Origin of the sequence: Lentibacter sp. XHP0401 (assembly GCF_025751535.1) — a bacterium.
Lineage (GTDB): Bacteria > Pseudomonadota > Alphaproteobacteria > Rhodobacterales > Rhodobacteraceae > Lentibacter.
Map to the genome: position 1 here is coordinate 1 of NZ_JAOWLC010000004.1, position 113,700 is coordinate 113,700.

106 protein-coding genes, 5 pseudogenes and 1 riboswitch (1 of these 112 only partly in view) are annotated in these 113,700 nt (G+C 54.6%); of the genes and pseudogenes, 58 read left to right on the forward strand and 53 right to left on the reverse strand.

Going from position 1 to position 113,700, the window contains the following annotated elements:
* Positions 1-77: 77 nt before the first annotated feature.
* The 3 genes and pseudogenes from OE750_RS06330 to nhaC all read right to left on the reverse strand — a co-directional run.
* A pseudogene (locus OE750_RS06330) lies at positions 78-618 on the reverse strand (glutamate synthase-related protein); the annotation flags it as partial.
* 305 nt (positions 619-923) lie between these two features.
* On the reverse strand, positions 924-1,742 hold the full coding sequence (locus tag OE750_RS06335) for a hypothetical protein (RefSeq protein WP_263762646.1): 819 nt from the start codon (positions 1,740-1,742) through the stop codon (positions 924-926).
* Positions 1,743-1,812: 70 nt separating this feature from the next.
* Positions 1,813-3,225 carry a Na+/H+ antiporter NhaC gene (gene nhaC, locus OE750_RS06340; RefSeq protein ID WP_263762648.1) on the reverse strand — a complete coding sequence of 471 codons (1,413 nt, stop codon included), beginning with the start codon at positions 3,223-3,225 and terminating at the stop codon, positions 1,813-1,815.
* Between the two features lie 159 nt (positions 3,226-3,384).
* Here nhaC and OE750_RS06345 point away from each other — a divergent pair, with 159 nt between their 5' ends.
* Complete coding sequence (locus OE750_RS06345; protein ID WP_263762650.1) at positions 3,385-4,305, forward strand: LysR family transcriptional regulator; 921 nt, start codon at positions 3,385-3,387, stop codon at positions 4,303-4,305.
* On the opposite strand, the gene OE750_RS18185 is transcribed toward OE750_RS06345, so the two are convergent.
* On the reverse strand, positions 4,302-4,490 hold the full coding sequence (locus OE750_RS18185) for an integrase core domain-containing protein (RefSeq protein ID WP_412176205.1): 189 nt from the start codon (positions 4,488-4,490) through the stop codon (positions 4,302-4,304). The two genes, OE750_RS06345 and OE750_RS18185, sit on opposite strands and share 4 nt — an antisense overlap.
* Here OE750_RS18185 and OE750_RS06350 point away from each other — a divergent pair.
* From OE750_RS06350 to OE750_RS06395, 10 genes and pseudogenes are all read left to right on the forward strand, one after another.
* Positions 4,455-4,769 (forward strand): annotated as a pseudogene (locus OE750_RS06350) (IS6 family transposase); the annotation flags it as partial. The gene OE750_RS18185 and the pseudogene OE750_RS06350 sit on opposite strands and share 36 nt — an antisense overlap.
* Before the next feature lie 46 nt (positions 4,770-4,815).
* Positions 4,816-5,526 carry an IS6 family transposase gene (locus OE750_RS06355; protein ID WP_263762652.1) on the forward strand — a complete coding sequence of 237 codons (711 nt, stop codon included), beginning with the start codon at positions 4,816-4,818 and terminating at the stop codon, positions 5,524-5,526.
* A gap of 206 nt (positions 5,527-5,732) precedes the next feature.
* Positions 5,733-6,203, forward strand: coding sequence for a TRAP transporter small permease (locus OE750_RS06360; protein ID WP_263762653.1), 471 nt, complete (start codon positions 5,733-5,735; stop codon positions 6,201-6,203).
* Complete coding sequence (locus OE750_RS06365) at positions 6,200-7,513, forward strand: TRAP transporter large permease (protein WP_263762655.1); 1,314 nt, start codon at positions 6,200-6,202, stop codon at positions 7,511-7,513. Before OE750_RS06360 ends, OE750_RS06365 begins: the two co-directional genes overlap by 4 nt.
* A 30-nt stretch (positions 7,514-7,543) precedes the next feature.
* Entirely contained in the window at positions 7,544-8,515 is a 972-nt protein-coding gene (gene dctP, locus OE750_RS06370; RefSeq protein ID WP_263762657.1) for a TRAP transporter substrate-binding protein DctP, read from the forward strand.
* Positions 8,516-8,582: 67 nt separating this feature from the next.
* Positions 8,583-9,527 (forward strand): ketopantoate reductase family protein, encoded by a 945-nt coding sequence (locus OE750_RS06375; RefSeq protein WP_263762659.1) that lies wholly within the window; start codon positions 8,583-8,585, stop codon positions 9,525-9,527.
* 9 nt (positions 9,528-9,536) lie between these two features.
* The gene (locus OE750_RS06380; RefSeq protein ID WP_263762661.1) at positions 9,537-10,676 is read left to right on the forward strand and encodes an alpha-hydroxy-acid oxidizing protein; all 1,140 of its coding nucleotides are present in this window, start codon (positions 9,537-9,539) and stop codon (positions 10,674-10,676) included.
* 122 nt (positions 10,677-10,798) lie between these two features.
* Positions 10,799-11,505, forward strand: a pseudogene (locus OE750_RS06385) (IS6 family transposase).
* 290 nt (positions 11,506-11,795) lie between these two features.
* Positions 11,796-12,500: an NYN domain-containing protein gene (locus OE750_RS06390; protein WP_263762663.1), complete on the forward strand. Its 705-nt coding sequence runs from the start codon at positions 11,796-11,798 to the stop codon at positions 12,498-12,500.
* A gap of 426 nt (positions 12,501-12,926) precedes the next feature.
* Entirely contained in the window at positions 12,927-15,725 is a 2,799-nt protein-coding gene (locus tag OE750_RS06395) for an Ig-like domain-containing protein (RefSeq protein ID WP_263762665.1), read from the forward strand.
* 546 nt (positions 15,726-16,271) lie between these two features.
* Here OE750_RS06395 and rnk (OE750_RS06400) read toward each other — a convergent pair.
* From rnk (OE750_RS06400) to OE750_RS06410, 3 genes are all read right to left on the reverse strand, one after another.
* The gene (rnk, locus tag OE750_RS06400) at positions 16,272-16,706 is read right to left on the reverse strand and encodes a nucleoside diphosphate kinase regulator (RefSeq protein WP_263762667.1); all 435 of its coding nucleotides are present in this window, start codon (positions 16,704-16,706) and stop codon (positions 16,272-16,274) included.
* A gap of 61 nt (positions 16,707-16,767) precedes the next feature.
* Positions 16,768-17,217, reverse strand: coding sequence for a hypothetical protein (locus OE750_RS06405; RefSeq protein ID WP_263762669.1), 450 nt, complete (start codon positions 17,215-17,217; stop codon positions 16,768-16,770).
* A 669-nt stretch (positions 17,218-17,886) separates the two neighbouring features.
* Entirely contained in the window at positions 17,887-18,291 is a 405-nt protein-coding gene (locus tag OE750_RS06410) for a helix-turn-helix domain-containing protein (protein ID WP_263762671.1), read from the reverse strand.
* A gap of 171 nt (positions 18,292-18,462) precedes the next feature.
* On the opposite strand from OE750_RS06410, the gene OE750_RS06415 reads away from it, so the two are divergent.
* The 3 genes from OE750_RS06415 to OE750_RS06425 are packed head-to-tail and all read left to right on the forward strand — an operon-like array spanning position 18,463 to position 20,557.
* Entirely contained in the window at positions 18,463-19,653 is a 1,191-nt protein-coding gene (locus OE750_RS06415; protein ID WP_263762672.1) for an FAD/NAD(P)-binding oxidoreductase, read from the forward strand.
* 29 nt (positions 19,654-19,682) lie between these two features.
* The gene (locus OE750_RS06420) at positions 19,683-20,114 is read left to right on the forward strand and encodes a DUF1641 domain-containing protein (RefSeq protein ID WP_263762674.1); all 432 of its coding nucleotides are present in this window, start codon (positions 19,683-19,685) and stop codon (positions 20,112-20,114) included.
* 2 nt (positions 20,115-20,116) lie between these two features.
* A complete protein-coding gene (locus OE750_RS06425; protein ID WP_263762676.1) occupies positions 20,117-20,557 on the forward strand; it encodes an iron-sulfur cluster assembly scaffold protein in 441 nt (146 codons plus the stop codon).
* Between the two features lie 156 nt (positions 20,558-20,713).
* On the opposite strand, the gene OE750_RS06430 is transcribed toward OE750_RS06425, so the two are convergent.
* The 3 genes from OE750_RS06430 to rnk (OE750_RS06440) all read right to left on the reverse strand — a co-directional run bounded on the left by OE750_RS06430 (position 20,714) and on the right by rnk (OE750_RS06440) (position 23,021).
* On the reverse strand, positions 20,714-21,448 hold the full coding sequence (locus OE750_RS06430) for an RNA pseudouridine synthase (protein ID WP_263762678.1): 735 nt from the start codon (positions 21,446-21,448) through the stop codon (positions 20,714-20,716).
* A gap of 140 nt (positions 21,449-21,588) precedes the next feature.
* Positions 21,589-22,500, reverse strand: coding sequence for a mechanosensitive ion channel family protein (locus tag OE750_RS06435; protein ID WP_263762680.1), 912 nt, complete (start codon positions 22,498-22,500; stop codon positions 21,589-21,591).
* 89 nt (positions 22,501-22,589) lie between these two features.
* Positions 22,590-23,021 (reverse strand): nucleoside diphosphate kinase regulator, encoded by a 432-nt coding sequence (gene rnk, locus OE750_RS06440; protein WP_263762683.1) that lies wholly within the window; start codon positions 23,019-23,021, stop codon positions 22,590-22,592.
* Between the two features lie 726 nt (positions 23,022-23,747).
* Here rnk (OE750_RS06440) and OE750_RS06445 point away from each other — a divergent pair.
* Positions 23,748-24,035, forward strand: a complete 288-nt coding sequence (locus OE750_RS06445; protein WP_263762685.1) for a DUF1127 domain-containing protein — start codon at positions 23,748-23,750, stop codon at positions 24,033-24,035.
* Positions 24,036-24,363: 328 nt separating this feature from the next.
* Here the strand turns inward: OE750_RS06445 and OE750_RS06450 are convergent.
* From OE750_RS06450 to OE750_RS06475, 6 genes and pseudogenes are all read right to left on the reverse strand, one after another.
* A pseudogene (locus tag OE750_RS06450) lies at positions 24,364-24,801 on the reverse strand (DDE-type integrase/transposase/recombinase); the annotation flags it as partial.
* 122 nt (positions 24,802-24,923) lie between these two features.
* Positions 24,924-26,948 carry a hypothetical protein gene (locus OE750_RS06455; protein WP_263762687.1) on the reverse strand — a complete coding sequence of 675 codons (2,025 nt, stop codon included), beginning with the start codon at positions 26,946-26,948 and terminating at the stop codon, positions 24,924-24,926.
* A gap of 310 nt (positions 26,949-27,258) precedes the next feature.
* Positions 27,259-28,239: a hypothetical protein gene (locus tag OE750_RS06460; RefSeq protein ID WP_263762689.1), complete on the reverse strand. Its 981-nt coding sequence runs from the start codon at positions 28,237-28,239 to the stop codon at positions 27,259-27,261.
* A 616-nt stretch (positions 28,240-28,855) separates the two neighbouring features.
* Positions 28,856-29,908 (reverse strand): response regulator, encoded by a 1,053-nt coding sequence (locus tag OE750_RS06465; RefSeq protein WP_263762691.1) that lies wholly within the window; start codon positions 29,906-29,908, stop codon positions 28,856-28,858.
* Positions 29,905-31,677 carry a sensor histidine kinase gene (locus OE750_RS06470; RefSeq protein WP_263762693.1) on the reverse strand — a complete coding sequence of 591 codons (1,773 nt, stop codon included), beginning with the start codon at positions 31,675-31,677 and terminating at the stop codon, positions 29,905-29,907. Before OE750_RS06470 ends, OE750_RS06465 begins: the two co-directional genes overlap by 4 nt.
* Positions 31,674-32,093, reverse strand: a complete 420-nt coding sequence (locus OE750_RS06475) for a molybdopterin-dependent oxidoreductase (RefSeq protein ID WP_263762696.1) — start codon at positions 32,091-32,093, stop codon at positions 31,674-31,676. Before OE750_RS06475 ends, OE750_RS06470 begins: the two co-directional genes overlap by 4 nt.
* A 666-nt stretch (positions 32,094-32,759) precedes the next feature.
* Here OE750_RS06475 and OE750_RS06480 point away from each other — a divergent pair.
* The 7 genes and pseudogenes from OE750_RS06480 (at position 32,760) to OE750_RS06510 (ending at position 40,024) form a co-directional block, all read left to right on the forward strand.
* Positions 32,760-33,740, forward strand: a complete 981-nt coding sequence (locus OE750_RS06480) for a hypothetical protein (protein WP_263762698.1) — start codon at positions 32,760-32,762, stop codon at positions 33,738-33,740.
* 62 nt (positions 33,741-33,802) lie between these two features.
* A complete protein-coding gene (locus OE750_RS06485; protein ID WP_263762700.1) occupies positions 33,803-34,834 on the forward strand; it encodes a hypothetical protein in 1,032 nt (343 codons plus the stop codon).
* A 52-nt stretch (positions 34,835-34,886) separates the two neighbouring features.
* Positions 34,887-37,169: a vWA domain-containing protein gene (locus OE750_RS06490; RefSeq protein ID WP_263762702.1), complete on the forward strand. Its 2,283-nt coding sequence runs from the start codon at positions 34,887-34,889 to the stop codon at positions 37,167-37,169.
* Positions 37,166-37,951: an SH3 domain-containing protein gene (locus OE750_RS06495; RefSeq protein WP_263762704.1), complete on the forward strand. Its 786-nt coding sequence runs from the start codon at positions 37,166-37,168 to the stop codon at positions 37,949-37,951. Before OE750_RS06490 ends, OE750_RS06495 begins: the two co-directional genes overlap by 4 nt.
* Positions 37,952-38,361: 410 nt before the next feature.
* Positions 38,362-38,790: a DUF805 domain-containing protein gene (locus OE750_RS06500; protein ID WP_263762706.1), complete on the forward strand. Its 429-nt coding sequence runs from the start codon at positions 38,362-38,364 to the stop codon at positions 38,788-38,790.
* A gap of 75 nt (positions 38,791-38,865) precedes the next feature.
* Positions 38,866-39,245: pseudogene (locus OE750_RS06505) on the forward strand (IS6 family transposase); the annotation flags it as partial.
* A gap of 71 nt (positions 39,246-39,316) precedes the next feature.
* Positions 39,317-40,024, forward strand: coding sequence for an IS6 family transposase (locus OE750_RS06510; protein WP_263762710.1), 708 nt, complete (start codon positions 39,317-39,319; stop codon positions 40,022-40,024).
* 9 nt (positions 40,025-40,033) lie between these two features.
* Here the strand turns inward: OE750_RS06510 and OE750_RS06515 are convergent, their stop codons facing one another.
* From OE750_RS06515 to cysG, 5 genes are read right to left on the reverse strand one after another with little or no spacing between them, the layout of a single operon-like run.
* Positions 40,034-40,366: a DUF934 domain-containing protein gene (locus tag OE750_RS06515; RefSeq protein WP_263762712.1), complete on the reverse strand. Its 333-nt coding sequence runs from the start codon at positions 40,364-40,366 to the stop codon at positions 40,034-40,036.
* On the reverse strand, positions 40,363-41,085 hold the full coding sequence (locus OE750_RS06520) for a phosphoadenylyl-sulfate reductase (protein ID WP_263762715.1): 723 nt from the start codon (positions 41,083-41,085) through the stop codon (positions 40,363-40,365). The genes OE750_RS06515 and OE750_RS06520 overlap by 4 nt, the downstream gene beginning before the upstream one ends.
* Positions 41,072-42,739, reverse strand: coding sequence for a nitrite/sulfite reductase (locus tag OE750_RS06525; protein ID WP_263762717.1), 1,668 nt, complete (start codon positions 42,737-42,739; stop codon positions 41,072-41,074). The genes OE750_RS06520 and OE750_RS06525 overlap by 14 nt, the downstream gene beginning before the upstream one ends.
* On the reverse strand, positions 42,726-43,037 hold the full coding sequence (locus OE750_RS06530; protein WP_263762719.1) for a DUF2849 domain-containing protein: 312 nt from the start codon (positions 43,035-43,037) through the stop codon (positions 42,726-42,728). Before OE750_RS06530 ends, OE750_RS06525 begins: the two co-directional genes overlap by 14 nt.
* Positions 43,034-44,419 carry a siroheme synthase CysG gene (gene cysG, locus OE750_RS06535; RefSeq protein ID WP_263762720.1) on the reverse strand — a complete coding sequence of 462 codons (1,386 nt, stop codon included), beginning with the start codon at positions 44,417-44,419 and terminating at the stop codon, positions 43,034-43,036. The genes OE750_RS06530 and cysG overlap by 4 nt, the downstream gene beginning before the upstream one ends.
* 440 nt (positions 44,420-44,859) lie before the next feature.
* Here cysG and OE750_RS06540 point away from each other — a divergent pair, with 440 nt between their 5' ends.
* From OE750_RS06540 to OE750_RS06565, 6 genes are all read left to right on the forward strand, one after another.
* The gene (locus OE750_RS06540; RefSeq protein ID WP_263762723.1) at positions 44,860-45,207 is read left to right on the forward strand and encodes a hypothetical protein; all 348 of its coding nucleotides are present in this window, start codon (positions 44,860-44,862) and stop codon (positions 45,205-45,207) included.
* A gap of 254 nt (positions 45,208-45,461) precedes the next feature.
* Entirely contained in the window at positions 45,462-46,841 is a 1,380-nt protein-coding gene (locus tag OE750_RS06545; protein WP_263762725.1) for a PepSY-associated TM helix domain-containing protein, read from the forward strand.
* A 279-nt stretch (positions 46,842-47,120) separates the two neighbouring features.
* A riboswitch (TPP riboswitch) is annotated at positions 47,121-47,209 on the forward strand.
* A gap of 47 nt (positions 47,210-47,256) precedes the next feature.
* Positions 47,257-48,033: a hydroxyethylthiazole kinase gene (gene thiM, locus OE750_RS06550; protein WP_263762727.1), complete on the forward strand. Its 777-nt coding sequence runs from the start codon at positions 47,257-47,259 to the stop codon at positions 48,031-48,033.
* Positions 48,030-48,680, forward strand: a complete 651-nt coding sequence (gene thiE, locus OE750_RS06555) for a thiamine phosphate synthase (RefSeq protein WP_263762729.1) — start codon at positions 48,030-48,032, stop codon at positions 48,678-48,680. Before thiM ends, thiE begins: the two co-directional genes overlap by 4 nt.
* The gene (thiD, locus tag OE750_RS06560; protein WP_263762731.1) at positions 48,677-49,486 is read left to right on the forward strand and encodes a bifunctional hydroxymethylpyrimidine kinase/phosphomethylpyrimidine kinase; all 810 of its coding nucleotides are present in this window, start codon (positions 48,677-48,679) and stop codon (positions 49,484-49,486) included. Before thiE ends, thiD begins: the two co-directional genes overlap by 4 nt.
* Positions 49,483-50,247, forward strand: coding sequence for a 3-oxoacyl-ACP reductase (locus OE750_RS06565; RefSeq protein ID WP_263762733.1), 765 nt, complete (start codon positions 49,483-49,485; stop codon positions 50,245-50,247). Before thiD ends, OE750_RS06565 begins: the two co-directional genes overlap by 4 nt.
* 381 nt (positions 50,248-50,628) lie before the next feature.
* On the opposite strand, the gene OE750_RS06570 is transcribed toward OE750_RS06565, so the two are convergent.
* A complete protein-coding gene (locus tag OE750_RS06570) occupies positions 50,629-51,591 on the reverse strand; it encodes a hypothetical protein (protein ID WP_263762735.1) in 963 nt (320 codons plus the stop codon).
* Between the two features lie 282 nt (positions 51,592-51,873).
* Between OE750_RS06570 and OE750_RS06575 the strand changes: the two genes are divergently transcribed.
* Complete coding sequence (locus OE750_RS06575) at positions 51,874-52,275, forward strand: hypothetical protein (RefSeq protein WP_263762737.1); 402 nt, start codon at positions 51,874-51,876, stop codon at positions 52,273-52,275.
* Positions 52,276-53,591: 1,316 nt separating this feature from the next.
* Here OE750_RS06575 and tolA read toward each other — a convergent pair.
* The 9 genes from tolA to OE750_RS06620 form a co-directional block, all read right to left on the reverse strand.
* A complete protein-coding gene (tolA, locus tag OE750_RS06580) occupies positions 53,592-54,419 on the reverse strand; it encodes a cell envelope integrity protein TolA (RefSeq protein WP_263762739.1) in 828 nt (275 codons plus the stop codon).
* The gene (locus tag OE750_RS06585) at positions 54,416-54,805 is read right to left on the reverse strand and encodes an ExbD/TolR family protein (RefSeq protein ID WP_263762741.1); all 390 of its coding nucleotides are present in this window, start codon (positions 54,803-54,805) and stop codon (positions 54,416-54,418) included. The genes tolA and OE750_RS06585 overlap by 4 nt, the downstream gene beginning before the upstream one ends.
* 4 nt (positions 54,806-54,809) lie before the next feature.
* Positions 54,810-55,193, reverse strand: a complete 384-nt coding sequence (locus OE750_RS06590) for an ExbD/TolR family protein (RefSeq protein ID WP_263762743.1) — start codon at positions 55,191-55,193, stop codon at positions 54,810-54,812.
* Positions 55,190-56,116: a MotA/TolQ/ExbB proton channel family protein gene (locus OE750_RS06595; RefSeq protein WP_263762745.1), complete on the reverse strand. Its 927-nt coding sequence runs from the start codon at positions 56,114-56,116 to the stop codon at positions 55,190-55,192. The genes OE750_RS06590 and OE750_RS06595 overlap by 4 nt, the downstream gene beginning before the upstream one ends.
* 76 nt (positions 56,117-56,192) lie before the next feature.
* On the reverse strand, positions 56,193-58,259 hold the full coding sequence (locus tag OE750_RS06600; RefSeq protein ID WP_263762748.1) for a TonB-dependent receptor domain-containing protein: 2,067 nt from the start codon (positions 58,257-58,259) through the stop codon (positions 56,193-56,195).
* Between the two features lie 101 nt (positions 58,260-58,360).
* Entirely contained in the window at positions 58,361-58,744 is a 384-nt protein-coding gene (locus OE750_RS06605; RefSeq protein ID WP_263762750.1) for a hypothetical protein, read from the reverse strand.
* A 534-nt stretch (positions 58,745-59,278) separates the two neighbouring features.
* Positions 59,279-60,934 (reverse strand): FAD-binding dehydrogenase, encoded by a 1,656-nt coding sequence (locus tag OE750_RS06610; RefSeq protein ID WP_263762752.1) that lies wholly within the window; start codon positions 60,932-60,934, stop codon positions 59,279-59,281.
* On the reverse strand, positions 60,924-61,793 hold the full coding sequence (locus OE750_RS06615; protein ID WP_263762754.1) for a bile acid:sodium symporter family protein: 870 nt from the start codon (positions 61,791-61,793) through the stop codon (positions 60,924-60,926). Before OE750_RS06615 ends, OE750_RS06610 begins: the two co-directional genes overlap by 11 nt.
* Positions 61,794-62,203: 410 nt before the next feature.
* Complete coding sequence (locus OE750_RS06620; protein WP_263762756.1) at positions 62,204-63,175, reverse strand: AraC family transcriptional regulator; 972 nt, start codon at positions 63,173-63,175, stop codon at positions 62,204-62,206.
* A 138-nt stretch (positions 63,176-63,313) separates the two neighbouring features.
* On the opposite strand from OE750_RS06620, the gene OE750_RS06625 reads away from it, so the two are divergent.
* From OE750_RS06625 to OE750_RS06655, 7 genes are all read left to right on the forward strand, one after another.
* Positions 63,314-64,090 carry an SDR family oxidoreductase gene (locus OE750_RS06625; protein WP_263762758.1) on the forward strand — a complete coding sequence of 259 codons (777 nt, stop codon included), beginning with the start codon at positions 63,314-63,316 and terminating at the stop codon, positions 64,088-64,090.
* A gap of 4 nt (positions 64,091-64,094) precedes the next feature.
* Positions 64,095-65,561 (forward strand): flavin-containing monooxygenase, encoded by a 1,467-nt coding sequence (locus tag OE750_RS06630; RefSeq protein ID WP_263762761.1) that lies wholly within the window; start codon positions 64,095-64,097, stop codon positions 65,559-65,561.
* Positions 65,562-65,894: 333 nt separating this feature from the next.
* Entirely contained in the window at positions 65,895-66,707 is an 813-nt protein-coding gene (gene phnC / locus OE750_RS06635; protein ID WP_263762764.1) for a phosphonate ABC transporter ATP-binding protein, read from the forward strand.
* 54 nt (positions 66,708-66,761) lie between these two features.
* Positions 66,762-67,667, forward strand: a complete 906-nt coding sequence (gene phnD / locus OE750_RS06640) for a phosphonate ABC transporter substrate-binding protein (protein WP_263762766.1) — start codon at positions 66,762-66,764, stop codon at positions 67,665-67,667.
* A 61-nt stretch (positions 67,668-67,728) separates the two neighbouring features.
* Positions 67,729-68,601 carry a phosphonate ABC transporter, permease protein PhnE gene (gene phnE / locus OE750_RS06645; RefSeq protein WP_263762767.1) on the forward strand — a complete coding sequence of 291 codons (873 nt, stop codon included), beginning with the start codon at positions 67,729-67,731 and terminating at the stop codon, positions 68,599-68,601.
* Between the two features lies 1 nt (position 68,602).
* Positions 68,603-69,943, forward strand: a complete 1,341-nt coding sequence (gene phnE / locus OE750_RS06650) for a phosphonate ABC transporter, permease protein PhnE (RefSeq protein WP_263762770.1) — start codon at positions 68,603-68,605, stop codon at positions 69,941-69,943.
* On the forward strand, positions 69,930-70,547 hold the full coding sequence (locus tag OE750_RS06655; protein WP_263762772.1) for a chloramphenicol acetyltransferase: 618 nt from the start codon (positions 69,930-69,932) through the stop codon (positions 70,545-70,547). The genes phnE (OE750_RS06650) and OE750_RS06655 overlap by 14 nt, the downstream gene beginning before the upstream one ends.
* Here OE750_RS06655 and phnF read toward each other — a convergent pair.
* Positions 70,544-71,275 (reverse strand): phosphonate metabolism transcriptional regulator PhnF, encoded by a 732-nt coding sequence (gene phnF, locus OE750_RS06660; RefSeq protein WP_263762774.1) that lies wholly within the window; start codon positions 71,273-71,275, stop codon positions 70,544-70,546. The genes OE750_RS06655 and phnF overlap by 4 nt on opposite strands.
* 81 nt (positions 71,276-71,356) lie before the next feature.
* Between phnF and phnG the strand changes: the two genes are divergently transcribed.
* The 10 genes from phnG to OE750_RS18160 all read left to right on the forward strand — a co-directional run bounded on the left by phnG (position 71,357) and on the right by OE750_RS18160 (position 79,809).
* On the forward strand, positions 71,357-71,812 hold the full coding sequence (gene phnG, locus OE750_RS06665; RefSeq protein ID WP_263762777.1) for a phosphonate C-P lyase system protein PhnG: 456 nt from the start codon (positions 71,357-71,359) through the stop codon (positions 71,810-71,812).
* Positions 71,812-72,375, forward strand: coding sequence for a phosphonate C-P lyase system protein PhnH (gene phnH, locus OE750_RS06670; RefSeq protein WP_263762778.1), 564 nt, complete (start codon positions 71,812-71,814; stop codon positions 72,373-72,375). The genes phnG and phnH overlap by 1 nt, the downstream gene beginning before the upstream one ends.
* Position 72,376: 1 nt before the next feature.
* Positions 72,377-73,465, forward strand: a complete 1,089-nt coding sequence (locus OE750_RS06675) for a carbon-phosphorus lyase complex subunit PhnI (RefSeq protein WP_263762780.1) — start codon at positions 72,377-72,379, stop codon at positions 73,463-73,465.
* The gene (locus OE750_RS06680; RefSeq protein WP_263762782.1) at positions 73,462-74,319 is read left to right on the forward strand and encodes an alpha-D-ribose 1-methylphosphonate 5-phosphate C-P-lyase PhnJ; all 858 of its coding nucleotides are present in this window, start codon (positions 73,462-73,464) and stop codon (positions 74,317-74,319) included. Before OE750_RS06675 ends, OE750_RS06680 begins: the two co-directional genes overlap by 4 nt.
* Positions 74,316-75,092 carry a phosphonate C-P lyase system protein PhnK gene (phnK, locus tag OE750_RS06685; protein ID WP_263762784.1) on the forward strand — a complete coding sequence of 259 codons (777 nt, stop codon included), beginning with the start codon at positions 74,316-74,318 and terminating at the stop codon, positions 75,090-75,092. The genes OE750_RS06680 and phnK overlap by 4 nt, the downstream gene beginning before the upstream one ends.
* A gap of 9 nt (positions 75,093-75,101) precedes the next feature.
* Positions 75,102-75,785 carry a phosphonate C-P lyase system protein PhnL gene (gene phnL, locus OE750_RS06690; RefSeq protein ID WP_263762787.1) on the forward strand — a complete coding sequence of 228 codons (684 nt, stop codon included), beginning with the start codon at positions 75,102-75,104 and terminating at the stop codon, positions 75,783-75,785.
* Entirely contained in the window at positions 75,782-76,327 is a 546-nt protein-coding gene (phnN, locus tag OE750_RS06695; RefSeq protein ID WP_263762789.1) for a phosphonate metabolism protein/1,5-bisphosphokinase (PRPP-forming) PhnN, read from the forward strand. Before phnL ends, phnN begins: the two co-directional genes overlap by 4 nt.
* Before the next feature lie 100 nt (positions 76,328-76,427).
* Positions 76,428-77,621 (forward strand): alpha-D-ribose 1-methylphosphonate 5-triphosphate diphosphatase, encoded by a 1,194-nt coding sequence (locus tag OE750_RS06700; RefSeq protein WP_412176206.1) that lies wholly within the window; start codon positions 76,428-76,430, stop codon positions 77,619-77,621.
* A gap of 393 nt (positions 77,622-78,014) precedes the next feature.
* A complete protein-coding gene (locus OE750_RS06705; RefSeq protein ID WP_263762791.1) occupies positions 78,015-79,109 on the forward strand; it encodes a DegT/DnrJ/EryC1/StrS family aminotransferase in 1,095 nt (364 codons plus the stop codon).
* A 1-nt stretch (position 79,110) separates the two neighbouring features.
* Complete coding sequence (locus tag OE750_RS18160) at positions 79,111-79,809, forward strand: acetyltransferase (protein WP_318527983.1); 699 nt, start codon at positions 79,111-79,113, stop codon at positions 79,807-79,809.
* Here the strand turns inward: OE750_RS18160 and OE750_RS06720 are convergent.
* From OE750_RS06720 to hemN, 5 genes are all read right to left on the reverse strand, one after another.
* Positions 79,781-81,334, reverse strand: coding sequence for a glycosyltransferase (locus OE750_RS06720; protein ID WP_263762793.1), 1,554 nt, complete (start codon positions 81,332-81,334; stop codon positions 79,781-79,783). The two genes, OE750_RS18160 and OE750_RS06720, sit on opposite strands and share 29 nt — an antisense overlap.
* 17 nt (positions 81,335-81,351) lie before the next feature.
* The gene (locus tag OE750_RS06725) at positions 81,352-83,691 is read right to left on the reverse strand and encodes a rhamnan synthesis F family protein (RefSeq protein WP_263762795.1); all 2,340 of its coding nucleotides are present in this window, start codon (positions 83,689-83,691) and stop codon (positions 81,352-81,354) included.
* Positions 83,688-84,722 (reverse strand): glycosyltransferase family 2 protein, encoded by a 1,035-nt coding sequence (locus OE750_RS06730; protein ID WP_263762797.1) that lies wholly within the window; start codon positions 84,720-84,722, stop codon positions 83,688-83,690. The genes OE750_RS06725 and OE750_RS06730 overlap by 4 nt, the downstream gene beginning before the upstream one ends.
* Positions 84,723-85,109: 387 nt before the next feature.
* On the reverse strand, positions 85,110-85,664 hold the full coding sequence (locus tag OE750_RS06735; RefSeq protein ID WP_263762799.1) for a cytochrome c oxidase subunit 3: 555 nt from the start codon (positions 85,662-85,664) through the stop codon (positions 85,110-85,112).
* Positions 85,661-87,010 (reverse strand): oxygen-independent coproporphyrinogen III oxidase, encoded by a 1,350-nt coding sequence (gene hemN, locus OE750_RS06740; RefSeq protein WP_263762801.1) that lies wholly within the window; start codon positions 87,008-87,010, stop codon positions 85,661-85,663. The genes OE750_RS06735 and hemN overlap by 4 nt, the downstream gene beginning before the upstream one ends.
* 367 nt (positions 87,011-87,377) lie before the next feature.
* Here hemN and OE750_RS06745 point away from each other — a divergent pair, with 367 nt between their 5' ends.
* The gene (locus OE750_RS06745; protein WP_263762803.1) at positions 87,378-88,070 is read left to right on the forward strand and encodes a Crp/Fnr family transcriptional regulator; all 693 of its coding nucleotides are present in this window, start codon (positions 87,378-87,380) and stop codon (positions 88,068-88,070) included.
* Here the strand turns inward: OE750_RS06745 and OE750_RS06750 are convergent, their stop codons facing one another.
* The gene (locus OE750_RS06750; RefSeq protein WP_263762805.1) at positions 88,071-88,280 is read right to left on the reverse strand and encodes a DUF1858 domain-containing protein; all 210 of its coding nucleotides are present in this window, start codon (positions 88,278-88,280) and stop codon (positions 88,071-88,073) included.
* A gap of 126 nt (positions 88,281-88,406) precedes the next feature.
* Between OE750_RS06750 and OE750_RS06755 the strand changes: the two genes are divergently transcribed.
* The 6 genes from OE750_RS06755 to OE750_RS06780 are packed head-to-tail and all read left to right on the forward strand — an operon-like array spanning position 88,407 to position 93,330.
* The gene (locus OE750_RS06755) at positions 88,407-88,859 is read left to right on the forward strand and encodes a c-type cytochrome (RefSeq protein ID WP_263762806.1); all 453 of its coding nucleotides are present in this window, start codon (positions 88,407-88,409) and stop codon (positions 88,857-88,859) included.
* 12 nt (positions 88,860-88,871) lie between these two features.
* Positions 88,872-90,221: a cbb3-type cytochrome c oxidase subunit I gene (locus tag OE750_RS06760; protein WP_263762808.1), complete on the forward strand. Its 1,350-nt coding sequence runs from the start codon at positions 88,872-88,874 to the stop codon at positions 90,219-90,221.
* 2 nt (positions 90,222-90,223) lie between these two features.
* Positions 90,224-91,021, forward strand: a complete 798-nt coding sequence (locus tag OE750_RS06765; RefSeq protein ID WP_263762810.1) for a CbbQ/NirQ/NorQ/GpvN family protein — start codon at positions 90,224-90,226, stop codon at positions 91,019-91,021.
* A 5-nt stretch (positions 91,022-91,026) separates the two neighbouring features.
* The gene (locus OE750_RS06770; protein ID WP_263762812.1) at positions 91,027-92,922 is read left to right on the forward strand and encodes a nitric oxide reductase activation protein NorD; all 1,896 of its coding nucleotides are present in this window, start codon (positions 91,027-91,029) and stop codon (positions 92,920-92,922) included.
* Position 92,923: 1 nt separating this feature from the next.
* On the forward strand, positions 92,924-93,106 hold the full coding sequence (locus OE750_RS06775) for a protein NnrT (RefSeq protein ID WP_263762815.1): 183 nt from the start codon (positions 92,924-92,926) through the stop codon (positions 93,104-93,106).
* Entirely contained in the window at positions 93,103-93,330 is a 228-nt protein-coding gene (locus tag OE750_RS06780) for an NnrT protein (protein ID WP_263762816.1), read from the forward strand. Before OE750_RS06775 ends, OE750_RS06780 begins: the two co-directional genes overlap by 4 nt.
* A gap of 81 nt (positions 93,331-93,411) precedes the next feature.
* Here the strand turns inward: OE750_RS06780 and OE750_RS06785 are convergent, their stop codons facing one another.
* Genes OE750_RS06785 through OE750_RS06795 form a run of 3 tightly spaced genes read right to left on the reverse strand, consistent with a single transcriptional unit; the run spans position 93,412 to position 96,557 of the window.
* Complete coding sequence (locus OE750_RS06785; RefSeq protein ID WP_263762818.1) at positions 93,412-94,479, reverse strand: TRAP transporter substrate-binding protein; 1,068 nt, start codon at positions 94,477-94,479, stop codon at positions 93,412-93,414.
* 39 nt (positions 94,480-94,518) lie between these two features.
* Positions 94,519-96,066 (reverse strand): TRAP transporter large permease, encoded by a 1,548-nt coding sequence (locus tag OE750_RS06790; RefSeq protein WP_263762820.1) that lies wholly within the window; start codon positions 96,064-96,066, stop codon positions 94,519-94,521.
* Entirely contained in the window at positions 96,063-96,557 is a 495-nt protein-coding gene (locus OE750_RS06795; RefSeq protein ID WP_263762823.1) for a TRAP transporter small permease subunit, read from the reverse strand. Before OE750_RS06795 ends, OE750_RS06790 begins: the two co-directional genes overlap by 4 nt.
* Positions 96,558-96,838: 281 nt before the next feature.
* On the opposite strand from OE750_RS06795, the gene OE750_RS06800 reads away from it, so the two are divergent.
* A complete protein-coding gene (locus OE750_RS06800; protein ID WP_263762825.1) occupies positions 96,839-97,027 on the forward strand; it encodes a hypothetical protein in 189 nt (62 codons plus the stop codon).
* Positions 97,028-97,185: 158 nt separating this feature from the next.
* On the opposite strand, the gene OE750_RS06805 is transcribed toward OE750_RS06800, so the two are convergent.
* From OE750_RS06805 to OE750_RS06835, 7 genes are all read right to left on the reverse strand, one after another.
* Entirely contained in the window at positions 97,186-98,607 is a 1,422-nt protein-coding gene (locus OE750_RS06805; RefSeq protein ID WP_263762826.1) for a UdgX family uracil-DNA binding protein, read from the reverse strand.
* Positions 98,607-99,842 (reverse strand): putative DNA modification/repair radical SAM protein, encoded by a 1,236-nt coding sequence (locus tag OE750_RS06810; RefSeq protein WP_263762828.1) that lies wholly within the window; start codon positions 99,840-99,842, stop codon positions 98,607-98,609. The genes OE750_RS06805 and OE750_RS06810 overlap by 1 nt, the downstream gene beginning before the upstream one ends.
* A gap of 280 nt (positions 99,843-100,122) precedes the next feature.
* The gene (locus OE750_RS06815) at positions 100,123-100,626 is read right to left on the reverse strand and encodes an MgtC/SapB family protein (protein ID WP_263762830.1); all 504 of its coding nucleotides are present in this window, start codon (positions 100,624-100,626) and stop codon (positions 100,123-100,125) included.
* Between the two features lie 76 nt (positions 100,627-100,702).
* Positions 100,703-101,455: an SDR family NAD(P)-dependent oxidoreductase gene (locus OE750_RS06820; protein WP_263762832.1), complete on the reverse strand. Its 753-nt coding sequence runs from the start codon at positions 101,453-101,455 to the stop codon at positions 100,703-100,705.
* Between the two features lie 42 nt (positions 101,456-101,497).
* Positions 101,498-102,820 (reverse strand): TRAP transporter large permease, encoded by a 1,323-nt coding sequence (locus OE750_RS06825; RefSeq protein WP_263762834.1) that lies wholly within the window; start codon positions 102,818-102,820, stop codon positions 101,498-101,500.
* Positions 102,813-103,319: a TRAP transporter small permease gene (locus OE750_RS06830; protein ID WP_263762836.1), complete on the reverse strand. Its 507-nt coding sequence runs from the start codon at positions 103,317-103,319 to the stop codon at positions 102,813-102,815. Before OE750_RS06830 ends, OE750_RS06825 begins: the two co-directional genes overlap by 8 nt.
* Positions 103,320-103,416: 97 nt before the next feature.
* Positions 103,417-104,415, reverse strand: coding sequence for a DctP family TRAP transporter solute-binding subunit (locus tag OE750_RS06835; protein WP_263762838.1), 999 nt, complete (start codon positions 104,413-104,415; stop codon positions 103,417-103,419).
* 212 nt (positions 104,416-104,627) lie between these two features.
* Here OE750_RS06835 and OE750_RS06840 point away from each other — a divergent pair, with 212 nt between their 5' ends.
* The 4 genes from OE750_RS06840 to OE750_RS06855 are packed head-to-tail and all read left to right on the forward strand — an operon-like array spanning position 104,628 to position 109,190.
* On the forward strand, positions 104,628-105,536 hold the full coding sequence (locus tag OE750_RS06840) for an IclR family transcriptional regulator (protein WP_263762840.1): 909 nt from the start codon (positions 104,628-104,630) through the stop codon (positions 105,534-105,536).
* Complete coding sequence (locus OE750_RS06845) at positions 105,533-106,705, forward strand: acetyl-CoA acetyltransferase (protein WP_263762842.1); 1,173 nt, start codon at positions 105,533-105,535, stop codon at positions 106,703-106,705. Before OE750_RS06840 ends, OE750_RS06845 begins: the two co-directional genes overlap by 4 nt.
* The gene (locus OE750_RS06850; RefSeq protein WP_263762844.1) at positions 106,702-108,333 is read left to right on the forward strand and encodes an acyl-CoA synthetase; all 1,632 of its coding nucleotides are present in this window, start codon (positions 106,702-106,704) and stop codon (positions 108,331-108,333) included. The genes OE750_RS06845 and OE750_RS06850 overlap by 4 nt, the downstream gene beginning before the upstream one ends.
* The gene (locus tag OE750_RS06855; RefSeq protein ID WP_263762846.1) at positions 108,330-109,190 is read left to right on the forward strand and encodes a hypothetical protein; all 861 of its coding nucleotides are present in this window, start codon (positions 108,330-108,332) and stop codon (positions 109,188-109,190) included. Before OE750_RS06850 ends, OE750_RS06855 begins: the two co-directional genes overlap by 4 nt.
* On the opposite strand, the gene OE750_RS06860 is transcribed toward OE750_RS06855, so the two are convergent.
* The 5 genes from OE750_RS06860 to OE750_RS06880 all read right to left on the reverse strand — a co-directional run.
* Positions 109,171-110,184 carry an ABC transporter ATP-binding protein gene (locus OE750_RS06860; protein ID WP_263762848.1) on the reverse strand — a complete coding sequence of 338 codons (1,014 nt, stop codon included), beginning with the start codon at positions 110,182-110,184 and terminating at the stop codon, positions 109,171-109,173. The two genes, OE750_RS06855 and OE750_RS06860, sit on opposite strands and share 20 nt — an antisense overlap.
* On the reverse strand, positions 110,174-111,160 hold the full coding sequence (locus OE750_RS06865) for an ABC transporter ATP-binding protein (protein ID WP_263762850.1): 987 nt from the start codon (positions 111,158-111,160) through the stop codon (positions 110,174-110,176). The genes OE750_RS06860 and OE750_RS06865 overlap by 11 nt, the downstream gene beginning before the upstream one ends.
* Before the next feature lie 14 nt (positions 111,161-111,174).
* Complete coding sequence (locus OE750_RS06870; RefSeq protein WP_263762852.1) at positions 111,175-112,107, reverse strand: ABC transporter permease; 933 nt, start codon at positions 112,105-112,107, stop codon at positions 111,175-111,177.
* Between the two features lie 10 nt (positions 112,108-112,117).
* Positions 112,118-113,104, reverse strand: a complete 987-nt coding sequence (locus OE750_RS06875) for an ABC transporter permease (RefSeq protein WP_263762854.1) — start codon at positions 113,102-113,104, stop codon at positions 112,118-112,120.
* Between the two features lie 96 nt (positions 113,105-113,200).
* Positions 113,201-113,700, reverse strand: the final stretch of a protein-coding gene (locus OE750_RS06880; RefSeq protein ID WP_318527984.1) for an ABC transporter substrate-binding protein. It continues 1,099 nt past the right edge of the window; 500 of the gene's 1,599 nt are visible here — the last part of the coding sequence; the start codon falls outside the window, past its right edge; the stop codon is at positions 113,201-113,203.

The following is a 113,700-nucleotide window of genomic DNA, read 5'->3' on the forward strand; positions in this document are numbered from 1 at the left end:
TAATCAAACCAACTAGATGAGCCAAACTCTCTCTTAGTTTAGGCCGCTCTTGGACCCAAAAACTCTGACGACGGACACAAGTCACCACCTTGCCGATGGTGAACGGCTGATGCCGCCTTCACCCGTGTCATGTGCAAAGCCACCCTGCCGCGCACCGGCGTTCAAGGCCTGAATTGCATTGGCGGAAAGCGAGCCAAAACTCATCGCCGATATGTTGTAAATCGAAGCATCGTAGGGCTGAGTGCATTTACTTCCGCCGATCCTCACCCGGAAATCACTGTCGGTGATATGCTTCGGCATGGCAGAGTGTGTTACCCAAGCATAACCGGACTCGTATACGTGTTCGGATGTGCCAAAAGGTTTTTTGTCCTCGACGCCTTTTGCCCTCTGATAGACCAGACTGCGGGTTTCCCGGCTGAAGGGTTCTTCATCTTGATCGCTCTCAAGAAGATACTGTCGAATTTCAGGGCGGATGGCCTCCATAAGATAGCGGATATGACCGATAATAGGATAGTTCCGTAATACGGCGTGCCGAGGTTGGATAAGGTCATAAACGCCAAGAGCAAGCAAAGCCGAGAAGACCGTAAATAGTATTGCCGCCCAGCCGGAATGGGTCATTACAGCGACATATCCGAAGGTCAGAGCTGCTAGAAAAGCCGTGGCGAGCAGAGTGTAGCGTACGCGGAAATAGGTCATATCATGATAAGCCTTTGCTAATGTCATTCAGCAGATCGAATGGTCAAACCACCTTGTAGCCCAGATACTCACTCTTTCAAACTGTTGCACGCTCCACCGTTCAACAAACGGCAATGCTTTTGCGCGAAAGCATAGTTAACGTCAGTTCATGTGAAGGGAAGCTGGCGCTGCGAAACGCTGAGAGTTTTGATAACGGGCTGGACGCACGAGCGCCCAGCCCCTCAATCTCAGGTAGCAAATTTAATTGAAGTCAGTTCGTTTTCCGCATCCCGCAGAATAACGGTAGAGAACTCCGGAGTTGCAGAATAAATTACCAGATGGCGTCCGATGATATAGGCGTCGCTGTGGATCACCCATGGCCCCATATGAATTCCATAGCCATAAGGAATGTGGAATGCTGAAACCCGTTTAATGCCGTCATCGCCCATTTTCCCTATGATCAAATATCCGCCATTGTTGTGCTCAAGTGGCATATGAAAATGGGGGCGATCGTGAACTTCAAGATAAGCCCCGCCGCCCAGTTCTTCGCGCAGCAGGTAATTTTGGGGGTAATCATGACCAACCGATGTGACGGTTACAGGCAGGTTCCCTGTCGATTCAAATCTCACAGGGTTGCCAGATTTGACGAGCCAACTTCCGTAATAGGCCAGATGCTCAGCGGTTGTTTCTGCGACCGGAATTACGATTTCGGTTTTACCGCTTGAATGAACGTAGCGTCCGTTCCCGCCCAGAATGTTGGAGCTATCATTGGTGTAGTTGATAGCTTCATCCCACTGGCCGTCCAGAACTAGATGGGGCGGTTGAACCGGTTTCGGCCTTGGGGCCGGCCCCTCATCTGAGGGTACGAAGCCTTCGTCTATCGAAACGCGGTAATTTTTCCCAGGTTCGCAATGGCTGAGGAAGTTCTCGGTTTTCATATAGGCCGTGGGCGTCGTGCCCAGTCGGTTGACCATCAAGACTGGGATTGCCGCAATCAGGTCATCGGGCATGGCACGAGTGCTGGCCAACGCATCAATCTTCAAGGGTGAGTAGTCTTGCAGTGTCATTATGAATAGTCCTTTCATGCTACGTCGGTCCCGCAGCTTTGGCGCTGCAAGGGCCGGTTAAAAGTGAACTTCAGTCCGATTGCGTTTTGGCTTGTAGCATGGGCTTGCGGAAAAGGCCGATACCGAGCATTGCGAAGAGCATTGCGACAAGCGGATTCATCCAGTTTAACAGCGCCCAAGGGGCATATTCGATAACGTCGACCCCTAATGTCGTGGCGAAGAACGCACCACCCGTTGTCCACGGGATCAGCGTCGTCGTCAGTGTTGCTCCTTCTTCAAGCGAACGCGATAGAACGCGCCGGTCAACTTCGGCCTTGTCATATGCTGGGCCGAACAACTGGCCACCGAGGACGATCGACATATAGGCTTCGCCCATCGTCATGTTTCCGGCGAGGCAGGCAACAATCGTCGAGGTAACCAGGCCAAACGCTGATTTCACCCGCGAAACGATCGTCTCGATCAAGACACGTAGGAAACCGAATGTATTCAGTATACCACCCAAGGCCAAGGCCATCAGGGCCAGAGCCAGTGTCCACATCATCGATGTGATACCTCCGCGGGCAAGCAGATTGTCTAGAGTTTCAACGCCCGTGTTGCCGGTGCCGCCGCCGCCATAAAGCGCATTGAGTACGCTCACCGGATCAGCGCCTTGCATGACGATCGCAATCAAAACTGCAGATGCAGCCGCAGCGATCATTGCCGGTTCCGCGGCGACGCTCATGAGAATCAGGGCGATCATGACCACAAAAGGTAGTAGACAGAGAAGATTGACAGCATATGTCGATTCGAGTGCGCCCATCAGGTTTTCGAGGCGCTCTATAGGCAATGCGTGATCCGCGTATTGCATACTGATCACCGAGAATACGACGAGCACGATTAGCAGCGTCGGTATGGTCGTGTAGGTCATCGATTTGATGTGCGCGTAAAGACTCGTCTCGGCCGACATTGCTGCAAGGTTGGTCGTATCCGAGACAGGTGACATTTTGTCCCCGAAGCTGGCCCCCGACACAACGGCGCCAGCCACAATTGGTAGCGGGATACCCATAGCCTCGCCAATTCCGATGAGTACGATACCGGCCGTGCCGACGGTGCCCCAACTTGTACCTGTCGCGATCGACATAAAGATACAGAGAATAACACCGGCTGGCAGAAAGACCGCAGGAGATATGAACTGCAGCCCGTAGTAAATGAGCGCTCCGACCGTGCCGGACTGGATAAACGAAGCAATCAGCACGCCGATCAATATGAATATATAGATTGCACCGAAGGCTCCAGAAATGCCGCCGTTCATTGCCGCGCGGATTTCATCAAACCCGCTTCTTTTGAGAAACCACGCGCTGCTGGCAGCAATGATCAGACAGATAAGCATCAAGCTGTGCAGGCTAACGCCGAAGCCAAACAAACCAGTGCCGATTACAAGCACGATGGCGCTAAAAGTTAGAGCCGCCTGCGCGAAAGTCGGGTCTTTTTCAGTATATTCCATTGGTCTCCCCTTTTAGTTTGGGAGTTACCTAAAGGTTAGGTTGAGAAAAAACATACATATATTTTTCCGATATGATTAGATTTTGCTAATATGTTTGCGTACCGCAGGTGGATATGCTTGAAATAATAACACGTTAACTAACCGCAGTCTTGGAGCATTATGCAGAGATTTTTGTTGCCATCAGAGAAGGCATTTCGCGTATTCGAGGCGTGCGCGTCGAAAAACAGCTTCACAGCTGCGGCAGAGGCACTGGGTATCACGCAAAGCGCAGCCAGCCAGCAGATCAAACAGCTCGAGCAACGACTGGGCGTCAGATTATTTCGAAAGGAAGGGCGCGGTGTTGTCCTCACTCCGGCCGGGCATAGCATTCTCAAGGCGCAAAGAAACGCCTTCGAGAGTCTATGGCAAGCCATAGAAAACACACGTGAGCAGGAAGAAAGCCTGGAAGTTACGCTCCAAGTGCTTCCGGGTTTTTGCGTTCGCTGGCTCCTCCCCCGCCTGTCCAACTTCTCCCGGAAACATCCGGAGGTAGATGTTACGATAGTGACTGATGCCGGTAGTTCCAGCTTCGAGAATTCCTTTGCTGATTTGACAATTTCGTATGACATGAGCAGAGCGTCTGGCTGGCTTGCACAGGAAGCCCTGTTCCCGGTAGCTTCTCCGGCTTTTGCGGCGCGGCACGGGCTTGCTGGGATTTCGTCCGATGCGCTCCTTGCCAAGCTTCCCGAGCTGCCGCTACTAGGAGACACTTCGACATTAATCAGTGACACTTGGAGGCAGTGGGCGGGACAATATGATACCTCGATTTCGGTTGGGGAGCTTCGACGCTTCCCGCAGTCGAACATGAGTTTGCTGCTGGCCGAGCATGGTCAGGGCATTGCTATGGGGCGTAGTTTTCTGGTTCTGGATGCGCTGGTGTCCGGCACGCTTGTGGAGCTTGAAGGCCTTCGCGTGCAATCTGCAGCAGGATATACACTTAGACATAATCCTGACCGGATCTATAGTAGGGGTTGCAAGTTGTTCGAGCAATGGCTCGTCAATCGGGTGACCAAAGACCTGCAGTGTTGTCAGGTTGTCTAGCCCCCTTTTTCGGGACCACTAATTTTGCTGTTCTCTAATAAGGTTTCTGGCACCGGAGGGCGCATACCTAATGCATGATGGGGCCTGATCCGATTGTATTGCTTGAGCCAAACATTGATCGCGACCTGCGCCTGTCTTGTGCTGTGGAACCACTCTGCATTCGGAACGTTGAGGATCTGCTGCATGAGCGGGGCATCGACGTCAGCCACGAAACTATCCGTTTCTGGCAGAACAGATTTGGTCCAATTTTTTCTGGAGAAATACGTAAAAGGCGTGCCCAGCAGTTGCGGGCGCATTCAAACTGGCAGTGGCACTTGGACGAAATTTTCGTGAAGATAAACGGCGAGACGCATTATCTTTGGCGGGCAGTAGATCAGGAAGGGGAAATCTTGGAAAGATTCGTCACAAAACGCCGTGATCGTAAAGCGGCGTTGAAACTCCTAAGAAAATCAATGAAGCGTTACGAGATCATCAAGTTGCGGGATACTTCCCTTCGGGGTATGCATTCGTATGACCAAGCCCAAGCAATCTGGCGCCTTCTCGGGCCATCGGTTTCCTCCTGAGATTATTGCATACGCCGTCTGGGCCTATCATCGATTTCCCATGAGTTTGCGCGATGTCGAGGACTTGCTGGCCGCACGCGGAATTACGGTCAACTACGAGTCCATCCGCGCTTGGGTAGCGAAATTCGGATCTCAGTATGCCACGGTGATCCGCCGAGATCGACCCAAAGTGGCGGATAAATGGCACCTGGACGAAGTCGGTCTTCCGATAAACGGCAAGAAGTATTGGCTATGGCGGGCTGTCGACAGCAAAGGCGACGTGCTAGATATTCTCGTCCAAGCTCGGCGCAACAAACGGGCCGCAGACCGGTTTTTCCGCAAGCTATTCAAGGCGTTTGGCGAACCACGAGTCGTTACAGATAAACTCCGAAGCTACGGAGCAGCTCTGAAGAAGCTTGCTCCGGGAAACGAGCATCGCAGCCATAAGGGTCTCAACAATCGATCCGAAGGGTCACATAGGCCGACCCGACGGCGAGAAAAGATCATGGGTCGGTTCAAATCCCCCCGGCAGGCTCAGCAGTTCATATCCGTCCACGACCAAGTCCAAACCGTCTTCCGCCCGCGCCGCCACACCCTTTCAGCCACTTGCTACCGTCAGTCCAGAGCCGACGCCCATTGGATCTGGGACGACATCACGCGAGAGCTGAAAGCTGCTTGATATCCGGCACCCAGGCTATCGTTGCGATAGATCGCCGACAACTTGACAATGCCCGGAGCCGTCCACACATGACAGCGCCCCTGTATACAGCTTCAATTTTCGTTTCATCCCAGTTTGATTTGCCTTCTGGTTATTAAGACTTGACTATTTCAAGCTTAAAAGACTTATTGATGCAAATGCATGTAATTTAAGGGTGGGCGATAGATTTGCACGCAAGATTAAGCACACTATTTGCGATTTCCGGAGCCATTGCGGCGGCGGGTTTTGGACTGCTTGCTGTAATGGTCGTAATGGATATTTTCATCCGCAACCTAGGTTTAGCCAAATGGCCTTGGCTCAATGAACTGACAGAATATCTGTTGACCATTTCTACTTTTGGTGGAGCACCATGGGTGCTGCGTCAGACGGGGCATGTCAATGTTGATATCCTGCTGCGCGTCGTGTCATCGTCCGCCGCCATTGTCCTCGTGCGCGCTTCTTATGCGCTGGGTCTGGTTATTTCTGTGATCGTTACTTGGCTGGCCGTCTCTGCCGCAATCGAGAGTTCCAAGTCAGGCTCAATTGTATTCAAGAACCTCGTTTTTCCCGAATGGTGGATGATGGTCCCAGTCATTTGGTGTTTCGCGCTGTGCAGTTTTGAGTTTCTGGTGCGCTTTATATCAGGAGATAACCAATGATCTGGTCGCATATCCTTCTGATGATGGTTGGCTTGCTGGCGATTCAATTCGCAATCGGTTTGCCCGTCGCATTTGCCTTCCTTGGCGCCAACCTTATTGGCGCCTGGATTTTCCTAGGAGGTGAAGCAGGGCTGGTGCAGTTGGTGCGCAATGCATCCGGCTCTGTCAATTCCTTCGCATTGGCGCCAATCCCGCTATTTGTCTTGATGGGTGAACTATTGTTTCACACTGGTTTGGCTTACAGGGCAATTGACGCCGTAGAAAAACTGCTGGTGCGTTTGCCCGCTCGGCTAGCCTGTGTAACTGTCGTTGGAGGCACGACTTTTGCTGCGCTTTCAGGGTCTTCGATCGCCAATACAGCAATGCTGGGCGGAACGCTTTCACAGGACATGTTGCGCCGTGGTTACTCTCCCACGCTGACTTTCGGGCCTGCTATGGCCGTTGGTGGAATTGCAGTGTTGATTCCGCCTTCAGCTCTGGCGGTGATGCTCGGATCATTATCGGGGATATCCATATCACAACTCCTGATTGGAGGACTCCTCCCAGGCTTGCTGATGGCCCTGCTCTTTCTGGTGTTTGTAATCATGACCGCAATCCTGTCACCGGGTAGCGCTCCCCGCGAAGATAAAGCAGTGGTTCTAAGCAAACGGGAGCGCTATGTTCCTTTTTTACGGGATGTTGTGCCACTGTCCGGGATATTTATTGCTGTAATCGGGAGCATGCTTTCGGGCATTGCTACCCCGACAGAAGCGGCGGCACTCGGCTCGGTTGCCGCGCTGATTGCAACAATCGCCTATCGCAAACTCACCTTAACTAATTTGGTCAAATCATTGACGGAAACAGCGAAGGTTTCGATTTCAATCCTCTTTATCATTGTCGCATCGATGACATTCTCACAGATTTTGTCCTTTTCGGGTGCCACGTCGGGCTTCATGCAAGTCATCCGCGAAGTTGACCCAACGCCAATCGTCCTGATTGTCACAATGTTGGCCATCATCTTAATTATGGGATGTCTGATCGACCAGATTTCTATCATGATGATAACCTTGCCTTTCTTTATGCCCATTGCTCATTCTGTCGGAATTGATCCTGTCTGGTTGGGCCTGATGATGCTGGTTGCTATTGAGCTGGGCCTGCTGACGCCGCCCTTTGGCCTATTGTTAATGGTGATGCAGGGGGCCAGCCGCCAAACCCCGCTTCTACAGATATACAAGGCAGCTGTTCCCTTTATTTTGATCGAACTAGCAGTGCTGGCATTGATGTTAATTGTGCCCGAAATAACGATGTTCTTGCCATCTCTGCTTCAATGATAACCACAACAAACCAACAGGAGAATAATAATGACTTTCAATGCGATGAAATATGCACTGGCCACAGCTGTGGCAGTGTCTGGCCTCAGCAGTGCTGCCCAAGCAGACGAAGTAGCGCTTCGTTCCGTGTCGGCATTTCAGCTTGGTACAGTTTTCTATGAGCCATTCGAGCGCTTCGTGGAGCGTGTGAATGAAAATGGCAAGGGTATCGTGCAGATCGAGGTGATTGGCGGACCCGAGGCCATGCCGCCCTTCGAAGTAGGTAACGCCCTTCGCGGCGGGATCATTGACCTTGCAAACACAACTGCCGTCTTTCATGCGAACCTCGTACCGGAGGGGCTCGCCATGACATTGACCAACCTATCAATGGAAGAGTTGCGGGAAAACGGTGGTTATGATCTGCTTGACCAGCTGCACCGAGATAAAGCCAAAATTCACTGGTTGGGGCGTTTAACGCAAAACATCCAATATTACATCTATTTGTCAGAACTGCCCGATGATGTCGATTTTGATGCGCTGAAGATCCGCTCCGCGCCCACCTATCAAGCGTTTTTTACCGGACTCGGAATAACACCGGTACAGACTGCTCCTGGCGAAGTGTTCACTGCACTGGAGCGCGGCACAATCGACGGCTATGCTTGGCCATCTCTGGGGGTTTTTGACCTTGGTTGGCAAGAAAAGACTGCAGCGCGGATCGAACCTGGCTTTAACCAGGTTGAAACGGGCGTTTATTTCAGCGAAGCCAGCTGGGAAAAACTTACTCAAGAGCAGCAGGATTTCCTCACCGAACAGATGGTTGCATTTGAGAGCGAGGCGAACCGCTACAATGAGTTTGCGAATGCAGAATTCGCCCGTCAGGCAGAGTATGGCATTGCGACCGTCGAGCTTGAAGGCGAGCAGTTGGACAACTTTGTAAAAATGTCAAACGAAGAAGGTTGGAAGCCAGTGATGGCAGCAAGCCCGGAAGCTGGGCAGAAACTACGCGACCTTTTGGTAAAATAAAATTGTGGCGGCGCAAACCTCTTTGCGCCGCCATTTTCCATGTCACCGAATTTTGCAGGAGAACATCATGAAAATAGCAATCGTCGGCGCTGGTGCGATGGGGTGCCTATTTGCTTGGCAGCTAGTAAAAGCCGGCGCTGATGTGGTGGCGATCGACCCATGGAAAGAACATATCGACGCGATCAGAAGCAACGGACTCGTGGTTGAAAAGGACGGCGGAACACTGAATGTGCCGCTCACTGCTGTGACTTCGCCTGCAGATGTGGGCCCTTGCGATGTTGTCATGTTTTTTGTGAAATACGGCCATACGGCAAAAGCAGCACAAATGGCACTGCCCTTGGTTGGAGACAATACATTGCTTGTGACATTGCAAAATGGCATCGGCAACCCTGAGCTAATTGCTGAAGCTATTCCGGATAATCCTGTCGCCTATGGGCTGACGACCTTAACCAGCGAAATGCTCGGCGCAGGCCGGATTGAGGCTAGCTTCTCTGGTCGTGGCGAAACCTATTTCTGGCGCCAAAATGGACAGCCGGATGCGCGCGACACCGCTCTGCATGATCTGTTGAATAAGGGCGATTATGCTGCAGCATTAGACCCTGAAATCGATCTCCGAATATGGAAAAAGCTGATTATTAATTGCTGTTTTAACCCTATCTGTGGATTGCTCGACTGCAATGTTGGTGAAACGATGGTTGATGAAGAAGCGGCCCTAATTTTTGACGGTTTAATTTCCGAACTTGCCACCATCGCGCATAAAAAAGATATCGATATAACCACGCAATCTGCGCGGGACTATCTGAACGATGTTGGTCGCGATGCTGCGTCACATATCCCGTCGATGACTATCGATCTTCGTGCTGGCAGGATAACTGAAATCGACTGCTTAAACGGTGCGATTGTGCGCGAGGGCGTGCGGCAGGGTATCTCGACACCGACCCACACCCTTGTTTGCAATCTAATCCGCATGCGCGAAAATATCGCTCAGCGGCGAAGCACCAAGGCAGCTTGAGAAAAAATCATGCGACATCCAATCAGCACCCATGACTACCGGTATCTGGCCCGGCGACGTCTGCCCCGTATGGTTTTTGACTTTCTCGAAGGCGGTGCTGAAGATGAAAATGGGCTGATCCACAATCAGACAGCTTTTGATCGCTGGCAGTTCCTACCGCGGCGCCTGATAAATGTCAGTCAACGCAGCCTCCAGACAGAATTGTTTGGAAAACACCACGCTCTGCCGCTTTACCTTTCACCCACCGGACTGAACGGTGTTCTGCGGCCCGGTGCCGATGCGATGCTCGCGCGGGCTGCGGCGGCCAAAGGCATTCCCTTTGCACTTTCGACAGCTTCAAACATGTCAATTGAAGAAATTGCGCGAGCAGGCGATGGTGAAAAGTGGTTCCAATTATATGTTATGAGCCGCGAGGTTGCCGAGGTTATGTGCCGTCGTGCGCTGGATGCTGATTATGACGCCCTGATCCTGACTGTAGATGTGCCGGTAAACGGTTACCGCGAGCGGGACATGCGGTCACGCTTTGGTGTGCCCCCGTCTTATGGTCCTCGCATGTTGATCGACGGTGCATTGCATCCACGATGGTCTATTGATCTTTTGCGCAATGGCATCCCCAAGCTTGCAAATTTTGAAACTTTGGACGCGCCATCACCAGAGTTACAAGCAGCCTTGTTGCAGCGACAGATGGATTCCAGCTTCGATTGGGATGCTTTGGTTGCCCTACGCGACATCTGGCCGAAGCGTTTGATCGTGAAAGGTATAATGCGTAAAGAAGATGCACAGCGGTGCGCTACGCTGGGGGTTGATGCGGTAATCCTGTCAAATCATGGTGGGCGGCAGATAGATGGTTGCGCCGTGCCAGTTGATGTATTGGGTGAAGTTTCAGAGGCGGTCGATATACCGGTTCTGGTTGACAGTGGAGTCCGGCGAGGTTCTGATGCGATCAAATGTCTGTGCCGGGGTGCGGCCATGATTGGAATCGGACGAGCGGCGCTATACGCGGTAGCTGCGCGTGGACAGTTGGGTGTTGAACATCTTCTCGAAATCTTGATAGATGAAATGGACAGGACGCTTGCTTTAGTCGGTTCACGTTCCCCATCGGAGCTAACACCTGACTTGCTTCTCGATGCAGAAAATCGCGACTTCTAAGAAAAACGCTCTTCAAGTGGCCCTGTAAGAGCAAACTGGCTTGAGCCGGGCAGAGCGCTCCCCTTGGCACTGTCAGAAGAAAACTTGTTGAGGCAGGCAGGGTGAGAAATTAGCGTTGCGGTATGACCAAACACAGCCCTTTCCGCTACTTCAAGACGAGCCCAGAGATCATCCGTTTAGCAGTGATGATGTACGTTCGTTTCCCGCTTTCGCTTCGTAATGTGGAGGGTCTTTTGCATGAACTTGGTATCGACATCAGCCACGAAACGGTTCGGTATTGGTGGAGCAGATTTGGCCCGTTGTTTGCCGCAGAGATCGGAAGAAAAGGGTCAGTCAGATGCGCGCCTATTCGAATTGGCAATGGCACTTGGACGAGGTGTTCGTGAAGATCAACGGCGTGACGCACTATCTTTGGCGGGCGATTGATCACGAAGGTGAGGTGCTGGAAAGCTACGTCACGAAACGTCGTGATCGTAAAGCGGCGTTGAAATTCCTCAGAAAGTCAATGAAGCGCTACGGCCAGCCAGAGATCATCGTAACAGACAAACTGAAGTCTTACGGCGCCGCAATGAAAGTCATTGGCAACGTGTCAAAGCAGGAAACGGGGCACCGGCAAAACAACCGGGCCGAAAACTCCCATCTGCCATTTCGACGACGAGAACGCGCCATGCTGCGCTTCAGGCAGATGCGGTCTCTACAGAAATTCGTTGCCGTGCAGTCCTCAATTAACAACCACTTCAACAAGGAACGACACCTTTACTCTCGAGATAACTTCAAACTCAATCGAGATGCCGCTCTTAACGAGTGGCGTTGTCTTTGTGCCTCATAATGGGCAGTGCTATTGCCGTAGCTGAGGCTGGTTCGTATTTGTCTGACAACGCCCATCAGGGCCAGTGGAGGCAATGCCAAAACATGAACAGGCCGGACAGACGACGGTACTGACGAAAATGACCGCAAACATCGCCAGAAAACGCTTGCAATGCAGGAGCCACCCACAGATGCCGTTCACCGACTGGTCAAGATGCTGCGGGCGCAGCCCGCATTGCGGACATTGGTTCTGATTGCATCAATGTAGGGCCAACTTTTTGACAAGTTCGAAGTCTACAAGATGTTGATATCGTGAATATTGGACTGGAACAAAGCATGGGATCTTCAATTGCTCTTTTTGTTGATGGAGACAACATCAGCCCTTGTTTCAGCGAAGAGATAATGGCCTTCGCACGGCAACTGGGGCGTTTAGATGTTGTCCGCGTGTACGGTGGCGCGCATCCGGCCTCGGGATGGATGGAAGCTGCAGGTTTTCGCTTTATCCATGCAGGGCCAGGAAAGAACGGTGCAGATATTCTACTTTCCATCGACGCCATCGAGGCCTGCCAAGCCAATGAGATAAAAGCATTCGTCATAGCAACGTCAGACGGGGATTTTTCCCATCTTGCTTACCGACTTCGTGAACGAGGGTGTGAGGTGTATGGTCTTGGCGAAGACAAGGCACCAGTCTTGTTCCGTGCGGCCTGTACCGAATTCTCGACCGTGGCCTCAAAGGGTAGTGCCATGCCAGCAAATTCAACAATCCAGCAACGCTTTAGCCCAACTAAGCTAGACGAAAAAATCCGCGCAATGATCGCCATTCACAGCAAAAAAGGATCTGGAATGCGGATTTCGGAATTGGCACCTAAAATGCATTCTTCGCATGGCGTGAAGATCAGCTCACATGTCGAGCGGACCTGGCGCGCCTATCTCTCGAAGCGCCCAGAACTCTATCAGCTTGACCCACGGGGGCCGGAGGCCAAGGTTAGATTTGTGCCTCAAGGTTTTGATAACTGAGAGAACGGCCCAGAGCAGACAGTCATGAAATATGCAGCGGATGACAGCTTTGGCCCATAAGTCGGATATGGTTTACGTGACGCAAAATTTGTTGAATTCTGCAGACGAGCGGCAGCAACAGGGTTCACAGGTTTCGATAGGTGTGACCAAAATACCGCACAGACCATTGTTTTCCAAAGACGAGCTATTAGACGCTTTCACGACTGCTTTCAAAGACAGAATGTGCCGGAGCTTGAGAATCTCCGGTGCCACAGGCCTCACCGGTAAGATGTCGGCTTTTGGGAAGATCCGAAGGCGCGCTTTTGCGCCTTACCGTCGCAAGCAACTGGCTCAATGAACGCGGCACGGTCGAATGACTGCGCCACCATTGGGGTATGTTGTTTGTTCTTCATGCCCCAGTTTTATGGGGAATACATGGGGAAGAAAATGACCGCACAAAATTTTCTGAAACACATCGCACTGGCTTTTGCCACACTGTGGTGCATCACAGCAGCCACTGAGAAAGCCAGCGCGCAGGCGACAGACACAACGCCGCCACGCATCCAGTCGATCACACGTTATGATCCTGTGGACCAATTTACCAGTGAGACGGAAGTGGTATGGGAAGTGACCTTCACCGAAGATGTCACCGATGTCGATATTGTTGGGGATTTTGTCGTTAGCACATCTATTGGCTCTGTCTCTCCTGGGGCATTCCCTGGGGTTCAAGTCACGCCGAGCGTCTATCGCTTCACGCTGCGGTTCTCTTATCCCGTGACCAATGGAACCGGAAGTGTGCAGCTCGTTCCAAGAGGCACTGCCACCATCTATGACACGGCGGGTAACGCCATGACGGATTTCAGTATCATCGGTGTGAATGAGGCCTACAGTCCCGACAATGTGAACCCGACGCTGTCGATCACCTCTTCGTCCAGCCTCCCAACCAACAACGCGGTTACTCCGCTTACGTTCACCTTTTCCGAAACCGTCACCGGTTTTGATGTGAGCGATCTGACGCTCAGCACCGGCGCCGGCTCTTTCTCGAATTTCAGCGGTAGCGGGACCACATATACTGCGGATCTCACGCTTAGCTCCACCGGGGCGTTTCAGGTCTCCGTTGCGGCCGCGACGGCCATTGACCGGGCCGGAAATTCGAACACCGGCGCGACACTCAATGGCACGCGGGATGTGACGGCGCCGAGCGCTGTGCTCTCCGCAATCCCCACCGAGGTGAACGGCCCCTTCGATGTGACCGTGACCTTCAATGAGGACATGACCGGATTTGCGCTTGGCGATTTCACCGTGGTGAATGGCACGGCGTCGAACCTTCAGGCTGTCTCTGCACAGGTCTACTCTGCCACGATCACGCCTGATGCTGACGGCTCGGTCACCGTGTCGGTCCCCGTGAGTGCTGCAACGGATGCAGCGGGCAATGGCAACACCGCCTCAAACACGGTGAGCACCACAGCGGATGTGACTCGTCCGTCGGTGACGCTCGATGTGCCGACGGGGCTGGTGAACGCGCCCTTCACGCTGACGATGACCTTCTCCGAAGAGGTGACGGGCGTGGCTCTGGGCCACATTGTGGTCAGCAATGGCGCGGCCTCGAATTTGCAGCGAACCAGTGCGACCGTTTACACGGCCACCATCACCCCTGACACGGACGGGGTCGTGACGGTCAATTTTCCCGAGAACGCCGTGACGGATGATGCAGGGCTCGGCAACGAGGCGGCGACGGCTGCGACCAACACCGCCGACCTGACCGATCCGACGCCGACCCTTGCGGCAACGCCGGCCTTCCCGGGCACGCCCTACGCGGTGACGATCAGCTTCGGCGAGGATGTGACCGGTCTGGAATTGAGCGATTTCTCTACCACAAATGTCGATCTCTCCACCTTGTCGGGCAGCGGTGACACCTACACGCTTCAGGCCACAGGGACAGACTTCGCGCAATCGATCCAGCTTGGTGCAAACACGGTTCTCGACGCGGCAGGCAATAACAACGTAGCCTCGAACATCATCTCCGTCGTGCCCGACGGCGTTGCGCCGGGCCTGACGATTTCGGGCGTTCCGGTGTCGATCACGCGTGGCACGAGCTTCGTCGCGACATTTACCTTCACCGAGAATGTCACCGGATTTGAGGCGTCGGATATTTCTATCACGAACGCGGCGATGGGCACGCTCACGGGGAGCGGGTCGGTCTATTCGGCCACCATCACGCCAGACGATCGCGGCGATGTCACTGTCTCCGTTGCAGACGGTGCAGCGCAGGACATGACGGGCGAGCCGTCTGTGGCGGCCTCCGCCGTGGCACAGCTCGACACATCGGCGGAGCAAAGCGAAGCGATTGCGCATTTCTTGCAAGCCCGCTCCCGCAGTCTGATCCAGAACCAGCCGGACGTGTCCCGTTTCGTCACCGGACAGCGCACGGGCAATGCGACCGTTAGTTTCTCTCGCGGAGGCGGCGAGTTCGCTTTGAGTTCCCGCGGGAACGGCCCTTTGTGGATAGCGGTCTCTGGGTCATGGTCGGATAGTGACACCGAAGACATGAGCTATGGCCTCGCGTCTCTCGGCTACCACACCGAGCTTTCTTCGGGCACGATCTTCGGCGCGATGGTGCAATATGACATCGCGGAACAAGAGGACGCGCAGGGAACCACGGTTGAGGGCACAGGTTGGCTCGTCGGGCCGTATTTTGCCTCCCAGATCGGCGATCATCCGTTCTTTGTCGATGGTCGGCTGTTGTTCGGCGAGACCGACAACGACATCACCCTGTCCTCCGGTCAAACGGGGAGCTTCACGGGTGACCGGATGCTGGCCTCCTTGGGGGCGCAGGGGCGCGTCCAGATGGACAAGGGCTGGACCCTCATTCCCAACCTGACGTTGAGCCATGTCAGTGATTCCCAGAACACCTACGTCAGTGGCGGCACAGTTGTTCCGGAGCAAAAGGTGACCCTCACTGAACTTGCCGCCGGTTTGGATTTTGAGGTGCCGATCCTTGTGCCCGAAGGCGATCTGATGCTCGATTTCGGGATTTCCGGAATCTACAGCTACACCAAAGGCAGCGGCGCCGCCAGTGCCTACATCACGGAAGAAGAAGGCTACCGAGGCCGCGTGGATGTCGGTCTGAGCTACGACAACGGAAACGGCTTGAGAACGTCCGGTGCGGCTTTCGTTGACGGTCTGGGCGGCGACACGGATGTATCCAGCTACGGCTTGTCTTTTAAGGTTGCCTTTACGTTCTGATCGGGAGCGCTCCAAAAGGCGAAAAATCCTACGCCCGCTGACCATTGGTTGGCGAGCGTTCTGTTTCGCATATTGCTTAACGTCCGCAGAGCCGACATCTGAAACCTCTGCAGCGAAGGTCGGCAATCCGCCGCCTATCCCTCCTATCCATATGGGACTGATGCGCTAACCGCCACCCCGACGGCATCTTTGCTACGCGGCGAAGGACGCCGATTGCGACAGGTAGCACAGATCAAGGCTGCGGCACCCTGAAGCGGTATTGGTGCATCACAACGACGACATTTGATGGTCCTTTGCAGAAACGCTTGAGCAAATTGGTATCGACAACTCGGGCAGCGTCCGGCTGCGGCACGTGGGATTGCAGATGTGCAAGAGGGGCAATTAAAAGGTAGGTGTAGGGTCATGGCGTCTCTCCGGCCTTGATAAGTTTTGCCGTTATATCGGCGGCGGTTATCCCGGGAGGTGCGCCGTGCTGTTCACAGCATGTAACCACACCTCCCGGGCCGCACATGGATATTGCGCGCTCCTATTCTTGCGTTGGTCATGTTAGGCATCCTGTAGCGCTTCGCGTTCAAAGGTGGCCACCTTAAGAACCTTCAACTCGCGTCGATGCCCGTCCCGCGTCTCCCAATGGAACACGGCATCCTCGGCCAGCCCGATTAGCGCGATCCCGATGGGAGTGATAACTGAAATCCAGCCTTTGGATATATCTGCATCCTGAGGGATGACCAAAGTGATTGTGTGATCCTGTCCGGTCAGTTCATCGCGGTAGGTGACCTCACGGCCGATATCGACGACGTCCGGGCGCAGTCGGGACTGGGACACAATACGCGCGCGACCAAGCTCTTCAACCAGCAGTTCGGCCAGGTCAGTGTTGCGGCGCATCAAGCCTTCGGCCAGCGCCTCCAACTCGGCTAAACGGTTGCTGCTCAACACGATCTTAGGGCGACGTGTTCTACGGGGTTTAGAGGGAGCTGACATAGGGTTTCCTTTTAAATAGATAAAGTCTGTTGCAATGACGAGGGGGGGTGCTGCTAAGGCGTTAAGTGCCGCTGACGTCCAGCACGACGAGGGTTTCGATCCACCCGTCGTCACGCAGCAGAGGCGCTCTTTGCATCTTGCGCATACCCAACATTGTCGCTCCCAGAAATGAGGTAACTGGAATGCAGCCGGCTTTATTACCGGGCACCAAGGTTAGTATACCGCTGCGAGCATTGCCGCCGCTGATCATGTATTTAATACGGCGCCCAGCCATCACGAGGCTTGCGGGTGTAGGTTCGGGAGAGTTTCGGGCCAAACGCAGTTTGTGGCGTAGAAAGCCTTCGATCAACGTCGGGTTTGGGCATTCCGCTGTTAGGTCGAGGCTAAGAAGCCGTTCAATACCGATCCGATCGGCTTGGGTGAGTTGAAAACGGCCCTTTAGCGGCGAGCATTTATGAGATGGCTGATATGGGCTGTCAGTTAGCAGATGCGCAGGATTGATGATGTGCATGGTGATCCCCCAGAAAGGAAAGAAGTCTCAATGAACGATTTGAGAGGCCCCGGGGAAAAAGAAACGCCTAAGCGTTCGCCACCCGGGGAAGGGGGCGGTTTAGAAGCAGAAACCGAAAATGATTCTCATGCATAACCATGAGGCAAGCCTAGCCTTTAGTGGGGAGCTGTCAATACAACTTGAAGTATGCGGTGGCTGTGTGGTGATTGTAGTATGAAGCCATGAAGTCACGCGCGTCTTTTCGACCACATGCGGAGGCATCCAATTGCCGCAAAGTCCGCATGGCGACTAACGGGACTGAAGTCATCTGCCAAACAAACTAGTGTCATGCGATAGAGGATTTTCTGAAGGTAAATGGTGAGTGACGCTACTATTAGCGAGCATTGCCGATCTTCTTGGCGTGTTGGAGCACTCTAAGTTTGAGTTGAATGTCGCGTTCTTGGTTTGTCATGAATACCTCCTCCATCCCAAATCAGGGAAATTACAGGAAGTGTCCGAGAGTCCGTACATATCTACAGGCAGGAGTAAGTGTGGCTAGCGATGGTTTGCCGCCGTGGTTTGTTTAAACGAGGCATAAGAGATTAGGTTGACAGCTCATTTATCGAATGTCACCGGAGGAGGATGCATGACCATGGAGCCAACCTGTCAAATTCATCAACCAGTACCAGATTAGTTTTTATCCAAATCAATTTCGCCTTTATAAAGGCTGCGTAATGTTGCGACCATAGTTTCGAACGATTGATCCAATGCTATATTTGTGTTGTCGGTCGAGGAAATATAAATGGATTTCCCCCTCGGTTCGCGCCTCAGAAAGCCGCTTTCCACCAAGGTGCCGATTTTCCTATGAAGGGTGCTTATGGGAAGACCGAGAACTTCAGACAGAGCGGAAAGGTCATACAGTTTCCCCTGTAGCTTGCCCTGCACCACTGTTCGAATAATCAGGCAATCAACGGGCTTGCCCCACATTCCGGTTTCCATTGCATAAAAACGGTTGAGGCATTCTATGATTTGCGCTTGCACAACAGTCCGTATGGCCGCGGATTGTTGATTACTCTCTTCCTCATCATTCACCATTTCTTTGCGCTCCCTTTAAATGCCTGCACGACGCTGAGTTTCCAGTTTGGAAAGGTCCGTGCTTGGCAGTTGGAACCATTTGCTCACAACCTCTCACTGAATTCAAACTACACCGATAGGAAGCGCTTCGTGCCTTCTCGTTGGGGTCTCGGAAAAGGAGGAGGGGTAATAATGCAAAAACACATACTCGTCGTGGGCGGTGGTATTGGCGGAACAATGACGGCGAACGGCATTGTCAGCAAGATGTATCCGGAGGTTTCGTCCAGAAAGGTCAAGGTAACTCTATTGTCGGACAGCCCGTGGCACTACTACAAACCCGCGTTTATGTATGTCGCTTTCGATATGTTCTTTGAGGGCGAACTGCGCCGCAAACAACATTCTCTTTTGCGACCTGAGATCGACTTCCAGGTCGACAAGGTGACGTCCTTCGACTTTGCTGGTTCAAGTGTGAAGACCGCCAGCGGCAAGACGATCGGATACGACTATATTGTGGTTTCGACCGGTTGTCTGCCTGCTCCTGAGCGGATCGAGGGCTTGAAAGAAGCGGGGGACTATTTCTACCAATACGATCCTGCGCGCCAGTTGTCGGAGAAGTTGCGCAAGCTGGAGAAGGGGCGCGTTTTCATCACGGTTAACTTTCCGGAAACACCAAACGTTCCACATCAATGTGGTATCGCACCAATGGAAACCACGCTGATGCTGGACGAGTATTTGCGCCGTAAGGGCGTTCGCGATCAAGTCGAAATTGTATATACATACCCGACTGTCTCTCAGCTTTTGCGCAATTGCTTGTTCCTGCAGGAAGAGGTCTGTTCGGTCCTGCCTCCCATATTCGAAGAACGTGGTATCAAGTATCAGAACGGTTTCACTTTGGCTAAAGTCGATGCCGAGAAAAAGATCGCAATTTCGGCTGAAGGCGAAGAGCAGGACTTTGACATTCTCATGTCCACTCCACCTATTCGCGCAGTCGATGCGGTCCTACAAAGCGGGGTTTCGCAAGCGCCCAACAACGAGGGTTGGTTGCCTACTGATCGGGAAACCCTGCAACTTGACGGGTATCCTAACGCCTACATAATGGGCGATACAGTTGATCTTCCGATCTCGAAGGCGGGCGGATCGTGCCACAATCAATCTCCGGTCATTGCCAATAACATTGCGGGGGACATCCGTTTGGGCCGAACCGTCGATGCCTATGACGGTAAGGTTCAAGCTATTGCCCAGATGGGCCTCGAAGCGGGGATGCCACTTTGGTATGACTATGATGAAGACGTACACCCGACCCCTCCTACAAAGGTCGGCGGCCTTATGCGCAAGGCTTTTAACCGCGGGATATATTGGTCTGTAGCGCGCGGTATCGTCTAAAATCTCACATTTCCAGCAAGGAGGCCGAAATGGCAAACCCTACCAAAACCGGAGCGGACGCGCCGCTTCTCGAACGGCTCAACCAAGAGAGTGCATTCGCCGATGAAGCAACGGAAGCCGGATTAATTGATCTTGCAAACAAAGTTGCGCCATTAATTCAGGGCCGTCGTTTCCATAATGTCGTAGATTTACTCTCACTCGCAGCCGACGGTGTCGACATGGCTGACGATGCCATGATCCAAAAAATGATGTCTGGGTATGAGGATTTGGTTAGCAACGCTTGGATGCTTTCTAATGCCGCCCGCTATGCGACAAACGAGGCAACCCGGAAGCCAGTGCCTTCCCGCCTTGGGCTGTTACGTGCTACCGGAGACGAAGATGTGCGCCGCGGGCTGCATTTTGCGATTCAATTCCTCGCTGTGCTAGGGCGTCAGGCTGCACGCGGTGCGGAAGAAGGCTGAGTATGCCTCATGCCGACGTGGCACTGGCCAAACTTTATCAACCACGCATCCGGGAACATGCGGCCCGGGTGCGTAGGGACAAGAGGCTGGATAAACCTGATGTGACGGTAACCTGCCGTAGCCCGGTTTGCGGTAGTGTGATGACACTGGATCTGATTATACATGACGGGATCCTAGCGAAAATAGGTTGGAAGGGACGTGCATGCACCCTTGGAATGGCCTCATTGAGTATAGTCACATGCGCTGGCATCGGACAAACAGAGAAAGAGATTTTTGAGGTAGGTCGTAGGCTTTCGGATTTATTGAACGGAAAGAAAAATGACTTCCCTCAGGCTTGGGCTGATCTCTCTATATTTTGTGCTGCGCAAGAATTCCCAATGCGATTTGGATCTATCGAGCTTCCCTTTGACGCTATCGCACAAGCATATGAAAAGGTTAGGTAGTTCGTCCCTAAAGGATCGTCCACTCCTCAGTGGTTACGATGAGCCAAGAACACTATCCTAGCAAATACCGCTATTTGGACCCATAAGCGCTGACGTCAGACATGCTGCTCGAACTCACAGGTTGTGCTGGTGTACATCCCTTTTTACTTTGGTCTGCTACTGAAAGATCGAGGCAATTTCTTCTTTGCTCAGCAGCCGCCACTCGCCAGGAACCATGCTGTCAGGTAGTGATAGGCCACCTAGACGTTCTCGGTGCAGTCCCTCAACGTGGTTTCCGGTGGCCGCAAACATACGACGCACTTGATGATATCTTCCCTCGGTAACATTGAGCAGAACCTCGGTCTCCGAAACTATTTCCATTTCGGCCGGTGCTAGCGGCTTATTTTCGTTTTCCAACAGCAGGTGACCTGAATTAAACAGCTCGTCTTCGGTGCCATTTAGCGGGCGGGCCAGTTTGACCCGATAGGTTTTTTTTACGTAGCGCTTAGGGCTGATGACGTGGTGCAACAAATCACCATCATCTGTCAGCAACAGTAGACCCGTGGTCTGCTTGTCCAAACGGCCGATAGTGGAGATCGAAGGGTTTCGCGATCTCCAGCGCTTGGGAAGCATGCTATAAACTAGAGCACCTTCATCGTTGTGAGAGCAGGTCATGCCTAAAGGTTTATTCAAAAGTATAACTATACCCGCGACGGGATCGAGAGCCTCGCCGTCGATCTTCATGCGGTGCGCTAAATCTGGGGTGATAGGGATACGTTTGGCGACATCGCGAAGCACAGCAAAGTCTAGAGTGATACGACCGGCTCTTACCATTTTTTCAATTTCTTTGCGCGAGCCATAGCCCATAGAAGAGAGGAGCTTGTCGACGCGGGAAGTGTGTGTCCTAGCCATTTTTCGGTTCCCAAATTGGAGGTCTGATACCTTAAAGTGCCGAATGCCCGTCTAAGGTTTTTTGGTAATTTATTTAGCCATCTATGGTCACCTGCGAGACGGGTATGCGGTCATACGAAGGGTCGTATATAGACGGCTTCCTATTGAGTGGGCCGCGCACCCTCCAAGGCTAAAGGTTTGGTTCGGACGAGTTCGAGACGTCGATGCGGCACGTAGTAATCTGCCTCCCGCAAAGCTTCATCGACAAGGCTGTAGACCTCGTCGCGACAGTCAATGTCACGATCAAAACGCGACAGCCAGAAACGAAGTGCATAGGTAATGCCGCCTTCCTCATAGGCAAGAACACGCACGTCAGGAGCCGGATCCTGTTGGATCAGCTTGGCGTTCATAGCTGCCTTCAACATCACGTCTCGTGCGCGTCCGACCGGCATTGTGTGATCGAGCATGATAGCGACTTGCGCGCGGTATTGTGGTCTGGGCGCTGAGTAGTTGGTAATCCTCTGACGCGCGATTTGGCTGTTTGGCAGGATCATGTAGGTTGAATCCCGCGTCAAAATGCGCGTGGTGCGCCAGCCGATTTCGATAACCTTACCCCGTGCCAGGCCGTCAATGTCAATCCAGTCACCAATCCGAAATGGGCCTTCAACTCCAAGCGCGATACCTGACAGTGTGTCGGCGACCACATTTCGGATTGCAAAGCCAAGCATCGCAAGGATCAGGCCGGATCCAGCCAACGCCCCTATAGCGCCCTGCCCAAGAAACAGTGAGGCCGTCGCTGCAAAAGCGATGAAGAACAACAACGCAGCTATCAAGTCACGTAACAATCGCGGATAGGGACGGCTTCGGGTCGTGGCCCTGTCCAAGGCCATCGACGCCAAACGACTGACAAGCCATGCGACGGCAAAATAGGCCAGAGCAGTGATGCCGAGAGTAAACGTTTTATACTCGCCGAACAGCGCGGTGATGTGTGACGAAAACAGGATCAGTCCCACGCTTAAGATTGCGAAAACCGACGGCCAAACGAGGCGTCGGGCATGTTGTTTGCTAGTCATTTCAGGCGTCTCCTATGTGACTTTGGATTGTTCATGTCTTCAGGTGAGGCTGCACGTCCTGTCTCATTGTTTTCCTGATTTTCTGTGTGTTACGAGTTTGCCGAGGGCTGTATCACCTCAAGGACCGTCAACATGCGACGCTGGTCGTCTCGTGTGTCCCAGTAAAAACTGGCCCCTTCCGATAACCCCAGTAGTGCGACACCGATGGGTGTCATGACCGAAACACGAAGTTGCGTAATATCGGCCTCTTCGGGATAGACTAGAGATACAGTTTTTTCCTGCCCGGTTGCTTCGTCGCGATAGGTCACGGTGCTGCCCATCGTTACCACATTGTCGCGAACCTTGGTCGAAGCCACGATACGGGCACGGCCGATCTCTTCGAGCAGGCGATCTGCCAGTACTGGCTGGCGTCGCATCATGCTGTCGGCCAGTCCCTCAAGGTGGGTGAGGTCATCGGCATTGATGACAACTTTTGGGTTGCGCTTGGTTCGTTTTTTGGCGGCTGTGGGTAAAGTCGACATGGATAGGCTCCTTATGATGCAAGTCTAGTTCAGGAATGGTCGAAAGGGTTTGCAAGAACGAGGCGCGCTAGCGGGCGACAATAGCCTGCCGCTAGTGGCTGCCTCAGGGATAGATGGCGTCAAACGTGATTTAACACTGGCGGATTAATCGCCAGAACCACGCTTCAAGACTGTGAGGAGACCCCGGAAGGCATGCCAGACGCGGACGCGTCTAGGCCACCCGGGGAAACGGGCGGTTTAGCAGTCGGAATAGGAAATGATCTACATGAACCTTCATGACAATAGAGCTAGGTATCCACTGCTCAATAGTCAATCTCGCCAACGATAAGCAAATTTTACGCTGGTTTTTGTGACCTTTATGGCCCATTGACTGGCGCGTTTGTGCCGAAGGGTCACAGCCTGACGAAGCACGATTGAAAGCCCCGGTGCGGTGACCCATATGAGGAGTATGATGATGTTCAGCTTCCATATGAGGTTCCTGCTTTTCGCAGGAAATCGACTGAACCGCCGGTAGCCCCGGGCGGGGTAGCCACTTGTGCTGCTTCTCGCCTCGGGGTTTTCAAGATCGCTTTGATCTGTTCGAGACGACGGAGGTTTTTGCTCCGCCGGTTTCAAATTGCGGCCGACAGCATTTCGAAATCTGGCACAGCAGAGACCGACGTTACGGCTTCAGTAACCTTATATCTGGAGGATGGCATGCATCCCTTTTTGACACATCGAAACAATATGGCTCAGTTTCGCAACCAGGACGCTGCGAACAATAATAAAGATCCGTCGCGGCCTAGCATGTGGCGGCGCTGGCTGCGAGCAACGGTCAACAACTGGAAACGGCGCAAGATGGTTGCGGCGTTGCGGTCTATGGAAGACCACTTGCTTAAAGATATCGGCGTAGAGCGCGGTGACATCCAGCGGATTGTTGACGGGTTTGATGAGCGTGAGCTTGGCATGGTTCCGTTGGCAAGGTCGCCACGTGTTGTCAGTGTGAGACCACAGGTTCTTAAGTTGACGGCATGACGGCAGTGTAAACTCAATAGCCGCGTCATCGCGTTCCGATGACGCGGCGCATACGAAAATGAAAAGCTCAACGCGTTCATAAGGAACCAAGCCAATGATGTTATGTAAAGCTGACTTTAAAGAATTGTTTCCACACCTGTTCAATGCCGCAGACCGCGCCCTGAGCGAAGAAAGAGTATCTCCTAATCATGAGTGTATTTCGTGTTGGAAAGACGATGGTGGGAGCATTTTGGCGGCGGATTACGGGGAGCATGCTCCTGTAATCGGCTCTGAGCATGGCATTGTCACGTTAACTTAGATGAGGGAAATCTGTAGGCTGCGCCCTACATCAAGCGGCCACGATTTCGAACCATTCGGCGAATGCCTTGGCGCGCGTTTGGTAGAGAGTTTGGCGTGAGATCAGGTGGCGTTGCAAATTGAAATGGTTGCAAATGGTGTCATGGGCGGAAAGAAAAAGTTGCATTGAGCCTGGCGATTTGAACCTGCCCATTCGACGTTCCCGTCGGCGTGTGGGTTTCCTCTCATGGTTAGCACGCAAAATACTGACGGCCTTTGGAGGTAAAGCCTCTGCGCGATTGTTTAGCCGCCCACCTGTGGAATGAAGGTGGGTTAACCCAAGTTCCCGAAGTGCAGCCGCATAGGAGGCCAGTTTGTCGGTGACAATAGCATCCGGAATGTAGCCCCGCCTTTTTAAGAGTTTAAGGGCCGCACGTTTGTTTCGACGCGATTGGGCCAGAACTTCAAGAACTTCGTCTTCATCATCGACTTAACGTGACAAAGCCTCCTGCAGGTACAGCTACGCGTGATGTCACCGTCCGCCCTAAATACGCCTGCTGCACCTGCTCCGATGGTTCGCCACAGGCTCCCACATCCGCCGCCTACAATTGACTACCAGCCGGGTGGGCGCTTGATATCAAAGCCACCGTAATGAAAGCCCATGATTTGACCTGCAAAATTCACGGTGACTGGCCTGCCGCTGGCATCAAAGACAACCGGGACTGCATGGCCGTCCATGGAGAAGGTTGTCGTAGTGCAATCCTTACTCGTATCAGGGCAGGGTGCAGGCTCAAGCTTTGCATTGCCACCGTCCATGGCGAGCGTGTTGCGCAGATTGAACCATGAAAACCGCTCGGAGAAAATCTTTGGCATGTTGTGAATCCCGAACTCGTCATCTCCATTGAGAATACCTGACGGGCCAGAGCCGATGCTTTGGGTGACATTGCCGGTCATTTTGCCTAGCATCATGGTTTTCATCTGCGCCGGTATAGGCGCCCAATTACCATTATACATTGCGATGTCGTTGGCCTTGAAGTAGATGCGCTCACTTCGGCCTGGTGAGGAAAACTCCGTATATTCAGGGGCTGCGTTATATGTCAGCACTGCTTCGCCAGCCCGTAGCTGGACCATGCACCCCTTGGCACTCACGTTAACGGGTGGCAGGACTACCATTTTGCTAGAGCCTTTAACAGTTGGCACATTAAGAGAGAATGTTACGGTCTGGGCTTTGGCTGGGGCCGTGTAGTTTGTAACGTTGTCATCTATTTTACCGGCGCTGGCATGTAATCTGGCAGGGCCCGATCCGAACACGCGTGCCACTTCCTCGGCCGTGAGCGGGCTGTTGATCGTTAAGGGCACGGTTTGACCCACTGCCATGCAAGCAGGTAACGAAATTTCAACACGGGCTGTTTCCATTGCAAGGCTGACTTTCTGTGGTGCGCTCTCTTGTGGAACATCTGCCAGATTTGTGACGCGGGTGTGTAGTGGCTTAGCGGCATCGCTGTTTGCTGCAAAAACAGGCTGAATATAGCGGCCGTTCTTCGGCACAACGTCAGAGTTGACGATCAGACGGGTCTCATGCATCCGTTCAGCTTTGTTGATCTCAAGGATATTCACATAGATGCGATCCGGATCGGCCAGATTGGACCAGTTGCCGGTGAAACGGGCTCCCGCCTTGGTGTGGATCGCGGCAACCTCTCTGATTTGGCGGGGTTCCATGTCAACCTTTGTGACAACAGGAACGCCGGGCGCAACCTCGGTCTGAAGTGACCGGCCTGTGCTGGTTGTGCCGAAGTACTGCTGATCGGGTGCATGGCGTGCGATGAAGCGTGGAAAGAAACTGGCGAGCCCGATATCCTCGCCTTTTGATTTCAGAAAAGTATCGAGCCATACCAACCCGTTGTGGTTGTCAAAACCGGATTCTTTATCAAGCTCTGTGAGGTAAGCCATCGTGGGCTTAGATTCGAGCATCTCACCGAGATAGTAGAAAAAATGATCACGACGGTAATGGTTCTGCGGTGCGTGCAAGGGCAAAGCGTAGTCTGTCGGGTTGAATTGGACAACACCGTATTTTTCGAAGGCCCATGCTTTTCCCACCGCCTCGGGAACGCTTTCGGAAAACCACGTTGCGTCTTTTTTCTCATCCGCAGGATGTAGAGCCATATGAACGCCATGATAAACCTCATGCGCGAGGGTGATACTGTTTTCGATCACCGCAGCATCCGAGTAGGTTCCATCCTCCTTTAGATCGTCAATGAATTCTTCGTAACTTAGCTCGATCCCGTCATAGGTGCCGAAAGAGGCTGCGCGCTCACCCAGAACAGTCAACGCTGCTTTGGAGCGATCCATAAGAGGAAGGGTGTAGTAGGGGAAAGGGGTTTCATCTACTTTGGCTTCTTCGAACGACATTGATGACATCCACCGGCTGATCCTTTCCAACTCGGGGGTCACCCATTTTTCCATATGCTCCAAACCCCATTTGTTTTTGTCCCGATACGCTTTTTGCGTCCCGGTGCAATAATAACAAGCGTAGGCTGATTTTTCCTCGTTGAGCTTCCATTCGGTATTGCGCCATTCTGCATGTAGCGATGTCGCACCGAGGCAGGATAGCCCAAGGGTAATTAAAATGGTTTTCACAATCACACCTCGTTTTTACTTTTTGATATGCCATAAGGTAGGGCGCGGAGGACGGAAGCCCCCGTATTCGGTGCCGTACGCAGATTCAGGGCGCCGGTCTGAACTTGGGCGTAGCTGCCGATCTCTTGTGCAGAGGCCGGACCACCGCCAACGGTCAGATACGTATGTATCGCGAGAAATGCGACGAGGGCTCTTACCGCGGTGAATTTTCCAGTCATTTTTACCCCTTTGATATCTGGTCTGAACAGTCGGCCCTTGGCGAAAACTAGTGGCCATTCTGGCAAGGTTGCACGTGATCTGACACAAATTCTCATGCCGACACCGAGGCCGTTGGCATTTCGTTGGCGTCCAGATCAAGATAACCTTCAAGGTCTGCGCGCATCTCGGGCGCCAGATGCTCTGGATGCATTACGCGGGTATAGAACAGTGTGAAATAGACGACCTTGATTACGGTAACGACACGCGCGAACAATGAGTGAAGCAGGACACTGACAAAAACAATGATAAAGATCGGCAGCCAGTTAAAGATGGTGTTCGGACCGATCGGTCCCAGTTGCGGAATGTCACGCGAAATCTCTGAAAGCGCCCCAGCTGAAAAGGCATCGGGCATACCGCTACCAAAAAGAAGGCCAAGAGCAACTCCAGCAAGGCCGCCGAAGAGATAAAGCGGCTTCATTAGCGAGCCGATCACGCCGCCCATAATGTCTATCCCGAACACGCCGGCCAGAGTTTCGGGCACATGATTTTTCAGCCGTTTTATTTTGGCGACCCCATCGCGTAGGCTAAGCTGGTCAATAGCAAAAGCAGGCAGCAGGAAATGGTTTACCAAATCCCAAACCTCGACGATGCTTCCCAATAGCATCGCCATTAGGCCGCCTTTCTTGTTTTTGCGGCTGGTCACCCAGACAGCGACAATGTCCAGCAGGCCGAGGGTACGGACTTGGGAACTGAGGCCGGAAATCTCGCGTCGTGCCTCACGCTGGGTCGGCATCCCGCCCGTGGTGGTACCATATGTCAGACGGCTGAGCGTCAGTTCGGCACGCTTGTAAAAGAAGAACTTGTAAATGAACATCACAGTCCCACCAAGCAGGAACCATGCGCTATGGCCGTTCTCGTATGCGGCGAGGACAAGCCCGGTGAAGAATAGGCCGATCATCAGCGCCGCATAAATCCACATCATGAACAGCGGCTCCAATAACGCGCGATTTCGCCCGACAATTGTGAACGTATGCCGGACGAGAAAACCCAGTTGCGTAAAGCGCGCTTTGAGGTCGGGTTTCGTGAAATCCATCGTCTGCTCTCCTATTTACGACATTCTTTGACGATCCCGATGTGGGACGGGGTTCAGGGTGCTTTTCGTTGTTCAGCGGTCCGAACCCGATACTAGCTTCCGCCATTTGAGTTGCACCGTCTTTCATTGCCGCGGCAAGCGTGGCTTTGTCGCCCTCTCACCGATGCTTCGGCTAGAAGTTGTCAAAGTCGGGCTGGATACGCCCCGTTTGTTTGCAGGGGAAAAGGCAAATATCTTAACCTTATAAGGCCTACCGCTCAGTTGCGGACACGGTTGCCTGTCCGACGTCATCACAGGCATCGTCAATTGCCATAAACAGAAAGACAATGATCAGTTGCTACAGTGGAATTTCAGAGCCTGAAGCAACGATTACCTTTAAAGTAGGACAAACGATCATTGTTCTCGATATTCATTTTTCAATAACTCTTAAGTCAGTGAGCTTCAGTCCGGTATATTTTAAATACTTGAAGCAATGTTTCTGTTTGCTTGTGCGGCCTAGAAAATCCTATCTGGGGGCATGAGAATAGGCTATATCTGTCTGCTTATCGCGGGATATCTGTTCCCGTAGGCACTGACGCCCGACATACCTGCGCTGCTATTGAGAGAGCTTTGTGCGTTATCCTGTTTGGATCATCATTGGTCCGGCGTGGATCAACGCGATCAGGTCGGCTTGCCTGTTGGTGCCGGTTTTTTGGAACAGATTGCGGATGTGAAACGAGATGGTTGTTTGCGAAACACCGAGTTCGAGCGCCACATCTGCTGGGCGGGTGTTGCGGGATAAGGCCGCTGCGACCCGTGCTTCCGTTTGTGTAAGGCCAAACAAATCCATCAAAAGCGGTTCGTTGACGGGTTTGCGATGATCTTGAGCTGTGAGAAATAGCGCCACATGAGGTGTATCGGCGGACGCACTAATGCTTTGTATCAGCGAACAAATCATGACGGGGGCTGTGTTTAGACTTTGCGGCACGTGCAGCATTACCCCAGCAACCTTTTCGCGGCCTTGTCGCGCCATCGCCAGAGTGTCGGACAGGGCACGTTGTAGATCGCGGTCGGACAACGGGTCGGGGGAGCGGATGGTATCATTCGGGCCAATGATGATATCGGCTACTGAAATCATCTCTTGAGCGCCTCGATTGAGGTGAACCGGCTTGCCGTGCCCATCCAGCAGAATAACTCCCACCGCGATTAGATCGAGCGCCGCTTTGGCTCCGCTGCCTGACAGCCCGGATAAGGTGCGACGTAAAGCTGAAATCTCGTCTTTGTGGCGGGTACGGATACGGCTGACCTGCCTCAGGCGGGCTGCAACGGTAGCTAGCATCAAGTCATAATCGACGGGTTTGACAAGATAATCGTCGGCCCCCAACAGCTTGCCTTCGATCACCTCGCGAGGATCCGAAAGGGCGGTCAAAAAGACAAACGGTGTGGTGCTGAGGTCAGGATACTGCAGGCGCAGTTTCTTTAGCACCTCATAGCCGTCCAAACCGGGCATGGTGATGTCACACAGCAGTAGATCGGGCTTCGCGGTGTTCAGAATTTCAAGCGCTGCGTGTCCGTCTTTGGCTGCCAGCGTATGATAACCTGCTTCCTGTAACTCTTCTACGATGTCCTGGCGCAGCGTATTTTCATCTTCAATAACGAGAATAAGTGCGGGGGCGGTTTCGGGCGTCATGAGGCACCTGCGGTGTATCTTGGTAATGTCATGCGAAAGGTTACGCCATCGGTGTAGGGCAGCAAAGAGACCTCTCCGTCTTGCATTCGTGCCAAGGTGCGCGCCATGAACAGCCCGATGCCTGTGCCCTCGACACCTATGCTGTTTGCGCCCCTATGGTTGCGTTCGAAAATCTGGTCTTGCTCATGCCGAGGGATCGGTGCGGCGATGTTATGCACATCGCAAAACAGGCTTTCGGTGTCGCTGTGCAGTCTAACAGAGACAGGCGTTCCAGGGTCTGCGTATTTTACAGCGTTGGACAGCAGATTTGCTAGCACCTGTTCCACATGGGTTGGATCACAGAATGCGATATGCCGACCGGATGTTTCCTGAGTGATCTCGATAGGACGTTGTTGTGTGCCCTCGCACTGGCTGGTGCAGACAGTTTGGATGGTGTCGGCTAAATCACATTGCACACGACGTGCCCCGATCTGACCTGCATCCAGACGTGCCGCATCCAACGTGCTATCGACGAGACGCGTCAGGCCGGATATGGCGTTGCGGGCGCGACCTGCACGTTCTGCAACTTCGTCAATATCAGCGTGGGGACCGCGACGGATCAGGCGCTGCAGGGCCGAATCTGCGACCGCCAGCGGCGTCCGGAATTGGTGCGATACCATAGCGGCAAAGTTGCGATAGAGATCGGCAGCCGACCTTTCCCGCTTGAGGGCATTGTTTAATTCCTGTGTGCGCTCGGCTACCAGTTCTTCCAACCGATCGCGATCCTGCGCGTCTTTTTGTTGGGCTGCATACTTGTCTGACGCGTCATGCATGAACACGATTGCACCAATAATTTCTGCCTCGTTACGCATCGGAAAGAAACTTACATCAAGATATAACGGTCGCTCACTATCGGGCGAAAAAAAAGGCTGAAATGACAGAATCGAGGTTTGTCCTTCAAGCGCCTCGGATAGGGCTTGGCGTATCGTAGACATATCAAAGAACCCTGCTACGCTAGCAGGTGCCCGCCCTAGCGCCTGTTCTGCAGGGACGCCCAATATTGCGGATACTGCACCGTTCCATAGTGTGCATTTTCCGGCACTATCGATCGCTATGATGCCTTCACCACTTGATGAGATCAATAAACCGGAAAAGTCACGTTCACGTCTTAGCATGCGGTTCTTTTGACGGGATTGATGACGTGAGACGAATAGAGTGATTGTAAGGACGCCCCCCGCGATCATGATACCGATCAGGGACAGGATGATCTGCCCCAACTGGTCACGATAGGTTTCCAAACGCCCGCCCAACTCGTCCCATTCAGCAATCATGGCTGTGTTGGCAGCCCGCCCGAAAAAGCGCGCCAATGGTGTCAGTTCTTGGCGCAACCGGGCGCCTTGAGCCGGGGTGAAGGTTTCGATGCTTGGTGCCAACCGAACAAGTGAAGCAACAAGAGCATCGAGATCGCCATCAAGCCCCACATGTTCTAAGAAGCGGCGCTGCGGGCCATCGTTCAGCAGCGCGACACGGCTGGCAAGAAGATCAAAACGTAATGCAAGTTCATCCGGATCGGTTTGACCCAATTCTGCCAGCGCAACGGTTTCAATCAAACGTAGGACTGTGACCTCGCTCTGGTGAAATACCCAAAGCATATTCTGCTCGGCTTCGACGCGCATACCTCGCTCGACTTCGAACATGCGCTGCAGCGAAAAGGCAAGCAACACCGCAAAGACCAGAACCGCAGCAAGCGGTAGGGCGAGCCTGAGGGAAGAGCCGGCGAAACGGCTCATTTTATGTCGATCTGGTAAAGTTGCCAGACCCAACGATAATCAAAGCGGATGTCTTGAAGCGCCTGATAATCATCGCGCGGATAGACAATCCAGAGCGGCCCTTTGCCATCGCGCGTCAGCGTTTCGCCATCCATTTCATAGGCCACAACCACATCGTAATCGTAGAAATCCGTTATCGGGATATCTACTGCGTAATAGTTTAGCGCTATCGCAGTGACAGTTTCACCAGTCGATTGCACCTCTTCCAACAAGTCACGCATCAGGAAGCCGGTAAAAGAATGGATGCCGTCGGTGACGACTGTAGACGTTTCTATGGTGGTGATGGGCAAATCATGCACTGCGCGGAGATCCAGTGTGACAGAACCGTCAGTGATAAGGCCTGTGATCTCAAGTATCCGATCGCTTTCGTCAGCCATAGCGTTGCCAGTGAAAAACAGCCAGCAGGTTATCGCAGCAATCGCTCGTTTTAACATCGTTCACCTCTTGCATTTGCCCGATGTCAGTTCACCAGCACCAGCGACTTTGTGCAATGTTCTACGGCATAATTTATTTCGCTGCCCCGTCCAAACGAAGGGGGCGGGCGATGAGGCTTTGTGCGAAGGTTCTGACAAGGCCGCATATTTCGTGCAGCATAGCCAGAAAGTCCGAAGCCCCCTATGTCCATCTTTCCTAACGTTATTCGGTTTTTCAGTGCTGCTTGTATGCTGATTTTATCCAGTTGCGATACTCCCGAGTATCGTGACGAGCACACCCATTGCGAGGCCGAATGGCTGCTAAAGATTCCCCCAGTTTACCAGCAAGAACTGGTCACTAAGTATCGGACTAAAGAACGTTTGACGGGCGAAACGATCTGTACGACAGAAGGGTCGACTACGACGTGCGAAAGGGTCAAGGAGCGTATTTCGGTTCCTTACCAAACGGTGGAAAAGGTCGATATCAGAATACCACAGCGCACTCCGCAAATCCAATCCTGCACAAAGCGGGCTTGTTCGGCCAAATACGGTAACAGCAAATGCGAGGCTTGATGCGCGCACTGAATATGCCGGCAGGTCCGGTAACGAAATTAAAAAAAGGAATTTTTCATGTGGGATTTTAGCATAGGCGGTGCGCTGGGGATGATGGTGCGAACTATGCCCTTCATTCTATTGCGCATCGCCGTTTATTTCGGAATTACGCTGGGATACATTTTGGTCGCGGGCGTTGGTGCCGGCGTTGGCTGGGGCATTGGCGGCTTTAGTGATGAGGCCTTTCGCGCAAGCACAACAATGTGGGGCGGCTTTGCCGGTTTCGGCATTTTCGGCGCGATCATGTATTGGGCTCGTGAATATATTCTCTACATCGTTAAGGCTGGGCACATCGCTGTGTTGGTTGAATTGATCGACGGCAAGCCGATGCCGCACGGCCGCAGCCAGATCAAGCATGCCAACGCCGTGGTCAAGGAACGGTTTCCGCAGGCCAGTATGCTTTTCCTTTTGGATCGTTTGATTATCGGGGTGGTCCGCGCGATCACCGGCCTTGTGCGCGGCATTCTGACTATCCTGCCTGTTCCGGGGGTGCAGCAATTGTCCAGCATCCTGTCGGCCTTTCTGCGTGTGGCCGTGGGCTTCATAGACGAGGTGATCCTTGCCCATGCCATTCGCACGCAGTCGGACAATTCCTGGATGTCTGCGAAAGAGGCGTTGGTGCTTTATGGGCAGAACTACAAACCGATGCTGAAAAACGCCGCATGGCTGGCGCTCATCGTCTACGGGCTGAGCTTTATTGTGTTTTTGGTTATGCTCGCCCCCGCGGCTCTGATCGTCTACCTGATGCCTGGGGCTTGGGCCGCAGGTGGCGTGGTTTTTGCCCTGCTGTTTGCATGGAGTGTGAAGGCCGCGCTGTTGGAGCCTTTCGCCATCGCCTGCATGATGCAGGTATTTTTCAAGGCAATCGAAGGCCAGCAGCCGAACTCCGAATGGGAAGCTAAGCTGGAGCAAATGTCGGGCAAATTCCGCAAGTTGAAAGAGAAAGCATTCGGAGCAGCGGGCGAAACCGCTGACACACCCGAACCGGTGAAGCAGTGATCGGGCAGAGAGAACAGTCAGAAGAGGGAGACGCCAGGCGTGCGAAAACAGGAGGGATACACGTGAAATATAGAAGACTTCGGCAATCGGTTCTGGCGCTGGTTGTTGCAGCGGTGACGCCTCATGGGGCCTTCGCAAATGGTCTTTGTGCCGGCGATTACATGGCCTCTATCAACGGCGTGTCTCCACCAATTCAGGGCAAGGTCACAGAAGTGCCCAATCCTCAACAGCAACAGCTGGTCCGCGTCGAAGTGCAGGATTGCGCGCGCATGCTGGTCATTCATGGTGACAGTCCATTAGCGCTCAGGCAAGTGGCCAATGACCCAACGCAATACATCGGAACACAGCCGGGTATGACGGTTGTGTTTGATATCTGGTCGCAAGATCGCCTGACCGGACAGGTTTTGATGCCGGGTGTCGATGGCAGTGTGATCTACGAGCTGAACCTTGTTGAGGGGTATTCGCCTGACTTTGAAGGTTGTGATATTTCTAGGCCAGACGATGAGATGGACGAGGAGAACTGGTTGATCGCCGATCCCGCGTTGCGCAGCGAGGCTATTGATATCATCGCAACACGGCTGGGCATTCCGGCTGAGGCCGCGGAGCGCTACGTCTCGGCGTTGCGCACGGTGGCCAAAACCGACCAGTCCGATGACGGCGTGAGCGAAATACTACCCGGTGAAACGGGCTGCCCTGTCGAACTGACAGGCGTTAAAACCTGTCGTATTCACCCGTCAGATACCACGACGATTGTCGAAGCCAACTTGTTGCTCGATAAGGACGGGCTGCTGCTGCCGGCGACGACTGACGGCTCAGTATCAAACCGAGTGCGCGTGGATGATCCCGGCCTTGGCGATATCTGCGCGCCAGAGGCAACCCTGCCTCCTGCCGATCGCCGCCTGCGTTTCAAATTCATCACAGCCGAGGAAGAGAACATCAATGATGTGCAGGCCGTTCTCGTGGATGCCGAGAATGATCGCGTGAAAAAGGCGCATTACGCCGAAGGACACGCCGCAGGGCTCAAAGGCCGGACACAGGCCGCTATCGAGAGCTACGAGGCGATTGGCTCACCCGTAAAAGGCATACATAAATAGATCAAATGTCGGGGAGGATGCCCCTGAATGAACAGCGAATGAGGAACGAGATATGAAACGGATCACTCCCAACTTGGTATCACTTGCCCTGACCGGTAGCATTGCTTTGGCAACAGCTGCGAGCGCCGCGGATGATGTCGTTATCGTTTATGACGGATCAGGGTCCATGTGGGGCCAGATCGACGGCTCTAGCAAGGTTGAGATCGCGCGGGAGGTGCTGGCGGATCTGGTGCAGGACTGGGACGAGGAAACCAATCTAGGTCTCGTCGCCTATGGCCACCGCAGTCAGGGCGACTGCACCGATATCGAAACGATACTTTTGCCCGCCCCACTGAACCGATCCAGCTTTATCGAAGCGGTTAACGCGATCATGCCGGTCGGTAAAACGCCGATCACGGCCTCGGTGCAACATGCAGCGGATCTGCTGTCTTACCGCGACAACCCTGCGACTGTTATTCTCATTTCCGATGGCGTCGAAACCTGCAATGCAGACCCCTGCGCGCTGTCTGCACAGCTTGCCCAGCAAGGGGTGAAGTTCACTGCGCATGTCGTGGGCTTTGATCTGGACGACGCAGCGCAGGCTAGCCTGTCTTGCATCGCCGAAAACACGGGCGGGATGTTTGTACCCGCCGGCAATGCGGATGAGCTTCACTATGCCTTGGATCAGGTCCAAAGCGCGATGGATCTGCAACCCGCCATGCCTGACCCGGCACCTGAAGAGCCAATCGCACCAGTTGTCACCGTGACCGCCCCGGCGCAGGCCACTATCGGCGCGGTGTTCGATGTGTCTTGGGACAAGACCGTCAACGCGAAGGATTATATCACCATTGTTCCAGCGGGCGCAGATGAAGGGGCTCGGCAAAACCATATTCGTGCGCGAGACGATCTTTCGGGGAACCTTACGGCTCCGGCCACCCCAGGTCTGTATGAGGTGCGCTATGTTCTGGAGCAGGGCGACAAGACGATTGGTATGGCTTCGGTTGAGGTGGTTGAAGCCGGTGTCACCATCACCGCCCCTGCGCAGATGACAACGGGCGCTGTATTTGACGTATCGTGGGACAAGACGGTGAATGCGACGGATTATATCACCATCGTTCCGGCTGGTTCCGATGAAGGCACGCGGCAGAATCATATCCGCGCGCGTGACAACCTTTCGGGCATGCTGACCGCCCCCGCGACACCGGGCCTCTACGAGGTGCGTTACGTGCTGGCAGAGGGCAACAAGACCCTTGGCACGGCGACGGTTGAACTGGTCGAGACGGGTGTTACCGTTACCGCCCCTGCGCAGATGACAACGGGCGCTGTATTTGACGTATCGTGGGACAAGACGGTGAATGCGACGGATTACATCACCATCGTTCCGGCTGGTTCCGATGAAGGCACGCGGCAGAACCATATCCGCGCGCGTGACAACCTTTCGGGTATGCTGACCGCCCCCGCGACACCGGGCCTCTACGAGGTGCGTTACGTGCTGGCAGAGGGCAACAAGACCCTTGGCACGGCGACGGTTGAACTGGTCGAGACGGGTGTTACCGTCACCGCCCCTGCGCAGATGACAACGGGCTCTGTATTTGACGTATCGTGGGACAAGACGGTGAATGCGACGGATTACATCACCATCGTTCCGGCTGGTTCCGATGAAGGCACGCGGCAGAATCATATCCGCGCGCGTGACAACCTTTCGGGCAAGCTGACCGCCCCCGCGACACCGGGTCTCTACGAGGTGCGTTACGTGCTGGCGGAGGGCAATAAGACCCTCGGCATGGCAACTATCGAGCTGGTCGAGCCGGAAATGGGCATCTCTGGTCCCGGCGTCGTGCGGGCCGGAACGCAGGTTGATATTGTTTGGTCCTCTGTCATCAACGCCGTTGATTATGTGACCATCGTGCCTGCAGGCGCGGAAGAAGGCGCACGACAGACGCATCTGCGGGTGCGTGACAAGACCGAAGGCCGCCTGAAGGCCCCCGAAGAGATAGGTCTTTACGAGATCCGCTATGTTTTGGAAGAGGGCAAGCGCATGCTGGCCAGTGCGTCATTGGAAGTAGTTGCTGCAGATGCGCCGCTTGATGACGGGGCAGGGCTGTCGGCTCCCGAAACAGCCGCAGCTGGCGAGACGATTACTGTGACATGGACAGGCGGCGGCGATGGTGCCGATCAGCGGATCGCAGTTGCGCGCAAGGATCAGCCGGATTTCAGCTGGATCAGTACGCAGAAGATCACAGAGGCCCAGAACGTGGCGGTGAAAATGCCTGATGAGTCTGGGCTCTATGAGGTCCGCTATCTGGATGTCTCGAACCGCAAACTTTTGGGTCGTTCTGTTGTGGAGGTGAAATGATGAAAAGGTTTTTTCTGGCGGGCGCGCTTTCCTGCGCCATGGCTCTTGCGGCATCGTCTGTTCAGGCGGAAATCGACGGTCACGGGCCGGACGCCTGGCGTGTGACCGGCGTTGCCGCCGATGATGTGCTAAACATGCGGATGGGGCCGGGAACAAACTATCTGGTGATCGACAGCCTTCCGCCGGATGCGCGAGGGCTGCAACAGGTCACCTGTGTGCCTCTGTTGCTTCCTTCTATCCACCAACGCCTTTCAGAGGAACAACGCAACAGTTTGCCGCAGCGTTGGTGCCTCATGCGGACGGATGACTTCATCAAGGCCGGCTGGGTCGCGCAACGGTTTCTGGAGCCGGACTGGGGGCAAGCCGAGACCGATCATGCCGGTTCTGCCGGGGCCCATAATACTGGCGACGCAATGATCGACGATGCGGCCCGGCTGGTGGGGGATCTTTACACCGCTTTCGAGGCCCAGAGCAGCTCGGCGGAAAACCCCTTTGGACCAACGTTGGCTCCGCAATACTTCTTTGCCAGCATGGTGCCGGATCTGGCGGAGCATGGGGCAGATGTGCTTTACGACGCACAGAATTTTCAGGGTGAGATCACCCGTATCGCGCCTGATCCCGACCAGCCGATGTTACGGGGTATGATCACGATCAACGTGGACTTCACCAATTTCGGCCAGCCCAAACGTGCCGTCTTCAGCCTGCGGGCCGACCCCGGCCAACCCGGCGCACCGATCCGGGTTTTGCGCGTCGAGCATGATAGCTGGAGCTTTCCGCATTAAGGCTTTTGCGGGTTCGGCGATACCGGAGGGGCGGCGGCTGAACCGCTTCGAAACCGGGGTCCTGTTTTGCAGGCCATTGCTGTGAAGGAAAGTCTAGGCCCAGAAATCGGTGAAATCGAATTGCGGTCATAGTTCCGTTTGAGTGTCCGAATTTCAGGAGATGTGCTGAATATTTGGTGTTGTGGATGCGGGATAAACGTCTCTAAGCATTTCTCCGTCGGAATTGAGTGCAAGATGATGCCACACTCAGGGAGATTGATGCCTTTTAAATCCGGCTGGTAATCCTCCGATCCCCTCTAAACAGAGGGGGCGGCAACGGGAATGCACAGCTATAAACATGTTATTGGCATCTAGATAGAACTGCACTCCAGATAGAGCGTCTGGGCTTACCCGAACGAAAGGAGATATTCGTGAACTTTCAAACGGCGGTAAAAACTTGTCTGACCGAGAAATACGCAACCTTTTCAGGACGAGCTAGCCGGTCTGAATATTGGTGGTTTGTTCTGGCTTACGTAATTGGTGCGATAATAGTGTCGCTTCTGGGCATTCAGTTGCTATACATTATCTACACGCTTGCATTGATCGTTCCAGCCTCTGCAGCCGGGTATCGACGTCTGCAAGACACGGGGCGGAAAGGCTGGCTTATTTTTATTCCCATGGGGTTGGGTCTGATCAGTATGTTTCTAATGCCTGCGGCTCCGGTAATGGAAAATGGTCAAGTAACGCATATGCCCGAAATGGGCAGCATGGGCCTGATGGCTGTACTCTCGTTCGTCCAGCTGATTGTGATGCTCGTGTTTCTATGGTGGTTGACTCGCCCCTCACAGCCCGAGACATAACTAATATGGCCCATCGTCCACCAGGCAATGTCACGTTAACTCGACGATGGAGCAACAACGGATTATTGTTGTTAAATGAGCAAAATATCCTACGCGCCCCATCGATATCCACCTGCACTAATTCAAAGGGCCGTCTGGCTCTACTTTCGTTTCCCGTTGAGTTTTCGGGACGTTGAGGAAATGCTTGCAGAGCGCGGTGTTGATGTCAGCTATGAATCGATCCGTAGATGGGTTTTGAAATTTGGCCCAGTGATTGCTGCCAAGATCCGTCCCGCAGAGTTCAACCTTCAGGAACTTGACACCTTGATGAAGTATTTATCGGTATCCGTGGCAAGCGGACTTATCTGTGGCGTGCTGTGGATGGTGAAGGAGAGGTCCTTGAAATCTTGGCCCAACCTCGTCGAAACAAACAAGTAGCCCTTAAACTTATGTGGAAACTCTTGAAAAAGCAGGGATACATTCAGGATCAGGTCCTGTCAGAGCAAACTGGCTTGAGCCGGGCAGGGCGCTCACCTAGGCTTTCGAAATGACAAAGCGCTCCCCTTTTCGGTATTTCAAAACTAGCCCTGAGATCATCCGCCTCGCGGTCATGCTCTACGTTAGGTTTCCGTTATCGCTTCGGAACGTCGAGGATCTGCTGCATGAACGGGGCGTCGATGTCAGCCATGAAACTATCCGTTTCTGGTGGAACCGGTTTGGCCCAATTTTTGCTGCAGAAATACGTAAAAGGCGTGTCGAGAAGATGCGGGCACATTCAAACTGGCAGTGGCACTTGGACGAAATTTTTGTAAAGATCAACGGCGTGACGCACTATCTTTGGCGGGCGGTTGATCACGAAGGTGAGGTGCTGGAAAGCTACGTCACGAAACGCCGTGATCGCAAAGCGGCGTTGAAATTCCTCAGAAAATCAATGAAGCGCTACGGCCAGCCAGAGATCATCGTAACGGACAAATTGCCGTCTTACGGCGCCGCAATGAAAGTCATTGGCAACGTATCAAAGCAGGAAACGGGGCACCGGAAAAACAACCGGGCCGAGAATTCCCATCTGCCATTTCGACGACGGGAACGCGCCATGCTGCGTTTCAGGAAAATGCGTTCTCTACAGAAATTCGTTGCCGTGCATTCCTCAATTAGCAACCACTTCAACAAGGAACGACACCTTTACTCTCGAGACAATTTCAAACTCAATCGAGATGCCGCTCTTAACGAGTGGCGCGGTCTTTGTGCCTCATAATGGGCAGTGCTATTGCCGTAGCTGAGGCTGGTTCGTATTTGTCTGACAACGCCCCATTGCGTATTGGTCTGCCAGCAGTGGTCCACGAGCGCGCAAACGCCGCGTGAACCCCATGAGTCGCAAACGCCGCGCAAGGGTAAAGCCGCGACCATCCGAAAAGCTTTTGAACTCTATTCGAATTAGGCCGATATTATTCAAGTGCCGTTGCAATTCCGATAAATCGGCATCACCTGCAAGGTCAAGAGCGGCACCGTTATCACCGTTGATCTCGCAGCGGTTTTGCGTAAAGCCATGCGGCCAATCTTCGGGTTTGAACCCGTCATCTCTGATAAGAATGCTCATGCACTTGCTCCTGGCTTTGTAACTTGTCCGTTATCAAAATGGATGCCGCACTCGGTTTTGCTTTGACCCGGCCAACGGCCTTCACGGCCCTTTGCAGGCACGGTGCAAGGCGCACAGCCGAGCGATGCGTAGCCACGGGCAACGAGCGGATGTGGCGGTAGTTCATTTGACGCGATGTAGGCGGTCGTGTCTGCGCCTGTCCAGTTTGCGAGCGGATTGAGCTTGATGCGACCTGTTCCGCCCTCAGCCTCGAAAAGAGGAAGTTGCTCGCGCTTGCCGCCTTGATAGCGTTTTCGTCCGCTGATCCATGCGTTTAAGCCAGTTAGCCCTTTCAACAAAGGAGCGGTCTTGCGCAGAGCACAGCAGGCGTCAGGTTTGGTTTGGTGCAGCGTTCCGTTCGGATCGGCTGCGCTCACCTCTGCTTCGCTTGCTCGCAATACATGTACGTTGCTCAAACCCAAGGCTTCACTCAACTCGCGTTGATATTGAAGCGTTTCTTCAAACAGCAATTCGGTGTCGATAAAGAGCACTGGCGTTTCGCGGTTGATTTCCGAGACCATATGCAAAAGCACTGCAGCTTCGGCTCCAAAGCTTGAAACCAAAGCGATTTTGCCAAACTGGCTGTCCACCAATGCGGATTGCAAAAGCTCAAAGGCCTGCGTTTCGGCAAAGCGCGTGTTCAAAAGTGAGACGCGATCGGAAATGTTACTCTGCAGCATGGGCTTGGGTCTCTTGGTAAAGTGCTGCCTTGAACGGCGCGAGGCCGAGGCGGCGGTAGGCTTCAAGGAATGTCTCTTCGCGGCTCTCACGCATGTCGAGATAGGCCATCAGCAGGCGCTCGATTGCGGGAACGATCTCGTCATAGGCAAAGCCCGGCCCTGTGCGTGTGCCCAAGGATGCTTCTTGCGTATGATCGCCGCCCAGCGTGATCTGATAGTTCTCAACGCCAGCACGATCGAGCCCGAGGATACCGATATGGCCAACATGGTGATGTCCGCAGGCGTTGATGCAACCCGAGATCTTGAGCTTGAGCGGCCCAATGTCGTGTTCGAGTTTGAGGGCGTCAAATCGCTTCGCGATTTGTTGAGCCACAGGGATAGAGCGGGCCGTTGCCAGAGCACAATAGTCCATTCCGGGGCAAGCTATGATGTCCGAGATCAGGCCAATGTTTGCCGTGGCCAAACCATGCTGTTTAAGCAGTTGGTGCAGTGCGGGCAAATCGGCCTTATGCACGTGTGGCAGGATCACGTTTTGCTCGTGGCTGATGCGGAGCTCGTTGTATCCGTAACGCTCGGCTAAGTCGGCCAAGAGGCGCATCTGCGTGGCGCTCGCATCCCCCGGTGTTCCACCATGCGCCTTGAGAGAGACTGTTACGATAGCGTGGTCAGGCTGTGCATGCGCCGACAAGTTGGTATCGGACCATGCGCGAAACAAGGGGTCAGATGCGCGGGCAGCGTCGTAGGCTTCTGTGCTTCCCTTACGAAGCTCGGGCCGTGCAAACTGCGCCGCAATGTCTGCAAGCAAGGCTTGATCAACGCCCGAGAAGGTGGGGCGGACTTCAGCAAACCGCGCGTCAACGAGGCGGCGAATTTCGTCGATACCATGTTCGTGAACCGTAATCTTGATACGCGCTTTATATTTGTTGTCGCGTCGCCCGATCTGGTTCCAGACCGAGACAATGGCCTCCAGATAAGGCAGTAAGTCAGCCTGCGGCAGGAACGGTGTGATGACTTTACCGATCATCGGTGTGCGGCCAAGGCCGCCTCCGACGAGGACTTCAAAGCCAATCTCGCCGTTTTGCGAAACCATACGCAGCCCGATGTCATGCGCACGTGTCACGGCGCGGTCATTCGGGGAGCCGGTGATCGCGATTTTGAATTTACGCGGCATAAACTGAAACTCGGGGTGGTCTGTGCTCCATTGGCGGATCAGTTCCGCAACGGGGCGGGGGTCGGCCAGCTCGTCTGCGGCGGCACCTGCGAAGTGGTCAGCTGTGACGTTGCGGATGGTGTTCCCTGACGTCTGGATTGCGTGCAGCCCAACCTCGCCCAAAGCGTCAAGCATATCAGGAATTTCGTTCAACTTGGGCCAGTTGTACTGGATGTTCTGGCGCGTGGTGAAGTGGCCATAGCCCTTGTCCCACCGCTCGGAAAGATAGGCAAGTTGGCGCATTTGTGCGCTGTTGAGTGTGCCGTAGGGGATGGCGACGCGCAGCATATAAGCGTGCAGCTGCAGATAGACGCCGTTCATCAGGCGGAGGGGTTTGAACTCGTCTTCAGTGAGTTCACCAGACACTCGCCGCGCAACCTGTGCGCGAAACTGAGCGTTGCGGTGAACGAGGAAGGTTTTGTCAAATTCGTTATAGTGATACATCGCTCTGCTCCGATAAATCGGCCTGCTTGCCGTGAAACTTGTTGGATGGGCCACTTTGGCGGAAGGCCTCGCGGAAGTGTTTGGGACGTGGAACTCCATCTTTGAGTGTGACGCCCGCCAAATAGACGCTGACAACCTCATCGCTACGTGCTTCGGCAGTGGCCAGGGCTGCTTGAGCCGCTTTGGGCTCGGAAAATACCATTGCTTCGCGAAGGTTCAGTGACCAGTTTCCCTCAGCGGAGAGATAAACAACGTCGCCCTCAAGAAGCGCATTGGCGGTGATAACTTGCAAGCTCATAGGGCTATTTCCTGTTGTAGTTGTTCTTGGGCCATTCGAGGCGCCAGCCCGAGAAAGACGAGGGCTGGGCCAGACAGCTGCGCTTTAGTTAGATCAGCCTCCAACTGTCCGAGTTTGGTGGAAAGGATACGTTGATCAGGGCGCGAGGTGTTCTCAACGATGCTGATAGACGTGGCAGGGTGCGCACCGTGCATCAGCATGCGCCCCTGTATAAACCGCGCTGCGCGCTTGCCCATGTAGACGGCTGTGACTTCCCCTTCACGCGCCAAGCTACGCCAGTCATGCTCGGCAAACCCTTGCATGTCATGTGCTGTCAGGTAGCGAACAGTTTGGTTGCGGCCGCGTTTTGTTAGGCTTTGCCCGATTGCAGCAACACTGGCTGAGGCAGCGGTTATTCCAGGCACGATGTGCCACGAGATGCCGACCGGCTCCAGAGCGTCAATTTCCTCATCAAGCCGTCCGAAAACCGTAGGATCCCCCCCTTTTAAGCGCACTACCTGCGCGCCACGCCGTGCGTGCTCAACTAGCAAGGCATTGATGTCTTCTTGCGAGGTTGATCGGCCAAAGCCTTCTTTGCCCACAGCGATCATCAAGGCTTCGCGACGGCATAGCTCAAGGATCGGCGCTGATACGAGACGATCATAAATGACAACATCCGCTTCGTGAAGCTCGTTGCGCGCCTTGAGAGTGAGCAACTCAGGATCACCGGGCCCAGCACCTACGAATGAAACATGGCCCGCAGCAGGGGCGTTATTCAGGTGTTGCTTAAGCAAGCCATCCAGTGCCGCTTCTGCGGCTTCCGGCTGCGCGTTTAACAGCTTTGGGCCATGTTTGAAGTAGTAGTCAGCCCAGAATTTCCGTTGCGCTAAGCCTTGAGGTAGCTTCGCAGCTTGTGTTCTGAAGTGCTTTCCTATCCTTGCCAGCATGCCGAGCGATGGTGGCAACTGTTCCTCAATTTTGGCTTTGATTGCGCGAGCCAAAACGGGGGCTGCACCTTCGGTTCCGATTGCAATGGTGACGGGGTCACGGTCGACAATTGCGGGTGTGATGAAATCACTGGCCTCGAGATTGTCTACAACATTTACGATAACGCCTTCCGAGCGTGCGATGGCGGCTGTGCGCGCGGCTTCTTTGGGGTCTTCGTCGGCGGCATAAAAAAGCGTAGCGCCCGCAACATCGCTGCTCGTCAGTGCGCGCCGATTTAGAGTCAGCAGCCCTTTTGTAGCCCAGTCCTCAACAACTTGGCTTGGGGTGTCGCTATATACCTCGATCTGAGTTGATGATTTCAACAGTAGCCGTAGCTTGGCAACCGCCGTTTCACCGCCACCAGAGACGACGACTCGATTTTGATCTAATTTAATGAAGATCGGAAAGTATTTCATTGCCTGCGCCCGCCATCTTGAACAGGTCTCATTGTGGACGATTTTCCCGACAATTGGCTAGAGCCTCGCTTCAATAAGGAAATTTATCCTCTAAATGCGCCCGTACTAAAAGGTTGTCCCAAATTGGTTGCTTTTTGGCTGCGCACCTTCTCGATCTCATAGGGTATGAAGAACGCCGACTGTAGCCTGTCGCGTTGCTGGAAGTTAAAGGGCTCTCGATCTGTCAGGAATCATCAAAGAAAGTTAAGGTTTGACATTTTTATAGGTGTATAATTTTGGAGAATCTGAACACACATTCGGTGTGAACCAGCTGCCTTCCAGCATAATATCGGCGAAACCGATTTCAGATATCAAAGCGGGCGTTTCCCTATGGCGCGGTAAAAACCGGCCATCTAAAAACAGTTGTGCGTTCAATGCAAAACCGATTTATGAAAAGGCTTATGAACGGCTTGATATGTCGCCATTTGAGAGTCTATTTCGTGGTGCTGCTGCTCGCGGTTGCCAGCGTCACGTCTGCAGTTATGATGGCGCCGGATCGAAACGATGTGGCTTTTGCACAGCTTACCCAACTGGGCTTGAGCCTTGACGATATCTGTGGAGATTTCCCCGCTCGCGACCATCGCTGTCCATATTGTCACCTGCTGACTGAAGCGCAGATCCCTTCTCCGGCCGGGCTTGAAGCGCGACTGCTATTCACAATGGCGTGGAAGCTTGCCACTGACATTTACCGCGCGGCACAGGCGCGGGATCATGCCCGATCTCCAAGAGCACCCCCCGACCTCGTCTGATCATGGCTCGAGACGGAGCTATCTGAACAGATTTGCGGCTTATCGGCCGCCTGAAAGCGCAGACAGCGGTGCGTTCGCGTGCGCATTCCTATGGAGAAACCAATGAACCTATTTCATCTCGCCGATGCCGTTTCCGAGCATACGGCTTTCAAGCAGAAGGCGCGGCGCGCCGAAGCCACCACGAGGGTCAGTCCATGGGCGCCGCATGGCTCAGCACTGACCGTCAAAACAACCACCATATTGGGGGGCTCACTATGACTGGCGCAACCAATCTTTCAGGTAATCCGTCGGGTAGACAAGCGGGTTCCTCAGCACTTTACCGCGCAGTCTGGCGCTGGCATTTCATCGCTGGACTTTTGATTTTGCCCTTCATCTTCACCATCGCCATCACAGGAGGCATTTATCTGTTCAAAGATGAAATCAACAACACAGTTTATCGCGATCTGCGTATTGTCGCGCAAACCGACACCGCGCCGCTCGCGGCCTCGCAAATCATCGCAAATGCTCTGACTGCCTATCCTGGTGAGTTGAAAGCATATCAGCCAGCCCCGATGCCTAATCGCACGGCGGAAGTTAAAATACTTGGTGAGGATGGGCTGAAGAATTCTATCTTCGTCAACCCCTACACCGGCGATGTGTTGGGCAGCCTCTGGGATGCGGGAGCATCAGGCACGCCCGCGATGTATGTTGTGCGCAAGTTGCACTCGCTCGAATATGTCGGCTGGGTCGGTAACCGGATCATCGAAGCTGTTGCAGGCTGGATGGTGTTGCTGACCGTGACCGGCATTTACCTGTGGTGGCCGCGGGGCAAGAAAGTCGGCACAGCCACGATCAAAGCCACCAAGGGTCGCCCTTGGTGGCGTGATATGCACGCGGTGACAGGTATCTACTCCGCCGCGTTCATCGTGTTCCTTGCGATGACCGGTTTGCCGTGGTCGTCGGTCTGGGGAGGGTATTTCTACGATAGTGCATATGCCCTTGGTCTCGGGATGCCCGATGGTTACTGGACGAATAAGCCACAGTCCACCGTGATGACTGGAGAGGCATTGGACCGCACACCTTGGATTATGGAACAGCAACCTATGCCGGTTTCGGGGGCAGCTTCGGGCGTTCCTGCTGGGCTAGATCAAGTCGTCGCCACGGTCGAAGGTCTGGGCATCGCGCCGGGCTATGCCTTGAACATGCCATCGGGAGAGACAGGCGTCTTCTCCGCTTCGGTGTATCCCGATGATATCACCCAAGAGCGGGTGATCCATCTCGATCAATATACCATAGAAGTTCTCTATGATGCTGGCCTGAATGATCTCGGCGCACTCGGTTGGGCTGCGGAATGGGGTATTTCGATCCATATGGGACAGGCATGGGGGCTGGTGAACCAGATCGTGTTGCTTCTAGTCTGCGTAGCCATGATGGTCATGTCCGTCGCCGCTGGAGCAATGTGGTGGAAACGCCGTCCTGCTGGCGCCATAGGCACACCGCAATTTCCGACAGACTGGCGTATCCCACGCACAGTGCTGTTTCTTGCCATCGTCGCGGGGGTTTTCTTTCCGTTGGTTGGCCTGACTTTGATCGTCTTGGCGGTCATTGAAGGCCTGATCTACCTGATAGGAGCGCGCAAATTGCAGGCTTCCTGATACTAAGGGCTACCCGGTACTGCACTGGGTGGCCTATGCGAAATTTGCTCTACAAATGATGGTTTCACCGTGTTGACACATCAGCCGAGTAAGAGTCGTGAACATCCGGTTTCCGCCTTTGATGACCTGAGCGAAGCAAAAGACTTTACCGTACGTCAAAAATGGAAGTCTCGTTGTTCCCGAGTCAACAGAGGCTATGTCGATAGCAGAGGTCTGTTTTCGATACTTCGTTTCTACTTAATTTTGGTGATTGAACTCCCTTCAGGTGAACTGTAGCGTCGTCTTCGTCAGGGGCGCCGCAAGGCTGAGATGTACCCTTTGAACCTGAACCAGATAATGCTGGCGGAGGGAGGCAGGATCACAGCTTGTGGGTATGTGTGGCTTCTTTCTGTCTATTTTCAGAAGGAAAGGCCCGATGGATCCAAATGTTTCCCTGCAAGCTCTGCGCGAGCACACCCCGCTTGTTCACTGCATCACCAATTATGTTGCTATGAACATTGCGGCAAATGTCACACTCGCCGCGGGCGCATCACCTGCGATGCTTCATGCTGCAGAAGAGGTGGCGGATTTTGTGCCCATCTCGGGGGCGCTGACAATCAACATCGGGACCTTGTCTGCGCCCTGGGCGGACAGCATGAAGGTTGCTGCGAGAACGGCACAACGCGCAAACATTCCGTGGGTTCTTGATCCGGTAGCCCATTTTGCAACGCCTTATCGTGCTTGCGTCGCACAAAAATTGTTGGCCTTAAGTCCCGATATTGTCCGAGGCAATGCGTCGGAAATAATAGCGCTTTCAGGTGGTAAAGGGGGAGGCAAAGGTGCGGACAGTGGGGACAGCGTTACAGATGCGCAAGCCGCCGCTCACGCACTGGCAGTCAGCCAAGGGTGTGTCGTCGCGGTGTCGGGCGTAGAAGACTTTATCACGGATGGGACCCGCAGCACACACATTCGTGGGGGCTCGGAATTTATGCCCCTGGTGACGGCTCTTGGATGCTCGTTAACGGCTCTCGTAGGGGCCTATGCTGCAATCGCTCCACGCTTTGATGCTGCTGTGGCGGCCTTCACCCACTTTGCAGAGGCCGGCGAACGTGCCGGCAAAAACGCGCTAGGGCCCGGCAGCTTCAGCGTGGCGTTTCTTGACCAGTTGCGCAGCCTGCAGGCTGGGGATTTGGATGAAGGACGCCTGTCATGAAACCAGATCCAGCAAAACTGCGGCTGTATTTGGTCACCGACCCTATACTGTGCTCGCCGACAACCTTGCTTGACACTGTCGTCGCTGCCGTTCGTGGCGGTGTCACGTTTGTTCAGCTGCGCGACAAAGACGCGTCTACGCAAACGCGGATCGAAACAGCCCGCGCAGTGCATTCTGCACTTGAGGGCAGCAACGTGCCCTTGGTGATTAATGATGATCTGGACGCAGCCATTGCCGCTGGAGCTGACGGCGTCCATATCGGACAGAGCGACATTAACGCCACCAAAGCGCGCGCTCTACTGGGGCCCGATAAAATCATCGGATTGTCATGTGAAACACCCGACCAGGTGTGCGCGGCAGACCCGAATGTCGTTACCTATATCGGGCTTGGCACGGTCTTCCCCACCGCGACAAAGGCGGATCACAAGCCAACCATTGGCCTGGCTGGTCTGGCCAACATGGTTCGGCTCACCACGTTACCTACCGTGGCGATCGGGGGGCTGAAGGCAGAGCACGCGGCAGCTGTGATCGCGTCGGGATGCGATGGCATGGCCGTCGTTTCCGCCATCTGTGGCCAGCCCGACCCTGAGGCGGCGGCGCGGTTGTTGTGTTGCGCCTTCCCTCAAAAAACGGGAGCACAGTCATGATCCGAAATGTTCTGACGATAGCGGGGTCCGACCCTTCTGGCGGGGCAGGGATTCAGGCCGACCTCAAAACATTTGCGGCCAATGGCGTATACGGCATGGCTGCTTTGACTGCACTTACTGCTCAAAACACCCAAGGGGTTACAGGGGTAGAACTGGTGCCGCATGATTTTGTCAAAGCGCAAATTGCAGCTGTCTTTGCTGATGTGCGTGTAGACGCAGTCAAGGTTGGCATGATCGCAACGGCCGATATCGCGACGGCTGTTGCGCAGACGCTTGAGGTTTACCGCGGCATTCCTGTTGTGCTTGACCCTGTAATGGTAGCCAAAGGCGGGGCTGCATTGTTGCAAGACGAGGCGATTACCGCATTGCGGAGCGCCCTGTTGCCACAAGCGACATTTCTGACCCCCAATCTTCCCGAGGCCGCGCGGCTTTTGCATGAACCGGAAGCCCGGTGTCGCGATGACATGGCTAGGCAGGCACACGCGCTAACGCAGCTTGGTCCACATGCCGTACTTGTCAAAGGCGGGCATCTGAGCGGTGAGGAAAGCCCCGATGTGCTGTGCGATGGCGAGACGCTGCATTGGCTTGAAGGCCGCCGCACAGAAACCCGAAACACCCATGGCACCGGCTGCACCCTGTCTGCCGCCCTTACCGCACAACTTGCCAAGGGCAAATCTCCTAAGGACGCCGTCCACGCGGCCAAAGCCTATGTCACTAGGGCAATTTCAACCTCAGGCCAATTGACCGTCGGAAGCGGTCATGGGCCAGTAAATCACTTTTATGAGCTATGGAAGGATCACTTATGAGCAAACCATTAAAAGACCAAACCGTTCTTGTCACTGGCGCTGGCCGCGGGCTTGGGGCGGCCATTGCATCCGCCTTTGCACGCGAAGGGGCGCGGGTCGTCATCAATTACCGCAACAGCAAGGACGCCGCCAAAAATCTGGCCGCAGCGCTGGGAGAGCGTACCATCGCGCTACAAGCGGATGTTCGGGATGTCGACGCAATGGCGCAACTGGTCGCGCAAACGGTAGAGTGGGCAGGACCTATTACGACAGTCGTTCACAACGCCTTAGCCGATTTTAGCTTCAATGGCGATGCGCGAGCGAGTATCGACAGTCTGTCAGCTGCAGATATGTTGGATCAACACAACACGGCGGTGCTTGGCGCTCTTAATGCCATTCAGGCAACAGCACCCGCGATGGCTGAAGCGCAATTTGGGCGGGTTGTCACGATAGGGACGAACCTGTTCCAGAACCCTGTGGTCCCGTATCACGATTACACCTCCGCAAAAGCCGCATTGCTTTCCCTCACCAGAACAGCAGCCGCAGAGCTTGGACCAAAGGGCATTACTGTTAACATGGTTTCTGGCGGCCTGTTGCGCACAACAGACGCAAGCGCAGCAACTCCGGCAGATGTCTTTGACTATATCGCAGGGGTCACACCGTTGCGCGCGGTGGCAACTCCTGAGGAGGTGGCTGATGCCGTCGTGTTTTTTGCGAGCCCATGGGCGCGCGCTGTCACTGGCCAGAACCTGATTGTCGACGGTGGATTGGTGTTCGGGTAAGGAGCGAAATCGGTCATTCCAATTGTTTTCGAATGACCGATGCATCCGCAAAGCGGAAGTTCACGCCCACCATAGCGAAGGTTCGCAACCTGCCCCTGAGGAGGGGGCTGCTCACGGCCCTAAGCAGCCGTTGGTGGCGCTGGCAGTGAATGGCGGTGTGAGCTCAATGTAACGGATGCTGCGCACCCCACCAACCGCGGCAAGTTGCTGAAAGTTGGCATTCACCACGGCGAGAACGGCCCAAACTAGTCACCAAACTTGCACTAGGTGCAGCAATGCAGATTGCTCGGCAGAGAACCTTGTTTTTTGTGCAGTAACCAAGAACCTCTGATGACCATAATTGTAGGCAAAGTTGCAGTTAGTCAGAGCGCGAAGTGCCAATTATGGTATCCGTTTCAACGCATCGCACGACCTAGTTTCGCCTAGATGGCATCCGATCTGATGCAGGTCGTGCCGCATCTCCGGAGAATTTTTAAAACGGTTCTCAGCGATTAAAAAACAGGTTGTGGCCTCCCCATGGACGCAACCAAGAACTCTTCTTTCCATCTTGGCTGCGCGTGCATCGTCACCCGGTTTATGCATGATTTGACACTGCAGACTGCGATCGCCCAAGCAGGCTTTTTGAGTATAGAAATACGCCAACGCGCGGTCTGGATACTCGGAATAGACCTCATAAAAACTTGCCGCCAGAAAACACGCTTTGGATGATCCCAAATCACATCCGCGTTTGGCGTAAGTCAATGCGCGCTCGGGATTTCGGATCAAACCATCTTTCAGCCTCTCCCCCAACACAGCGCAGCCATCTCCATCTTTCAGGTCGCAGGCGTGCAAGTAAAGCGCCTGACTGATCTCTGGATACGGGGTCTGATACCGCATTTTGCTGTTGTCGCCCTGACCCGCTGCGTCGAACAGCGCGCCCAGTGCAATACAGTCGGCGGTGACATCGCGCGCACAGCTGCGGCGCAAACGACGGACGGGGCCATGCCAAGAGGGGGTCACCATATCATAGCGCTCCATCAGCGCAGCGGGCACAGTGCCGTGGTCTGCAACAAGCTGCGCATGATCGCGTTTGAGCCGTGCCTGGAAAAACTCAACGCAATTTTGACCATCCCGGCACCCGATCAATGCGAGTTCAAGAGTTCGATCAAAATTAGTCTCTGTCGCAGATTTCATGTACATTTCATCATATGCAAGCTTGGTGCAACCCCAACCGTAGCCGAATTCACAAGCTTTTAGATAAAGGGATTGCGCTTCTTGCGCCGTTGTCTTGAGATGTGCGGTATCCCTGTCGCTTACAGCCGGATCCCGCAAAAGAGCGAGCCATGCACAACTGGGCCCGTCCATGAGGTTGCAACCCGCTTGATAAGAGGCCAACGCAGCGTCGTGGTCCCGCACCGGCCCCCATGTCCCCCGAGGGGCGAGCAAAAGATCATCTATGCGTTGCAAAGCCAACCCCCGCCTACTGCAGGCAGGGCCATTTCCACGGGCACACAAGTCTTGCAGACCGTTCATGCGCATTTCCGGTGCCAATGTAAGGTCCTGCGCAAGGGCTCTGGTACAGGCTTCCGGAAAACCTGCAGCACAGCCTCTATCATGGGGATGATTGCTGTTCGGCTCATAAATCGCATGCGTGATTTCGCTACAAGAACCAAGGTGGCCAAGATCGCAGGCGCGCTGCATCAGAGCTTTGTAAGAGTGCATGAAAAGCGGCGCATCGCGGTAACCCTGAGCCGTGATTGCGAGAGCCCGACAGGCACTTGCATCACCGTTCTGACACCCGACACGCGTTTGGTGAACATGTTCTCGCAATTCAAGCGCGACCTTGGTTTCGATCTCGGGCGACAAGATGTCTGCGCCCATTTCAATGATTTGCGTGCAGGCCCAAGCAATCTCATCTGGCCTGCCGCCCTGGTCCTGGCATATGGCATGGAAAAGTGGCCGCGCCATGTCGACCGCGCCGCGTGCCAAATAAACCTGAGCCAGCCGGCCGCAGCCGTAAGCGTGATCATCACAGCTTTGCGCCATTAACCCGAGGGCACTCTCTGCATCGGGTGCTACCGTCGTACCATGCAAAAGATTATCAGCCGCAATGTGACACGACCATAGATCACCCAGATCACAGGCTTTTGTCCGAACTTCAAAGGCTTGATCGGGCTTGCGTTCCGCGCTTAGCGCATCGGCGAGTTTGCTGCACTGCGTAGAGTTGGCTGCGGCGCACCCCGCTACAAGCTGCCTGTGGCGAACATCTTCATCTGATGGCTCCGGTTGAGCGGGACAGGACGCGTGGTCCGGATCGAACTGGCAGGCGAGGTCGGCCATGGCCTCTGCCAAATCAGGATCGCGTGGATAAAGCCCAGGGTAGTCCGTCGTGAATGCGTGTCGGTAATTAGCAGCCAAAGCGCGGCACGCCTTCGCGTCCCCGGACATGCAAGCCTCCGTATAAAAGGACTTTGCCGGCGAAATTCCGGTAAATGGTTGATCTGTTTCGCGCGCAGGCGTTTCAAAGAGCCTGACACAAGACGGCCCGTGTTTGGCATGGCACCCAAGCCAATATATCCCCTGCGCAAGTGGTCGGTCGCGAAACGTGGCACGTCCTGCATCGAGCATACCCGCTAGGGTATGGCAGGCGTCCCAGTCTTGCTGCTTGCAATCCGAGGCTAATGCGGCAACCTCCGGAGTATGTTCTGGGTGAAAATCATCTGCCCGCTGCGGTGAGAGGAGATCGTCGAGCATCGAACGGTATTTTGAAAACGTGATTTGCAGCGCATCTTTTGCTGCGGCTTCCTGACTCTCCAGCGCTTCGATCCGTGCATCTCGAAGCTTTTCAACGGTCCATTCAGCTGCCGCTGGGCGCGCAGCGGTGATCAGGCAAAATAGCATTGAGAAGGCGATATGCCACATAATGATCTCCAGAAACCAACTTAAATGTGAAATGCAAATCGGCCTGAAGTACGTCCGAAACCGGAAAACAATGTGGTGTGTGACAACTTGTGACGAGAATGCGGGTAATGGGCACTCGACGCATTACAACACTGGGCTGAGGGAGGCTTTTGCATCAAAGCACTTACTTTTAGCCCAAGTCTTTCTCTTGCTGACCTTTGAGCCAAGCGCATCATGCTTCCGTAGCCGTTTGGAGGCTGAATGAAGAATCTACTTTTACCGGCATGACGTTTGCACATATCCAGTGAATGTCTGGACACCGACCTTGTTGTCATCGGAAACGTGATTGGTGACTACGGCTCAGCTAGAAAGACATCGTGACCGGATGCCAAGTGAGTTGGCCAATCAAGCCGGGGATACTGTGGTTCGTGCAACACCTCTGCCTAAGTGAGCTTTCACAGCGTTCAACCGAAGCGGATGTTGAGCGTAAATGTGTACTGTGGTTGCGTCAAGCCTTTGGGAGCACGGGGAAACGAGCGTGCTGACCGGACGGCGCGCAGGGCAGCGCTATCGAACGCCGCCGAGCCCGACGATCTTGTGACTGTTACAGACACAAGCTTCCCAGATTGCGCAACAATGATACGCAGGCGCACAGTGCCTGTCCCGCTGGCTCCCGAGGGAAAGCGTTTATGCCGCAGAATGCGATTTCGGACCTGACCTCCCCATTTTGCAATGAGTTTACTTTGCTTGCCTTGGCTCAACCCTGCTGATTGGGTTTTACCGTTAGCGCCAGCCTGTGATCCGCCTCCTGTCCCTGAAGCGCGTTGAGCTTGGCGTGCGGGCGGTTGCGCCGCTTTCTTGTTTTGGGTCTGCGAAGGTTTCGCTTTGGCTTTTGGCTGCGGCTTACGCTTTGCAGCCACAGGTCGTTTGGGAGGCGTATAACTCTCGGTTTGGATAATTGGTGCTCTGGCCTCCGATGTTGGAGCCAGGATTGGCACGGGCGCTGGCATTCGCCGAGACACTTGCGGGCTTACAGGGCGCAGAATGTCGCGCAAGGCCGCTGTTTCGGGTGGTGTCATGTCGGCGACCATAGCTGTGATCTCTGGTGGAGCCATCCATTGGTTGATGATTTCGTTCACGTTGCCGGTGACTGCGTGGAGCGTAATTTCGGCCTGCCCGTCTGATCCACTGGACATCATATCAATGTTGGAGCTGCGATGCATTGCCAGAACTGCAAGATGGACCGCTATGGCTAGAACCGCAAAACCGGCAAACTCAAGGGCGCGCTTCATGGTGTGTTCACCCCAACATCGACCTGAACTGCGCCCGCCGCTGCCAACTCGGTCATCACCCGCGTGAGCGCTTGTGCAGGGGCCAGAGCATCTGCGCGCAGTTCAATGCGCCGATCAGGCGCTTTCGCCAGCGCTGCGGCGAGTGCTGCAGTAGCCTTTGCGCCCTTTTCGGCTTCAAAATAGAGTGCGCCACCCCGGTCGATGAAAGCCTTCAGGCTGGCTTCTGCCGGCTCACCCACAGCCGCTAGCGGCGGGGTGATTTCAACAGGATCAGGGCTGCTCAGTTGGGCGCTCATGAGAAAGAAGATCAGCAAGAGAAACACCACATTGATCATGGGCAATATCGCTTCGCTTCGCGGCTTTCGTTTGAGAGTTTCTATTTGCATGGCTCTACTCCGCCACAGCAAGCGCGGTAAATCCGGCTTGTCTCAGCAATGTGGCTGTATCGACCAGGCGCTGTACATCAGCCATTGGATCCGCGCGCAAGACCACGGTCGCCTCTGGCGCAGCGTTTTGCGCAGAGAGCCATTCGATGAGAGTGCCATCTTCGCAGGGAATGCCGTTGAAGCGATAGCCAGAGGGCAGAATGTCGACCAGTCGTGGCAAGCTTGGTGACAGGCTAACGCCACCGGTGCTCAATGGTACAGGTATCACCACACCCGCTCCAAAACGTGAGGCGAGCATGAAGAAGACCAAGAGTAAAAAAACTACGTCGATCATGGGGGTCAAGCTGGGTTGGCGCCGATTGCGCTTGGGTGTGGTGAAACAGCTCATAGCGCGGATGTGTCAGGGGCTTTGGCGATGAAGATGCGTGTCGCGGCATCTTCGATATCACGGCGCATCCGCTCTATGACGGCTTCAAACCATGTCAGCGTCACTGATGCCGGAATGGCGACAGCCATACCAGCCGCGGTTGTCAGAAGCGCTTCCCAGATGCCACCAGCCAGCATCGACGGATCTGCGCGATTGCCGCTCTGTTGCAGGGTCTGAAAAGCAGCGATCATGCCGAGCACAGTGCCAAGCAAGCCCAAGAGCGGCGCAATTGTAGAAATGAGCTCAAGCACGCGCAAGCCGCTTGAGGCATCGGCAAGTGCGTTGCGTGCCACGCGGGACGTTTCCTCACGGGCGCTTTCCTCAGGCAAGTCGGTGCGTGCAATAAAAGTTGAGCGTAACACTTTAGCACGCAGATTCTGGGCGCGTGAAACCATGGTTCGGGCGGCATCAAACTCGCCACTTTCCCACATTTCGACAGCCCTGCGCATACGCCCGCGCGACCACGCTCCAATGAGAATGAACCGCCAAAGTATCCACAAGATGACGGTGAGGGCAAGAACCGAGAGCGCCGCAATGGCCCAAATTGCCGGGCCGCCTTGCTCCAGACGATGGAACATTCCGGCGGCTGGCTGGGTGGGGGCTGACGGTGACGTCTCAATGTTTTCGTCGCCGACAGCCGCGGGAGGCGCAACGGGTGACCCTATCGGGGTAGACGATTGCGGGAGTGGCGCTTGCAAGGGCGCTACGCTTGTGTCGGACATCTGCACAGGAGACGACATCAGAGGTTGTGCCGGTGCGGCTTCAACATCGGAGTGCATATGATGATCATGAGCCTCCTGAGCTGCCAGAAAGCCCGCTGATGTCACCGTGAGCATGATAGAAAAAACAGTCAAATATAGGCAGCGGTTTGATAAGGTTTTCATGTGTAGCTCTTTTTGGTCAAACAGAAAATCGGTGCGCAGCCAGAGACGGCTGCGCACCGGGGCCATAGTGTGAAGATCAGAATGTCATCTCGTATTTCACATAAAATGTCCTGCCGGGCTCATCGACTTGAAACAGAGCGGGATCAAAGACATCCGAGCGGCTTAGATGGTTGGCATAGGTCTTGTTGGTGACATTATCGACGCCAAACCGGAGCATGGAGTTGTCATTCGGGGCGTAGCTTCCAAACAAGTCGAGCGTTGCCCAACCGCTTGTTTTGCCCGGATCACGGGCCGGGTCGATCAGGTTCTGGATTGCGGCCCAGTTTACCCGCGCGCCCCCGCGCCATGCATCGCGGCCATAGCTGACTGTGAATTTTCCATTGAACGGTGCGATCTGTGCAAGGTTTCTGTCATCGGATAAATTGCGCCCGCGTGTGTAGGCCGCATCTCCAGAGATGAGCCAACCATCGCGTTCCCATGCTCCTGATAGCTCCAAGCCTGCGAGTTGGGCATCGACGTTGCGGTAAGTTGTAACTCCTGACACACTGAAGGCATCGCGCAGAATGTAGTCATTCACCCGGTCAACATATGCTGAGGCTGCGAGGTTCCAGTTGCTGCGTTCTACAATGAGGCCCATGTCGAACTGGTTGTGCTTTTCCGGTGCAATGTCGGGATTTCCGACCCAGTTCATCCGCGCCATGGCTCGCTCGTTGGCATCAGCAGTGCGCACAGAGCGCGATAACCCGAAATAAAATGTATTGCCCGGTGTGAACTCATGCTCCAGCCGGACCAGGGCGCTAACATTGTTCTCGGTGCGGGGGCTGTCAAAAGTGGTGCCATATTGTGTTGTGTAGTAACTGTTGGCTGGCATCCCGCCACCGGTAGGAGCGACTGCGGCCAACCCGGAACTGGCGCGCACGCGATCATAGCGCAAGCCAAATTTGACCATGGTCTTATCGCTGATGTCCGTTTCGGTTTCGGCGTACAAGCCTGTTTGAGCAATTGTGACATCGGGCCAGCTGAGGGCTATTTGGCGAGACGGATCGCGCGCTTCAATTGCCGCGATAGGGCCCATATAACCTTCGGCCATTCTATTGTTTGACTGGTGATCAATACCCACTTTTGCCCGCGTCTGACCAAATTCGAATTGGGCCTCAACCTTGCCTCCAAACGTGTCTGACGTGGTCGGTGCAACCATTCCCATCATACTACTGCCGCGTAGAGAGTAGTTGTCCATGATGTGATCAACCTCACTCAAGAAGAGGTTGCTCTCGATCCGGCGCAAGGCACCAGCGTCCAGATCAAATCCACCGCGCAAGCGATAGATGGTGTTTGCATCATAGATACCATCCATTCCTGCGCCGGCAAAAAGCGCGTCGTCGACGCGGTTCTTTTCGTAGTCAAAGGCAAGGTCTACACCGTTGCGGGCATAGCCAAAGGTCAGGCCTGCATTCTTTTGCTGGTAGCCGCTGCGCACCGCAACACCGTCACCATTTTCATAGTTCCCCGCTTTGCCTGCCATCGCACCACCTTGCAGGTAAAATCCGTTACCCATGTTGAAAGTGACGCGGCCGCTAGCGTCTAGAGTTTCAGAATTGCTCGTGCCGCCAAACGATACGGTTCCGCTCCAGCGTGGCGTTTCTTCCAGGTCAGGCGCGTCGCGCTCAAGGATCACGGCGCCGCCCGTAGCACCTGGCCCATTCGCAACCGAGGCATAGCCGCGTTGCACCACAATCCGGTCTGCGCGATATCCGGCAGCTACACTGCTTGGGGGGTCCATTCGGTTGGGACAGCCGCCATAGGTTACAGACCCTGAGTCGATGACCGAAATTTGGTTCTGTGATTGGCCACGGATTGAGATTTCAAGCGCGTGACCGCCCATCCGGCCTCCGGTGATACCGGGCGTGCGGCGCAATAGGTCACCCACGTCTGCAGCGGGCGGAACATCGGCTCCCATAGGGTCGATTACTGTCTGAGCAGTGCCCTCAGCAGGAGGCCGCAAAGACTGGTTTTTGACGTCGATCGGCGTGAGTTCGACTGGCCCGATATCGGTCTCGATGGTTGATTGAGCGCTGGCCATGTTCGAGGCTGCAGCAAGGACAAGAAGGCTTACGCCAAGGCGCAGTGAGTTTTTGAAGGTCATTTAGACACCCCTGAAAAAGTAAAATAACTGTAAAGCGTGCCGTGTCTCACCCGAGATCACAGCCGCCAGCACGCCGTTCGGGCGTGCATTTCGTCGTTCAGTTAAGTTTTTTCTGGCGGTGCCCTGATACTGTCCGAGAGCAGTATAATTCGGGCTTGAACCACTTGGTGCTGTAAAAATGCCGGCTGCGGCAAGAGGCGAAGAGCAACAGGCACAACGGTTGGCGACGGACAGAGTGTCGCCATACCGATCACGCAGAGGGGGCAATGCCCTTCTACGGTTTGGTCTTCCATCGGATTGCCGGTTTCGGGGTCGATAATGACAGTCTGGACGCCACCATCGGCGCAGAGTTGAATAGCCAAGCCGTCTATGCTGGACAGAGTGCGCGGCACAAAGGCCGAAGCAATTTCGATGGCAAGGACAAGCGACAACAGCAACGGCAAAACCTTGCCGAGCAAACGCATTATATGTGTCCAAACGATCATCTGAAAACTTTTGGTCGTGTTCCGAATTTATGGCAAGCAGCAAGTTGCCGCAGCACGGCAATTTAATTGACTGTGGGTTCAACTTGCCAGCGCAACAACTGATGTGGCTGTTTCTGACAAGTTCAAGCCAGCCTCAGCACTGGCAGAACCCCACCACAAAATTGATCGAAGCCAGCCCAATTAACGCAGCCTAAAACATCCCAAAGTATCAAAGTTTCCGGTCAATCAACACACGCAGCGTCTTGCGTTGGGTTGTTTTGAGATGCCCTGTCGCCTGTTGCGCTGTGCATCGCAGGACCAGCTTGAATTTGGGGTTCGGATTGAGACATGATGTGCTTCGGAAACACTGCGCGACTTTGGATGAGGTCTGTATGGCAACGATGAATGCAGGACCGGGCGGTCCCGCGGTGGATGTTTTTGAACCTTTGTCAGTGGCGGTTCTTTCCGAATGGCGTCGGCTTTGTTCGGCCTAAGTTTCGGCATTTGGCGACAAAAGAGGCCGGTGCAAATCTCTCTGAGAACACCCTTTCGAGGCTATCCCACCGCATCACTTTGGCCTGCGGCCCTGCCTGAAAAGATGCAGCCGCCAAGGAACGTTCCTTCAAGGGCATTGTAGCCGTGGTATCCACCGCCGCCAAAGCCAGCAGCCTCACCAACCGCGAACAAGCCGGGGATGGTTTTTCCGGTGGCGTCTACCAGTTGACTGTTAAGGTCTGTCTGCAGCCCTCCCAAGGTTTTCCGTGTGATCAAGCTGAGGCGCACAGCGATCAACGGGCCGTTTTCTGGATCAAGAAATTTGTGAGGTTTAGCTGTTCGTATCAGTTTGTCGCCGCGATATTGCCGCGCGCCGTGGATGGCCGTCATTTGCGCATCTTTGCTAAATTGATTGTCGACCTGAGAATCGCGCGCTTCAATTTGAGCGCGAATATGTGCTTCATTTATCAGCGCATCACCCGTAACTTTGTTCATCCCCGACACAAGTTCTGAAAGGGTGTTGGCGACCACGAAGTCCTCGCCATGTTCTTTGAAGGCTTCAACCGGATCGGTTGCGCGTTTGCCGGACAAGATGCGCTGTCTAATAACCTCTTTCCACTTTGCAGAGGTGAAGTCAGGATTCTGTTCAGAACCAGAGAGTGCAAATTCTTTCTTGATGACTTTCTGGGTGAGGATAAACCAACTGTAGTCAAAGCCGGTATCCAGAATTGCCTTGAATGTTCCATTGGTGTCAAAACCCGGGAGGGCAGGCGGTGCAAAACGGTTGCCATTGGCGTCAAACCACATCGAAGAAGGGCCGGGCAAAATACGGATACCATGATTTGGCCAGATAGGATCCCAGTTTTTCACGCCTTCCGTGTAGAACCAAAGTCTGTCTTTGTTGATGACATGGCCGCCGACCTGTTCGGATATGCCGATCATTCGACCGTCGACATGTGCTGGCACGCCCGAGAGCATTTTCTTTGGCGCCGGTCCGAGGCGTTTTGTAGGCCAGACCTGTCTTATCAAGCCGAAATTTCCGCCGATACCACCCGAAGCCACTATGACAGAAGGTGCGCTGAAGCGAAAATCGCTAACGACCTCGCGTGATGTTTGTGCCCCTTGCACGGCTTCATCCGGTTTGAGGACTGATCCGCTTACGCCGGTAGCGGAACCGTTCTGCATTTCTATACGGTCTACTTGGTGGCGGAATTTGAAGGTGATCAACCCTGCTTCTTCGTGGGCTTTACAGCGTCGGACGAAATGCTCCAATACGCCAGGTCCGGTGCCCCATGTAATATGAAAGCGTGGAACCGAATTGCCATGACCGTCTGCAAAACCTCCGCCGCGTTCGGCCCAACCAACGACAGGGAACCAGCGAAGCCCCATTTTGTACAACCATGGGCGCATTTCACCGGCTGCGAAGTCGAGATAGGCCTCGGCCCATTGGCGTGGATATGCATCGTCTGCTCGGTCAAACTGTGCCGACCCCATCCAGTCATTCAGCGCAAGCGCGTGACTGTCCTTGATCCCCATCCGTCGCTGTTCTGGCGTGTCGATCATGAACAATCCGCCCAAAGACCAATGTGCCTGACCACCCAAGTTCTGCGGCCCTTCCTGATCTACGATCAGAACGGATTTACCGCGGTCGCCTAGCTCTGCCGCAGCTGCGAGCCCCGCGAGGCCCGCGCCGACGACGATGACGTCAGCTTTCATGGTTGCGGCTCCTAAGCCAGAAGACAAAGGGGATGGCTGTCATATACATGATCGCGGCATACACTGCTGACGGCAGGCCAATCGTTGGGATGCCACTCGCGACACCTGCGATGATTGGGGCCAGTGTGATGCCCAAGGTGCCGTTTTGCAGGCCCACTTCGATCGATATCGTTTTCTGCTCGGCCCAGTTCAGCCCCAACACGCCGGCTATAACCAGTCCTCCGACCATCGTGACTATGTTTAGCACTGCCAATGCAGGCCCCAGAGTTGCGAAGTTTTCAACGAAAAGTGCCCAGTTCGATGCAATGGCTGCAAGGATGATGATTACGAAGAGGATGCTCGACAATACCAGCAGCTTCGGCTCGGCTCGGGATGCGAAATTCGGAGCAACATAGCGAATTCCCATGCCGATACTTACCGGCAAGGTTGTGATCAGGAACATTGCTAGTGCGAGAGAGGTGACCGTGATTTCAGGTGCGTCTTCACCCATGAAATGCACAACAGCCCAGCCGATGAACAGCGGCACTGTCAGCATGGACATCAAGGACACCAGCGCGGTCAGGGATACTGACAAAGCGACATCTCCGTTTGCAAGGCGCGAGACGACGTTTGACGTTACACCGCCTGGGCAGAACGCAAGCAACATGACCCCCGCGGCAATGGCACCGCTTAAACCGAACGCCACAACCACAGCATAGGCCACAATCGGGATGAAAACGATTTGACAGATGGCGCCAACCGCAAATGCCCAGCCGCGTTCTGCAACGCGTCTGAAATCGGCCGGGGTGAGCCCTACGCCGAGGCTAAACATAATAACCGCGAGGGATAGAGGCAGTATTACGCTGACCAAGATTTCCATAAGCAACTCCTCCCAAAGTGTTCTGGATTGGAGCAGGGCAACACATCACGCAAAGTAAATCAACGAAACTCCTTGGTAACCATACGTCAGTGGATTGAACCGGCGAGACTGCCAAAAGAAACTAACGCGAGACGGGTAGCGAGAAAACTGCATCGAGCGCTCCACCTACCAAATACTTGTGAGGTCAGTGTGGTCCGTGAAGGGTATTCAGGGCTGATTGAGGAAGTTTGCTGCATCTGGAGCTTTCACTTTTCAATTGCGTCTGTCAGGGCCTGGCCCCCGATTAGATAGCAGCAAAACCAGTGGTGCTGAAAAGGGGGGTAGGTAGTTTGTCACGATCATACATGTTGGCTGACATCTCCAAGTTTTGTGATCGAACTTACAAAATTCCATTCAAGTTACGTTGCACTTTAGTGCCATCTCTGACGTGTTTCTAATGGTGTTTCACCAAACTGATTGCGATACACACTTGAGAAACGCCCCAAATGAGAGAAGCCCCATCGCATGGCGACTTCAGTAACGTTCCCGTTTCGCAGCTTTAGATCGTTGTATGCGCCTTCCAATCGCCGACAACGCCAGAATTGCATCGGGGATATACCTCTGAATTTCTTGAAAACCAGTTGAAGGTTACGAGGTGTTGTGCCCGCAGCCGCAGATATTTGATCAAGACATAAGTCAGATTTCAAATTGGCATCAATAAATTCTTCGGCGCGGCGCAGAATACTTGGACTGGCCGATCCTCTTTGGGAGCCTAAAGCTGCCGAAAAATTATTCGGAGCGGCTTCAATCAGACCTACCATCAGGGTTTGTTCAATATGGCGGGACATTAAACCATGCCCAAGTTCCATGCGGCCTATATCAATTTCGCGTACCAGAAAATTCAACAGGCTTTTGAGTGCAAAACCTGAGCTGGTGGTCAAGTCGAGATGCCCTTCAAACGATAAAACTTGGCCGGCGGGTTCGCCCAAAAGCGTTGAAAGTTGGCGGTTCAGCGCGCCACGATCTATTTGCAAAAGAAGTTGTTTGGTATTCTTGCTCCAGCACATATCTGTCGGGCGGTGCGGATTTAGGATGCTTGCCCTTCGTATATCGCTGTCGTGGCAGCTGTTGCCGTTGCGTATCTGAGCTGTGCCCAATAGGGGAATTTGGAGCAGGAAAAAACGTTCGAGTTCTCCAGGGACAATTCGGGTGCGTGCGCCATATTCCATATAATTGATCGATATTTTATGGCCTCGAACATGATTGTGGCGAGCAAGAAACGTTTCATCGCCCATGGTTTCCAAGCGGTGCGGACAATAAATTTGAGCGACCCGCTCGCGCGCTTCATCTAAGTCGCAGCTGGAAAAAAGTTCGTGATCTGACAATGGTATTGCCGCGTCCATCTCGCCCCCTTCATTCCAGCCTAGAGGAGAACACTGCAGAATCCAGCGTTTTCTGGATGGTCGCTTCGTATTCTGGATAGTGCCAACTTAACGGGAACCGCAGATTTTACTCAGAACAAGAAGCAGGGGAGATAAATTATGCGCGGATTAAAAGGAAAAGTTGCCATCGTTCCAGGTGGGGCAACCAAGATTGGTGTAGCCGTCGTTGAAGCATTTCGAGCTCATGGTGTCAAAGTAATGGTTGCGGACGTAAATGTAGAAGGCGGGCAGGCCTTGGTGAACGAAGATGTTTCATTTAAACAAACGGATTTGCGCGATGATGCGCAGATCGCAGATCTGGTTGCAGCAACGAAGAAAGAATTCGGGCGGATCGACTTTCTAGTCAATGTTGCGTGCTCCTATCTGGATAACGGGATGACCTCTACCCGCGCTGAGTGGCTCGAAAGTCTGGACGTTAATGTCATTGGATCGGTCATGTTGATGCAAGCTGCACATAAAGAGCTGGCGAAGAACAAGGGCGCGATTGTCAATTTCGGCTCTATTTCTGCGCGCGTAGCACAGACGGGGCGTTGGCTTTATCCCGTTAGCAAAGCCGCAATTTTGCAACTGACACGTAATCAGGCCATGGATTTGGCTCCCGACGGCATTCGGGTCAACGCTGTTTCACCCGGCTGGACCTGGTCAAATATCATGGATGAATTAACGGGAGGAGATCGCGAGAAGACCAACAAAGTGGCTTCCGACTTTCACCTTCTTGGCCGCGTGGCAGATGCGGAAGAAGTCGCCAATTCTGTAATGTTCCTCTGCTCTGATGAAGCAACCTTTATTACGGGGACAGATATTCAGGTAGATGGTGGTTATGGCGCAATGGGCCCGGAAAGAGCCGCGCCTGCAATTCCATTGTTGATGGAGTGATCTCATGAAAATTGCTGTTATTGGAGCCGGTTTTGCCGGTTTGGCGTCCTGTCGGCATCTTCGCGATTTTGGGCATGACGTTACTGTCTTTGAAAAAGTTGGTGATGTTGGCGGGGTTTGGTCGGGCTCAAGAACCTACCCCGGCATTACGACGCAAAATGGCAAAGACACTTATCATATGTCCGATTTTCCCATGCCGAAAGACTATCCCGAATGGCCGACCGGCCCGCAAGTCCAGGCGTATCTGGATAGCTATGCCAAGAAATTCGGGTTGATGCCGTCTGTCCGACTGAACACCGAAGTTGTAAATACGGCTCAGGGTGAAGATGGCCGCTGGACCGTTACAACTGATGAAGGATCGGAGGTCTTCGATTTCCTTGTGATCGCCAACGGGATATTTTCACGTCCGTCTATCCCGAATTTTCAGGGGTCCGAGGCCTTTTTGCAGGATGGAGGACGGATTTGTCATTCATCGGAGTTTCTTAATCTGGAGGATGCCAAGGATAAGGATGTGCTTGTTATCGGCTATGGGAAGTCGTCTTGCGATGTCGCCGCTGCCGTTGGAAATGCGGCGAGATCGACCAGCGTGATTGCAAGAGAGCTAATCTGGAAGTCGCCTCGGAAGTTTGGTGGAGTGCTGAATTACAAATATCTTTTGCTGACCCGAATGGGGGAAGCTCTGTTTAAATATAGCCGCGTGCAAGGAGTTGAGAAATTTTTGCACGGCATAGGAAAACCGGTGCGCAATGCAATGGTTGGCGGTGTTCAGACCATCACGACCAAACAACTGGGGCTCAAAAAGCTTGGTCTTGTGCCGGAGGGTAACTTTGAGAAAATTGCGCGCTCCACGGTATCACTGGCCACTGATGGGTTTTACGATATGGTCGGCACTGGTAAAATCAATGTGCAGCGGGATACCCAAATTGACAGATTGATCATTGAAGACCGTAAACGCTTTGCCATTCTCGCAAATGGCAAACGTTTACCTGCGGATCTTATCATTTGCGGAACCGGCTGGCATCAGGAGATCCCTTTCCTTGATGACGAGACAAAATCCAAAATTATGGACGACAAAGGGAACTTCCAGCTCTACAATTGCGTCAAGCCGCTTGATGTGGAAAACCTATTGTTCAATGGGTATAACTCCAGCTTTTTCAGTGCGCTATCCGCGGAGATCGGTGCACTTTGGATCGCCGCCTATCTTGCAGGCGATCTAAAGCTGCCAAGTAAAGCAGAGATGCTGAGGCTGACCGATGAACGTTTGGCGTGGATGGCGGAGCGGACAGAGGGCAAACACGCCAAAGGCACGAATATCATCCCGTTTTCCATGCATCAAATTGATGAATTGCTAACGGACCTGCGGCTGCCAATCCCTAGGCAGCAACGGTTCTTGGAGTGGCTGATGCCGGTCAAACCATCCTCATACACGAAAGTGACTAAGCGACTTAAGAAGCGCTTGGGCATTTCATAATGTCACCGGCTACGCCTCGCTTATCTGAGATGTAGCCCGGAATAGCATCTTTTCTGTTGCTATTTTTCTGGCTGGAAGAGGGCGTGGAAGTGATGAACGCATCCCAATTCATAGACGCGCAGAAGGCATTCATTGTAAAGCAAGGCACCGAAGGCGCAGAGATTTTCTGCGAAGGCAGGGATCAGCCCTGCTGTCTATTTTAGGTCGTCAGCAACAATTACTATTTTATCGCGTTAAAGTCCCGACGCTCTGTCATTTTCATATATCTGATGCACAACCGTCATCTCATTGTAATGTAACTTCCTTAGCGGTGGCTCCAAATTGGGGGCTACTATGCTGACACTTGATAAACTGACCAAGACATTCGGCGACAAGAAGGCCGTGGATAATGTAAGCTTCACTGTAGATCGCCCGATGATGATTGGCATCATTGGTCGCTCGGGTGCTGGCAAGTCTACCGTCTTGCGGATGCTCAACCGGCTGAGTGATGCGACTTCCGGATCTATTAAATTCGAAGGGCGTGACATTACGCGTTTGAAGGGGGCAGAACGCCGCAACTGGCAGTCCCGGTGTGCGATGATCTTTCAGCAGTTCAATCTCGTCCCGCGGATGGATGTTGTCTCAAACGTGTTGCACGGCACGTTGAACCGCCGCTCGACACTGGCGACGATGTTCAACCTTTACCCCGATAGCGACATTCACAAAGCGATCGAAATTCTGGACCGTTTGGGTATCGCAGAGCAAGCGCCCAAACGTGCCGAGGCTTTGTCGGGCGGGCAGCAACAGCGTGTTGCGATTGCGCGGGCCTTAATGCAAGATCCAGCGATTATTCTGGCGGACGAACCGATTGCTTCGCTTGACCCGATGAACGCCCAGATCGTGATGCAGGCCTTGCGCCGCATTCACGAAGAAGACGGGCGCACCGTTGTTGCTAACCTTCACACACTCGACACGGCGCGGCGTTATTGCGACCGCGTTGTCGGGATGCGTGACGGACGGGTGGTGTTTGACGGCACACCCGAGCAACTCACAACCGGTGTTGCACGCGACATCTATGGTGCTGGCGCGAACTTCTCGGAAGCGGCCACGTCTACCGAAATCGAGACACTTGAGAAGACGGCAAGAGACTACGCTCTTCCTGCCTGAATGACCCGTTGCCCGCGCTGCCGCTCGGGCACATTTTAAAATCTGGAGACTAAGATGAAAAAGACAATCAGCCTCGCCTTGGCCACAACCGCTTTTATGGGCGCGGCACAAGCGGAAGAAATCACAGAATTCCGCATTGGTATTCTTGGTGGTGAAAACGCCCAAGACCGTATGAACTCTAACGAATGCGTGCGGGCATATGTTGAAGATTTGCTCGGCGTAGAAACCAAAATATTTACACCTGCCGACTATGACGGTGTTATCCAGGGTCTGCTTGGCGGAACGATAGACATGGCATGGCTCGGTGCCTCTGCCTATGCAAAGACATACATGACCGATCCTGATGCAGTTGATGTTGTTCTGGTCAAAACCAACCTTGACGGCTCGTTTGGCTACCATTCTATCGGTTTTGCCCGTGCGGACAGTGGCATCACATCACTGGAAGACATGAAAGGCAAAGTATTTGCCTTTGGTGACCCAAACTCTACTTCAGGCTTTCTGATCCCTTCCGTTGAAATCCCCAAGACAGTCGGTGCGACAATGGAGTCCGGCGACTACTTCGGTGAAGTTCGCTTTGTGGGCGGCCACGAGCAGACAATCGTTGCTGTTGCCAATGGCGATGTTGACGCAGGCGTGACATGGGCCGACGCCCAAGGCGACTGGCTCGACGGATACAACTCCGGCGCATTGCGCAAGGCCTCAGACTCAGGCCTCGTTGACATGAACGATCTGGTCGAGATCTGGAAATCAGAAGTCATCCCTGAAGGGCCGATTGTTCTTCGTCGCGATCTTCCGGAAAATGTCAAAGCCGATGTCACCTCGTTCCTTGAGGGTCTGCACGCAGAAGACGAGCAGTGCGCCTACAATATGGCCGCTGGAGAAACTGCAGGTTTTATGCCGATCACGCATGACGCTTACAAGAACATCATCGCCGTGCGCAAAGCTGTTCAAGGCAACTAAGCCACAGAGACTTGGTGCGGGGCAGTGCAAGACGCTGCCCCGCCATACTTTGGAGTGAGCCATGACCGATGCTGCGCTAAACGGGCCAAGCTCGTCCCGGGTTAACCGAATTCAGGACAGTTATATGGTGCAGGTGCGCCGCCGCCGGATGTATGGCGGGCTGACGCTGGGGATATTTGTTCTGCTGATGGTATCCGGTTTCGCGATTGCAGATGACCGCAATGCTGGCGGTTTCTGGGATGGCTGGAGACAGGTGCTAGACTTTCCCGCAGATGTTATGTCGGAAGCATGGGAAAAGCGGGCGGAGGTGCCAGGCCTTTTGGTCGAGTTCTTCCCTGCTTTGCTCGAAACCATCAACATCGCTGCCGCATCAACATTGATTGGGGCGATGCTCGGGTTGATCCTGGCGCTGCTGTCCACGCGCGGGCTTGCCAAATGGCCACGCCTGATCCCGCTGTTTCGCCGTATCATGGATATTATGCGTGCGGTTCCCGAGATTGTGATCGCATTGGTGCTGATTTTTATTCTTGGTGGAGGGCCCGTTCCAGCCATGATCGCCATTGCTTTTCATACAGCTGGAGCGCTGGGCAAGCTTTACTCCGAGGTCGCCGAAAATGCCGACCTCAAGCCGGTTGAGGGGCTCGGTTCTACTGGTGCGACATGGTCGCAGCGCATGTGGCTTGGTGTTTTGCCGCAAGTCGCTCCCAATTTTCTGAGCTACACACTATTGCGTTTTGAGATCAACATCCGCGCCTCTGCCATTCTTGGCTTTGTCGGGGCGGGCGGTATCGGTGCAGAGTTGCGCCATGCGATGTCCTGGGGGCCAGGGCGCTTTGACGAAGCCGCAGCGATTTTCCTTCTGCTTTTTGGAGCGATTGTTTTCTTTGACCAACTCTCCAGCCGTTACCGTAATAAAATGATCGAGGGGCAGTAATATGACCGACGCAGCAGCACATATTGACGCCTCCAAAACCTCGGCGACAACTCTTTTTTTCCGCAAGCGGGTGACAGCTTTTGCTTTGCCCGCCATCATTTTGGCCTATCTGTTTTACATCGTCATCTCCTTTGATGTGCCAGGGATTGCGAAGCGCGCAAGCCTTGAGAATGCCGGTATACTTGCCTCTGATAGCTGGTCTTACAAAGTGCATGTCACGCGCGACAACCGCCGTGGGGGCACGTCCTATGCGATTGAGGGGGAGCGCAAAGGCGCTTACGAGGAAGGAACGCATCCGGCTTGGGTAAACCCGACCAATGCGGATGACGTAATTATTGACCTTGAAGGCGACTATCTCGTTCATTTTTTGCCAAACAACGCGGCTGTGTTCGACATTCCTGAGTTTGGTCGTATCGAAGTGCAGTTGGTTGATGGTATCATCAAGACCAATCTTTCAGAGCCTATTCCTGATTGGGTCAATTTGTCTGACAGGCGTATTACGATCACAACAGATGCGGGCCGGATGAGCATGACCAGCTCGCGCACGGAAGTTCATCGCTATTTCGCCGGTTGGGAGTTGTTCTGGTTTACGCTTGATAGCCCGTATCACGGCCACAGCTTAGGCACGATCTTCTTTGGTGATCGCATTGATCCGACGCGGAGGAACTTGTCCGGTGCCATTTCGGACTTCTGGAACAACGGTATGTGGCGGCACAAGGATGTGGCTTGGGCTATTGGTGAAACCATACTCATGGCGTTTCTCGGGACAATGGGGGCGGCCATGATTGCTCTGCCTCTGGCTTTTTTTGCGGCGAAGAAGTTTTCGCCGTTCGCAGCGCTCCGGTTTGGTATGCGCCGCATATTCGACTTTGTGCGTGGTGTAGATGCGTTGATTTGGACAGTGGTTCTGGCGCGTGCTTTTGGCCCGGGTCCGTTGACAGGGGCGCTGGCAATTTTGCTGACAGACAGCGGCACCTTCGGGAAGATATTTTCCGAAGCCTTGGAGAACGTGGATGACAAACAGATCGAGGGCGTTGCATCCACCGGGGCTAAGCCATTGCAGCGTTACCGCTTTGGTGTGATCCCGCAGGTTGTGCCTGTGTTGCTCGCGCAGATTCTCTACTTCCTTGAATCAAACACGCGTTCAGCGACGGTCATCGGGGCCATCACTGGCGGCGGTATTGGCCTTATGCTGACGCAGGCAATCCAGACTCAGAAAGACTGGGAAGAGGTTGCCTATTACATCGTTCTGATTATCGGCGTGGTTATGCTGATGGATTGGTTCTCGGGCTGGCTTCGAGGCCGTTTGATTGGCGGGAAAGACGGGCATGACGCGCCTTAAGGTAGATGCGCCATTTGTGCATGAGGGATGTTCGATCTCGGACACCACTTTTGGCCGCTATGTCGAGATCGGGGCAGGCAGCCGTATCGCGCAGAGTGAAGTGGGTGACTACAGCTATTGCGATCGTTTTGCAGATATAGCCAATGCAACGATCGGGAAGTTTGCCAATATAGCGAGCTTTGTTCGCGTTGGGGCAACCGACCATCCGCTCGAAACGGCGGCGTGTCATCATTTCCTATACCGCTCGGCGGATTATTGGGACGATGCGGAACCGGATGCGGATTTTATGGCCGCTCGTGCTGCGCGCCGTGCATGTGTCGGGCATGACACATGGATTGGCCATGGCGCGATGATCAAACCGGAGGTGACTTTGGGCGACGGCGCTGTTGTTGCTGCGGGCGCGGTTGTGACGAAAGATGTCATGCCTTACACCATCGTTGCGGGCACACCTGCGAAGGTATTGCGGCAGCGCCAGCCCGCGGATATTGCCGAGCGGCTGATGGCGCTTGCATGGTGGGACTGGTCCCACGAGGCGCTGCGGGAGGGCCTTGAAGACTTCCGCGTGCTTTCGGCAGAGGCGTTTCTGGAGCGGTATAACGGCTAGTCGCTGATTGTCAGCGTTACGCGATCACCTGCAAACCATGTGCGGCCATATTCAACGGGTGTTCCGTCGAGATCAACGTTAACACCCGTTGAGCGCAAGAGCGGATCACTTTCGCGTACATGAAGGTGCAACGCTTGCGAGGCATCGGCCAACACGGCGGTAAGGCGGGTGCTGGCGCGGGTGTAATCATCGATGCCGACAGCTTTCAGCGCTTGGGTCACACTCCCACTCTCGGCAAGTGCGGCATCAATGCCTTTAAGGCGGCTCAGGGGGAAAAGACTTTCAAAGAGGGCGATGGGAACGCCATCAGCTTGTGATAAGCCGAAGTAGAGACAAATTGGCTCACCTGCTGCGATGTCGAGCGCTTGTGCTTCACCTTTGGTAGCGGCGCGTTGTTCTATTTGGAGCACCTTTCTGTCGGGGCGTCGCCCTGCTGCGCGCAAGTTTTCGTGGAATCTGACTCGCTTGCCGATGGGGTAGTCGGTTGGTGTCGCGGTAATAAAAGCGCCAGCGCCGCGCCGTGTGCGCACCAAGCCTTCTTCGACAAGATGCGATAGCGCATGGCGCACTGTGTGGCGGTTTACGCCGAAACGGTCAGCCAGTTGGGCTTCGGTTGGCAGCTTGTCACCTGACGTGTAGCGGCCCTCGGAAATATCGTTTCGCAAGGTTGTCGCGATGGCTTGCCAGACGGGGGTGCGGCGTCTGTTGGCGGGTGGCGTGTTACGCAATCTTCACAAATCTCCTCTGTCACACATCGGGTGATATGCTAATATGAGTCTAGTTGTATAGTAATGGGCAGAGTTGTCGATATGAAAACTGCGACAGACGACACAAAAGAACGCAAAGCATGGATGAGCCTCATGGCAAAAGCACCGGAGCGGCGGATTCCGGAGCTGTTGGATGGGGCTATCACCCGTCCTCACTTTAACTGGCTGCGGGTTCCCGAAGTGGGCAGCGTTATGGTGCGGGGCCGCTCAGGTGGCAAGGGCGCGCCGTTTAATCTTGGCGAGATGACAGTGACACGTTGCGCGCTTCGCCTTGAGACCGGTGAGGTTGGCCATGCGTATGTCCAGGGCCGCAGCAAGGCCGATGCTGAAGCGGCTGCGCTGGTGGATGCGTTAATGCAGACGGATTTCAGAGAGAAGCTTCGGGGGCAGGTGCTTGCGCCGCTTGAGGCCGAGCAGTCTGAAGCGCGGAAGGTGCGCGCCGAAAAGGCAGCAGCGACGAAAGTAGATTTCTTTACGATGGTTAGAGGGGAAGATTGATGCGGGTTCAAACGCTTGAAGGCGGGTTTTCGGAGCCGGCAATGCAGGCTGCACAAGCCTTTCGTGCCGTAATGGATGCGATGGCGCGGCCCGGTTCTTTCCAAACGCTTAACGGGGCCACGCCACCTGCGCCGCTTTCGGCTGCTGCGGGGACTGTTGTGTTGACATTATGTGACACGGATACGCCCCTTTATCTGGCTGGTGCGCTTGATTGTGCCGAAGTGCGCGCGTGGATTTCGTTTCATACCGGTGCACCATTTGTTGCGGCGGCGGATTGCATGTTTGCCTTGGGTGGCTGGGCCGATCTTATGCCGCTGTCGGCCTATCCGACCGGCACCTCTGAATACCCTGACCGCTCAGCGACACTGATCGTGGAGATGGGCACCTTGAGTGGTGAGGGCCACAGCCTGCGCGGACCGGGTATTCGCGACACGGCGCATTTGTCTTTGCCTGAGCTCGAAGCCTTTCAGGTAAACCATTTACAGTTTCCTTTGGGGCTCGATTTTATTTTCGCCAGTGGCGAGAGTATCGCAGCCTTGCCGCGCTCGACGGAGGTTTTCTAGCATGTATGTTGCAGTCAAAGGTGGCGAGCGCGCCATTGAAAACGCCCATGCGTGGTTGGCGGAAGAACGGCGTGGAGATAGGTCTGTTGTCGAGCTTTCCGTGGCGCAAATCCGTGAGCAACTGAGCCTTGCGGTGAACCGTGTGATGGCGGAGGGCTCTCTTTATGACCCTGACCTTGCGGCGCTGGCGGTCAAGCAGTCGCGTGGCGATCTGATTGAAGCGATCTTCTTGATCCGGGCCTACCGCACCACGTTGCCACGCCTTGGCGCATCTTGCGCAGTTGCGACCGAGGCTATGGCTTGTGACAGGCGTATTAGTGCCACATTCAAAGATGTGCCAGGTGGGCAAATCCTGGGGCCAACATTTGACTACACCCACCGCTTACTTGATTTCAAACTGGCGGCCGAGGGTGAAACGGTATCTGCGCCAACGCGCGAAGCCGAGCCTGCAAAGGTTCCGCATGTTACGGGGTTTCTCAATCGCGAGGGGCTCATAGAAGAAGCACCGCACGATGATACTCCGCCGCCGGACCTTACGCGCGAACCGCTTGAAATGCCTGCGGAGCGCAGTCTTCGATTGCAAGCGCTGACCCGCGCAGATGAAGGTTTCACGCTTGGCTTGGCTTATTCCACGCAGCGGGGTTACGGACGCAACCATGCGTTTGTGGGCGAGTTGCGGATTGGAACTGTGGCCGTAGAAATGGATATTCCAGAGTTGGGATTTGCGGTTGAGATCGGCGAGATCATCCTGACGGAATGTGAGACCGTCAACCAGTTCACGGGTTCCAAGACCGAGCCGCCTCAGTTTACCCGCGGCTATGGGCTTGTCTTCGGGCAGACTGAACGGAAGGCGATTTCGATGGCGCTGGTGGACCGCGCGCTGCGTTGGGAAGAACTGGGCGAGGACAATGTGGGCGCGCCCGCGCAGGACGCGGAGTTTGTCCTTTATCACGCGGACAACATTCAAGCGACGGGCTTTCTGGAGCACATCAAACTGCCCCATTACGTTGATTTTCAATCGGAGTTGGAACTGGTGCGCAAGCTGCGCCGGGATGCCGGGGCAGAGCAGATTCAGGAGGCGGCAGAATGACCGACCAAGCCTATAACTTTGCTTATCTTGACGAGCAAACCAAACGGATGATCCGCCGTGCTATCCTTAAGGGGCTTGCCATACCGGGTTATCAGGTGCCGTTTGCGAGCCGTGAAATGCCGATGCCTTATGGTTGGGGCACGGGCGGCGTGCAGGTATCTGCGGCAGTGCTTTGCCCTGATGATTGCTTCAAAGTGATCGACCAAGGCGCGGACGACACAACCAACGCTGTTTCGATCCGCAGTTTTTTTGAGCGCACCGCTGGAATAAAGACCACTACGAGCACCAAGGCGGCAACGGTTATTCAGACCCGCCATCGTGTGCCGGAGATGCCTCTGAGTGAAGGGCAGATACTGGTTTATCAAGTGCCTATCCCCGAGCCGCTGCGCTTTTTGGAGCCGCGTGAAAGCGAGACACGCAAGATGCATAGCCTTGAGGAATACGGGTTGATGCATGTGAAGCTCTACGAGGATATCGCGCGGCATGGCCATATTGCCACCTCCTATGCCTATCCCGTCAAGGTCGAAGGGCGCTATGTGATGGACCCGTCGCCGATCCCGAAATTTGACAACCCGAAACTGTCAGACAGCGCGGCGATCCAGCTGTTTGGCGCGGGCCGCGAGCAACGCATTTATGCGCTGCCGCCTTACAGCCGCGTTGTCAGTCTCGATTTTGAAGATCACCCATTTGAGGCGTCAAAGGCCGACCACTCTTGTGGGCTTTGCGCGGCGGAGGACAGCTATCTGGACGAGGTGATTGTCGATGATGTGGGCGGGCGGATGTTTGTTTGCTCTGACACGGATTTTTGTGAGGCGCGCCGCGCGGCGGGACATAAAGGGAAGGATGCAGCATGATAGATACTCCGTTGCTATCGGTGCGCGGCGTGAGCCGCCACTATGGAGCGCATATCGGGTGTTCCGATGTTTCGTTTGATCTTTACCCTGGCGAGGTTATGGGGATTGTGGGTGAGAGCGGGTCTGGAAAGTCGACTTTGCTCAACTGTATGTCGGGGCATCTGGCCCCAGATGCGGGTGAGGTTGTGTTTGATACTCGCGCGGATGGGCCGCGTGACACTGTGACGATGAGTGAGCCCGAGCGCCGCATGCTGAGTCGTACGGAGTGGGCGTTTGTGCATCAACACGCGCGTGACGGGCTGCGTATGGGTGTGAGTGCTGGTGGCAATGTAGGCGAGCGGCTGATGGCCGTGGGTGCGCGTAACTATGGCGACATTCGTGACAAGGCCACAGACTGGCTCGGACGTGTCGAAATAAGCGAAAGCCGGATTGATGACCGCCCCGGTACATTCTCTGGGGGGATGCAGCAGCGTCTGCAAATTGCGCGCAATCTGGTGACGGGCCCACGCCTCGTTTTCATGGACGAGCCGACGGGCGGCCTTGATGTGAGCGTGCAAGCACGCCTGCTGGATCTGGTGCGCGGGTTGGTGCGCGACATGGGGTTGTCGGCGATTATCGTGACGCATGACCTTGCCGTGGTGCGCCTTTTGGCAGACCGGCTGATGGTGATGAAATCGGGGCATGTGGTGGAGCAGGGGCTGACAGACAGGGTGCTGGATGACCCGCAACATGGTTACACACAGCTGCTTGTCAGCTCGGTTTTGCAGGTGTGAGGGAAAAACATGATTGAATTGCGAGACGTTTCAAAGACTTTCACACTGCACAATCAGGGGGGGGCTGTCATCGAGGTTCTGGCGGGGGTGAACCTGTCGGTCAAAGCTGGTGAATGCGTGGCGCTGACGGGGTCTTCAGGGGCCGGTAAATCGACACTTATGCGGATGATTTACGGAAATTACATGGCGCAAGCGGGGGCGATTTCGATTGGCGAAATCGATCTGGTGAAAGCCGAACCCCGCGAAATTATTCGTATCCGCCGCGAGGTTTTGGGTTATGTCAGCCAGTTTCTGCGGGTCGTGCCGCGCGTGCCGGCACTTGAAGTTGTTGCTGAGCCGCTGCGCTCTGTCGGCGTTGAGGCAGCCGTGGCCGAGGCCCGTGCACAGGAACTGCTGAGGCAGCTTAACATTCCGAAAAGCTTGTGGTCACTTTCGCCCACGACATTTTCGGGTGGTGAGCAGCAGCGCGTGAACATTGCGCGCGGGTTTTCTCACCCTTATCCTGCGATGTTACTGGATGAGCCAACAGCCAGCCTTGATGCGGCCAACCGTGAAGTTGTGCTGACGCTGATTGAAGAGGCCAAGGCGCGCGGTGCGGCGATTGTCGGGATTTTCCATGATGAAGCAGCGCGTACCCGGGTGTGCGACCGAGAGATTGATGTAACTGGCTTTTCGCCAGCCTGCGTCACATGAGTGCTGGCTGTCTCGTCGCGGTTGTCGGGCCGTCGGGTGTTGGCAAAGACAGTATTATGGCTGGGGTCGTGGCTGAAGCGTCCCATATCCAACTGGTGCGCCGAGCGATTACCCGCGCGCCTGAGTTGGGTGGCGAACAGTATGACGCCATGACGCCAGAAGCGTTCAAAGATGCTGCAAGCGAGGGCGCATTTTGTTTGCATTGGGGCGCGCATGAGTTGCTTTATGGCATTCCGATGCAGACGCTGAAGGACGTACAGAGCGGAGCTGTCTGTATTGCAAACCTGTCTCGCGGGGCATTGCAGGAAGCGTCACGGGTCTTTCCGAAGTTGTCGGTGTTGAACATTACAGCCAGTCCCGCTGCTTTGGCAGAGCGTTTGAAAACACGTGGGCGTGAAGACATAAACGATATCGAGAAAAGACTGGCAAGCGCGAAAAAGCCGCTGCCAGAGGGGCTTGATGTCATCGAAATACGCAATGACGGGGTTCTTGAGGATGCTGTTGGCAAGGCCTTGTCGGCTGTTCAGCTTGTGGGTGGGTAATATGGAAAAGCATGTTGCATGACTGTCATCAAACTCTGGCAAACTGGGTTTTTAAACAACCTCTAAGCACCAGACGATACCTAAAGAAATGAGTGTTAAAATGAATTCTCCCTTCCGCCCAATTTCCCTGTCAGATGAACACGGCACTTCAATGTCAGATGATGTGTGTATGGCGAATGCACGTCTGGTTCTGGCAGATCAGGTTCTGATGGGGGCTCTACGTATCGAAAACGGGATCATTGCCGAGATTACCGAAGGTGATGCTGTTCCGACGGGTGCCGTTGACTGCAAAGGTGACTTTGTCATGCCTGGACTGGTTGAGTTACACACCGACAATCTTGAGCGTCATATCGAGCCGCGTCCATCGGTTGATTGGCCGCACCGAGCCGCAATTCTGGCGCATGACGCCGAGCTGGCCTCGACAGGGATCACCACCGTTTTTGATGCGCTGCGTGTTGGATCAATCCATGATAGCAAGGCGCGCTATGACGCTTATGCCCGAAACCTTGCCAACGAACTTCTGGAAGTTCGTGCGGCGGGGCATCTGCGGATCAGTCACTTCTTGCACTTGCGAGCCGAGATATGCTCGGAAACATTGTTGGAAGAGATGGCGGGTTTTGGGCCTGATGACCGCATCGGTATTGTTAGCTTAATGGATCACACGCCGGGGCAGCGCCAGTTTCGCGACCTCACGGCGCTTAAAACCTATGTCGCAAAAAAACGCGGTATGTCGGATGATGAATTTGATGCCCATGTTGAAAACCTGAAGAACCTGCAGAGACTTCACGGGATAAAGCATGCTGTTGGCGCGGTCGCTGAAGCAAAACGATATGGTGCGGCTTTGGCGAGCCATGATGATACCACAGCTGATCAGGTGGCGACTTCTTATAGTGTTGGCGCGGGTTTTGCAGAGTTTCCCACAACGTTTGAAGCTGCTGAAGCCTGTCAGAAGCATGGGATCGCTGTGATGATGGGGGCACCCAACATTATTCGCGGTGGGTCGCATTCCGGAAACGTTTCGGCGCTAGATCTTGCCAAAGCCGGATTGCTGGATATTGTCTCGTCCGATTATGTGCCATCGGCCTTATTACTGTCGACTTTTTACTTGTCTGAAGTTTGGAATGATCTGCCACGCGCAGTGGCATGTGCAACGAAAAATCCGGCAATGGCCGCGGGTTTGACTGATCGGGGGTGTCTTGAGCCAGGTATGCGAGGCGATGTCATCCGTGTTGGCCTTTGTGACAGAACTCCACTGCTGCGTGGTGTGTGGAGTAAAGGAGCTCGCGTCGGCTGAATTTGAAGAAATCGTCACGCTTTTCCCACGGGTTTTGGAAGAGGCTTTCAGGCCAGAACCTGCCCGCACAATCGTGAAAGAGTTTTTGTAGCAGTCCAAGCTATTGCGGTATCAACTGGCCAGTCATTACAGCTTGGCTCCCGGATCGATTAAGCCATAAAGTCGGTTCTAAATGACATCCACTAAATCAGACTTTATTAAAGGTGTTACCGGTTACTCGGGATATACTACGTCCAATTACCTGCGCTTGAAATCAATCAACATATTGTAAAAAAACAGAAAAAGTGGCTATATAATTTGAGTTTTAACCTCGGAAGCGCCCAGTCTCGGCTCCAGTGGAAGGACCGTTAAGTGATGATAGATAGTTCGCGAAAGGTCGTTTTCGGGGCACCAATGCTTCCTGATCCGGATCGATTAGCGGCTCTAACAGCAGAAGCGCTGAAAGTGGGATGGTTAACAAATGGTGGCGCTCTGCACTTGAAGCTCGAGAAGGCGCTGTCAGCGAAAGAGGACAAAAATCGCGTGGCATCCCTTGTTTCATCGGGGACAATGGCTCTGATGTTGGCGCTTGGCCTTGGTGATTTGCCACAGGGAGCCGAGGTTATCACCACGCCATTAACGTTTGCTGCGACGTCTCAGGCCATTTACTGGTGCGGCTTGAAACCTGTCTTCGCTGACGTAGATCCAGTGACACTGACTCTTTGCCCGCTGGCCGTTAGGGCAGCTATCACTGCACGAACAGCTGCCATACTACCAGTGCATTTTCTCGGCGTTCCATGTGATGTGCATGCGATCTCTGAAGTGGCGCAGCAACATGATCTCTGGCTTGTTTATGATGCGGCCCATGCGTTTGGTGTAACCTTTGACGACCGACCTATCGGGAGCTTTGGAGATGCCTCGGCATTCTCACTCCACGCGACGAAAATCCTGCACACCGGTGAAGGTGGATATATCACGACCTCACGCAATCAGGCTGCGAATGTACGACAGATGCGAAATTTCGGCATTAAAGCTGGCCGAGCTGTTGGCAAAGGCCTAAATGGCAAAATGTCGGAATTGAATGCCGCGATGGGTTTGTCCCTGCTGCCTGATTTACCAGCCGAACTTGCCGCGCGACGCGCACTACGCAAAACCTATAATGGATTGTTTAGAGAAATCTCGGGAATAGAAATTCACGGCACCCGACCAGGGGCCAGCGAAAGCTTGGGGTTCTATGCCCTACGCATGCCATCTGCACTGAGAGAGAAATCTTATCATGCCTTGCTGCAAGAACGTATATTTGCCCGGGATCACTTTCCTTTGTTATGTGGTCCAGACACATTTTGGCCTGACTCGCCCGTGGTAACGGCCAATGGCAGATCGCCTGTTGCGCCCTGCGTAGGATCAGAAATCATTTGCCTACCGTTTCACGGCCGGATCACGCAAACAGATGCCACGCAGATCGCAACCATTATCGCGGAAGCGGTGGACAACAGAAGAAGGGGTTGAGATGATATCGACCGACCAATTAGGCGAAATCGCAGTTTTCGGCGCACGCGGCCACAGCATGCTTATCATAAAGGGAATGGAAGAATACTGGCGTGGAAATGTCAAAGTCCGCGTTCTTATTGATGATATCGAAAACGGCTTCACCCATCCGGTCATGGGCATTCCAGTGATATCGTCAGAACAGCGGCTGCGCGACTATCCCGACCTTCCGGTCTTATTGACCCCGGGCAGTGGCACCACCCGAGAAGCTGCTGCTGCGCGTCTCGCAGAAGAGGGTGCAGTTATCGCGACAGCGACCTGCCCCAAACAATATTGGGTTGACCCGGCCGTGCATTTTGGCCCGGGTTGTGTTGTCGGCCCCTATGTCCGTCTAGGGCCAAACATCCGGATCGGAAAAGGAGTGCAGGTTCTTTCCACGTTAGTGGCACACGATGTCGAGATAGGCGATTTTAGCACACTCAATGTCAACTCATCTGTGCTTGGTCACGTCGTGATCGGGCGAAACGTTAATATCGCCCCAAATGCGGTTATAGGAAATGGTACAAGAGACAAGCCATTGCGGATTGGAGACGGGGCCGTGATTGGCACAGGTGCGGTCATCACTCGAGATGTCGGACCCGGCGCGCGCATGGTCGGAAACCCTGCTATGTCGGTAGAACGCTGGAAGAAGTTCAGCCGTTGGCTGGACACCCAGCAATGAGACTGAGCAACTCGTCGACATAACGGGGGAAACTTGCTCCCTTTTGAACTTTCTTGCGTATGTTGCGCCGGGACGCGGGCGTATTCGAGAAAGCCTTTGCAAGTGCTACGTTCACGAATGCCTCTTTGTCACCTTTTGGCACAAAGCTTCCGACTCCATCGGTAAATCCGATCAAGCCAATATCCGCCTTATAGCCAACGAATGGTGTTCCGACCGCAGCCGCGTGAATAGCGGTCGCGGGCCCCGGGTCCTGCCGCGAGGTCAGTAAATACACATCTGCAGCCCGATACCATGCAAGGCTATTTGAAACAAACCCCGGTAGCTGAATATCGAGCCCCTCAGCTAGCGCTTCGTCCGCCAGCCCTTGCGCCCAAGAGTCGAGCGCGCCCAACCAAACAAAACGTGCGTCAGTTGCTGTGCGCTTAATTGCGAATGCAGCCTGTAAGAAAAGATCGAACCCTTTGCGCCTATCGGCGTGTCCTGCCCCGATGAACACTGGCCTCTCTCTATCCTCACACACCCTTAGCCGCACCTGCCTAAACGCGTCCAACGATGTTTGGGGCAACACGATCCCAGGTCGAATTTGTTCGACGTCGTGAAATTCAAGAGCCAATGTCTTCGCCATGCGGGGCATGGAAGCGACCAGCTTAGCGCCCGCACTTTGGGCTTCGTGCAGATCCGATAGTAGCCCATGTTCCCTCACGAAGTCCGCCATTTCGTGTATTAGGACAAGACAGCGCAACCCAGTTGTCGCCAAGGTGGTGGCCAGCGACGCGACGACAGATGTATTGAGCAATGCGGGAGTATCCAGTGGCAATGCCGATACCAATCCTGCTTCGTCCCAGCCCTCCTCAAGTATAAAGGTTGGCCCAAGTTGCTTAAATTCAGGCAGAAGCGGACCTGCATTTCGAAGGAAAAACATTGGTTCCCAGTTCCGTGCAGTTAAAGCGCGCGCGATATCCAGTGTGAGAATAGGAACCCCTGCTGCCTGCGCATCATGCGAGACCAGCAGAACAGGTCGCGCCATTCCTGCCACCGCTTGCTCCATCGCTTCGCGCGAAACTTTTCTATCCTTGGGCTCGGGGCAAGGTAGATAACCGTTCGCCCGTCCCTTGGTGACGTAATGGCGAAAAGGGTGGCTCGATCCTAGTGTCATATAACAACGGTTGTAAAACTCTGCGTTGAACCCAGACGAAGGCGAACGTTTCTCGGCATCACCATGATTTATAAAATGGCTCATCGGAGAAATCCCGGCCTCCGCGACATCAGGATACCGTCTCAGATATTCCGTGGGAGACATTAGCGGATGCGGACTCCGCCAATGCCCTTGCTTTTCGTGCGCCAAGTAATCATCAAAAGCGGTCGGCGAACCCCGCGATGCCCAGTCGGGATACTGCGATTTATAATATTTCGTGTCGAAATAGGGTGTCGGATTCAAGCCAAGCCGATCGCCGGTGCACCGGTAATGTTCCATCGGATCGGCCACTGGACCAGACAATTGCTGCCTATAGAATTTTTCATCCATGCGCGAAGACCACCTAACTACAATTCACCATGTGAAAGCGCCTCCCGAACCTCGCGATTACTTTTTGCTGTCAAACGGTAGCGCCGGTATAGTCCGCTAGACTCGGGCGCAACGCGGATAATTTGATGACCGGTGGAGTTACAAACGACACCGAACAGTCTCTCGATAGCATGGGCAATGGTTCCATCAACCTGCCCTTCCTCGGGTGGAAAGTGGCTGGCCTCTAGCTTTAAATCGAGCAGTGGGCGCAATGCTTTGGTCCGCGCCCAGAACATCGAACCGGCAGGGAAAATCAGATTTAAATCATCTGGGAGCCCGGTTTTTAAGTTCATCCGTTCCATAAGCTCCGTCGCAAGCGCTAAATTATCTCCCCAATGTGCCGCATCAAGGATTCTCTTATAAGTTACTGGTGCGACCATCCCCAGGTTAGGTAAGGCCTCAAAGAGCGACAAAATTCGCTGCACGTTGTCTTGGTCCGGCAGCAAACATGCGAGACTGTGATCTAGCCACTCATCGAGCTTATCCGAGTGGCTGGATTTTTTCCCGTGAAGGTGAAGAATGATATCATGATTTTCATAAGCCTGCGAAAATCCGAAAAGCTTAGGATAAATGTCTCTCCCGCGGTTCGGAAATACGGTTACAACGGCTTCGGGGAAATAAGTCGATATGATCGCGGCCTTTTGCGAGGTGTCTGTCGAAATATAGACGCGAGTCTGGTTCTCCAAGCTTCGTGAAAGCTTTTCGCGAAACAACGGTGCCAGTTCTGGATAGAAGAGATGAAGGAATACACCCAATGGACGCTTGGTCGAAGTAGGGTTTCTCTTCGGCCAAAGCGCAAGATGTCGTTTTTGATGATCGCGTGAAAAGCCTTCTGGGCTGTGGGGAAAAAGGGGGCGGTTCTCGTTTGCCCTAATGAGATGCTGAGCCTCGTTGGACTTCTCGGCGCTGAATGCCAGAGGATGTGTTTCCACCGCCGCAGCTTCAATAACCCGCCTGGCTTTCTCGCAAAGCAAAATCATCGGTTCAGCAATGTCGCTAAAGTTCTCGGCCATAGCGAACGATTGAGCTTTGCGGTGATCGGGCATTAATGCATGCACGAGACCTTTACACGCTTCAGACTGGGGGGGCGTCACCTTGAGTTGGGTGAAATTACTTTTATTTGAAACAATCTGGCCTATCCGCAGAATTGCACGAGCAGATCTAATCATTGCCGCCTTAACGGCCATTTTATCGGGTGTAGAAGTCGCATCCCCTAATTGTAACGTTACACTTAGGCTCTGCGTGTTTCCTTTTGAAGCGATGACCTTTCGCCATTGCTCAGCATCAGTGCCATCGGAACAATCAAGATCATGCAGGGTAATGTTCTGGTTGGAACATTGGGTGCCAATCTCGTTCGCCTGTTTCGGGATACTCCTGGCCAATATTGGCTCGGCAAAATTGTCTGCTAAAAGATGCTGTATCGCAGCGTCAGCAAGTGTTCGAGCACGTGCATCAAAACCGTATGCTTCCCTTACTGGTCTTGCGATGGCATGGCGATCAGCCAAAGACCGTTCCTTGGTTTCCAAATGGTTCAATTCACTTGAAATCCTCCTGAAATCCACCTGAATAAGGCCGTGAAGTGACGGATCGTTAAACCCCTCAACAATATCGGACACAACCCTTGCTCCACAGGCCATAGCGTCAAAGCTTCGATTGCTCATGAAACCGAGTTGGGCCATCGTAGGCATGTGACTATTCAAGACAATGCGCGCGCCCGCATAGACTTGTGCCAGTTCAGGGCTTGAAAGGCGTTCGCCTTGAAAGTGGCCTGACGGCAAGACATCATCCCACCCTGCACCCCAAACGTGGATGTCTACGCCTTGAGCAATTGCCCTCAAGATATTCGTCCTGGGCGCTCTAGACGCTCGGTTGCCAACAAAAACAATTTCATGTGACGACGTCCCACCTTCGGCTGCATCAACCTTGAACAGATCGGTGTCGGTCGCCTGAGGCAGATAGAACGCATTAACGCCTAGATCTCGATATGTGCTGACCAGCAACTGCGAAGCAAAATATACAGATTGAAATCGTCGTAAACGGGCCAGAGGTGTGAAGTTCGGAGGGCTGATCATCCAAAGCATATTTGGAACATTTGGGACCGGTTCGTCCAAATGCGGACCAACAATACGAAGAACGACATCGTTTACGCCGGTAAGCCTTGGGCTTTCGGTGCGGTAGAACAGCTCGGCATTGTGCCCCTGTCCTTCCAGCGCTCGGATCAGGGCTTTGGCATAGGCAAATTCACCCCAACCCTCAGCTCGTGATCGGCTTGCGTTGAGGCCAATATGCAGACTCAATGAGAGGGATTGTTTGGTCATTCTTTAAGATCACTGAAAGCAGCATAAAGCTTCATCGCAAGATTGAGCGGCAGAGCAGCAGAGTTTTGGGCGTGTAGACAGTCACAATACAGTCGATAACCCTCATGCGTTCGAATGATTTCGGAAAACTTTTCTTGATGCCAAGCGCAGGCCTTCTCGTGAAGAACCTCGATTCCGGGCAGTCTTTTCAAGTGCGATATCTCTGAGGCAAGTGCTTCATCCCAAACAGAAATCGCAGAATTTTCCACCGTGTTAAAGTTACGTTCAATCCAATAGTTCAGATCGATCAGTTTTATACGACTGTTTGCGAGGCCCCTAGAAGTTTTTACAAGGAAACTCTCAACAGATCTTAGCGAGTAATGATTCAACTCAATGAGTTGACGTCCTACGTTCATTTCCGGCAGAGCAATCTGATTATCACGCTCGGAAAATCGATCTGGTAGCCTGTTGCCGGCTCCATCAATCCAAACTGGCAACTTTTGTTCTTGCCTTCGCTTTGGTCTGTGAATTCCACATTTCCGAAACTTGTGAGGGCGGAAAATTGTCTTGAAAAAGCGTCCAGCAATCGGGTGATACAGATTTGGAGGTGCCGATCTCATGAATTGCCCAGTGACTGGCAAATCCACGAATGCATTGCATCCATTTGCGCCGAACAATCGCCACGGCATTACAAGAGCATCGCTCTCCTCCGGTATCGCTGAAAGTACATCTGCAAACCGGTGTTCACCAACATGAATTACCGGATACTCATCAATATCCGTAAACATGACCCAATCATATTGATCTGTCAGTCGTTCCTTGGAAACCCTTTTGATAGCTTGCCACTGCACGCTCTCGCCACTCTGCACTTTGTGATCGATATGTCTGACGATTCCGTGACTTTCCAATTTTGACAAAAGCAGATCACTTCCGTCATCGCAATCGTTGCTGAAAATAAGAAAATCAGTAACGCCAATCAGCCTATGGTATGCGATCCATTCCAATAGAAACGGGCCTTCGTTCCGTAAGCATGTTATCGAAAGTAGCTTCATGGTTCAGCGCCCAAAATTATTGCCTCGAACTCGAGGTTAGATACACCTGCCAGTCATAGCAACTGCATGGTTCCGCTCTGCTCGCATTCAAGCTGCGCGTGACTTGTCCGAGGTTTACAAGTCAGCCTAAAAGGGGCGCAAAAAACAGCCCTGAGAGTATCAAAAATAATGCGCCAAGTGCCAGGTTGAATCCGTGCTGCCACGCCGGCGCAGCCGAAAGGCCAAGGTATCGGGCGAGGATAATCCGCGCTTTTTGCCATGCCAGCAGCAGAACAACGAGACCTGAGGCTGTAGGCCAATGGCTGCCGGTTTCCGGAAGCGACAATAGCGTCGATGCGATGCTAAGTCCGATTAGGGAAACCCATGCGGTATGAAGTGCCTTGTTTGTCATTGCAGCAGATATATGACTGGAAACAGCAGCACCCAGACCAAATCAACCATGTGCCAGAAAGCAACTGCGTCTGCGGTCGTGCCTTCGTGGTCTCGCCAGGCGACCACGAGCAACAGCAAGACACCCGCGATAACATGTGCCGCGTGAAAGCCTGTCAACATGTAATAGAAGTTGAAAAACGGGTGGGTGTCCCAAACAATACCGCTGGCGGATTTTGCCAGAAATTCGGAGCCTTTGATCCATAGGAAAACACTCCCCAACACAGCCGCCCCGACCAGTGCCAGCCGCCGTCTGGCACGCTCGGCTGGCCGCGTCCAATGGCAAGCGAGTGCCGCCAGATAGCCGCTGGTGATAAGGATGACCGTGTTTATGCCTGCTCCCGTTCGGTCCAGCATATTCTGGGCCTCGGCAAACCCTTCAGGGTCGGTCAAGCGGACTGAAAGGAACACGATCAACCCGACCCCGAAGACAAGTATTTCGCTGACGATCAGCACCCAGATCAACAACTCGCCGGGGAGTTCGTCGAATATATTTTCGGAACCCGAAGTCACACAGCGACCGCATGTCGGGTTGTGCCCTGTTGCAGGTAAGCATCAAAGACAGAAGCAATGACACGGATAAGCGGCGCGCCTTTTTCCGATACCGTAAGCTGGCCGTTCCGGTAGGAGACCAGCCCGTCGGATTGCAGGCGGCGCATGTCGTCTGAATGGTCGAAATACCATCCGTCCTGTGCTGCGTATTTGCGGCCCGCCTCGATCAGGTCGACCGTGCCAACACACATAAGCTGCTCAATCACATGGCTGCGCAGCTTGTCGTCGCGGCTGAATGCAACGCCTTTGCCCACGGGCAACTCGCCTGCCTCAATGGCGCGTGTCCACGCACCGGTTTCCGAGATGTTCTGCACATAGCCCGACGGGGTGCGCCCGATTGATGTTGTGCCGACTCCGAGCATGGTCTCGGCCGGATCGGTTGTATATCCCTGAAAATTGCGCCGCAAATTTCCGGCTTTGGCTGCTTTGGTCATACTATCCGAGGGCAAGGCGAAATGGTCGAGCCCGATAGGCACATAACCCACTGCCTCAAGCGCCTGTGCGGCGGCATTTGCCTGTGCAAGACGAGCATCAGCGCCGGGCAGGGCGGCCTCGTCGATCAATCTTTGTTTCTTGGCCATCCATGGCACATGCGCATACCCGAAAAGGGCAATGCGATCGGGGCGCATTTCTGCACATATTTTAATTGTCTCAAGCAATGTTTCGACCGTTTGGTGGGGCAGGCCATAAATCAGGTCAAAGTTTATGTTGCTTACGCCCGCACCGCGCAATCCGTTGACGGACCTCTCAACCATGTCGGGCGGCTGAATGCGGTTGATTGCTTTCTGAACCTTCGGATCAAACTCCTGCACACCGAAGCTGGCCCGATTGAAGCCCAGACGGCCAATCCGCTGGATCATTTCGGCCGTCAAAGTGCGCGGGTCACTTTCAATCGCCAGTTCTGCCTCGGGTGTGACATTGAAATGAGCCCGCACTGTATCCATCGCGCGCTCCAGATCGTCGGGCACAAGTGCTGTCGGCGTGCCGCCACCCCAATGCAGGTGCGAGACATCCATGCGGGCGGGTAAGTGCTCTGACAAAAGCCCGATTTCTTTGACGAGGGTTTTGGCATATTGCGCGACAGGTGCTTCGCGCGTGGCAAGTTTCATGTTGCAACCGCAATACCAGCACAGCTCGCGGCAGTAGGGGACATGCAGATAGAGTGATACGGGCGTAGCAACGTCGAGAGCCGACAGCCAGTTTCGGTAGCTATCGCTGTCGATTGAGGTGGAGAAATGCGGCGCTGTCGGATAGCTGGTGTAGCGCGGCACATTGCGGCTCATGTAGTGTTTGAATGTGTCTGTCATTTTGAAGCGGCTTTCTGTTTTTGCGCGGCGCTGACGGGGGGCCATGACTTGCAGCATTTGAAGGTGGGCAAGGACACGAACACAATTGTGTCACGCCCGCATTTGCTCGACATTCGAAGCTCAAAGGCCCCTGCGATTGCGCCAACACCACGAGCGACGATATTGGGGGTATTTGTCATTAGCGGGCGGAACATTCTTGTTTCTTCTTGATACCATTCATCCGTTGGCTGAAGATTTAGGTAATTCACCGCGAAAAGACTTTGCGTAAGATCAAACTTCCGAACCGCAAGGAAACAAACCTCGTCGCTGGTAGTTTCGGTGAAACCCCACTATCAACTGGCTATCTGGAGCCTTAGGAATACCCGCAGTGTCTTTAAAACTGGACGAAAGCTTGCTCGCACCACTGCCACTCTTCTCCTTGCTGGAGCGTGGCCAGATCAGGGCGATTCTGGACCAGGCTGTCAGCCGCAGGGCCGATGCGGAAACTGTTGTCTTTGGTGAAGGTGAAACGGCGGAACGGTTCTATCTATTGCTCGACGGAACGATCCGCGTTGTTAAAGTGACACCGGATGGCGAGCAGGTCACTTCGTTGCATATCCCCGCCGGAGAACTGTTCGGAATCGCCCCGGCACTTGGTCGTGACACCTATCCTGCCACGGCAGTGACGGCTTCGGAATCCTTGTTCCTATCTTGGCCAATATCTTTGTGGCACGGTTTCATCGCGGACTATCCGGGCTTTGCCACCCAGACATATAAAACCGTGGGCGCACGCGTAAACGAGATGAACAACCGCATTGTCGAGATGTCGACACAACATGTAGAGCAACGTATTGCCCGTGCTCTTCTGAGGCTGGTCAACCAGTCGGGGCGGCGCACTGATGCAGGCATCGAGATCAGTTTTCCGATCACGCGGCAGGATGTTTCGGAAATGACAGGGACAACGCTTCACACCGTCAGCCGACTTCTCAGCGCTTGGGAAAAGGACGGGCTTGTAAACAGCAAGCGCAAGAAAATCGTGGTTTGTGATCCGCACCGTCTGGTCGTTCTTGGCGGCACCTGATCACGTGCCTATGGCGTCATGCAACTCGGCGCGAAAAATCTGTTCGTCCAACTCATACTCGTGACAGGCATCGTTAACAGTGTGAAACGGGCTTACCATACAGCCGACACATAACATCTGGTGGTGCAGGAAAACGGCGATCGTCTCCGGCCAGATCGACATGAGCTCATCGAGGGGCATGTCAGGATCGTCAAAGCGATGTCGTGTCATGGTCAGCTCCTTTCTGCCCCATCTGTTTAGGCGCTAAAATCGCTTTGAACCTTGCGCAAACACAAACTTGGCATCATTGCCGCCTGTTATTGCCGCCTTCATAACACTTGAATGGAGGGCTGAGGGATGGCCGAAATCCTGACAAAGTCACGGGCGCGCAATATTTTTTACGCAGGATCATTGTTCTTCGTAGCCATATTTATTGTGCTGACCGTGCATTCACATCGATACATCGTGAACGTCTCAACCGCTGGCATGCCACTGAGCGAAGAGGTCATTCACGGAAAGCACATCTGGGAGCGCAATTCCTGCATCAACTGTCATTCACTGCATGGCGAAGGGGCGTATTTCGCACCTGAAGTCGGCAATGTGATGACGCGCTGGGGTGTTCAGGATGATCCCGAAGCCGCCGCTGAAGTTTTGGGTGGCTGGATGGCCAGCCAGCCTAGCGGCATCGAGGGGCGCCGACAAATGCCTCTGTTCGAACTGACTGACGAAGAAGTCCGCGCTTTGGCCGAGTTTTTACGCTGGGCTGACCAGACAGACACACAGGGCTGGCCGCCCAATGAAGCGGGTTAAGGAGAACACGCCATGAAATATGAAACACAAAGAGTGGCCTACTGGTATTTTCTTGCAGCAATGGCGCTGTTTGGAATTCAGGTTCTGGGCGGTCTGATCGCCGGGTGGATTTACGTCTCGCCCAATTTTCTGTCCGAAATTCTACCGTTCAATATCATACGGATGATCCATACAAATGCGCTGATCGTCTGGCTGCTGCTGGGCTTTTTCGGTGCCGCCTATTTTCTCGTCCCCGAAGAGGCCGAGCGAGAGATCTATTCGGTTAAGCTGGCTTATCTACAGCTGATCATTCTGTTGGTTGGCACGTTGGGCGCTGTGGGGTCTTACCTTGTCGGCATCCACGGCGGGCGCGAGTTTCTGGAACAACCGCTCTGGGTCAAATTCGGCATCCTTGTGGCCGCACTGATCTTCCTGTTCAACATTTCGATGACATCGCTTGCAGGCAAGAAAACTGCAATCACCAACGTCTTGTTGATGGGGCTTTGGCTGTTGTCCCTGCTCTGGGTCTTTGCCTTCTTCAACCCAAGCAACCTTTCGCTGGATAAAATGTATTGGTGGTTCGTTGTTCATCTCTGGGTCGAGGCGACCTGGGAGTTGGTCATGGCCGCAATCCTTGCGTTCCTGTTGCTCAAGCTGACAGGAGTGGACCGTGAAGTGGTCGAGAAATGGCTCTATGTCATCGTCGCAACCGCGCTCTTCTCGGGCATTCTCGGCACAGGACATCACTTCTACTGGATCGGCTTGCCGGGCTACTGGCAGTGGATAGGTTCGATCTTCTCGACCTTCGAGGTGATCCCCTTCTTCCTGATGATGTCCTTTGCTTTCGTCATGGTCTGGAAGGGTCGCCGCAACCACCCCAATAAGGCTGCGCTTTTGTGGTCATTGGGGTCCAGCACTGTGGCTTTCTTCGGCGCGGGCGTCTGGGGCTTCCTCCATACACTGCACGGGGTCAACTTCTACAGTCACGGCACGCAGATTACGGCGGCCCATGGCCACCTTGCCTTCTACGGCGCTTATGTGGCTCTGAACCTCGCGATCTTCACCTACGCTTTCCCGATCTTGCGTGAACGCGTGCCATATAACCAAGTGCTCAACATGGCTTCGTTCTGGTTGATGACGGGCGGTATGGCCTTCATGACCTTCGTGCTGACATTTGCGGGCACCATCCAGACCCACATGCAACGCGTTATCGGAGACTACTACATGGACGTGCAAGACAGTCTGTCGATCTTCTATCTGATGCGCTTTGGTGCGGGTCTTTGTGTGGTTATCGGCGCACTCTTGTTCATCTATTCCATGCTGGTCGTCCGCAAACGCGAGATCATCGAGCCGGGCTCTGCAAACCCTGCTCCGGGTGAATAACCATGAACGATATGACACAGCACCCCAAAGTTCCGCACTACCTCCCTACAGGACAGGAATGCGCGCTGTTCGAAACAGCACAAAACAACCGTTTGCCCCTTCTTCTGAAGGGGCCGACGGGCTGCGGCAAAACCCGTTTTGTCGAACACATAGCAGCCAAGACGGGCCGCAAGCTCTATACCGTTGCCTGTCACGACGATCTGTCGGCTGCGGATTTGATCGGCCGTTACCTGTTGAAAGGCGGCGAGACCGAATGGGTCGATGGGCCGCTGACACGTGCGGTGCGCGAAGGCGCGATCTGCTACCTCGACGAAATCGTCGAGGCGCGCAAGGATGTGACCGTGGTGCTGCATCCGCTGACAGATAACCGTCGCACGCTGATGATTGACCGCACAGGCGAGGAGCTGCGCGCCCCTGAAAGCTTCATGCTGGTTGCCTCTTATAACCCAGGTTATCAGAATATTCTCAAACGGCTCAAACCCTCCACCCGTCAGCGCTTTCTGTCGATCAGCTTCGATTTCCCGAATGCACAAATCGAGGCTGAAGTGGTCGCACAGGAAAGTGGGATCGACGGATCGCGTGCTGCGGGTCTGGTCCGTTTGGGGGGCGCAATCCGCCGGCTGTCGGGGATGGACCTCGAGGAGGGTGTCTCTACCCGTCTGCTGATTTATGCGGCAACGCTGATTAACGGCGGGATGTCTTTTGATCATGCGATCGAGGCCGCCATTATCGAGCCGCTGAGCGATGACGCAGACATTCAACTGGCCCTGCGCGACCTGGTCGCCACAACATTCGGATAGGCGCCATGGCCCTTCATCCCCTTGATCTCATGGAGCCCGAAGAAACCGTTGGCAAACTCTGGCATGATATGGCCGAGGGGATGGGGGCTGATGTGCGATATCCCGAGGCCGCCGTGGCGCTTGGAGACGTGCGCACCAGCCTCGCCGTTTTGTTTCGCGCGCTCGGCGGCATGTCGGGGGTCGAGCTGTCCGAGGCCTCTGCCCAGTTGGTGCAGCACCGTCGCAGTTTGCGCCGTCGGGTGGCGACAGAGCGGGACAAAACCTATATCGCCAGTTTTGACGGAAGTAGTCTGCGCCTGCCGCCTGTCATGGATTGCTTTAACGATCCGGCTTTGAACCGCGCCGCTTATTTCTGGCTGACGGCACTGGCCGCCTCGGTCGATCTTGAGGCGAGCCCTTTGCCTTCGCCCGAGCTTGATTCATATGCGTTCGACACCCTGCAAATCGCGTTGAATGCTCAAGCCAGCGATGCCGCGTTCGCACGCTGCCCGGGCCTGCAAGACTCCTATACCGCGATGGCTCATTTATGCGTGGCGTTGCGCCCCGCCCAAATACTTCCCGCTGCCGAGGCTGCGATCGAATGCGCCATTCGCAACCAGCTTAACGGGACTTGTAACATCTCGCCTTCACCGGAAGCGAGGCGGGGATACGCGCCATTTCAGCCTGTGCCGATCTGGTTGCGTTTCGTGGCCCCCACGGCAGATGGTGTGGCGGCAGAGGCTGCCGAGACTGATGCGCCGCCTCCTGCCGCGGCGACCACCAAGCGAAAGCTGGGGTTGCGCAAAGACCGGGGCGAGGCAAACCGCAAGGACAGCTTTATCCTGCACCGGTTTGAGTCAATTCTGTCGTGGGTCGAGTCGATGAACCTGAACCGCTCGGTCGACGATGATGATGACGAAAACGCCCGGAAAGCGGCTGACGATCAGGACAATATAACCCTGTCCAAGGTAGATAAACGCGCTGCTACGCGGTTGCGCCTGCATCTTGATCTGTCGCCCGCGGATGCCGATCACGAGGCGCTTGCGTCAGAATTCACCTATAACGAATGGAACCACCAAAGCCGAAGCTACATGACGGATCATTGCCGCGTTCTGGAAGCCCCTCCGCAAGAGACCGGTGCTGTATTCGTTCCGGATCAAAACCGCATCCGCGAGGTGCGCCGTCAGTTCGAGGCCTTGCGTCCGCGTCGCATCCTGCGCCCGCGTCAGATTGACGGACCGGAACTGGACCTTGATGCGCTGATTGCAAGCCGTGCAGAAATTGCAGCAACCGGACAGGGCAGCGACCGCATCTGGCAGGCAACCCGTCAGATCGAACGCGATCTGGCTGTGGCATTCCTGATCGACACATCACGCTCGACCGAAGCTGCCGTGGGCGAAACCTCGGTGATCGACGTGGCACGCGACACACTTGCCGCCCTGGCAGGTGGGATTGATGCAGCGGGCGACCGCTTTGGCATCTGGGGATTTTCCTCGCTCAAGCGCGACCGTGTTCTTGTGACTCGCTGCAAGGGCTTTGACGCGCCTATGTCATCTGAAGTCACACAGAGCATCGGCGCGCTGCGGCCCAGCCACTATACGCGTCTTGGCGCTGCTATCCGTCATGTCAGCGGGCATCTGGCCAATGAGGCAGCGGCCCGCAAACTGTTGATCGTTCTGACCGATGGCAAACCCAACGATCTCGACCATTACGAAGGTCAGCATGGCATCGAAGACAGCCATATGGCCGTGCGTGAAGCCCGTCGCGCGGGACAAACACTGCATGGTGTTATCATAGACGAGGACGGGCAGGACTGGTTTGCCCGCATCTTCGGGCGGGGCGGATTTTCCTTGCTGCCCAATCCTGCGCGCCTGACGCGCGCGCTGCCCGACATTTACCGTCAGCTTACACGGGAGACCTGACATGAAGCTTTTTTCAATTCTCGGCATCATAACTCTGGCACTGCCGGTTTCGGCCCTTGCCGAAGCCTTCGATCGCCCGATTCCTCAGGCACAATCCGCAACAGCGGAATTTTGGTATGCATTTGCCTGTATCGCGCTTGTTCTCGCTCTGGTGGCGATGGCCCGATTGGTCGCGCGCCGATGACGCAGGAGGGTTGGCCCACACGCAAAATTGCATTGGCGCTTTACCCCTTCGCAGCGGGGGCCATGGCGACAAACGTCTTTTTCGCTTCGCTCATCGGCACATGGGTTGGCCTGCCAGTGGTTTCTACCGGCTGGTCGATAGTATTCGGAGCGATTATCGGTGTGCCGGCGACATGGGCCTTTGCCCGCCATATTCGCACCCTGATGGACAGATCCCAAACGTAACGATGCTGAACCACGGTGCGAAGCGGGTCGACAATGATGATGGTCAGGCCGGAGATCCGGCCTGACTCGAAATGTGGCGGCTCAGCTGCGCCCGGACAGCATGGGCAGGGTCATAGCGCTTGCGTAATCCCGTGCGTTCGCCAGATAGGCGTCATAGCTTTCACGCACGCGGGCCACATCGGCGCTTGCCGTTGTCAGCTCGTCCTGCACTTCCAGCCAAGCCGTCCGCATTGCTGCAACGATATCATCGCTAAAGGCGCGGAAATCGACACCGTCGGCGCGCAGAGCAGTCATTGCCTGAGCGTTGTGGTAGTCAAAATTCGCGTGGTTTTCCAAAGCGGCGGCGTAGGCCGCGTTTTCGCAGATGCTTTGCAGGTCAGGCGACAGCTCTGCCCAGGCATCCTTGTTGAAGACAATAGACAGCCCGGCGCCAGGTTCGGTCAGGGCGGGCAGATAGCACAGCTTGGTGACCTTTTGCAGACCAAAGGCCTGATCCAGCATCGGACCAACCCATTCGGCGGCATCAATCGCGCCGGATTGCAGCGCCTGAAAGATTTCGGGCGGAGGCATAAGCACAGCGTTCACGCCCATTTTACGGAACACTTCGCCGCCTAAACCGGCAATGCGCATATTGAGACCTTTTAGGTCATCCACACTGTTGATTTCCTTTTTGAACCAGCCACCCGATTGTGTGCCCGAGTTGCCGCAATAAAACGGCACCAGACCGCGCTCTGCATAAATGTCATCCCAGATTGCCTGTCCGCCACCGTATTTCAGCCATGCGACCTGTTCGCTTGCAGTCATGCCGAAGGGCACGGCGGTAAACCAGTGCAGCGCCGGGTTTTTGCCCGCGGCGTAGTAGGTTGGCCCGTGGCCCACTGGCGCATTGCCCTGTTGCACCGCGTCTTCAACCGCGAAGGGCGGTACCAACTCACCGGCGCCGAACACCTTGAAGCTGAGGCGCCCATCGGACATGGCGGCGACTTTTTCCGCAAAGTTCACTACGTTGGAGCCTACGCCCGGTGCGTTCTTCGGGAATGCTGTCGGCAGGTTCCATTCGATTTTGCCTTGTGCAATGGCGGGGCTGGCAAGCGCGCCAGCGGCAGCCGTGAGGCCCACGCCCGAGGCGAGGAAAGTTCTGCGTTTCATGGTTGATATCCTTCTCCCAGTTTGAAAAATTGAAAAGCGTTAGCTCCCAAAGACAACACTTGGCAGCCATGTGGCAAGCGCCGGAAAGGCAATCAGCAAACAAAGCCCGAGCAGTTGCAGCCCTACAAAGGGAGCAACCCCCATATAAATGTCGCTCGTTGTGATATCGCGCGGCGCTGTCGAACGGAAATAGAACAGGGCAAAGCCGAAAGGCGGCGTCAGAAAACTGGTTTGCAGGTTCATCGCCAGCAAGACGCCAAACCAAACCGGCGAAATATCACCGCCCAGCACCGGCGGGCCAAGCAATGGCACGACGATATAGATGATCTCGATCGCCTCAAGGATGAAACCGAGCAGAAAGACCACCATCATGACCAGCGCCAGCGCGCCCCATGTGCCACCGGGTACAACTGCCATTGCCTCCATCACCATCTCTTCGCCGCCAAACCCGCGAAAGACCAAGGCCAACATCGAGGCCGCAACCACGATGCCGAAAACCATGCCCGAGATGCGTAGCGTATCCCCCACGGCCTCTTGTAACATGCCGCTGGTCCAGAGGCGTGAGGCCGCAACAATCACCCCGAGCACAAACAGCACTGCAAGCCCTGCTGCCAGCACACCCAGGCTGGCCGCTTCGGTGCGGGAGTCGCTGAACAGGCGCAGTGCCATCAGCGCGAATGCCGCGGCAACAGAGCACAGGACGAGGGCACGCCCGCTTCCGGATACGCCGCTGCGGTATCCCGCCAGCATCAATGCGCCGATTGCCCCCAGTCCTGCGGCCTCGGTGGTTGTGGCGATCCCGCCAAGGATTGATCCGAGCACCGACAGGATCAGCAACAAAGGAGGTGCAAAACTAGACAGGATTTCCGAACGGTCTACCGGTTTGGTGGCGACAGGCGGAACAGCGTCGCGCGCCGATGGGCGCAGCCGCATAAATATATAGAGTCCGTATAGCCCCACCAGCATTAGCCCGGGCAACAGGGCTCCGGCAAAAAGGTCACCCACCGAAACTGGATCAGGGGCAAAATTTCCGGCCTTTTGTTGGGCTTCCAGATAGGTGTTGCCGATCTGATCGCCAAGCAGAACCAAGAGGATCGAGGGTGGAATGATCTGCCCCAAAGTGCCGCTGCTACAGATGATCCCTGCCGACAACCTCTTTGGAATGCCTGCCTCGCGCATGGTCGGCAAAGCTATCAGCACCAGCATAACCACAGTGGCGCCGACAATTCCTGTTGAGGCGGCAATGATGGCCGAAAAGGCCAGAACCGAGAGTGCCATACCGCGCGCCGTCCCCCCCAACATCCGTCCCAGAACATCCAGCATGCTTTCGGCGAGGCGCGATTTTTCGAGCAGCACGCCCATCAGGACAAACAGCGGCACGGCCATCAGCAGCGGATTGGACATCACGCCGTATACCCGTGCCGGGAAGAAGTTAAGGAAGCTAAGGTCGAACGCGCCCGTCAGGCTGCCAATGACGGCCATCACCAAAGGCACCCCTGCAATCGCCAGCATCGCTGGAATGCCACTTAGGATACCGGCAAAGAGGGCCACAATCATGGCGATAATGTAAAATTCATGTGCGATCATTGGGTCACCAACCGTGGGTCAAGAAGCACGGCAATGCCCTGCAAGATCATGAGAACACCCGCAAAGGGCAGCATGGTCTTCACGAGGAATACGCCCCCCAATCCACCGGTCTCTATCGCCCCTTCAAGAATTTTCCAGCTGTAAGCCAGATCGGGTAACCAGGCCCATACCATAAGGCCGAAGACTGGGATCAGAAACAGCACCAAAGCAGCCATATCCACAGCGCGAACATACCCTGCGGGCATCCGCTCGGACAAAACCTCGACACGGACATGACCGCCCCTTCGCAAACAAAAGGGCAGCGAAAGGATCATCGACACGGCAAAGGCATAGCCGGCAAGGTTTTGCAGCCTGACAAATCCGGTATCAAACCCAAATCGCAAGATCACAGTGCCCAGAACGGCACCGGCCAACACCACACAAGCGGTGGCGCAAATCCATGTGGTGATCCGGTCAAGCCAGTGGCAGACTGATAAAAAGCCGCTTCGCATCTGCCCTCCATACACAATTCTGTGTCACCCTTGGTGCGGCAAGGGGCATTTGACACGCGACAAGATCAGGAAATGTTATCCCGTAAGCGTGCAATGCACGCAAGTCCGGAAATGCTATCGGTTTCAAAGCTTTCTAGCAACTGGGATATACAAAAGACTTCTGCGTTTCATCGGGTTTGTGATGCCCGTCTGCCACCGCCTTCAAGCGGCAAGCAGCCTGTGTTGCTTGCCTGTCCGGTTAAGGCCGCAAGGCTTGCAGGCAAAAACCGACGCGGCGCTGAATGGGACAGGTTCGAATTGATTATGGAACCAAGCTCGCGCCCTTCATGTTGTTCTCGGAAGGAAGTTCAGAGAATGGTATTTTCACGCATAAAAACCCGTTGGAGAAGTGCACGCGGAGTGACCGTCTCCCCAAGGATGGTGTGATTTTCGAAGCCGGCAGCTTGAAGGCGGGCATGATTTTTCGTTGATGACCTCGGCGGGAAACTCAAGTACGGGATCGACATGGCAAACGGCACGGCCCCGTCGGGCGCTGGTTATGTGATTGCCGGATTTGGTGAAAATTGCAGAATGACATGCGCATCGGCAGATAAGTGGGCCGAGGGTGTCTTGCGTCGCACAAAACTGATCAGGTTAAAAAACCGACAGCTTTTGACAAGTCCTCTCGAAAAAGGGCGTGGCTGCGCAGCCTCGCCTTGGGGTCTGAAACGCGTAGCAAATATGAAGGGTGCAGCGTGATCAACACTGGCAGGCCTGACCTGCTTGTCTCAACTCCGCCACGACGTGACAGAATATCTTTTCCGCTTCCTGTAAGGCTTTCTGTGGCACTGGCCCCCATGGCAAGGATCAGCTTCGGATTGATCTGGTCGATTTCCGCATCCAGCCATCCTCGGCAATGATCAATCTCTGAGCTGACAGGGCGCTGGTGAATGCGCCGCCGACCACGAGCCGTGAACTTGAAATGTTTGACCGCATTCGTGACATATGCGTCGCTCCGGTTCAGCCCTACCTCGCTCGCGATTGCATCAAACACTTTCCCGGCAGGGCCGACAAAAGGATGCCCGCACAGGTCCTCATCGTCTCCGGGTTGTTCTCCGACAATCATCAGTGCCGCATTGCTCGGGCCTTCGCCAGCAACAGCCTGCGTGGCAGTGCGATGCAACGGACAGCGGGTGCAGGCAGAAATAGCGGCGGGCAACGCCTCTCTGGGGCCGTCCCATGCAGAGTTACAGTTGCTCAATTGCGCTTGAACCTGTGACATTCGCGCTGGCGGTAGGGTTGGTGCGGCTTCGGCCATGCTGCGGGCGCGGGCAGGGGCGCCGGCAATCATGTCCGGAATCGCAGCGGCCTCTGGCATGTTTTCCCAATATTTTTTCGGCATTTCCGACTGCATCGCTTTGACCTTAAGGCGCGCCGGATTGAAAATGTTACGGAAATAAGTAATCCAAAGCTGCTCTCCTGCATCCTCGGGCAAGTCGGGCTTCAAATGCCCTTCCTGAAAAGACAGCGTGCCGTTTTCGAATATCGCGGAGACATCGGGTGTCAGGATGCGCCAGTCCATATCGCTGAACCTGCGCACGAAAAAGTCGGCGGTCGGCTCGACAGTGTTGTGAGTTGGTTCAAACCACGCGGCAAAGCTGCGCCTGCCAGTGTGCGATGTGCCGATTTCGCGAAAGCGGACAAATGCCTTCATCTTGTGCTGGCAGCGCCGCACATTTCTCTCCATTTGGCGCAACCTTGACAAGTCCGTATCACCACGATCCGACATCAGATGCGGGTCATCTTTCAGCCGCCACAAAAACGCATAGAGCCTCGCGAAACGTTCAGGATCGCTATGCCAGACAACGGTTTGCGCCAAAGTTACGAAGCTTTGCGGAACAGAGACTTGCCCGCGAGGAGCAAGCTTGGTTTGTGTGGTGAACAAATCAGGGCTGGATGCGTAATCTCCCCATAGTATCTGATCTGGCGGCACGCCCGCTGACAAAAACCTGCGCGCGTCCTTCCGCCATGCGCTTGCCGCTCCGATACTCGGGATGTTCGCGTGGTGCATTACAACAGAACCAACTGCTCGGGGGGCGGCGTAAACCGTGCCCTCAGATCGGCACTGTCGATCAAACCACGAGGAGACCATCCGCCCGCAGTGATAAAGACCCGCGCTTTTTTCATCGACGCGCCGATACGCAGCAAATCCTCGTATCGCAATGTGCGATACCGCCGTGTCGCCAGAATACGGTTCACGGTTTTCACACCAAACCCCGGCACACGTAGCAACATCTCCCGGCTGGCACGGTTCACATCCAGAGGAAACATCTCACGGTGAACCAAGGCCCAGGCGAGTTTCGGGTCAATCTCCAGATCAAGATTACCATCCTGCGTAACAGATGTGATTTCATCCAGTTGAAAGTCGTAGAACCGTAGCAGCCAATCAGCCTGATACAGCCGGTGTTCACGTTGCAACGGCGGACGGATGAGCGGCAGTTTTGATGAGCTGTCCGGAATGGGCGAAAAGGCTGAATAGTAAACACGCTTCAGTTTGTAGCTTGAATAAAGCCGCGTGGATTGCCCCAACACGGTTGCGTCATTTGAGCCGTCGGCGCCGATGATCATCTGCGTTGATTGCCCCGCAGGCGCAAACCGTGGCGGCCGCTTGCCGCTGAACGACTTGTCTCTGCCTGCATCCTTGCGCAAGCGCACATCGGCCATGGCTTTGCGAATCTGCTCTGGCTTCTTTTCGGGCGCATATTGCTGAACGGCGGCATCGGTTGGCAGCTCCACATTGATTGACAGCCGATCAGCCAGAAGTCCTGCCTCGGCAATCAGCTCGGGTGCAGCATCAGGGATGGTTTTCAGGTGGATATAGCCGCGAAAGTTCTCGTCGTGCCGCAGTTTCCGGGCGATCTGCACCATGTCCGACATGGTTGCATCAGGGGAGCGGATGACACCCGATGACAGAAACAGACCTTCAATGTAATTGCGGCGGTAAAACTCAACCGTAAGCCTAACCACTTCTTCCACGGTGAAACGCGCACGCGCCACGTTGGAGGACACCCGGTTGATGCAATAGCTGCAATCGTAGATGCAGAAATTGGTCATCAATATTTTCAGCAGGCTGATGCAGCGCCCGTCGGGAGTGTAGGCATGGCAAATGCCGCTACCTTCGTTGGACCCAAGGCCCTTTCCATCGCGGGAGTGGCGCCGTGTCGATCCGGACGAGGCGCATGATGCATCGTATTTCGCCGCATCACTTAGAATCGCCAGTTTTTGATCAAGAGTATGTTTCACCATACGTTCACTATATGTTCTCGCCCTGGCGATGTCACTAAATTATGCTGATCGCAGGGGCCGGTGCGTATTGGGCCACGGCTATGGGCGGACAACATCGTGATGAGAGCCGTATATTTACCCGCTTTGGCCGATGGGCTTAAGGAGACATGACATGAAAGCAATTTTGCTCTGGCTGCTAGGTGTCCCGATTTGGATTATAATCCTTCTGGCACTGTTCGCCTAAGTTTGAAAATGGGAAAGGCCGCCTTTCTAAAGCGCGGCCTTTCGGTTGCTTTCAGCATTACGATTTTGAATCGTTTTGATCAGGATCCGCTCCCACTTCCGGTTTGCTGAGATACGGGACAACGGCCAGAATGATCAGGACAATAGCCACCGAGAGCACAGCGGTTGCCTCCAGCCCAAGGCCCGCGAGCACGCCGATTGCAGCAGTTACCCAGATGTTTGCAGCCGTTGTCAGCCCTTCCACCTGATGTTGCGCCGTGCGCACAATGATAGCTCCCGCACCCAGAAAGCCGATCCCCTGCACGATCCCCTGTAACACACGTGACATATCTTCTATCGGCATACCGCTTTGCAGCGGGCCTATCACGAAAAGTGCCGCCCCAACTGCGACAAGCATATGGGTTCGCACGCCTGCGCTTCGCGCCTTGCGCTCCCGTTCATAGCCGAGAATACCCCCAAGGATTGCCGCCAGTGTCAGGCGGATAAAAATAAGTGTGATCGTGGCAATGTCGGGAATGTCGGAAAATTCCCTGACCGTTGCGGCCCATATGTCCTGCCCCATAGTTTCCTCTCCTCCCGACGGTTCAGATCGAAAGGTAGTGTATGATGTGTCCTTGGTCCATCGGGAAGCTGGCCGATCAGCCGCGCAAGGCGGGCAGGCCGACACCGGTGCTTTCAAAGCCTCCGTCCGCCGCGATAACCTGACCCGTCACATAGCTGGCTTTATCGGAGCATAAAAAAGTAATCACCTCGGCCAACTCCTGCTCCGAGCCATAGCGGTTCAGCGGAATGGTGTCGTGATAGGCTGCGATGATTTCGGGAGTATGGACGGCCATGGCCAGTTTTGTGCGCACGGGCCCCGGACACACGCAGTTTGCACGAATGCCATATTCCCCTAACTCTGCCGCCTGTTGCTTGGTCAGATGGATGACCGCAGCTTTTGAAGTGCCGTAAGCCACCCTGAGTGTCGATCCGCGCAAGCCGCTGATGGATGCGATGTTCACCAACGCGCCTTTTGTTTTCCTGAGCGCGGGCGTCGTGGCCTGTGACACCAGAAAAACCCCGTCAAGATTGGTTTCCATGATCCTGCGCCAATCGGCATAGCTGGTTTTCTCCAACGGACGAAAATCGGCGACGCCGGCGTTATTCACGACCGCGTCAATGCGCCCGAAATCCTCGAGAACTGCGTCTACCATTTGGTCCACATCGTCGGGGCGCGATACATCAAACTCATAGGGGCGGGCCTGATTGAACTGCTTGACTGCAAGGTTCAGCTCGTCGGCATCACGATCAACCATCGCAACCAGCCAACCCTGTTCTATGAACAGTGCAGTCGTTGCCAGCCCGATACCACGGGCCGCTCCTGTCACAAGTGCTACTTTCTGGCTCATATCATTCACTCCTGATCTGTCGAAATCCAGCGCGCAAAGAGGTTACTTCATCCATATCAGCAAATAGGTCGTCAATTCGGGCCAGAGCGCAATAATAGCGAGGCCGATGATGCTGGTCGCAAGGAAGGGAACCGCGGCCGCAGCAATCCGTTCAAGCGAAAGTTTCGCGACATTGGCGGCCACAAAAAGATTGATGCCAACAGGTGGCGTAAACAGCCCGATGGCCAGATTGATCATCAGGAAAACACCAAACCAGATCGGATCCCACTCAAGCGCACGGACCACTGGCAAAAAGATCGGAAGCGAAATGAACATGATCGTCACCGCGTCCATGAACATTCCTGCAATGAGCAGAATGACTGCCATCACCAGCATGATCATCCACTCCGACGAGCTGAGCGCAAGCAAGCCTTCGGAGTAGCGCCCGACAACATCGTCTACAGTAACAACCCACCCGAAAAGGCTGGCGAATGTGACAACAAGCATAACAACAGCAGACGAGGCAGAGGCATCGCTCAAAGCGTTAAACAGGGTCGGGATCGTAAGGCTGCGGTAAACAAAGAACCCGACGAACAGAGCGTAAACCACAGCGACGATCGCGGCTTCGGTCGGTGTGAAAATCCCTGTGTAAATTCCACCCAGAATAACCACAGGGGTCATCAATCCCCAGACGGCATCCTTGAAGCTGAGCCAGATACGTTTTGGAAAGCTGAACTCGCCATAGGGCATCGGGGCAAGTTCGGTCAGACTGGACGATTTCGCCAAGGCCCGCTGACGGCTGACAAAAGGCAAGGCCGCCAACATCAGCGCGCCCATAACGGCACCGGGCAGGATTGCAGCAATAAACAGATCTCCGATGGAGACCTCGGCAATCACTCCGTAGATGACCAAACCAATAGATGGCGGAATGACAATGGAAAGGGCGGCCCCCGTGCAGACCATCGCCGCGGCAAAAGCCTTGGGGTAACCATCCGCAACCATACCGCGGATCACCATAGGTCCGATTGCAGCAACCGATGCGGGCCCGGACCCCGACACAGCCCCCCAGAACAGGCTGACCACAACACCAACAAGCCCCATGCCGCCCGGAAGGCTGCCCATCAGCACGCGGAAAAACCGGATCATCCGGTCCGCCATGCCTGCAGTTCCCATAAGGATACCTGCGAGAATGAAAAACGGAATGGCCAGAAGCGAGAATTTGGTAATGCCGCTGGCAAGCAAATCACCCACAAGATCAAGCCCGAAGCCCATTTGCCACATGGCAAAAAGGGAGGACAGACCAAGCGAAAAGGCCACAGGCACACGAATTGTTAGCAGAACCGCAAACAGGATCAGCATCTGGGTGCCGGTATCGAGGTTAAACATGATCACCTGCTTTATGGCCGGAAACCGCGCTTTGCACGAGGCGCAACGCGATCATCAGGAAACCGAGAGGCAGCGCCAGAGAATAATACCATGACGGAACCTGAAGCCCCGGCGAAACAATACCGCTGGCGCGTTGATTTACCACCATTTCAGCGCAGTACCACGCGGACAGAGCTAACAGGGCAACGCTTAAAACCAGCGCAAACCAGCGTACAAAGGGCTGCATCGCAGTCGGAAGCATATCCGCGAACAGCGACACGGCCAGATGCTCGCCTCGCCGCGCCGCAATCGCCGCGCCGAAAACAGTTAGCAGCAAAAAACCGTTCAGCAGGATTTCCTGTGTCGCCGCGAAAGAATAGTTTGAAAGGTAGCGCACCAGCACGTTGGCAAAGCCGATAATGGTCATCACAAGAAAGATGATGCTGCAAATATATTCCTCCAGCCGATCAACAACTCTAAATATCGGTTTTTGCATGGAGGATACCTTTGTCATGAACATCTTGCCGGTCAGGGATGCCCAAGCATTTTCTGTGAAAGCTGTTTGCAAAAAGGGCAGCGCACTCCGCCACAAGCGGAGCGCGCATTTTTATAGATAATTAGTTTGTAGTGTCGATGGCCGTTTGGAAAAGCTCGACAAGCTCGGGGCCGACTTTGGCCGCCCATTTGTCGAAAGGTTCTTTTGTGGCATCGCGGAATGCTTGCAGTTCTTCGGCGGAAGGTTCGTAAACTTCCATGCCTTCTGCCCGCAGCTTGTCGAGGCCTGCGGCCGTTCCTTCACGCGTGACTTTTTTCTGGAAATCCATTGCTTCGCTCGCGGCAGCCTGCACCTTGGCCTGCGTCTCGGCATCCCAGCTGTCCCATTTCTTCTGGCTCACACCAAGAAAAATAGGGTCGTAAGAATAGTGCCAGGGCGTGATGTATTTTTGAACTTCATACACGCGCTGGGGCACGATCACGGCACCGATCGGGTTTTCCTGACCGTCTACAACACCTTGCTGTAGCGCGCTGAATGTTTCTGTCCATTGCATCTGCTGCGGGTTCGCACCCAAAGCTGTCATCACATCAATATACATCGGGCCGGCAACGCGCATTTTCAGACCTTTAAGGTCAGCCGGTGATTTGATCGGATGAACATTATTGGTGACTTCGCGGAAGCCGTTTTCGCCCCATGCCAAGACAACAATGCCGTGCTCGGCCATGATGGATTTCATTTTATCACCCGGTGCACCGGCTGTTGTCGCGTCCACGGCGTCATAGCCCGAGTAGAGATACGGCAGCGAGAAAACCGCCATTTCAGGCACAATCGGTGTGACGTTAATTGCGGAGGTGACAACAAAGTCCAACGCACCGCGCCCCACCATCTCGGCTTGTTTCATCTGGTCGCCACCGGACAGCTGCGCATTCGGGAACACACGCACGTCCATGTCTCCGCCGGTTGCGTCCTTCATCAGCTCCGAGAACTTTTCGGCGCCCTGATGCCAGGATGTTGTGTCGCCAGTGTTGTGTGACAAGCGCAGCGTTTCGGCCTGTGCAACCGTGCCAAAAGCAGCAGCGGCTGAAATCGCGGCTGCAAAAATGAATTTTAGTTTAGACATTCTGTTTCCTCCAGTTTCCCATCCTCCCAATAGGAGGCCTCCGGCGACAGGAGGTCCATATTTTGGATGGTGTTGCAAGAAGAAATTTTCGATTCTTGCTGTAGGTTTCAATTTGACGTCTTGAAACATGCTAAACATTGCTCAAGAGTAAGGCAAAATGAAGTATTGAGCCGATTTGTGAATACATCGATACTCAAGATGGTATCCACATTATGGACATACGGGAGTTGCGTGGCGTAATGACGGGTGTGAAAAAACCTGCGGAAAGCATCGGTGCCCAGAGTGTTGACCGCGCTCTGGCCCTGCTTTCATTTATTGGCCGCAGCCCTGTTGAGGGAATCGGCCTGTCAGCGATTGTTCAGAACACAGGCTTGAGCCGTCCGACTGCGCGGCGCTTGCTCTTGGCGCTGATGCGCGCGCGGATGGTGGAACAGGACGCAACAAACCGGCGCTATTTTTTAGGCGAAGAGACTTATGTTCTCGGTGTGTTGGCAGCGCAGCGCTTTGATCTTGTTGATCTGGCCCGCGACAGTTTGCTGGATCTGGCCAGCCAGAGCGGGGACACTGTCTTTCTGTCTGTGCGCCGTGATTATCATTCTGTTTGTATGGTCAAAGAAGACGGCGCATTCCCCATCCGGACCTACGCGCTCAAGGTCGGAGATCGTCATCCGTTGGGTGTGGGTGCTGGATCACTTGCGATTCTCTCCGCCCTTCCCGAGCAGGAGCAGGCCGACATCCTGAATCGCAACAGCGATATACTGCTGGAGAAATTCCCGGGCTTTAGTCCCGAGGCCCTGCGGCCTTTGATCGCTCAGGCAAAAGAACGGGGATATTCTCTGAACCCCGGGCTGGTTCTGGCCAATTCCTGGGGGGTCGGCGCGGCATTTCGTATGCCCGACGGTCGCGTGGCCGGTGCGCTCAGTATCGCCGCCATTGACAGCCGTATGGGCCCCGAGCGTCAAGCAGAGCTCGGAGCCGCATTGATTGAAGAAACCACAAAACTGGAAGCGCGCATTGCCAAGGTGTTTGGATTGCCGATGCCCGCAACCCCCGCAACCAAGCTGGCGCGGCTGCCAAGGGATAGCCGGTCATACTCACTCAACAAAGGAAATTTGCCATGAAGAATGCACAGATCGTCGGCTGGGCGCACAGTAAATTCGGAAAATCCGCTGCGCCGGATACTGAAACCTTGATGGCCGAAGTCATCGCACCAGCATTGGAACACGCAGGGGTCGGTGCCGCAGACATCGACGGCATTTTCGTTGGCGTTATGAACAACGGTTTTTCAAAGCAGGATTTCCAGGGCGCCCTGGTTGGCATGGCAATGGAACAACTGGGCCGAACTCCCGCCGTGCGCATGGAAAATGCCTGTGCAACCGGCTCGGCGGCATTGTATTGCGCGCTTGATTTCATCGAATCCGGCCGCGGTAAAATTGCATTGGTGGTGGGCGCCGAGAAAATGAGCGCGCTGCCGACAGCCGACGTCGGTGATATTCTTCTGGGGGCTTGTTACCGCAATGAAGAAGCAAATGTGACTGGCGGGTTTGCAGGCTTGTTTGGCCAGATCACGCAGAAGTATTTTGAAAAATATGGTGAGTGCTCCGATGCGCTGGCGATGATCGCCTCCAAAAACCACCAGAACGGTGTGCACAATCCCTATGCGCATATGCAAAAGCCCTTCACCTTCGAGCAATGCAATGAGGTCACCGACCGCAACCCCTATGTTGCCGCGCCCCTGCGTCGCACCGATTGCTCGCTAGTGTCGGATGGAGCGGCTGCCATGATCGTGGCGTCGGCGGATGTGGCGGCTGATTTGAGACGCGCCATCGCGTTCCGCGCGCGGACCCACACCAATGATACGCTTGCTATGTCGCGTCGTGATATCACAAATTTTGATGGCGCAAAGCGGGCTTGGGCGGCATCTCTTGAAGCGGCCTCGCTGACCCTTGATGATCTGGATCTGGTCGAAACGCACGACTGTTTCACCATCGCCGAACTGTTGGAATATGAGGCCATGGGGTTGGCGGAGCCGGGCAAAGGCGCAGATGTGATCCGTGACGGCATCACTCACAAAGACGGTCGCCTTCCCGTTAATCTGTCCGGCGGCCTGAAGTCCAAAGGTCATCCGATCGGTGCGACAGGCGTCTCGATGCACGTCATGGCAGCAATGCAACTCGCGGGTGAAGCCCCCGAGGGTATGCAAGCCAAAGACCCAAGATTTGCCGGTGTTTTCAACATGGGTGGCGCGGCTGTCGCCAACTACATGTCAGTTCTGGAGCGTGTAAAATGAACAATTGGGCCTCCCCGAACCCTGATCCGAAAGGTGGTATCGCCCCGTCGACAACCCGTGTGTCTAACCTTGCCAATCACCTGACCCGCAATGCGCGGCGGCTGGGGGACAGTTTGGCGCTGGTATGGGGCGAGGAACAATGGACATGGGCACAAATGGAAGCCCGCGTGAATGCTTTGGCATACGGGCTGCAAGAGCGTTTCAATGTGACCAAGGGTGACCGCATTTTGATTCAGTCCCAGAACTGCAACCAAATGTTCGAATCCATGTTGGCCTGTTTCCGGCTGGGCGCCGTCTGGGTGCCTGCTAATTTTCGACAAACCCCCGAGGAGGTGTCCTGGCTGGCAGAATCCTCAGGCGCGTCGGGCATGATCTGCGGTGCAGAATTTCCCGATCATATGAAGGCCTGTGACACCCCCGAGCGTCGCTTTACACTGGTGATCGGCGGGAAGGGGGCAGAGGAGCACGATTTTGATGCGCTGGTCGACAGCTACATGGGGCAAACTGTTCCCAACTGCGCAGTGGGCCGCGATGATCCTTGCTGGTTCTTCTTTACATCCGGCACAACAGGGCGGCCCAAAGCTTCGGTGCTGACACATGGGCAGATGGCGTTTGTCCTTTTGAACCATTTGAACGATCTGATGCCGGGAACGACCCCGCAGGCGCGCTCCCTGTGTCTTGCGCCGCTCAGTCACGGGGCAGGTATCCACCAACTTACCCAAGTGGCCGCAGGGGCTGCGACTGTGTTGTTTCCAACCGGTCGTTTTGATCCAGAAATCGCCTGGAAGATCGTTCAGGAGTATCGGATCAGCAATATGTTTACTGTTCCGACAATCGTGAAAATGCTGGTCGAGCACGAAAGCGTAAGCAAATATGACACCACTTCGCTGAAACACATGATTTACGCGGGCGCTCCGATGTATCGCTCAGATCAGAAATATGCGCTATCGGTTCTTGGCAATGTTCTGGTGCAGTATTTCGGCCTCGGAGAAGTGACGGGCAATATTACAGTGCTCCCGCCCGACGAGCATTTTACAGACGATGAAAACATGCGTGTCGGCAGCTGCGGCTATCCGCGGACCGGCATCGAGATTTCCATTCAGGACAATGAGGGCAATGAAGTAAAGACGGGTCAGCAAGGCGAGATTTGTGTCATCGGGCCTGCCGTATTCGCGGGCTATTACAACAATCCCGAAGCCAACGCCAAATCCTTTCGCGCGGGTTGGTTCCGCACCGGAGATCTGGGGTATGTCGATGCCGAAGGCTATCTGTTCATCACTGGACGGGAATCCGACATGTATATCTCCGGCGGTTCGAACATTTATCCGCGTGAGATCGAAGAAAAAATCCTGACACATGAGGCCGTAAGCGAAGTTGCTGTTCTGGGTGTGCCCGATCCTGTCTGGGGAGAATCCGGTCTCGCCGTTTGCGTCTTGCACAAAGGGTGCGAGTCTACGCCAGAAGCGCTCCATGCATGGCTGAAGCCAAAAATTTCAGGATACAAAATGCCGAAGCGGTTTGTGCTGCTGGAGGAAATGCCCAAATCGGCCTATGGCAAAATCACCAAAAAGATCATCCGCGAAACACTGGAACAGCGCGGCTTGCTGGACGGAACAGTCTTGGCATGAGCTCTGATGTGCCTGCCAAAGCGATAAACCCCCCGATGGTTCATCCGGGGCCTGTCGCCTCCAGCCGCATTGAAGCCATAGCTGTGCGCAAGCGTGATCTGGACATTCATCTGGAGCCTGGCCAGCAGGTAGAAGCCGCCATTTGCGAAGCCGTGGCCGCCGCAGGCTGTGATGGAGCATGGGTGGATATGGCGGGGCTACACGCCGAGCCTTTCGCTTTTGTCATGCCGGACACATCGCCTGATGGCACTCGCGTCGCCTGGTATAGCGAAACCTACAAGCCGGAAGGAGAAACCCGCGTGGACATGGGGGGGCTGACTGTCGGGCATCACCGCGGCGGCCCTTTCACCCATTGCCACGGGCTCTGGACCTCGGCAAACGGCACAACGCTGGGGCATATGCTGGCGCTGGTTTGCACCGTGTCGCGGCCTGTAACCTTGCGCGCAATTGCGTTTCAAGGTGGACGGTTCGAGAGGCTACCAGACGCTGAAACCTGTTTTGATCTCTTCCGAGCGTGCCCCGCCGACACTCCGGCGGACGCTCCTGACGCGGTTATCCTGACCCTGCGCCCCAATACCGATCTGTGCGCGGCGATCGAAGAAACCGCCCGTAGCTTTGGTATCAGCGATGGAAAAATCTTCGGGCTTGGCAGCCTCAACGGTGCCTGCTTTCAGGACGCGCCGCCCATGCCAAGTGCCATTACGGAATTTGTCATCAGCTCTGGCGCATTGGTAAACGGTCAGGCAAGCGTCACCCTGTCCGCTGTGGACATCTGCAAAGACATCTACAGCGGCACAGTGCAAAGGAACGGTGCACCCGTTTCCATTACGGCAGAAATTATTCTGTGCCGCCCGTAACGCTCTGCTGGATATCTCCGTCTACCAGATGACAGGCCGCTGTTCCGGTAGGAGTGATGCGCGGTTCGGGGATTTCAAACTTGCAGCGTTCGATGGCCAGCGGGCATCGTGGATGGAAGGCACATCCTGACGGCGGGTTGATCGGGTTGGGGATTTCTCCGGTCACAGGCTTGCGCCGCCGCCCTGACAGAGCCAGATCCGGAACAGCATCCAGCAACATCCGCGTATAGGGGTGTTGCGGCTCGACAAACAGCCGTTTGCTATCGGCAACTTCAACCAGACGGCCAAGGTAGAGCACGCCAATCCTGTTGGCCATGTGGCGCACCACGGAAAGGTCGTGTGAAATGAGCAGATAGGTCAGTCCGAATTCGTCCTGCAAATCCCGCATCAAATTCAGAATTTGGGCTTGAACAGATACATCCAGAGCAGACGTCGGTTCGTCGCAGACCATAAACTCGGGCTTTGAAGACAAGGCACGCGCAATGGCGATACGCTGGCGCTGGCCCCCTGAAAACTCATGTGGAAACTTGCTCGCATCTGTCGCGGACAGCCCCACAACCTCAAGCAAACGCGCGACTTCTTTTGTGACGTCGTTTCCGCTCATCAAGCCGAAAGTGCGGATCGGCTCTGCAATGATGTCACCAACACGCCAGCGCGGGTTGAGGCTGGCAAAGGGGTCTTGAAATATCATCTGCATCCGTCGCCGGACAGTGCGGATGGCATCAGGATCATCAGGGCCGATACGCCGACCCGCGATTTCGATTGTGCCATCCGAAGGGGCCAGCAGGCCGACAATCATCTTGGCGATGGTCGATTTGCCCGAGCCGGACTCGCCCACCAGCGCAAAAGTCTCACCTTTGCGAATGTCAAAACTCACATTGTCGGTCGCAGTCAGAAAGGTCTTGTCCTCGCGCTCCAGAACGCGGTTCAGCCATGGTTTCGAGACATCAAAATACCGCGTCAGGTTGGTGACGCTGAGAAAACTATCCGTCATTTTTCGTCTCCTCTTCAGCAAGCCAGCAGGCCGCTGCGTGCCTCGGTGCCACGTCAATCAAGGGCGGCTGTTCAATGCGGCACCGCTCAAACGCCTGATTGCAGCGTGGATTAAAGGCACATCCTGAGGGAATAGCGTTAAGCCGTGGCATCGAACCGGGAATCTGGACCAGCCTGTCGGTGTCTTGCACAAGTGTCGGAATAGAGGCCATGAGCCCGCTCGTATAAGGGTGGCTGGCGTTCAGGATCACGTCACGCACCGGTCCGATCTCGGCCATGCGCCCTGCATACAGAACGGCAACGCGGTCTGCCGTTTCGGCAATCACCCCCATGTCATGGGTGATCAGCATGACGGCAGCGCCGCGTTCAGCGCAGATTTCCTTGAGCACGTCGATAATTTGTGACTGGACCGAGACATCAAGCGCCGTTGTCGGCTCGTCTGCGATGACAAGTTCGGGCTCGGCCGCGAGCGCCAGCGCGATGACCACGCGCTGCCGCATCCCGCCCGAAAAATGATGCGGATAATCGTCGATCCGTCGCGCGGCAGCAGGAATTCCCACACGGTCCAGCAGACCGATGGCATGGGCGCGGGCTTCGGCCTCGGACATATCCAGATGCACACGGATGGTTTCGATGAGCTGGCGGGCAACCGTGTAGAGCGGGTTCAGGCTGGTCAGCGGGTCCTGAAAAACCATACCGATGCGCTTGCCGCGAATGCGGCGCATGGCTTCGGGGGGCAGGTTGTCGATACGTTCTCCGGCCAGACGGATTTCACCGCGCACAATGCGGCCGGGTGGTTCGATCAAACCGATGATCGCCGCACCGGTGATCGACTTGCCAGCGCCGGATTCACCTACCATGCCAAGAACTTCTCCCGGTGCGATATCAAAAGACACGCCATCAAGCGCACGCAACATGCCGCGACGTGTTGGAAATTCAACAACAAGGTCGCGGACAGACAGCAAGGGTTCGGTCATTATTCTGGCCTCCTTCAGCGCAGACGCGGGTTGAGTGCGTCACGCAGCCAATCGCCCAGCAGGTTGACGGCCAATGCAAGCGCCAGCAACGTGACAGCAGGAAACAGCAGGATCCACCATTCTCCCGAGAACAGATATTGCTGGCCGATACGGATAAGCGTGCCGAGGCTGGGTTGTGTCGGGGGCACGCCCACGCCGAGAAAGCTGAGTGTCGCTTCGGCAATAATCGCCAGCGCCAGTCCGATTGTGCCGATCACAAGCACTGGACCCATCACGTTGGGGAGAATGTGGCGCAACAGAATACGGATCGGGTTCACCCCGATCACGCGCGCGGCCTGCACATATTCCTTGCCTTTCTCCACCATGGTCGCCCCGCGGACAACGCGGGCGAATTGCACCCAGTCGGACAGGCCGATGGCCACAATCAGTACCCAGATCGCCATCGTTTCGCGTTGTGACGGCGGAATAAACCCGCGCGCCACACCAAAAATCAGCAGGGCAATCAGGATGGACGGGAAGGAAAGTTGCACATCGGCGATACGCATCAAAACCGCATCAACCCAGCCGCCACGATAACCCGCAATTAAGCCGGCAGTGATCCCCAGAACCATGGCAAAAATGACGGCAGAAAACCCGACGAAAAGCGAAATGCGCGCACCATACAGGATGGTGGAGAGAACATCGCGGCCCTGGTTGTCGGCACCCAGCAGAAAAGTGCTGCCTGTAAAGGCATTTTCCTGCATCGGCGGCGTGAAACCGTCCATCAGGTTCAGACTGGATGGATCATACGGGTTGGTCGGCGCGATCAGTGGCGCAAAAGCCGCCGCCAGTATAATCACCAGCGCCACCACGCCCGAAATAATGGCAAGCGGTGACTGGCGGAAGGAATAGGCGATGTCGCTGTCCCAAAGGCGGAAGAGGCGGCTTGGTGTCTTGGTGTCACTCATGGTTCTGCCCTCAATGACGCGCCGCACCGCGCTCGACGCGCAGGCGGGGATCGACGACATAATACAGCAGATCGACGATCAGGTTGATGATGACGAAGATCAGAGCGATCAACACCAGATAGGCGGCCATGACCGGCACATCCACAGCGCGCACCGAATTGATAAAGAGCGCACCCACGCCGGGCCACTGGAAGACGGTTTCGGTGATGATTGCAAAAGCGATAATCGCACCCAGTTGCAGGCCTGTGATGGTAATCACCGGGACCAATGTGTTTTTCAACGCATGGCCGAAATGCACAGTGCGGTTCGATAAGCCACGAGCGCGGGCGAATTTGATGTAATCGGTGCGCAGCACTTCAAGCATTTCGGCCCGCACCAGCCGCATGATCAGGGTCATCTGGAAAAGCCCCAGCGTAATTGCAGGCAGGATCAACGATTGGCGTCCTGAGGACGTCAGAAATCCGGTGGTCCAGCCGCCGGGCAAGGCAACGGTATCACCGCGCCCAAAAGAGGGAAGCCACTGCAATTCGACCGCGAAAAGCCAGATCAGCAGGATACCGATGAGAAATGTGGGAAGGGACACGCCGATCAGGGAAACAGCCATGATGCCTGTCGACAAAAAGCCGCGCCGGTTGAGCGCTGTGTAAACTCCGGCTGACACCCCGAAAATAAATGCCGCCAGCCCCGAGACAAGCGCCAGTTCCAGCGTGGCGGGCAGACGTTGCAGGATCAACTCCATGACGGGTTGTTGCAAGCGATAGGAAATACCGAAATCACCCTGTATGGCATTGCCGATGAAACGGCCGAACTGGACGATGAAAGGATCATTGAGCCCCAGCGTGGTGCGCAGCGCCTCACGGTCTGCGAGCGAGGTTTCTTGCCCGACCATCGAGCTGATCGGGTCGCCAACGTAGCGAAACAGCGCAAAGGCCACCAATGCGACAACCAGCATCACAAGGGCCGATTGCACAATCCGTCGAATGATAAAGGCAAGCATAAGACCCCCTGACTGGTCGAAATAGTAAAAGCCGGCATGGTTTATAAAAACGACCCGCGCGAGTGGTCCCGCACGGGTCGATCGGTTTTGGCTGGTTTAGTTGTCGAAAGTCAGCGTCGTCATCTGCGGCTGGTTCTCGGGATGTACCGCCAGGTTGATACCGTCGCGCATTGCATAGGCCAGCAGCTGGTTATGAATGTTCAGGATCGGACGATCTTCCATAACTTGCTCCCAGATCTCGGCGATGACAGCATTGCGCGCGTCAAGGTCTGTCATTGTGGCAAGCGATTCAATCTTCGCGTCTACTTCATCGTTGGCATAGCGCGAGCCGTTGTAGCTGCCGAAGCCTTCTTCACGTGAGTGCAGCAGGAAGTTGAACACATAGGCAGAATCAAACGTCGGAACACCCCAACCCAACAGGTAAAAATCGGTTTCCCATTTTTCGATCAGCGGGAAGTGAAGCGAGCGGGTCTGCGACACAAGGTTCGCTTCAATGCCGATACGGCCCAACATGCCGACATAGGCCTGACAGATCGCCTCGTCATTCAGGTAGCGGTCGTTCGGGCAATGCATATCAAACGAGAAACCCTCAGGAT

What these genes read in the sequence shown, in the direction of transcription:
- OE750_RS06785 (WP_263762818.1), bottom strand. Translation starts at nt 94,479, where the DNA reads ATGAAACGCAGAACTTTCCTCGCCTCGGGCGTGGGCCTCACGGCTGCC.
- OE750_RS06545 (WP_263762725.1), top strand. Translation starts at nt 45,462, where the DNA reads ATGACTGGCGCAACCAATCTTTCAGGTAATCCGTCGGGTAGACAAGCG.
- OE750_RS06845 (WP_263762842.1), top strand. Translation starts at nt 105,533, where the DNA reads ATGAAGAATGCACAGATCGTCGGCTGGGCGCACAGTAAATTCGGAAAA.
- OE750_RS06420 (WP_263762674.1), top strand. Translation starts at nt 19,683, where the DNA reads ATGGCAAACCCTACCAAAACCGGAGCGGACGCGCCGCTTCTCGAACGG.
- OE750_RS06835 (WP_263762838.1), bottom strand. Translation starts at nt 104,415, where the DNA reads ATGTCTAAACTAAAATTCATTTTTGCAGCCGCGATTTCAGCCGCTGCT.
- cysG (WP_263762720.1), bottom strand. Translation starts at nt 44,419, where the DNA reads ATGAAATACTTTCCGATCTTCATTAAATTAGATCAAAATCGAGTCGTC.
- OE750_RS06870 (WP_263762852.1), bottom strand. Translation starts at nt 112,107, where the DNA reads ATGAGTGACACCAAGACACCAAGCCGCCTCTTCCGCCTTTGGGACAGC.
- OE750_RS06570 (WP_263762735.1), bottom strand. Translation starts at nt 51,591, where the DNA reads ATGGACGGGCCCAGTTGTGCATGGCTCGCTCTTTTGCGGGATCCGGCT.
- OE750_RS06415 (WP_263762672.1), top strand. Translation starts at nt 18,463, where the DNA reads ATGCAAAAACACATACTCGTCGTGGGCGGTGGTATTGGCGGAACAATG.
- OE750_RS06865 (WP_263762850.1), bottom strand. Translation starts at nt 111,160, where the DNA reads ATGACCGAACCCTTGCTGTCTGTCCGCGACCTTGTTGTTGAATTTCCA.
- OE750_RS06525 (WP_263762717.1), bottom strand. Translation starts at nt 42,739, where the DNA reads ATGTATCACTATAACGAATTTGACAAAACCTTCCTCGTTCACCGCAAC.
- OE750_RS06760 (WP_263762808.1), top strand. Translation starts at nt 88,872, where the DNA reads ATGAAATATGAAACACAAAGAGTGGCCTACTGGTATTTTCTTGCAGCA.
- OE750_RS06655 (WP_263762772.1), top strand. Translation starts at nt 69,930, where the DNA reads ATGACGCGCCTTAAGGTAGATGCGCCATTTGTGCATGAGGGATGTTCG.
- OE750_RS06830 (WP_263762836.1), bottom strand. Translation starts at nt 103,319, where the DNA reads ATGTTCATGACAAAGGTATCCTCCATGCAAAAACCGATATTTAGAGTT.
- OE750_RS06610 (WP_263762752.1), bottom strand. Translation starts at nt 60,934, where the DNA reads ATGAAAGCTGACGTCATCGTCGTCGGCGCGGGCCTCGCGGGGCTCGCA.
- OE750_RS06600 (WP_263762748.1), bottom strand. Translation starts at nt 58,259, where the DNA reads ATGACCTTCAAAAACTCACTGCGCCTTGGCGTAAGCCTTCTTGTCCTT.
- OE750_RS06820 (WP_263762832.1), bottom strand. Translation starts at nt 101,455, where the DNA reads ATGAGCCAGAAAGTAGCACTTGTGACAGGAGCGGCCCGTGGTATCGGG.
- OE750_RS06625 (WP_263762758.1), top strand. Translation starts at nt 63,314, where the DNA reads ATGCGCGGATTAAAAGGAAAAGTTGCCATCGTTCCAGGTGGGGCAACC.
- OE750_RS06495 (WP_263762704.1), top strand. Translation starts at nt 37,166, where the DNA reads ATGATGAAAAGGTTTTTTCTGGCGGGCGCGCTTTCCTGCGCCATGGCT.
- OE750_RS06465 (WP_263762691.1), bottom strand. Translation starts at nt 29,908, where the DNA reads ATGACGCCCGAAACCGCCCCCGCACTTATTCTCGTTATTGAAGATGAA.
- OE750_RS06755 (WP_263762806.1), top strand. Translation starts at nt 88,407, where the DNA reads ATGGCCGAAATCCTGACAAAGTCACGGGCGCGCAATATTTTTTACGCA.
- OE750_RS06860 (WP_263762848.1), bottom strand. Translation starts at nt 110,184, where the DNA reads ATGACGGATAGTTTTCTCAGCGTCACCAACCTGACGCGGTATTTTGAT.
- OE750_RS06520 (WP_263762715.1), bottom strand. Translation starts at nt 41,085, where the DNA reads ATGCTGCAGAGTAACATTTCCGATCGCGTCTCACTTTTGAACACGCGC.
- OE750_RS06855 (WP_263762846.1), top strand. Translation starts at nt 108,330, where the DNA reads ATGAGCTCTGATGTGCCTGCCAAAGCGATAAACCCCCCGATGGTTCAT.
- OE750_RS06475 (WP_263762696.1), bottom strand. Translation starts at nt 32,093, where the DNA reads ATGGCTGACGAAAGCGATCGGATACTTGAGATCACAGGCCTTATCACT.
- OE750_RS06605 (WP_263762750.1), bottom strand. Translation starts at nt 58,744, where the DNA reads ATGATCGTTTGGACACATATAATGCGTTTGCTCGGCAAGGTTTTGCCG.
- hemN (WP_263762801.1), bottom strand. Translation starts at nt 87,010, where the DNA reads ATGACAGACACATTCAAACACTACATGAGCCGCAATGTGCCGCGCTAC.
- OE750_RS06810 (WP_263762828.1), bottom strand. Translation starts at nt 99,842, where the DNA reads ATGGTGAAACATACTCTTGATCAAAAACTGGCGATTCTAAGTGATGCG.
- phnD (WP_263762766.1), top strand. Translation starts at nt 66,762, where the DNA reads ATGAAAAAGACAATCAGCCTCGCCTTGGCCACAACCGCTTTTATGGGC.
- OE750_RS06355 (WP_263762652.1), top strand. Translation starts at nt 4,816, where the DNA reads ATGACCAAGCCCAAGCAATCTGGCGCCTTCTCGGGCCATCGGTTTCCT.
- OE750_RS06510 (WP_263762710.1), top strand. Translation starts at nt 39,317, where the DNA reads ATGACAAAGCGCTCCCCTTTTCGGTATTTCAAAACTAGCCCTGAGATC.
- nhaC (WP_263762648.1), bottom strand. Translation starts at nt 3,225, where the DNA reads ATGGAATATACTGAAAAAGACCCGACTTTCGCGCAGGCGGCTCTAACT.
- OE750_RS06790 (WP_263762820.1), bottom strand. Translation starts at nt 96,066, where the DNA reads ATGATCGCACATGAATTTTACATTATCGCCATGATTGTGGCCCTCTTT.
- OE750_RS06585 (WP_263762741.1), bottom strand. Translation starts at nt 54,805, where the DNA reads ATGCAAATAGAAACTCTCAAACGAAAGCCGCGAAGCGAAGCGATATTG.
- thiM (WP_263762727.1), top strand. Translation starts at nt 47,257, where the DNA reads ATGGATCCAAATGTTTCCCTGCAAGCTCTGCGCGAGCACACCCCGCTT.
- OE750_RS18185 (WP_412176205.1), bottom strand. Translation starts at nt 4,490, where the DNA reads ATGCAGCAGATCCTCAACGTTCCGAATGCAGAGTGGTTCCACAGCACA.
- OE750_RS06795 (WP_263762823.1), bottom strand. Translation starts at nt 96,557, where the DNA reads ATGCGAAGCGGCTTTTTATCAGTCTGCCACTGGCTTGACCGGATCACC.
- phnC (WP_263762764.1), top strand. Translation starts at nt 65,895, where the DNA reads ATGCTGACACTTGATAAACTGACCAAGACATTCGGCGACAAGAAGGCC.
- OE750_RS06430 (WP_263762678.1), bottom strand. Translation starts at nt 21,448, where the DNA reads ATGGCTAGGACACACACTTCCCGCGTCGACAAGCTCCTCTCTTCTATG.
- thiD (WP_263762731.1), top strand. Translation starts at nt 48,677, where the DNA reads ATGATCCGAAATGTTCTGACGATAGCGGGGTCCGACCCTTCTGGCGGG.
- OE750_RS06850 (WP_263762844.1), top strand. Translation starts at nt 106,702, where the DNA reads ATGAACAATTGGGCCTCCCCGAACCCTGATCCGAAAGGTGGTATCGCC.
- dctP (WP_263762657.1), top strand. Translation starts at nt 7,544, where the DNA reads ATGACTTTCAATGCGATGAAATATGCACTGGCCACAGCTGTGGCAGTG.
- phnE (WP_263762767.1), top strand. Translation starts at nt 67,729, where the DNA reads ATGACCGATGCTGCGCTAAACGGGCCAAGCTCGTCCCGGGTTAACCGA.
- OE750_RS06780 (WP_263762816.1), top strand. Translation starts at nt 93,103, where the DNA reads ATGACGCAGGAGGGTTGGCCCACACGCAAAATTGCATTGGCGCTTTAC.
- OE750_RS06345 (WP_263762650.1), top strand. Translation starts at nt 3,385, where the DNA reads ATGCAGAGATTTTTGTTGCCATCAGAGAAGGCATTTCGCGTATTCGAG.
- OE750_RS06750 (WP_263762805.1), bottom strand. Translation starts at nt 88,280, where the DNA reads ATGACACGACATCGCTTTGACGATCCTGACATGCCCCTCGATGAGCTC.
- OE750_RS06470 (WP_263762693.1), bottom strand. Translation starts at nt 31,677, where the DNA reads ATGAGCCGTTTCGCCGGCTCTTCCCTCAGGCTCGCCCTACCGCTTGCT.
- OE750_RS06875 (WP_263762854.1), bottom strand. Translation starts at nt 113,104, where the DNA reads ATGCTTGCCTTTATCATTCGACGGATTGTGCAATCGGCCCTTGTGATG.
- OE750_RS18160 (WP_318527983.1), top strand. Translation starts at nt 79,111, where the DNA reads ATGATATCGACCGACCAATTAGGCGAAATCGCAGTTTTCGGCGCACGC.
- OE750_RS06515 (WP_263762712.1), bottom strand. Translation starts at nt 40,366, where the DNA reads ATGAGCATTCTTATCAGAGATGACGGGTTCAAACCCGAAGATTGGCCG.
- OE750_RS06730 (WP_263762797.1), bottom strand. Translation starts at nt 84,722, where the DNA reads ATGAAGCTACTTTCGATAACATGCTTACGGAACGAAGGCCCGTTTCTA.
- OE750_RS06335 (WP_263762646.1), bottom strand. Translation starts at nt 1,742, where the DNA reads ATGACACTGCAAGACTACTCACCCTTGAAGATTGATGCGTTGGCCAGC.
- OE750_RS06615 (WP_263762754.1), bottom strand. Translation starts at nt 61,793, where the DNA reads ATGGAAATCTTGGTCAGCGTAATACTGCCTCTATCCCTCGCGGTTATT.
- OE750_RS06395 (WP_263762665.1), top strand. Translation starts at nt 12,927, where the DNA reads ATGACCGCACAAAATTTTCTGAAACACATCGCACTGGCTTTTGCCACA.
- OE750_RS06595 (WP_263762745.1), bottom strand. Translation starts at nt 56,116, where the DNA reads ATGAAAACCTTATCAAACCGCTGCCTATATTTGACTGTTTTTTCTATC.
- OE750_RS06405 (WP_263762669.1), bottom strand. Translation starts at nt 17,217, where the DNA reads ATGCACATCATCAATCCTGCGCATCTGCTAACTGACAGCCCATATCAG.
- OE750_RS06445 (WP_263762685.1), top strand. Translation starts at nt 23,748, where the DNA reads ATGGCTCAGTTTCGCAACCAGGACGCTGCGAACAATAATAAAGATCCG.
- OE750_RS06770 (WP_263762812.1), top strand. Translation starts at nt 91,027, where the DNA reads ATGGCCCTTCATCCCCTTGATCTCATGGAGCCCGAAGAAACCGTTGGC.
- rnk (WP_263762667.1), bottom strand. Translation starts at nt 16,706, where the DNA reads ATGTCAGCTCCCTCTAAACCCCGTAGAACACGTCGCCCTAAGATCGTG.
- OE750_RS06675 (WP_263762780.1), top strand. Translation starts at nt 72,377, where the DNA reads ATGTATGTTGCAGTCAAAGGTGGCGAGCGCGCCATTGAAAACGCCCAT.
- OE750_RS06700 (WP_412176206.1), top strand. Translation starts at nt 76,428, where the DNA reads ATGAATTCTCCCTTCCGCCCAATTTCCCTGTCAGATGAACACGGCACT.
- OE750_RS06765 (WP_263762810.1), top strand. Translation starts at nt 90,224, where the DNA reads ATGAACGATATGACACAGCACCCCAAAGTTCCGCACTACCTCCCTACA.
- phnG (WP_263762777.1), top strand. Translation starts at nt 71,357, where the DNA reads ATGAAAACTGCGACAGACGACACAAAAGAACGCAAAGCATGGATGAGC.
- OE750_RS06490 (WP_263762702.1), top strand. Translation starts at nt 34,887, where the DNA reads ATGAAACGGATCACTCCCAACTTGGTATCACTTGCCCTGACCGGTAGC.
- OE750_RS06565 (WP_263762733.1), top strand. Translation starts at nt 49,483, where the DNA reads ATGAGCAAACCATTAAAAGACCAAACCGTTCTTGTCACTGGCGCTGGC.
- phnK (WP_263762784.1), top strand. Translation starts at nt 74,316, where the DNA reads ATGATAGATACTCCGTTGCTATCGGTGCGCGGCGTGAGCCGCCACTAT.
- OE750_RS06775 (WP_263762815.1), top strand. Translation starts at nt 92,924, where the DNA reads ATGAAGCTTTTTTCAATTCTCGGCATCATAACTCTGGCACTGCCGGTT.
- rnk (WP_263762683.1), bottom strand. Translation starts at nt 23,021, where the DNA reads ATGTCGACTTTACCCACAGCCGCCAAAAAACGAACCAAGCGCAACCCA.
- OE750_RS06840 (WP_263762840.1), top strand. Translation starts at nt 104,628, where the DNA reads ATGGACATACGGGAGTTGCGTGGCGTAATGACGGGTGTGAAAAAACCT.
- OE750_RS06725 (WP_263762795.1), bottom strand. Translation starts at nt 83,691, where the DNA reads ATGACCAAACAATCCCTCTCATTGAGTCTGCATATTGGCCTCAACGCA.
- OE750_RS06460 (WP_263762689.1), bottom strand. Translation starts at nt 28,239, where the DNA reads ATGGATTTCACGAAACCCGACCTCAAAGCGCGCTTTACGCAACTGGGT.
- OE750_RS06480 (WP_263762698.1), top strand. Translation starts at nt 32,760, where the DNA reads ATGTGGGATTTTAGCATAGGCGGTGCGCTGGGGATGATGGTGCGAACT.
- phnL (WP_263762787.1), top strand. Translation starts at nt 75,102, where the DNA reads ATGATTGAATTGCGAGACGTTTCAAAGACTTTCACACTGCACAATCAG.
- OE750_RS06800 (WP_263762825.1), top strand. Translation starts at nt 96,839, where the DNA reads ATGGGACAGGTTCGAATTGATTATGGAACCAAGCTCGCGCCCTTCATG.
- OE750_RS06380 (WP_263762661.1), top strand. Translation starts at nt 9,537, where the DNA reads ATGCGACATCCAATCAGCACCCATGACTACCGGTATCTGGCCCGGCGA.
- OE750_RS06375 (WP_263762659.1), top strand. Translation starts at nt 8,583, where the DNA reads ATGAAAATAGCAATCGTCGGCGCTGGTGCGATGGGGTGCCTATTTGCT.
- OE750_RS06815 (WP_263762830.1), bottom strand. Translation starts at nt 100,626, where the DNA reads ATGGGGCAGGACATATGGGCCGCAACGGTCAGGGAATTTTCCGACATT.
- OE750_RS06425 (WP_263762676.1), top strand. Translation starts at nt 20,117, where the DNA reads ATGCCTCATGCCGACGTGGCACTGGCCAAACTTTATCAACCACGCATC.
- OE750_RS06590 (WP_263762743.1), bottom strand. Translation starts at nt 55,193, where the DNA reads ATGAGCTGTTTCACCACACCCAAGCGCAATCGGCGCCAACCCAGCTTG.
- OE750_RS06575 (WP_263762737.1), top strand. Translation starts at nt 51,874, where the DNA reads ATGCGTGATTTCGCTACAAGAACCAAGGTGGCCAAGATCGCAGGCGCG.
- OE750_RS06540 (WP_263762723.1), top strand. Translation starts at nt 44,860, where the DNA reads ATGAACGGCTTGATATGTCGCCATTTGAGAGTCTATTTCGTGGTGCTG.
- OE750_RS06705 (WP_263762791.1), top strand. Translation starts at nt 78,015, where the DNA reads ATGCTTCCTGATCCGGATCGATTAGCGGCTCTAACAGCAGAAGCGCTG.
- OE750_RS06720 (WP_263762793.1), bottom strand. Translation starts at nt 81,334, where the DNA reads ATGGATGAAAAATTCTATAGGCAGCAATTGTCTGGTCCAGTGGCCGAT.
- OE750_RS06435 (WP_263762680.1), bottom strand. Translation starts at nt 22,500, where the DNA reads ATGACTAGCAAACAACATGCCCGACGCCTCGTTTGGCCGTCGGTTTTC.
- OE750_RS06530 (WP_263762719.1), bottom strand. Translation starts at nt 43,037, where the DNA reads ATGAGCTTGCAAGTTATCACCGCCAATGCGCTTCTTGAGGGCGACGTT.
- phnE (WP_263762770.1), top strand. Translation starts at nt 68,603, where the DNA reads ATGACCGACGCAGCAGCACATATTGACGCCTCCAAAACCTCGGCGACA.
- phnN (WP_263762789.1), top strand. Translation starts at nt 75,782, where the DNA reads ATGAGTGCTGGCTGTCTCGTCGCGGTTGTCGGGCCGTCGGGTGTTGGC.
- OE750_RS06805 (WP_263762826.1), bottom strand. Translation starts at nt 98,607, where the DNA reads ATGCACCACGCGAACATCCCGAGTATCGGAGCGGCAAGCGCATGGCGG.
- thiE (WP_263762729.1), top strand. Translation starts at nt 48,030, where the DNA reads ATGAAACCAGATCCAGCAAAACTGCGGCTGTATTTGGTCACCGACCCT.
- OE750_RS06680 (WP_263762782.1), top strand. Translation starts at nt 73,462, where the DNA reads ATGACCGACCAAGCCTATAACTTTGCTTATCTTGACGAGCAAACCAAA.
- OE750_RS06620 (WP_263762756.1), bottom strand. Translation starts at nt 63,175, where the DNA reads ATGGACGCGGCAATACCATTGTCAGATCACGAACTTTTTTCCAGCTGC.
- OE750_RS06365 (WP_263762655.1), top strand. Translation starts at nt 6,200, where the DNA reads ATGATCTGGTCGCATATCCTTCTGATGATGGTTGGCTTGCTGGCGATT.
- tolA (WP_263762739.1), bottom strand. Translation starts at nt 54,419, where the DNA reads ATGAAGCGCGCCCTTGAGTTTGCCGGTTTTGCGGTTCTAGCCATAGCG.
- phnH (WP_263762778.1), top strand. Translation starts at nt 71,812, where the DNA reads ATGCGGGTTCAAACGCTTGAAGGCGGGTTTTCGGAGCCGGCAATGCAG.
- OE750_RS06825 (WP_263762834.1), bottom strand. Translation starts at nt 102,820, where the DNA reads ATGTTTAACCTCGATACCGGCACCCAGATGCTGATCCTGTTTGCGGTT.
- OE750_RS06410 (WP_263762671.1), bottom strand. Translation starts at nt 18,291, where the DNA reads ATGGTGAATGATGAGGAAGAGAGTAATCAACAATCCGCGGCCATACGG.
- OE750_RS06630 (WP_263762761.1), top strand. Translation starts at nt 64,095, where the DNA reads ATGAAAATTGCTGTTATTGGAGCCGGTTTTGCCGGTTTGGCGTCCTGT.